The sequence below is a fragment of the Pseudomonas sp. Snoq117.2 genome (assembly GCF_900110545.1).
GTDB classification, from domain to species: domain Bacteria; phylum Pseudomonadota; class Gammaproteobacteria; order Pseudomonadales; family Pseudomonadaceae; genus Chryseomonas; species Chryseomonas benzopyrenica.
In genome coordinates, this window is the sequence record NZ_FOED01000004.1 from 169,498 (window position 1) to 283,095 (window position 113,598).

The window sequence follows — 113,598 nt, forward strand, 5'->3', positions numbered from 1 at the left end:
GCCCTCGGCGCCGTGGGCCTTCCCGGTGAAGGCGTCCACCTGCCAGACGTCCAGCAGCACCGCCTGGTCGGGATAGTCGTGGCGGACCTGCAACAGCGGGCGGGCCGCAGTCACCCTGATGCCCAGCTCCTCGGCCAGCTCGCGTTCGAGCGCTACGGCCGGGGCCTCACCGGCCTCGACCTTGCCCCCCGGAAATTCCCAGAGTCCGCCCTGGTGCTTGTGCGCCGGACGCTGGGCGATAAGGATCTGCCCCTGGGGATCGCGAATCACCGCGGCAACCACATGCAGACGAGTCATGCGCTCTGCTCCTCCGTTTCAGCCTCCGCCAACCAGCGCTGGAAGGCCGGCCAGGCGTAGATGGTTTCGACATAGGCGGCCGCCTCGGCCGACAGCTCCACGCCGTAGCTGCGGAAGCGACTGGCGACCGGCGCATAGAAGGCATCGGCGATGGTCGGCGTGCCGAACAGATAAGGGCCCTGCTGGCAATAGCGCTCGCGGCATTCGCGCCACAGGCGCTGGATGCGCTGGATGTCTTCCACCGCCTCGGCGGTGGTCGACTTCAGCCGCTGGCGGCGACGCAGGTCCATGGGCAGCTCGCGGCGCAGGGCCAGGAAGCCACTGTGCATCTCGGCGCACAGCGCCCGGGCATGGGCGCGGGCCAGGGTGTCCGTCGGCCACAGCCCGGCATCGGGATAGGCCTCGGCGAGATACTCGACGATGGCCAGGGAATCCCAGATGGTGCCCTCGGCCAGTTTGAGCACCGGCACCTTGCCGGTCGGTGACTGGGCCTTGAGCAAGGCGCGGCTGTTGGGGGTATAGAGCGGAATCGCCACCTCTTCAAAGGCAGCGCCGCTGAGCTCCATGGCCAGCCAGGCGCGTAGCGACCAGGAGGAGAAGTTCTTGTTGCCGATCACGAGTTGCAACTGGGACATGCGGGGATTCCTCGAAACGATGCGGCCCGCGAGGACCGCCGCAGGCGCCCGTCGGTGCGGACGCCCAGGCGTCGGATAGCCGTCAGGTACGGTACTCGGCGTTTATCTTCACATAGTCGTGGGACAGGTCGGTGGTCCAGATGGTCTCGCTGTGGCTGCCGCGACCCAGCTCGATGCGGATCTCGATCTCGGCCTGGGCCATGACCCGCGCGCCCTGCTCTTCCGTATAGGTGGCCGCGCGACCGCCCTGCTGGCAGATCTGCACGCCGCCAAGGAAGACGTCGATCAGGCTGACGTCCAGCTGAGGCACGCCGGCCCGGCCAACGGCGGCGAGGATGCGGCCCCAGTTGGGATCGGAGGCGAACAGCGCGGTCTTGATCAGCGGCGAATGGGCCACGGCGTAGCCGACGTCCAGGCACTCCTGGGCATTGCCACCGCCATTGACCTGCACGGTGACGAACTTGGTGGCACCCTCGCCGTCACGCACGATGGCCTGGGCCAGTTCGGCGAACACTGCGAACACCGCCTCGCGCAGCTGCTCGAAGGCCGCACCGCTGGGCTGGGCGATTTCCGCCATGGCCGCCTGGCCGGTGGCAACCAGCATGCAGCAGTCGTTGGTGGAGGTGTCGCCATCGATGGTAATGCGGTTGAAGGAGCGATTGGTGGCATCGGCCAGCAGGTCCTGCAGCAGGCCCCGAGCGACCTTGGCGTCGGTGGCCACGTAGCCCAGCATGGTCGCCATGTTCGGCTTGATCATGCCGGCGCCCTTGCTGATACCGGTCACGGTAACGGTGGTGCCGTCCACCTGGAACTGGCGGCTGGCGCCCTTGGGCAGGGTGTCGGTGGTCATGATGCCGGTGGCGGCGGCGGCCCAGTTGTCTTCGGCCAGGTCGGCCAGGGCGGCCGGCAGCGCAGCTTCGATCTTTTCCACCGGCAACGGCTCGCCGATCACGCCGGTGGAGAACGGCAGCACCGCTTCCTCGCCGACGCTGGCCAGAGTCGCCAGGGTCTTGGTGGTGCGCTCGGCCGCGGCCAGGCCCGGCTGGCCGGTACCGGCATTGGCATTGCCGGTGTTGGTCAGCAGGTAGCGGACGGGGCCAGCGAAGCGCTGGCGGGCAATGATGACCGGCGCCGCGCAGAAGGCGTTCAGGGTAAAGACCCCGGCCACGCTGGAGCCTTCGGCACAGCGCATCACCACCACATCCTTGCGCCCGGGACGCTTGATGCCGGCAGAGGCGATACCGAGTTCGAAACCGGGAACCGGGTGCAGCGTGGAGAGCGGACCGAGACCGACAGCCATGGGAAAACTCCAGTGAAAGAAAAGGAAACGCCGCGAGCGGAAAACCGGTCGCGGCGTGGAAATCAGCCTTCCAGCGCCCGCCTCGCCCAGCCTGGGCAAGGGGCGCAGACAGCCTAGCGGGTGGAGTTTACAACCTGTCGGCGGCTATGCCGACCGGTTGCCGTCGCCGCGGCTGCCTGGGCAGGTCTCAGTCGAGCTTGCCGTGGCACTGCTTGTACTTCTTGCCGGAACCGCAGGGGCACGGCTCGTTGCGACCGATCTTCTGGTCGTTGCGCTGGGGCTGCAAGGGCACCACGGTGTCCTCGCCCTGCTCGTCCTCGAGCACCTCGGGGTCGACCAGCGAAGGCGCCTCGGCGTGCTGGAACTGCATACGCTCGGCCAGGGCTTCGGCCTCGCGGCGCATGCGCTCCTCTTCCTCGACCGGATCCTCGCGGCGCACCTGGACGTGGGACAGCACGCGGATGGTGTCGCGCTTGATGCTTTCCAGCAGCTCCTGGAACAGGGTGAAGGACTCGCGCTTGTATTCCTGCTTGGGGTTCTTCTGGGCGTAGCCGCGCAGATGGATACCGTGGCGCAGGTGGTCCATGGTGGTGAGGTGGTCCTTCCAGAGGTCGTCGACCACCCGCAGCAGCATCTGCTTCTCGAAGTTGCGCAGGGCCTCGCGACCGGCCATGTCTTCCTTTTCCAGGTAGGCGGCTTCGAGCTGCTCGAGGATCTTCACCCGCAGGGTGTCCTCGTACAGCTTGTCATCCTCGTCCAGCCACTGACCGATGGGCAGTTGCAGGCCGAAGACGCTGTAGATCTCCGCTTCCAAGCCGGGCACGTCCCACTGCTCGGGCAACGACTGCGGCGGGATGTGCTCGTTGATCACCTGGGTCAGGGTTTCCTCGCGGAAGCCCTTGATGGTGTCGCCGACGTCTTCGTTGGCCAGCAGGGTGTCGCGCATGTGATAGATCACCTTGCGCTGCTCGTTGGCTACGTCATCGTATTCCAGCAGCTGCTTGCGGATGTCGAAGTTGCGGCCTTCGACCTTGCGCTGGGCCTTTTCGATGGCGTTGGTGACCATGCGGTGCTCGATGGCCTCGCCGCCCTGCATGCCCAGAGCCTTCATGAAGTTCTTCACCCGGTCGGAGGCGAAGATGCGCATCAGGCTGTCTTCCAGCGACAGGTAGAAACGGCTGGAGCCCGGGTCGCCCTGGCGACCGGCACGGCCACGCAGCTGATTGTCGATCCGGCGGGATTCGTGGCGCTCGGAGGCGATCACGTGTAAGCCGCCGGCGTCGATGACCTGTTTATGACGCGCCTGCCAGGCGGCCTTGATCGCGGCGATCTGCTCCTCGGTGGGATTCTCCAAGGCCGCGACTTCGACTTCCCAATTGCCGCCGAGCAGGATGTCGGTACCGCGACCGGCCATGTTGGTGGCGATGGTCACGGCACCCGGACGACCGGCCTGGGCGATGATCTCGGCCTCCCGTTCGTGGTACTTGGCGTTGAGCACCTTGTGCTCGATGCCGGCCTGGGTCAGCAGCTGGTCGACGTACTCGGAGCTCTCGATGGAGGCGGTACCCACCAGCACCGGACGGCCTTCGGCCTGGCACTGCTTTACGTCCTCGATGATGGCCTGGTACTTCTCGGCCTGGGTCAGGTAGACCAGGTCGTTGAAGTCCTTACGGGCGACCTCGCGGTGGGTCGGGATCACCAGCACGTCGAGGTTGTAGATCTGGCGGAACTCGAAGGCCTCGGTGTCGGCGGTACCGGTCATGCCACCGAGCTTGTTGTAGAGGCGGAAGTAGTTCTGGAAGGTGGTCGAGGCCAGGGTCTGGCTCTCGGGCTGGATCGGCAGTCCTTCCTTGGCCTCGATGGCCTGGTGCAGGCCTTCGGAAAGACGGCGACCCGGCATGGTCCGGCCGGTGTGCTCGTCGATCAGCAGTACCTGGTCCTGCTGGACGATGTACTCGACGTTGCGATGGAACAGGGTATGGGCGCGCAGACCGGCGAACACGTGGGTCAAGAGGCCCAGGTTGTGCGCCGAATAGAGGCTCTCGCCCTCGGCCAGCAGCCCGACTTCGGTGAGCATCTCCTCGATGTACTGGTGACCCAGTTCGGTGATCTCCACCTGGCGGGTCTTTTCATCGATGGTGTAGTGGCCGACCTGGGTCGGATTGCCTTCCTCTTCCTCGATGTGCTGCTGCAGACGCGGGATCAGCAGGTTGATCTTCTGATAGAGCTCGGAGCTGTCTTCGGCCTGGCCGGAGATGATCAGCGGAGTCCGGGCTTCGTCGATGAGGATGGAGTCCACCTCGTCGACCACCGCGAAGTTCAGCTCGCGCTGGTACTTCTCGGCCATGCTGAAAGCCATGTTGTCGCGCAGATAGTCGAAGCCGAATTCGTTGTTGGTGCCGTAGGTGATGTCCGAGGCATAGGCGGCGCGTTTCTCTTCCGGCGGCTGGAACGGCAGGATGATGCCCACCGACAGGCCGAGGAATTCGTACAGCGGCCGCATCCAGTTGGCGTCGCGGCGGGCCAGGTAGTCGTTCACCGTGACCACGTGGACGCCCTTGCCGGACAGCGCGTTGAGATAGACCGGCAGGGTGCCCACCAGGGTCTTGCCCTCACCGGTACGCATCTCGGCGATCTTGCCTTCGTGCAGCGCGGCGCCGCCGATCAGCTGGACGTCGAAGTGACGCATGCCCATAACGCGCTTGCCCGCCTCGCGGACCACCGCGAAGGCTTCCGGCATCAGGGCATCGAGGGACTCGCCCTTGGCCACACGCTGCTTGAATTCCTCGGTCTTGGCGCGCAGTTGCTCGTCGCTCAGGGAGGCAATCTGGGATTCCAACGCATTGGTGGCCACCACGACCTTGCCTAGGCGTTTGACATCTCGTTCGTTCTTGCTTCCAAAGAATTTCTTCAACAAAGGCGCAAACATATCGACTGGAATTCTTCCGCTGGAATGAGGGGAGCGAAACGGGCGGCAAGGCCTCTGCAGAGCCTGGCCAGACGCCTGGGCGCGGGGGTTGAAACCCGCGGTGTCCCGCAATGGTAATCGGGCATTCTACTCGGAAATGCCGATGAGGAAAGAACGACGGGCCCCTGGCCGCCAGGACGCCAGAGCGATCTGTTACCATCGGCGTCCTCTCTTCGCCCATCGCGAGTCCTGCGCATGGCCTTTCGTCCGCTCAACGCCGTCGCTCCCGCTGCCCTGCTGCGCCAGGCCAAACCGCTCAAGGCGCTGTTTCGCGAGGCCGAGCGACTGGGTCGGCTGCAACAATTGTTGGAAGAGCAGCTGCAACCCGCCGCCCGCCCCCATTGTCGGGTGGCCAGCTGGCGCGAGGGCACGCTGCTGCTAGTGGTCAACGACGCCCACTGGGCGACGCGGCTGCGCTATCAACAGCGCCGTCTGCTCCGGCTGCTGCAACAGGCGCCGGAGTTCGTTGGCCTGACGCGTCTGCAGTTCAAGATGCAGCCGAGTCCTGGCGTCGCCACCCGCGCCCGGCCGGTGCGCCAGGTCAGCCAGGTGGGCGCCGACAGCCTGCGTGAAGTCGCGGCCGGGATCCGCGACCCCAAGCTCAAGGCCGCCTTGGAGCGGCTGGCCAGTCGCACCGGCCAGGTCGCGGACTAGGCCTCAGGCCTTGGCCACCGCCCGCTCGAAGGCGGCGCGGATGCGGTCTTCCGGCAGGTCCATGCCGATCAGCACCACACGACTTTCGCGCTCTTCGCCTGGGAGCCAGTCACGCTCCCAGTCGGCGGCATAGATCTGCTGCACGCCCTGGAACAGCAGGCGGCGGTCCTCGCCGGCGATATTCAGCAGACCCTTGTAGCGCAGTAGGTCACAGCCGAGGGTATCGAGCAGCATCTCCATCACGCTGCTGATCTTGGCCTGGTCGAAGGGCCGGGACTCGCGGATGGCGATGGACTGGATGCGCTCGGTAAGGCTGACCGCTTCCGACACCGGCCGCAGCGGGCGGAACAGCGTCGGTGGCGCCAGGTCTTCGTCGTGCAGGTTGAAGCCGCGGATGTCCAGCAACTCCGCCAGCTCGATGCGGCCGTGGTCGACATGGCGAATCGGCGCGCGACGATTGATGCGTTGCAGGCGATTCTCCAGCGCCTCGACGGCCGCCGGTTCGGCCAGGTCGAGCTTGGTCAGCAGCAGGCGATCGGCGAAACCGATCTGCGCCTGCAGCAGCGGATCGCTCAGCTGCTCGCTGGCGTGGACGGCGTCCACCAGGGTCAGCACCCCATCGAGCAGATAACGCTCGCGCAGGAGGTCGTCGGTAAAGAAGGTCTGGGCCACCGGACCGGGATCGGCCAGGCCCGTGCATTCCACAACCAGGCGCTCGAAGTCCAGCTCGCCGCTGTCCAGCCGCTCCAGCAGCACGGTCAGGGCATAGGCCAGGTCCTTGCTGCCGGTGCAGCAGACGCAGCCGTTGGCCACCTTCATCAGTTGCACGGCACCGGCGTCTTCGAGCAATTCGCCGTCGACGTCCAGGGCGCTGAATTCGTTTTCGATCACGGCGATCTTGAGACCATGCTCGGCTTGCAGGATGTGCTTGAGCAGGGTGGTCTTGCCGGCGCCGAGAAAGCCGGTCAGGACGGTGACGGGGATGGGTTCGTGCATGGAAACTCCAGACAGAAAGAGGCCGGGCTTGGAGCCCGGCCTTAGAACCTGCTCACGATCTCGCGAGCTAGAGACAAACAAGGCGAAAATGGCTGAGGAAGCGGAGTTTACGAGTGGTAAATGAGCATTCCGACCGGGCTGGCGACCCAGGGCATTTTCAACGCCGTTTGGCCGACGCGCAGCAGATCGTGAACAGGTTCTTAGGGTGATCCTGGGTCAGCAGCAGCGGATGGCGCCCGACTTGCCGCCACCGTAGCGCGCCTCCTGGCGCTCACGGAAGAAGGCTTCGTAGCTCATCACCGGCTGGTCCGGGTGCTTGCCGCGCATGTGCTCGACATAGGTGTCGTAGTCGGGCATGCCCACCAGCATCTTGGCGGCCTGCCCGAGGTATTTGCCCATGCGACCCAGGTCATTGAACATGAAGATTCTCCTTTAGGCGCCCGCTACCGGCTGGAAGGGGGTCTCGCGATCGGTCCGCTCGGGCTTGGCCAGTGCGGCGCGACCGACCTTGATGGAAAAGAACAGGATGCTCATCACCACCACCAGGAACAGCACCGACAGGGTGGCGTTGGTGTAGGCGTTGAAGACGATGTGCTGCATCTGTTCCATGCTCTTGGCCGGGGCGATCACCTGCCCCTGGGCCATGGCGGTGCTGTACTTCTTGGCCAGGGCCAGGAAGCCGACCGCCGGATTCGAATCGAACAGCTTGATCAGGCTGGCGGTGGTGGTGCAGATCAGCAGCCAGACGGCCGGCACCAGGGTGACCCAGACATAGCGCTGGCGCTTCATCTTGATCAGCACCACCGAGCCCAGCATCAGGGCGATACCGGCGAGCATCTGGTTGGAGATACCGAACAGCGGCCAGAGGGTGTTGATGCCACCCAGCGGATCGACCACGCCCTGATACAGCAGCCAGCCCCAGAGGGCGACGCAACCGGCGGTGCCGATGACGTTGGCGGTCCAGGAGTCGGTGCGCTTCAGCGCCGGTACGAAGCTGCCCAGCAGGTCCTGCAGCATGAAGCGTCCGGCGCGGGTGCCAGCGTCCACCGCGGTCAGGATGAACAGCGCCTCGAACAGGATGGCGAAGTGGTACCAGAAGGCCATGGTGTTCTCGCCCGGCAGCACGTTGTGCATGATCTGGGCGATGCCCACCGCCAGGGTCGGCGCACCACCGGCACGGGCCAGGATGGTGTGCTCGCCGATCTCGGTGGCGGTGGCCTGCAGCATCTCGGGCGTCACCACGAAGCCCCAGGTGCTGATCTTGGCGGCCACCGACACCACGTCGGCGCCGACCACGGCGGCCGGGCTGTTCATGGCGAAATAGACGCCCGGCTCGATCACCGAGGCGGCGACCATGGCCATGATGGCGACAAAGGACTCCATCAGCATGGCGCCGTAGCCGATGTAGCGGGCATGGGTTTCCTTGGCGATCAGCTTGGGCGTGGTGCCCGAGCTGATCAGGGCATGGAAGCCGGACACCGCGCCGCAGGCGATGGTGATGAACAGGAAGGGGAACAGGGTGCCCTTCCACACCGGACCGGTGCCGTCGACGAACTGGGTCAGGGCCGGCATCTTGAGCATCGGCATGGTCACCAGGATGCCGATGGCCAAGGCGATGATGGTGCCGATCTTGAGGAAGGTGGACAGGTAGTCACGCGGGGCCAGCACCAGCCAGACCGGCAGCACGGCGGCGACGAAGCCGTAGCCGATCAGCATCCAGGTGATCTGCACGCCGGTGAAGGTGAAGGCCGGACCCCAGACCGGATCGGCGGCGACCAGGCCACCGGCCCAGATGGAAGCCAGCAGCAGCACCACGCCGATCAGCGAGATCTCGCCGATGCGTCCGGGGCGGATGTATCTCATGTAGACGCCCATGAACATGGCGATCGGCAGGGTGGCGATCACCGTGAACATGCCCCACGGGCTCTCGGCCAGGGCCTTGACCACGATCAGCGCCAGCACCGCGAGGATGATGATCATGATCAGGAAGCAGCCGAACAGGGCGATGGTGCCAGGGATGCGTCCCATTTCCTCGCGCACCATGTCGCCCAGGGAGCGACCGTTGCGGCGGGTGGAGAGGAACAGGATCATGAAGTCCTGCACCGCGCCGGCGAAGACCACCCCGGCGATCAGCCAGAGGGTGCCGGGCAGATAGCCCATCTGGGCGGCGAGCACGGGACCGACCAGCGGACCGGCACCGGCGATGGCGGCGAAGTGATGGCCGAAGAGGATGTGCTTGTTGGTGGGGACGTAGTCCAGGCCGTCGTTGTTGAGCACGGCGGGCGTGGCCCGTCTGGCGTCGAGGCCCATCACCTTGGTGGCGATGAACAGGCTGTAGTAGCGGTAGGCAACGAGGTAGATCGCCACGGCGGCGACCACAATCCAGAGGGCGTTGATCGCTTCGCCTCGACTCAGCGCCACGGTACCCAGCGCGAAGGCGCCCAGTACGGCAACGGCGAACCAGGCTAGATGGCTGGCCATTCGGGTCATGCTTGTTCTCCTGCCGCGCATCTGTGACCGCGGCGATACTTGTTATTGTGAGAGCCCACAGCGGAGCCATATTACTATCGGCGGCTCGACGCGACAGCGAAATTCGCAGAACTACCCAAGGCCCGCTACGTAGTTCTACGTAGCGGGCAGTCCGGACAGGTGCCGATGCAACTCAAATACAAGATGGTCGCCCTCGGCCTCCTGCCGCTCCTGCTGGCGGTGGCAGCGGTCTGCCTGGTGGTGTTGGAACAGAGCCAGCGCCTGGGCGAGCAGCAGGCGCGCCTGCTCGAACACAGCATCCTCGGCAGCAAGAAGACCGAGTTGCGCAACTATGTGGAGATGGGCGTCAGTGCCATCCAGCCCCTGTATGGCAGCGGCCGCGACGACGACGAAACCCGGGCCAGGGTACTGGCGCTGCTGGCCAGTCTGAATTTCGGCAGCGACGGCTACTTCTTCGTCTACGACCAGCATGGCCGCAACCTCATGCATCCACGCCAGCCCGAATTGGTCGGGCGCGACCTCTGGCAACTGACCGACGGCAACGGCCTGCTGGTGATCCAGGCGCTGCTCAAGAGCGCCCGCGAAGGCGACGGCTTCCAGCGCTATGGCTGGCAGAAGCCTTCCAGTGGGCAGATGGCGGAAAAGCTGGCCTACGTGACCCAGCTAGAACGTTGGGGTTGGGTGCTGGGCACCGGCCTCTATCTGGATGACGTGGACGCCGCCCTCGCCCAGGTCCGCCACGACGTGGCCGCCGGCATCCGCACGACCCTGTTGGCCAGCGCCGGGGTGGCCCTGGTGGCGGTGCTGCTGGTATTCGCCGGCGGACTGACGCTCAACGTCAGCGAACATCGCCTGGCCGATCGCAAGCTCAAGCAGCTGACCCAGAGGCTCATCACCTCCCAGGAAGAGGAACGCTCCCGACTGTCACGGGAATTGCACGACGGCATCAGCCAGTTGCTGGTGTCCATCAAATTCCAGTTCGAGCTGGCCAGCCGCGAGCTCGGCGCGAGCAAGCCCAGCGCCGGCGAGACCCTGCGCGAAGGCACCCAGCGCCTGGCGGCGGCCATCGGCGAGATCCGTCGCATCTCCCACGACCTGCACCCTTCGCTGCTGGATACCCTCGGCCTGCCTGCCGCCCTGGGCCAGCTGGTGGAGGAGTTCCGCCAGCGCAGCGGCCTGAACGTGGACTATCGGCAGACCCTCGACGACAGTCCCGCCGGCGGCGACATGGACGTCGCCCTGTTCCGTATCGTCCAGGAGGCCCTGACCAACATCGAACGCCATGCCGCGGCCCAGCGGGTGGTCATCGACCTGCAGCGGCGCGGGCGCTGGATCTGCCTGACCGTGCACGATGATGGCCGCGGCTTCGATACCGGCCAGGTGGAGCGCCTCAGCGGCGGCATCGGCCTGCGTAACATCCGCGAGCGGGTGGAGCTGTTCGGCGGTCGTTGCGCCATCCAGTCCGGGCCCGGCGGCACGACCCTGGACGTGGTTCTGCTACGCTCGGACCTCCCGGCCGACGAGGAAAGCCCGACATGACGCCCATCCGCATCCTCCTGGTCGACGACCATGCCCTGGTCCGCGCCGGCGTGCGAGCGTTGCTGGGCACCATCGAGCGCTTCGCGGTGGTCGGCGAGGCCGGCAGCGGCGCGGAAGCCCTCGACCTGCTGGCGCGTCTCGATCCGGACATCCTGCTGGTGGACATCGGCCTCAAGGACATCAACGGCCTGGAGCTGACTGCCCTGATCGCCGAACGCGCACCCCGTGCCCGGGTGTTGATCCTGAGCATGTACGACAATCGCGAATACGTCAGTACCTCGCTGCGGGTGGGCGCAGCGGGCTATGTACTCAAGGATGCACCCTCGGAGGAAATCATCGCCGCGGTGGAAGCCCTGGCGGTCGGCGGACGCTTCTACAGCAGCGCCATCGCGGCCCGCCTGGGTGAAGGGGGGACCCACGAAGGGGAACTCACCCCCCGGGAACGCCAGGTGCTGCTGCTGATGGCCCAGGGCCTCAACAACAAGACCATGGCGCAGCAGCTGGGGCTTAGCGTGCGGACGGTGGAGACCCATCGCCTGAGCATCCGCCGCAAGCTGGACATCCAGAAGCCGGCCGATCTGGTCCGCCATGCGCGCGAGTACGGCTGGCGCCCCGAAGGTGCATCCAACGTCTGACCAGCAGGCCGCTGCTCGCGCCCAGGCGACCAATGAGCCCTCTCCTTCTGGCTCCGCCGGTCGCCGCCGGCTACCCTTCCAGAAGCAGTCGATACGAGACGGCCACGGTCGTCTACAGTGATCAGGAAACCTCAGGAAGACCTTCCATGAACGACACCAACGAGCGTCGCCGCTTTACCCGTTTCACCTTCGATGCCCCTGCGCAGTTGCACCAGGGTGAGCGCCAGTGGGCGGCGCCCGTGGACGACATCTCGCTCAAGGGCGTGCTGCTGGCCCGACCTGCCGATTGGTCGAATCAGTCACGCGCGGCCTATGAGTTACGCATCCGGCTCAATGACGAGACCCAGGTGACCATGGGCGTGGAGCTGGTACGGGAAACCCCGGAGCAACTGGCCTTTGCCTGTCGCCAGATCGACCTGGATTCCATCAGCCACCTGCGCCGGCTGGTGGAACTGAACCTCGGCGACGAGACCCTGCTGGAGCGCGAGTTGGCAGCGTTGGGTACACCCTGAGCGAGGCCTTGCCAAGGTGGGTTGAGCGAAAGCGAAGCCTAACGGTGCGCGAGTTCAACCCTGGTTGTTGGGCTTCGACGATGGAGCCGTCTCAGCCCAACCTACGGCATCGATAGCCTCATGGATTGGGTTTAGCGAAAGCGAAGCCCAACGGCGCTTAGAACTCCAGATGCAGACCCACCACCAGCCGGGCGTCGTGGGTGTCTTCGCCCTCTTCGCGCGCCATGGCGGCGGTGTTGCCGTGGGTCGCGTTCCAGGATACCCCGACATAGGGCGCCACCTCCGGGGTCACCTGATACCTCAGGCGCAGCCCGGCTTCGCTTTCGGCGAAGCCGGCGCCCTGGCCACGGGCCTCGTCGTTGCGACCGTAGAAATTGAGCTCGGTGTGGGGCTGCAGGATCAGCCGCTGGGTCAGGGCCCAGTCGTATTCGGCCTCCAGACGCAGGGCGGTCTGGTTGTTCTCGCCAAGGAAAGCGGTGATCTCGATGTCGAGATCCTCGGGATCGTGCTCCTGGATCCCCAGGGCGGCCCAGGTCTGCGGCGAGCCGGGTTTGAAATCCTGGCGAATGCCGGCCACGCTGCCCCAGCCCTTGGCCAGCGCGTGCCCCCAGAGGGCCTGCACCTCGGCCTGCTCGGTGTGGCCATTGGTGCGTTCGCCCTGGCTGCGGAAATCCAGCCGATTGGCGCCACCGCCAAGGGCCCAGCCTTCCAGATCCCAGTTGAAGACGCTGCCCTCGTCGGCGTGCTGCCATTCCAGCTGATCCACCTCCACGCTGGCCGGGGCGGAACTGCTGGGATCGGCGGCCTGCACCAGGGTGCTGATAGCAAAGCTGGCAAAGAGTACGGAAAGCGGGAGCAGACGAGACATGGCGGGTATCCAGGGTCATGGAAGCGCCTGATAGACCACCCTGCCCCACCGAGAGTTTTAAAAAATATTACAAAGGCCGCGCCAGGCTATTCGAACAGTGCATCCAGTGCCTGCTCCAATCGAGTCACGGCCACCACCTGCAGACCGGGCGGCGGATCCTTGGGCGCGTTGCCCTTGGGCACGATGGCGCGCTTGAAGCCGTGCTTGGCCGCTTCCTTGAGACGCTCCTGGCCACTGGGTACCGGACGGATTTCGCCGGACAGGCCGATCTCGCCGAACACCAGCAGATCGTGCGGCAGTGCGCGGTCCCTCAGGCTGGAGATCACCGCCGACATCAGCGCCAGGTCCACCGCCGTCTCCAGCACCTTGACCCCGCCGACCACGTTGATGAAGACGTCCTGGTCGTAGGTGGGGATGCTGCCGTGACGGTGCAGCACCGCCAGCAGCATGGCCAGGCGATTCTGGTCCAGGCCCACGGTGACCCGGCGCGGGTTGGCCAGGTGACTGGTGTCCACCAGCGCCTGCACCTCCACCAGCATGGGCCGCGAACCCTCCCAGGTCGCCATGACCACACTGCCCGCCACTGCCTCCTGGGCACGATTGAGAAAGATCGCCGAAGGGTTGGAAACCTCCTTGAGGCCTTTATCGGTCATGCCGAACACGCCCAGCTCGTTGACCGCGCCGAAGCGATTCTTCACCGCTCTGAGCATGCGCAGACGGCCGTCCGATTCGCCCTCGAAATAGAGCACGGTGTCGACCATGTGCTCCAGCACCCGTGGTCCGGCCAGGGCGCCTTCCTTGGTGACGTGGCCAACCAGAAAGATGGCGGTACCGGTCTGCTTGGCGAAACGTACCAGCAGGGCCGCGCTCTCGCGCACCTGGGCCACGCCACCTGGGGCGGATTGCAGTTGCTCGGTGAAGATGGTCTGGATGGAGTCGATCACCATGACCCGCGGCTTTTCCTGGCGGGCGGTGGCGACGATGGTCTCGATGCAGGTCTCGGTCATGACCTTGAGCTTGTCTTCCGGCAGACCCAGGCGCCGGGCGCGCATGGCCACCTGTTGCTGGGATTCCTCGCCGGTGACATAGAGCGCTGGCATGCGCGCGGCCAGATGACAGAGGGTCTGCAGCAGGATGGTGGACTTGCCGATGCCGGGATCACCGCCGATCAGCACCACGGAGCCGTCCACCAGGCCGCCACCCAGCACCCGGTCGAGTTCGGTGGAATCGGTGGTGAAGCGCGGGGTTTCCTCGACGCTGACCTCGGCCAGGGTCTTGATGGTCGCCTGCGCCCCGGCCCAGCCAGCGCGCCCGGAGGGTACGGCGGAGGTCTCGACGACGGTTTCCACCAGGGTGTTCCAGGCACCGCACTCGCCGCACTGACCCGCCCACTTGGGAAAGGTGGCGCCGCATTCGGTGCAGCCGTAGAGACGCTTGGCCTTGGCCATGGCGGAATTCTCCAGTCGAGAAAGGAAGGTTCCCAGCATATCACGACTGGATGCATAGACAGTAAAAGGCGCGATCCCGAGGGAGCGCGCCTCTCTCAAAAGCGGGCTTGAGCCTTAGTTACCCTCGCCACCCGGCTGACGCAGCATGGTCAGGGCCTGGTTGGCCTGGGCGATGCACTTCTTCTCATCGCCGGCCTTCTGGGCGGCCATGGCGTTCTTGCGGAAGTCGGCGATCTGCTGGGCCTGGGAGCTGCCCGGGCCGATCATGTTGGTCTTCATCTTGCTGGCGTCATCCAGCTTCTGCAACTGCACCGCGCACAGATCCTTGGCGAACACGGGGGCGGTGGCGAACATCATCAGGGCGATCAGGGCGGTACGCTTCATGGGGACATCCTCATTGGGGAGGGCCAGGTAGGCCGGATAAACCTCGCTCACCCCACGAAACTCGTCTGGGGTAACCCATTGACCGTCAGGCATCGTTGGTCGTTCAGCGTGCCATCATCGGCGTTTACCCTCGGGCCAGCTGCTCTGGGACTAGTGCTTGAGCGTCGAAATCATCGCCGCATCGCCACGCATCCAGACCGGCAACGCCTGTTGCCAACGCTCCTGTTCGAGCAGTTGCAGGTCGGCCAAAAGTCGGCTGTATTCGGCGAATTCCTGTTGGACGCGACGGCGTTGCGCGTCCACGGCCGCTTCGGTGATCCACAGGTGCCACTGCTGGTACATCGCCACTTCGTCGGTCATCGGCTCCTCTCCTGGGAGGCCATGATGGCAACGCCGGCGGCCCTTGCCAATCGCACTAAGGTGGGGCTCGACCCTGCAGATCGAGCCCGACACAGCTAGGACGGGTATTTCAGCTGCTGAGCGATTTTGTCCTTGAGCAGGACACGCTCACGACGCAGACGACCCAGCTCCTCGTCGCCGCTGGATTCTTCCACTTCTTCCAGATCGAGGATCTGCTGATCGAGCTTCGCGTAGTCTTCCAGCAGCTTGGCGAAGGCCGCATCGGTCTGGGGACGGCTGTCCAGCTGCTCGGCGTATTCGGGAAAGTCTTTGTGCAGGTCGTGTTTGGCAACCATCAGAGGCTCCTTGGGGTGAGAGATAGAGGTCGCGAGGGCCGCAGCTCTCGTCGTACAAGGGTGGACCCAGTCCTTTCGACAAAGTGCGACAGCCACGACCAGCTGCCGATTCGCTGACGATTTGACGCTGGCGGGGAACCTAGAGACCGTCAGCAAGGTTCCAAACCCGAGCGAAGCGAGCACAATCGTCTATCGTCTCTTCGAAACCATCCAAAGGAGTGCAGCATGAGCATCATTGCCGAGTTCAAGAAATTCGCCATGAGAGGCAACGTGGTCGACCTGGCGGTCGGCATCATCCTGGGCGCGGCTTTCGGCAAGATCGTGTCGTCCTTTGTAGCCGACATCATCACACCGCCGCTGGGGTTGCTGCTGGGGGGCGTGGATTTCTCCCAGCTAGCCATCACCCTGAGGGCTGCCATAGGTGACCAACCGGCCGTGGTCATGTCCTACGGCAAATTCCTGCAGACCATCTTCGACTTCGTGATCATCGCCTTTGCCATCTTCATGGCGATCAAGGTGCTCAACCGCCTGCGCCTGCACCAGGATGCCGCGCCCTCTGGCCCGACCAAGGACCAGGTGCTGCTGACGGAGATCCGCGATCTGCTGAAAGAGCAAAACAGCCAGGCGACCGCGGCCCCTGTCGTCAAACAGGAACCGCCGATCACCCCGCAGTAGAAACCTGCTGGATCCCGCCTCGCTAGGAGGCGGGTCGCTCCAGGCGGATCCAGCCGATCCGTCGATCCTTGACCGATTCCACCGTCAGCTGCCAGCCCTGGTATTCCAGGCGATCACCAGCCACCGGCAGGCGGCCCAGCAGGTCCACCACCAGGCCGCCCAGGGTCTGGTAGTCGTCGTTTTCCGTGATCTGGAAACCGGTGCGCTGGGCCAGGGGATGCAGATTCAGACCGCCGCTGGCGCGATAGCCGTTCTCCACCCTTTCCAGCTCCGGCAGGCTCTCCTCGCTGGCATCCGGCAATTCGCCGGCAATGGCCTCGAGGATGTCGGTCAGGGTCAGCAGGCCTTCGAAGCCACCGAATTCGTTGACCACGAAGGCCACGTGGGTGGAGGCCGCGCGCAGCTGTTCCAAGGCACCTAGCACCGTGGCCTGGGCCGGCAGGTGGATGGGGGTGCGCACCCGGGCGCGCAGGTCCGGTGACTGGCCCTGGAGGATGTCGGCGAACAGCTCCTTCTTGTGGACATAGCCCAGGGGCTCGTCGATGTTGCCATTGACCACCAACGGCAACCGCGAGTGAGCCGAGGCCAGCAGTTGCTCATGCAGTCGTTCCGGCGGAGCGTCGGCATCGAGGATGTCGACGTCGGCGCGGGCGGTCATCACCGTACGCACCGGGCGTTCGCCCAATTGCAGCACGCCACTGATCATCAGGCGCTCACGGCGATCGAAGACCGGGCCTTCGCCCTTCTCGCCTTCCATCAGTTCGGCGATGTCCTCGTCCACCTCGTCTTCGCGCAAACGGCCACCCAGCAGGCGCAACACGGCCTGGGAGGTCCGCGCACGCATGCCGAGCCGCTCGTGCATCTGCCGCTTGCGCTTCCAGCGCACCACCTGGTTGGCCAGCTCGATAAGGATCGAGAAGCCGATGGCGGCGTACAGATAGCCCTTGGGAATGTGGAAGCCCAAGCCTTCGGCGGTCAGGCTCAGACCGATCATCATCAGGAAGCCCAGACACAGCATGATCACCGTGGGGTGGGCGTTGACGAAGGCGGTCAGCGGCTTGCTCGCCACCAGCATCAGACCGATGGAGATGATCACGGCGATCATCATCACGCTCAGGTGCTCGACCATGCCCACGGCGGTGATGACGGCGTCCAGCGAGAACACGGCGTCGAGCACCACGATCTGCGCCACCACCGGCCAGAAGGCGGCGTAGGTCCGGCTGCCACCGGTCTTGTGGGTATGGCCCTCGATGCGTTCGTGCAGCTCGGTGGTGGCCTTGAACAGCAGGAAGATGCCGCCGAACAGCATGATGAGGTCACGACCGGAGAAGGCCTTGCCGAAGACCTCGAACAGCGGTTCGGTGAGGGTGACTATCCAGGAGATGCTGGCCAGCAGGCCCAGACGCATGATCAACGCCAGCGACAGGCCGATGACCCGTGCCTTGTCACGCTGCGCCGGAGGCAGCTTGTCGGCGAGGATGGCGATGAAGACGAGGTTGTCGATGCCCAGGACGATTTCCAGGACGATCAGGGTCAGCAGCCCCAACCAGGCGGTGGGATCGGAGATCCATTCCATTAGCGGTATGCCTCCGCAAGAGAGGGCCGGACGGCCACGGAGGAAAGACAACGGGAGGGGGTGTTGGCCGCGCCTGGCCAGGAGGCCGGGGGCGGCTCGGATCTGTCACTGCTCATCGGAACTCGAAAGGTAGCCTTGGAAATTCCGATCCTAGAGCAAGGCGGGGCCAAAGCTAAAGGTCCAACCTTTTCCAATTGTGAAGAAAACGTAAAGACGCCCGGATAACTTCCCGGTTACCAGTAGTTTTCCACCGCCACCTGGCCGGGTCGGCGACTCAGGGCCAGCTGCAGATCGCGGGTCTTGAGCAGCTGGCGGGTGTCGTCGACCATCTCGGGATTGCCGCAGATGAGGATCCGCGAGTGCTCGGGCGACAGCGTGACGCCGGCGGCGCGTTCCAGCTCGCCGTTCTCGATCAGGGTGGTGATGCGGCCGCGCAGGGCGCCGGGGTGATCCTCGCGGGTGACCACCGGGACATAGACCAGGCGGTCGGTGAGGCCTTCGAGGTGCTCCACCTGGCCGTAGCCGTTGATGACGTCCTGGTAGGCCAGGTCGCGGGCCTCGCGCACGCTGTAGACCAGCACGATGCGTTCGAAGCGCTCCCAGGTGTCGGGTTCCTGCAGCATGGACAGGAAGGGTGCCAGGCCCGTGCCGGTGGCCAGCAGCCAGAGATCCCGACCGCCGCCGAAGCGCTCCAGGGTGAGATAGCCATAGGGCTGCTTTTCCACCAGCAGCTCGTCGCCCTCGCGCAGGCGGCTCAGCTCGCTGGTGAAGGCGCCGCCGGGCACCACGATGGAAAAGAATTCGAGGAATTCATCGTGAGGTGCCGAGACCATGGAATAGGCGCGCCAGACGATGTCGCCATCGGCCTTGCGCACGCCCAGGCGGGCGAATTGGCCGGCGCGAAAGCGATAGCGCGGGTCGCGGGTGGTCCTCAGGCTGAAGAGGTTGTCGCTCCAGGGCCAGACGGCGGTGATCGTCTCGCGGGTGAACTTGTCTTCGGTGGCGGTCATACTGGCCTCTTTTTCCCGATTGCTTAGAGCCATTGTCCCGCACTGGGCCGCCGATAAACACCGACAGAAACCATGCCTTCTCTCGTCTCGCCCTTCGCCACCCTCGAACTCGACCGTCAGCCACCGCGCCGCGACGATCCCCTGCAGGCCTTCGACGCCGCCGACGAGTACCTCCTGCAGCAGGTCGCCGAGGGCGGCCTGGCTCCCGCCACCCGGGTGCTGGTGCTCAACGACGCCTTTGGCGCCCTGGCCGTGAGCCTGGCCGGCCATGCCCAGGTGACCTCCAGTGGCGATTCGCACCTGGCGGCCCTGGCCCTGGAGGCGAATCTGGCACGCAATGGCCTCGCCGCCGATGCGGTCACCTTCGTCCCGGCCAGCGAGGCGACGGGTGGACCCTTCGATCTGGTGCTGATACGGGTGCCCAAGACCCTGGCCCTGCTGGAAGAACAGCTGATCCGCCTGCACGGCCAGTTGGCGCCGGACGCTCAGGTGATCGCCGGCGGCATGCTCAAGCATCTGCCCCGCGCCGCTGGCGACCTGCTGGAGCGGCACATTGGCCCGGTACAGGCCTCGCTGGCGGTGAAGAAAGCCCGACTGCTATCTGCCACGCCCGCGTCGCGGCCGGCGGTGGCCTCGCCCTACCCGAGTCGTTATCGCCTGGATGCACCGCCGCTGACTCTGGTCAACCATGCCAATGTCTTCTGCCGCGAGGGTCTGGACATCGGTACCCGCGCCTTCCTGCCGCACCTGCCCCAGGGTCTGGGCCAGGCCCGGGTAGCCGATCTCGGTTGCGGCAACGGCGTGCTGGCCCTGGCCTGTGCCCTGGTCAATCCGGAGGCGCAATTCACCCTGGTGGACGAGTCCTACATGGCGGTGCAGTCGGCGCAAGAGAACTGGACCGCGGCCTTCGGCGATCGACCGGTGGCGATCCGCGCCGCCGACGGCCTGGCCGAGCAGCCGCCGCGGTCGCTGGACCTGATCCTCTGCAATCCACCCTTCCACCAGCAACAGGTGGTGGGCGACTTCCTCGCCTGGCGCATGTTCCAGCAGGCCCGTGCGGCCTTGAGCGAAAAGGGCGAACTCTGGCTGGTGGGCAATCGCCACCTGGGTTACCACGTCAAGCTCAGGCGCCTGTTCAAGCGCGTCGAACAGATCGCGGCCACGCCGAAATTCGTGATACTCAAGGCGGTCCAACCCCTCTGACATAAATCCGGAGAAGAGAGCCGCCCGCGTGCCATCCCTGCCCCTCGATCTCCACTACATCGCCCTGGTGCTCGAACTGATCGGCATCAGCGCGGCGATCCACGCCATCGTTACGGTGCGTACCGCCCAGGGCGCCATGGCCTGGGCCATGGCGCTGGTGTTCATGCCCTTGCTCAGCCTGATTCCCTATCTGGTATTCGGCCGGCGCCGCTTCGACAGCTATGTGAAGGCACGGCGCCAGGCCGACGAGGAGATGGCGCGCCAGGCCGCCGAGCTGGACTGGCGGCCCTGGATCGCCGAGGCCATGGCCGCCCAGCAGTGCAGCGCGGCCAACCGCAAGCTCAAGGCCATGACCGCCCTCACCGGCACCCCCTGCGTCGCCAACAACCAGGTGCGGCTGCTGATCAACGGCGAGGAAACCTTCGCCGCCATCCTCACGGCCATCCGCGGGGCGCAGAAGGTGGTGCTGGTACAGTTCTTCATCATCCACGACGACGCCCTAGGTCTGGCCTTGCAGAACACCCTGCTCGACCGCGCCCGCGCTGGAGTCCAGGTCTTTCTGCTGTACGACGCCATCGGCAGCCATGCCCTGCCGCGCGCCTATGTGGAAAAGCTGCGCGAGGCCGGTTGCGAGGTGAAGGGCTTCAGCAACCGCCGCGGACTGATCAACCGATTCCAGGTCAACTTCCGCAACCACCGCAAGATCGTGATCGTGGATGGCGAGGTGGGCTTCACCGGCGGGCTCAACGTCGGCGACGAATACATGGGCCTCAAGCCGCCCCTGGCGCCCTGGCGCGATACCCATCTGGAACTGCGCGGCCCGGCCCTGGCCACCCTGCAGGAGACCTTTGCCCAGGACTGGTACTGGGTGACCCGGCGGCTGCCCACCCTGCTGCTGCCGGAACGCTACGAGGACGGTGGGGTGCTCTGTCAGGTGGTGCCCAGCGGCCCGGCGGACGACCAGGAGACCTGCTCGCTGTTCTTCGTCGAGGCTATCCATTCGGCGCGCCATCGGGTCTGGATCACCACGCCCTATTTCATTCCCGACGAAGCCGTCTCGGCGGCCCTGCGCCTGGCCGCCCTGCGCGGGGTCGACGTGCGCATCCTCCTGCCCTCGCGACCGGACCACAAGGTGGTCTATGCCGCCTCCTACCTCTATGCCTTCGAGGCGGTGCACGCCGGGGTGCGGGTGTTCCGCTACGGTCCGGGCTTCCTGCACCAGAAGGTGGTGCTGATCGACGAGGACGTGGCCGCGGTGGGCAGCGCCAACCTGGACAACCGCTCCTTCCGCCTTAACTTCGAGGTCATGGTGATGGTGATGGACGTCCCCTTCGCCTGGGAGGTGCGCAAGATGCTGGAGCAGGACTTCAGTCGCTCCCGCGAACTCACCCCCGAGGACAACGCCGCCCTACGCCGCTGGCGGCGGGTGGCCATGCGCGTGGCGCGGGTGTTTTCGCCGGTGCTCTAGAAACCCGGAACCCGCTCTGCGACGGCCCGGTCCGATGCCCCATGGCGCCTCACCCGGAGCGCCCCGCGCCCCCGGAGTCGCCCGCCATGCCATTCTTTTCGCCGCTGCGTTGCGTCTGCCTGCTGGCGGGCGGTCTGGCCCTGGAGGCCACCGCCGCGCCACGCAGCGTGCCGTCCATCGAGAGCGAAGACGCCGCCCTGGGTAGCGTGGAGGTCAGCGAAACGTCCGGGCGGTTCCATCCGCAACTGGGCGTGGACGTGCGCAACGGTGACTTTTCCCGTGGCAACTACGATGACGATGCCGCCAGCCTCGATCGCATCCCGCTGCACGTCCAGGCGGGTTTCGCCCTGGATCTGCATCAGGGGGTCGACGGCAGCGCCGATGCCTGGCTGGTGTTCAGCAGCAGCAATGGCTTGCACAGCCCGTCCAGCGAGGAACGGGTCAGCCCGCGGCGCTGGTACGAGAGCAACAACCTGCTCGGCCTGGTGGTGTCGCCGGCGGAAGGTCTGAGGGTCGGCTTCGTCTACACGGTCAAGAGCAGCCCCAATGATGTCGCCGCCACCACCCAGGAGGCCAGCCTGACCCTGGCCTACCAGACCGACTCGGGCCTGGGCGCCTGGCGCCCGGGGCTGGCGGTGACCACCCGCACCCAGGGCGACAGCGGCCTCTATACCCAGGGCAGCCTGGAGCCGGGGTTGGATCTCACCCCAGGCGGTCTGCGCCTGAGTTTCCCCAGTGCCCTGGGGGTGGGCTGGAACGGCTTCTACGGACCGGATTCCGGAGACCGCCTCTATGCCCGCACCGGCCTGGCGCTGGAGCAACCGTTCCGCTGGGGCGACACCCGCTGGAGCGCTCGGGCCGAGGCCCTGGCGCTCTACCGCGACGGTGCCCTGCGCGAGTTGAGCGGTCCGGAGGGCGAGACCGACGGCGTGGTGCCCCAGGTGACCCTCAGCCTGTCCATGGCCTACTAGCCCAACGGCGCGACCCCAAGGCCCTCGACCAGACTTTCGAGGGCGCGCAGGCCCGCCACCGAGTTGCCATAGCTGTCCAGCCGCGGCGACCAGACACAGATGCTCATCTGCCCCGGGACGATGGCGACGATGCCGCCCCCGACCCCGCTCTTGCCCGGCAGGCCGACGCGCCAGGCGAAGTCGCCCGCGGCATCGTAGAGGCCGCAGGTCAGCAGCAAGGCATTGAGCTGACGCGTCTGCTGGGGGGTCACCACCGCCTGACCATCCTGGGGATTGACCCCACCGTTAGCCAGGAAGGCGAAGGCCCTGGCCACGTCGCTGCAGCTCATGGCCAGAGCGCAGCCATGGAAATAGACGTCGAGGACGTCGTTCACCTCGCTGTGAAGATTGCCGTAGGCCTTCATCAGATAGGCCAGGGCGGCGTTGCGCGCCTTGTGGTCCATTTCCGAACGGGCTACCCGGTCGTCGAAATTGATGGCCGGATTGCCGGCCAGGCGCCGCGCTTGTTCACGCATCATCCAGTGGATGGACATGATGCGTGACACCAGCAGCTCGCAGACCAGCACGGCGCCGGCGTTGATGAAGGGATTGCGCGGCACGCCCTTCTCTTCTTCCAGCTGAGCCATGGAATTGAAGGCATGACCGGACGGCTCGCGGCCGACGCGGGTCCAGATGTCCGGCTCGTCCAGGCGCTGCATGGCGATCACCAGGTTGAGCACCTTGGAAATCGACTGGATGGAAAACGCCGTATCGGCCGCACCCGCACGCCAGACCTTGCCGTTGATGTCACAGACGGCGATGCCGAACTGATCCGGCGCCACCTCGGCCAGGGCCGGGATGTAGTCGGCCACTTCACCTTCGCCGAAGTGGCGCGGCGCGGCGGCGGCGATACGGTCGAGCAACGGCTGCAGCTGATGGCGATCGAAAAGCTCTGGCATGGCGAATCCAAGGCGGGCGGGGGCGCCAAGTGTAGGGGCCCTGGCGGCCTCAGGCGAGCCCCGCGGGCGCCTGCAGGGGCAGGCGGATCTCGAACCGCGCACCGCCCCGCGTACCGGCGCTCAGGCCCAGGCGGCCAGCCTGGTTTTCCACCGCGCGACGGCTGATGGCCAGGCCCAGGCCGAAGCCGCCGGTGGCACGGTCACGGCTGCGATCCAGGCGGTAGAAGGGCTCGAAGACTCGCTCGCGCTCGGCCTCGGGGATGCCTTCGCCATCGTCTTCCACCGCGATCAGCAACGTCTCGCCGTCACGGCGGACCGTTACCCAGACCTCACGCTGGCAATAGCGCAGCGCATTGCCGACGAGATTCTGCAGGGCGCGGGCCGTGAGCCGCGGGGCCAGCTCGACCCGCATGGGCGCCTGCACCATGTCCAGGTGCACCTCGACGCCGCGACGCTCCTGCTCCTCGGCGAAGTCGGCCAGCACGCTGTCGAGAAAGGCTTCGAGATCCAGGCCCAGGCGTTCGGGCGGCTGCTGACTGCTCTGCAGCCGGGCGAAGGACAGCAGTTCGTCGACCAGGGCATCCAGTTCGCGGACGTGGCGCACCAGTTGCTCCAGCTGGCGGTGGGTCTCGGCGGGCAGTGGATCGGCCTGCAACAGTGCCAGGCCGAATTCCAGACGCGACAAGGGCGTGCGCAATTCGTGGGAGACGGCGTTGAGCAGGTCGCGCTGCTGGACGATCAGCGCCTCCAGCTCCTGAGCCATGTCATCGAAGGCCCGCGCCAGCTCGCCGACATCCGAGCGCGGCGAGATGGCCGTACGCTCGCCCAGATGGCCCTTGCCCAGTCGTGCCGCGGTGCGCCGCAGCCGTTCCAGGTCGCGCCAGTGCGGACGTAGCCAGACATAGAGACAGATCAGCAGGGCCGCGCCGATCAGGGCGTTCATCGCCCAGTAGGTCAGGGCGATGTCGGTGGGCGCCTCGGGGATGCCGATCCACAGCACCTGATCTGCCGGCAGCGGCACCAGGGCCGCACTGGGTTCGCCATAGTCACCCAGGCGTACCCGTCGCTGGCCGGCAGCGAGGTCTGAGCGCTCCTCCAGACTGAGGGCCTGATCGTCGCGCGGGACCAGGCGCAGGCTGATGGGCGCCAGCTCCGCGGCCAGTTCGTCCTGCAGCGCCGGCCAGCGCTCCGGCGGCGTGGTGGTGAAGGCGCGCTGAACCAGGCTGAGCGGACCGTGCAACTGCTCCAGGGTATAGCGGCTGTAACGCTCGTCGAACACCTTGAGCAGCGCCTCGGGTACCAGGTAGCTGGCGGCGCCGTAGGTCACCAGCAGGATGAGGTAGAGGCGGACGAGGATCTTGAGCATCTATTCCCACTCGGCGCGAGACAGCAGATAACCCTTGCCCCAGACGGTCTTGATCCGTCGCGCTTCGCCAGGATGCTCCTCGAAACGACGGCGCAGCTTGGAGATGGCCACGTCCACCGAGCGGTCGACGCCGTTGAATTCGATGCCGCGCAGTTGCTGGATCAGCTGGTCGCGGCTGAGCACCTCGCCGGCATGGCGCATGAGGACTGCCAGCAGGTTGAATTCAGTGGACGACAGCTCCACCAGCTGGTCGCGCCACCAGACCTGGCGCTCGCCCGGCAGCAACCGCAGCTGGCCGATAACCAGGCGATCATCGGTGGCCACCTCGCCCAGCTGGCAGCGGCGCAGCAGGGTGCGGATGCGCGCCAGCAGCACCCGCGGCTCGCAAGGCTTGCTGACGTAGTCGTCAGCACCGATCTCCAGCCCCAGCACCTGGTCGTGGCTGTCGTCCAAGGCGGTGAGCATCAAGATCGGCAGGCCCGGCTGGGCGGCGCGCAGCTGGCGGCAGACCTGCAGGCCATCCAGCCCCGGCAGCATGACATCGAGCACCACCAGCTGCGGGCGCAGTCGCTGCACCGCGGCCAGGGCCTCGTCGCCACGGCCGATCACGGTCACGGCATAGCCCTGGCGACCCAGGTAGGTGGCGATGAGGTCAGCCAGGGCGGCGTCGTCTTCGACGATGAGCAAGGGGATCACGGCAGCTCTTCATGGCGGCAAAGCCCGAGCATAGCCGAGCGCAGCACCGGCGGGCGCAGGCCTTAACACTCTTTCACAAGAGACCTACAGACGTTTACAGGGTGGCCTGCGCGAGGCGCCTACCATGACGCTCTTCTGGAGGAAGCCCCGATGTTCCCGATCCGCCCTGCCCTCGGCAGCCTCGTGCTGCTCTGTCTGCTGCTCGCCGCCTGCGACCGTCCGGCCCCGGAAGCCGCCGCCCCGACCGCGCCCAGGGTGCAGGTGGAGACCCTGCACCCCAAGCCCCTGGCCATCGCCAGTGAATTGAGTGGCCGCCTGGTGGCGCCACGGACCGCGGAAGTACGGGCACGGGTCGCCGGCATCGTGCTGCAGCGGGTGTTTCGCGAAGGCAGTGAGGTCAAGGCCGGTGAGGTGCTGCTCCGCATCGATCCGGCGCCGCTGCAGGCCGAGGTGGACAGTGCCGCCGCGGCCCTGCGCAAGGCCGAGGCCAGCGCCTTCCAGACGCGGCGCCTGGCCGAGCGCTATGCGGCGCTGGTCGAGAGCGAGGCGATCAGTCGCCAGGAGCAGGACAACGCGCGTGGCGCCAGCCTGCAGGCGGAGGCAGAGGTGGCGGCGGCCCGGGCGGCGCTCAAGCGGGCGCGGCTGAATCTGGGCTATGCCACGGTCACCGCGCCCATCGCCGGGCGCATCGGCAAGGCGCTGGTCACCGAGGGCGCGCTGGTCGGCCAGGGCGATGCCACGCCCCTGGCGATCATCCAGCAGCTGGACCCCATCCATGCCGACGTCACCCAGTCGACCCGCCAGCTCAAGGCGCTGCGCGATGCCCTGCGGGACGGCCGGCTGCAGCAGGTGGCGCCGGATCAGGCACGGGTGACGCTGCTGCAGGAGGATGGCAGCCCCTACCCCGAGAGCGGCCGCCTGCTGTTCGCCGATCTCACGGTGGACGCCAACACCGGGCAGATCACCTTGCGCAGCCAGTTTCCCAATCCACGGCGCGACCTCTTGCCGGGCAGCTTCGTGCGGGTACGCCTGGAGCAGGCGCGCCTCGATCAGGGTTTGAGCGTCGCCCAGCAGGCGGTGCAGCGCAGCGTCGATGGCGGGGCCCAGGTCTGGGTGGTGGATGCCGAAAACCAGGTCGCCCTGCGCGAGGTGCGCCTGGGCCCGGTGGTCGAAGGTCGCTGGGTGGTGGAGTCCGGCCTCGCCGCTGGTGAGCGCGTACTGCTCTCCGGTCTGCAACAGGCGCAACCGGGCCTGGTGGTGGAACCCCAGGAAGCCCAGGCCGCCACGGCGGAGGTGCGCTGATGGCCAACTTCTTCATCGACCGCCCGGTGTTCGCCTGGGTGGTAGCGCTGTTCATCCTGCTCGCCGGGCTGCTGGCCATCCCGCAGTTGCCGGTGGCCCAGTACCCCAATGTGGCGCCGCCGCAGATCGAGCTGTACCTGACCTATCCGGGCGCCTCGCCGCAGACCCTGGACGAGAGCGTGGTCAGCCTCGTCGAGCAGGAGCTCAATGGCGTCAATCACCTGCTCTATTTCTCCTCCAGCAGCAGCCAGGGCAGCGCCACCCTGACCGTGACCTTCCAGCCCGGCACCGATCCGGAGCTGGCCAAGGTGGACATCCAGAATCGCCTCAAGGTGGTGGAGCCGCGCCTGCCGCGGGCGGTCACCCAGCAGGGCATCCAGATCGAGGAGACCTCGGCTGGCTACCTCATGTTCGTCACCCTCTCCGCCACCGACCAGCGCCTCGACACCACCGCCCTGAGCGACTATCTGGCACGCAACGTGGTCAACGAACTGCGCCGCCTGGACGGCGTGGGCAAGGCCCAGCTGTTCGGTGCCGAGCACGCCCTGCGCGTCTGGCTCGATCCCAGTCGCCTGGTGGCGGTCGGCCTGACCCCGGCGGACGTGACCCGGGCCATCGCCGAGCAGAACGTCCAGGTGGCGGCCGGCAGTATTGGCGAGCTACCGGCCCCCGCTGGCCAGGAACTGACCGCGCCGGTGCTGATCAAGGGCCAGCTCAGCGACCCCGCGGAGTTCGCCGGCATCCTGCTGCGCGCCGGAGCCGACGGTTCCAGCGTGACCCTGGGCGACGTGGCCCGGATCGAAGTGGGCAGCCAGAGCTACAACTTCGGCACGCGGCTGGACGGCAAGCCTTCGGTGGCGGTGGGGGTGCAGCTGGCACCCACCGCCAACTCCCTGGCCACCGCCCAGGCCGTGCGCGCCAAGCTGGCCGAGCTGTCCCAGTATTTTCCACCCGGGATGAAATACGACATCCCCTACGACACGGCGCCCTTCGTCGAGATCTCCATCACCCAGGTCATCCATACCCTGCTGGAGGCCATGGCGCTGGTGTTCGCGGTGATGTACCTGTTCCTGCAGAACCTGCGCTACACCCTGATCCCGACCCTGGTGGTGCCGGTGGCGCTGCTGGGCACCTGCGCCGTGCTCCTGGCGCTGGGCTATTCGATCAATGTGCTGACCCTGTTCGGCATGGTGCTGGCCATCGGCATCCTGGTGGACGACGCCATCGTGGTGGTGGAGAACGTCGAGCGACTCATGGCCACGGAGGGCCTCGATCCCCGCGCGGCCACCCGCAAGGCCATGGGCGAGATCTCCGGCGCCATCGTCGGCATCACCCTGGTGCTGACCGCGGTCTTCGTGCCCATGGCCTTCATGAGCGGCTCGGTCGGCGTCATCTATCGCCAATTCTCGGCGTCCATGGCGGTGGCCATCCTTTTCTCCGCCTTTCTCGCCCTGAGCCTGACCCCGGCGCTGTGCGCCACCCTGCTCAAGCCGATTGCCCAGGGCACCCATGCCCGCAGCGGCTTCTTCGGCGCCTTCAATCGGGGCTTCGAGCGCCTGACCGGCGGTTTCGAGGGCTGGGTGGCCCGCGCCATCCGCCGCCTGCTGCCCAATCTCGTGCTGTTCGCCGTCCTGCTGGCGGCCCTGGTAGCGCTCTATGGCCGTCTGCCCGGTGCCTTCCTGCCCACCGAGGATCAGGGCTATCTGATCACCGACATCCAGCTGCCGCCCGGGGCCACCCAGGAGCGCACCCTCAAGGTGATCGAGCGCCTGGAGCGCCATTACGCCGAGGAGCCGGGGGTGGCCAACGATCTCGTCCTGCTCGGCTTCAGCTTTTCCGGCAGCGGCCAGAACGCCGCCCTGGCCTTTACCACCCTCAAGGACTGGTCCGCCCGCGGCCCGGCCGATTCCGCCGCGGCCATCGCCGAGCGCGCCAATGCCGCCCTGGCCGGCGAAAGCGAGGCCCTGGGCTTCGCCGTGCTGCCACCGCCGGTGGAAGGCCTGGGCACCTCCAGCGGTTTCGAGGTGCGCCTGCAGGACCGGTCCAATCGCGGCCAGGCGGCGCTCAAGGCAGCGCGGGATGAATTGCAGGCCAAGCTGGCGGGCAATCCGATCATCGCCTACGTGCGGGAAACGGCCCTGGCCGACAGCGCCCAGGTGCAACTGGTGGTGGATCGCCGCCAGGCCGCCGCCCTGGGAGTGGGTTTCGCCGCCCTCGGCGAGACCCTGGGCACCGCCCTGGGCTCCAGCTACGTCAATGACTTTCCCAATCGCGGACGGATGCAGCAGGTGATCGTGCAGGCCGAGCTGGGCAGCCGCAGCCAGGTGGACGACCTGCTGCGCCTGGAGGTGCGCAATGAGCGCGGGCGCATGGTGCCCCTGTCCGCCTTCGTCAGCGCCGACTGGACCCAGGGTGCGGCGCAACTGTCGCGCTACAACGGCTATCCGGCCATCAGCCTGTCCGGCGAGCCGCTGCCCGGTCACACCACCGGCGAGGCCATGGCCGAACTGGAACGCCTGGCCGCGGAGCTGCCACGGGGCTTCGCCCTGGAGTGGACGGCGCTGTCGTTGCAGGAACGCCTCTCCGCCGGCCAGGCACCGGTGCTGCTGGGGCTGTCGCTGCTGGTGGTGTTCCTCTGCCTCGCCGCCCTCTACGAGAGCTGGTCGATTCCCACCGCGGTGCTGCTGGTGGTGCCCCTGGGGGTGTTAGGCGCGGTGCTGGCGGTGACCCTGAGGGGCATGCCCAACGATGTCTTCTTCAAGGTCGGCCTGATCACGGTGATCGGCCTGACGGCGAAGAACGCCATCCTGCTCATCGAATTCGCCAAGAGCCTGCACGACGGCGGCATGGACCTGTACCAGGCCACCTGCCGTGCCGCCCGGCTACGCCTGCGGCCCATCGTCATGACCTCACTGGCCTTCATCCTCGGCGTGGTACCGCTGGCCCTGGCCACCGGCGCCAGCTCGGCGAGCCAGCAGGCGGTGGGCACCGGGGTGATCGGCGGCATGCTCAGCGCCACCCTGGCGCTGATCTTCGTGCCGGTGTTCTTCGTGCTGGTGCTGCGGGTGGTGGGGCGATTGCGGCGCAATCCGGAGCAGCGCCCTGACTAGATCCGGCCTGCTGTCGCGGATGGCCAGCCTTCGCGGTGGGTCATCCGTCGCGTTTTCCACCGAGACCTAAAGCCGCACCCGGTGGACAAGGCAACGCCCCGGTCCAGGCTACGCCCTATCCAAGTCTTACAACCCCAGGTCGCTCAACCCCGGATGATCGTCCGGCCGCCGCCCCTGGGGCCAGTGAAACAGCCGTTCAGCCTCGCTGATCGGCAGGTCGTTGATACTGGCGTGACGCTCGGCCATCAGACCCTGGTCGTCGAAGTGCCAGTTCTCGTTGCCGTAGGCGCGGTACCACTGGCCGTCTTCATCCCGCCATTCGTAGGCGAAGCGCACGGCGATGCGCGCGCCGTCATGGGCCCACAGCTCCTTGATCAGCCGGTACTCGTGCTCGCGCTGCCACTTGCGGGTGAGAAAGGCCTCGATGGCGGCGCGGCCCTGGAGGAAATCCGAGCGATTACGCCAGCGGCTGTCGGCGGTATAGGCCAGGGCCACCTTGGCCGGATCGCGGCTGTTCCAGCCGTCTTCGGCGGCGCGGACTTTTTGCTGGGCGGACTCCAGGGTAAAGGGAGGAACGGGGGGACGGGCAGCGCTCATGGGGACTCTCCTTGGCAGATGAGGCCCCAGTGTCAGGCCGCAGCGGGAGTGTCACAAGGTCGAACGGCCCACGAATCTGGCCAAGTCGCTCAGACTTCTACCAGGCGATAGTGCAATCCCCGCACCACCGCCTCGACCCGGTTGCGCGCGCCCAGTTTGCGGGCGGCGGAGTTGAGGTGCAGGTTGACCGTGGCGGTGGAGCGGTTGAGGGTCGCGGCGATGCGCTTGGCGGTCAGCCCCTTGGCGGAATACTGCAGGCATTCACGCTCGCGCGGTGTCAGGCGGATCTGGCCGCAGCGCCGCTCGGCGGGCGCGAGCAATTCGTCGGCGCGGGCCTGGAAGGCATGGGCGAGGACCAGAAAGGCGCCTAGACAGGCTTCGCCGGCGGCCTCGGCGTCCGGGGCATCGGCATCGAGGATGCCGGTCAGGGTGGCGAAGGCACCGCCGGGCAGGTGCAGCGGTACCGTCACCCCGGTGGCGAGGCCGCTGTCACGCACATAGCAGGTGACCGGCCGATGACTGTCACCCAGGTACTCGCGCAGGGCGCTACGGGTTTCGCTGCGAAACGACCAGACGAAGGGTGCCGCGCGCCGGCTGGCGCACTGCTGCACCGGATCGATCTGGTAATAGCCGCGCTCGCACCAGAAGGCCTGCATGTCCGCCGGGGCGTTGCGCACCTTGAACACCGAGGGCGTGATGAGCACCCCCTCGTGGCTGAGCGGCACCGGGGCGTAGTCATAGATCAGCGCCTTGCAGCCGAGGCGATCAGCGCTGGCCTGCACCGCATCCAGACAGGCGTCGAGCGTGGGCAATCCGACGAGGCGGCGGCTGATGGTGAGCAGATCGGCATGCATCTTGGAGCTCCTCCCCTGGATCGCGATGGGGAACGCGAAGCAAAGGTTCTGCCAGTCACGCCAGCGCTGCTGCAAACCTAGCACTTTTATGGATGGGGCCAGCGTCCACCCTGGCCTAGAGTCGAGCCTACCCCGCCCCTTCGAGGAAGCCCCCATGACTCAGCACGCTCCGTCCGGCGACAGCGCCGACCTCGCCCGCTTCGGCTATACCCAGGAACTCAAGCGCCAGCTCGGGCTGAAGGACCTGCTGATCTACGGTCTGGTGTTCATGGTGCCCATCGCCCCCTTTTCCATCTTTGGCGGGGTATTCGACGCCAGTCACGGCATGGTGCCCCTCACCTACCTCATCGGCTTCGTCGCCATGCTGTTCACCGCGGTCAGCTACCAGCAGATGTCGCGCGCCTTTCCGGTGGCCGGCTCGGTCTATGCCTACGTCGGTCGCGGCCTGCATCCGGCGCTGGGCTTTCTCGCTGGCTGGGCCATCCTGCTCGACTACCTGCTGGTGCCCACCCTGCTCTATGTGATCGGCGCCAACGCCATGGCAAACGTCATCCCAGCCATTCCCCAGCCGCTGTGGATCGTTTTCTTCGTCGGCCTCAACACCCTGGTCAACCTGCGTGGCATCGAGACCACCGCCCGCGCCAACCGGCTGTTCCTCTATGGCCAGCTGGCGGTGCTGCTGGTGTTCGTCTTGCTGGCGGCCCTGGCCATCAGCCACGGAGTAAACGGCGCCGAATGGACCTTGAAGCCGCTGTACAACCCCCAGGAATTCTCCCTGCCGCTGATCTTCAGCGCCCTGTCGGTGGCGGTGCTGTCCTTTCTCGGCTTCGACGCCATCTCCACCCTCTCCGAAGAAACCCGCGGCGGTAGCCGCGTGGTGGGCCACGCCACCCTACTGGCCCTGACCCTGGTGGCCGCGCTGTTCATGGTGCAGACCTGGCTGGCCGCCCTGCTGCAACCCAACCTGATCCAGTACCCCGACGCCGATGCCTCGAACAACGCCTTCTACGAGATCGGCCGACTGATCGCCGGCCCCTGGCTGCAGGTGGTGATCGCCCTGGCGGTGGCCATCGGTGCCGCCATCGCCAATGCCCTGGTGGCCCAGGCCGCCACCTCCCGGCTGCTGTTCGCCATGGCCCGCGACCGCCAGCTGCCGCAGTTCCTGCGCCAGATCCATCCCAAGACCCGGGTGCCGCAGCGCGCCATCCTGCTGGTGGCGGCTCTGAGTCTGGTGCTGGGACTGTTCTTTGTCGGCCAGATCAACCTGCTCGCCTCCATGTGCAACTTCGGTGCGCTGACCGCCTTCCTGCTCCTGCATGTGGCAGTGGCTTGGCATCACCGCGGCGCCGGTCGCCCGCTGCTGTACGCCCTGGTCCCGCTGGTCGGCTTCATCGTCCTCGCCTATGTGCTGTTCAACGCCGACATCTACGCCAAGGTCGGCGGCAGCTGCTGGATGGTGCTGGGTCTGGCCGTGCTGGCCTTCCTCAGGCTCAGCGGCCGGACCACGGAATTCAAGGCGAACGACGCCGTCCATTAGGCACAGACCCGCCGCGGAGGCTCCCGATGATCAAGACCCTGCACAGCCAGCACTGCCATTGTGGCTGGGATCACAGCCTCGCCCCGGCGCTGGAGGTCGCGCCGGGCGAGACGGTGAGCTTTGCCTGCCGTGACGCGGCGGACGGCCACTTCCACGCCCACTCCAGCGCCGCCGACGTCGCCACCCTGCCCTTCGAGCGGGTCAATCCGATCTGCGGCCCGCTGTGGATCGAGGGTGCCGAGCCCGGTGATGTACTCAAGGTGACGCTGGACAGCTTCACCCCCAGCGGCTTTGGCTGGACCGCCAACATACCCGGCTTCGGCCTGCTCGCCGACCAGTTTCCGGACCCGGTGCTGCAGCTCTGGCATTACGACCGCGGCGGGCAGACACCGGCCGCCTTCGGCGAGCTGGCGCGGGTCCCACTCAAGCCTTTCGCCGGCACCCTGGGGGTGGCTCCTGCTGCGCCAGGTCTGCACTCGGTGGTGCCACCGCGGCGGGTGGGCGGCAACCTGGACATCCGCGACCTGGCCGCCGGCACCAGCCTCTACCTGCCGGTGGAGGTAGCCGGAGCGCTGTTTTCCATCGGCGATACCCATGCTGCCCAGGGCGATGGTGAAGTCTGCGGCACCGCCATCGAGACCGCCATGGCGGTTACCGCGACCTTCGAGCTGATCAAGCAGCAGCCGCTGGCCATGCCGCGCTTCAGCACCCCGGGGCCGGTCACCCGCCACCTGGACGGCGCGGGTTACGAGGTCTTCACCGGCGTCGGGCCGGACCTGCTGGCTGCGGCGCGCATGGCCGTCAGCGGCGCCATCGACTGGCTCGGGCAGACCCGCAACCTGCCGGCGGAACAGGCCTATCTGCTCTGTTCGGTCTGTGGCGACCTGCGCATCAGCGAGATCGTCGACGTGCCCAACTGGGTGGTTGGCTTCTATTTCCCGCGGATCGTGTTCGAATAGTCTGGCGCCCGCCGTGGCAACGTCCCCCACAGCGAGGCGATGACGATCAGCAGGCCGCCCAGCCAGCCCCAGAGGCCCAGGCGTTCGTCCAGCCAGAAGCTGGCGAACAGCGCGCCGAACAGCGGCTCGGCGCCCATCAGCAGGGCGACGCGGGTGGCGCTGGTGCGGCCCAGGGCATAGTTCTGGGCGAGAAAGGCGCCCAGGGTGCAGAACAGCACCAGGTAGCCGGTGGCGAGCCAGAAGCCTGGCTGCACGGGCAGCGGCGCCAGACCCGGGCCCAGGACGAACAGCAGCAGACAGGCCAGGCCCACCACGCCGGTCTGCACCGCGGTCAGCGCCAGGGCCGGCACCGGGGCACTGGCCTGCTGCAGACGCCGGCGCACCACGCAGACGTTGACCGCGCGCAATACGGCCGCCAGCAGGATCAGGCCGTCCCCCAGGTTGAAGCTCAGGGTCACCCCACGGGTCAGCAGCCCGGCGCCCGCCACCGCCAGCGCCGCGGCGCCCAGGGCACGGGCCTCGGGGCGCTGGCCGAGCAGCCACCATTCCGCGAAGGGGGTCAGGGCCACGCAGAGGCTGATGAGAAAGGCGGCGTTGCTGGCGCTGGTCAGGGCCACGCCATAGGTCTCGGCGAGAAAGATCGCCAATAGCAACAGACCGGTCGGTATTCCTGGTCGCCAGGCCCGTCGGCCCTCGCCCCTCAGGGTGGGCAGCAACAGCGCCGCGGTGAGGCAGAAACGCAGCGCCAGGTAGCCCAGCACCGGATAGAGCACCACAGCGTCCTTGACCACGGCATAGCTGGTCCCCCAGACCAGGGCGGTGGCGAGCAGCAGGCCTTCGGCGAGGCCGAAGGTGGGGCGTTGCGACATGACGGTTTCTCCTTGGACAGGCCGCCAGTGTGCCCGCCCTAGGTAGGCACCATAAGCCCGTTCGCGTGCATAGCTCTTGTTCCGCTGGGGAAGCAATGACAGTCTTCCCGGCCCCATTGCTTCCCATGGATTCCGGCATGGACCTTCTGCGCGCCCTTACCCTGTTGCCCTGCATGGTCGCCTTCGCCAAGGTGGTGGAGACCGGCAGCTTCACCGCCGCCGCCCGGCTGCTGGACGCCACGCCCTCGGCGGTCAGTCGCCAGGTCGCACGGCTGGAACGGGAGTTGGGGGTACGCCTGTTGCAGCGCACCACCCGCCAGCTGCGCCTGAGCGAGGCCGGCCGCGAGGTGCTTGGCCACTGCCGCCAACTGCTAGCCGCCGCCGGCGCGGCACTGGACAGTGGCCTGCAGCACCGCGAAGAACCTCGCGGCCAGGTGCGGCTGGCGGTGCCCAAGGCGGTTGGCTACCGGCTGATAGCGCCGCTGCTGCCGGACTTCTTCCAGCGCTATCCTGAAGTGGATCTGCAACTGCGCCTGGACGACCGCCCGCTGGACCCCATCGCCGACGACCAGGATCTGCTGGTACGCATCACCGAGCAGCCCCCCGCCGGCTTCGTCGCCCGACCGCTGCGGGAGATGGACTTCGTGCTCTGCGCCAGCCCGGTCTATCTCGGGCGCCGCGGCACGCCGCAGCAGCCCCAGGCACTGGTCGAACACGATTGCCTGTACCTGGGCGAAACTCCGGGCGACCAGCGCTGGCAACTGCGCCGCGGCGACCGGGTGGAAAGCGTGACGGTGCGCGGCCGCCTGGCCTGCAATCACAGCGGCGTGCGCCTGGAAGCCACCCTCGCCGACCTCGGCATCGCCTGCCTGCCGGCCTTTGCCGCCGAAGCCGGTCTGGCCGACGGCAGCCTGCTGCGGGTGCTGCCCGACTGGCAATACCTCGGCCCCTACCAGGGCACCGCCTGGCTGCTCTATCCGCCGGATCGCCAGCTGCCGGCAGCGGTCAGGGTGCTGGTGGATTTTCTGCTGGAGCGACTCCGGCCTGCGGCAGCTTCAGGTTAATACGGCCACCGACTTGAGCTGCGCCCAGACCCGACTGCCCGGCTGCAGTGACAGGCGCTCCAGCGAATAGCGGGTGATCCGTGCCAGCAGCGCCGCGCCGCCCAGGTCCAGGCGCACCAGCACCTGGGCGGGCGAGCGGGTCGGGGCGATCTCGGCGACGGTGGCCGGCAGCACATTGAGGATGCTGCTGTGCTGGCGTTCCAGGCTCAGGCTGACGTCTCGCGCCAGTACCTTGATGCGTAGCGCCTGCCCGGACGGCAGCGGCGCATGGGCGAGCAACACGCGCTGCTCGCCCGGCAGGCCCAGACTGAGCAGGCCGTAGTCCGGGTCATGGCCGAGCACCCGCCCTTCCAGCACCACCCCGGCGTCTTCGGCCAGGGCGATGGGCAGGTCGAGGCGCGCCAGCACCCCGCTGGTCGGCCCGCTGGCCAGCACCCGGCCCCGCTCCAGCAGCACCAGGTGATCTGCCAGCCGCGCCACCTCGTCGGGGGCGTGGCTGACATAGAGGATCGGCAGCGCCAGCTCTCGGGTCAGGCGTTCCAGGTAGGGCAGGATCTCGGCCTTGCGCTCGGCGTCCAGCGCCGCCAGGGGCTCGTCCATGAGCAGGAGGCGCGGACTGGTCAGCAACGCTCGGGCAATGCCGACCCGCTGGCGTTCGCCGCCGGACAGGCGCGCCGGCATGCGCGAAAGTAGTCCTTCGATGCCCAGCAGCTCGACGATCTGTTCCAGCGCCAGCCGCCGGTCGCCCGGTGCCACCCGCCTCCAGCCGAACAGTAGGTTGCGACGCACGTCCAGGTGCTCGAACAGATTGGCATCCTGGAAGACATAACCCAGGGCACGCCGATGCGGCGGCAGGAACAGCCCACGCTCGCTGTCCTGCCAGGTCTCGCCGGCCACCACCAGGCGCCCGCGGGCCGCGGGTTCGAGGCCGGCCACGCACCTCAGGCAGCTGGTCTTGCCCGAGCCCGAGGGGCCGAACAGTGCGGTGACACCGCTGCTGGGCAGGGCGAGGTCCACGTCCAGCGTGAAGCCCGGGTGTGAGAGTTCGAATCTCGCCGTCAGACTCATGTCCAGGCCGACCGCCCACGGCGCCCATAGAGCAGCAGCAGGATCACGAATGAGAAGGCCAGCATGCCGCCGGCCAGCAGGTGCGCCTGGGGATATTCCATGGCTTCCACGTGATTGAATATCTGGGTAGAGACCACCTGGGTGCGCCCGGGGATGTTGCCGCCGATCATCAGCACCACGCCGAATTCGCCCACGGTATGGGCGAAGCCGAGGATGGCGGCGGTGACGAAGCCCGGCCGCGCCAGCGGCAGCACCACATGGAAGAAGGTATCCAAGGGGCCGGCCCTGAGGGTAGCCGCCGCTTCCAGAGGACGTGGACCGATGGCCTCAAAGGCGTTCTGCAGCGGCTGCACCACGAAGGGCAGCGAATAGAACAGCGAACCCACCACCAGCCCGGCGAAGGTGAAGGGCAACCGACCCAGGCCCAGCGCTTCGGTCAACTGCCCCACCCAGCCTTCCGGCCCCATGGCCAGCAGCAGGTAGAAGCCGATCACCGTGGGCGGCAAGACCAGCGGCAGGGCCACCAGGGCGCCGACGGGCCCCTTGAGCCGGGAGCGGGTGCGCGTCAGCCACCAGGCGAGGGGCGTGCCCAGCACCAGCAGCAGCAGCGTGGTCACGCTGGCCAGTTCCAGGGTCAGGCGGATCGCCGCCCAGTCCGCCGCGCTCAGGGTCATGAAATCACTGCCGATAGCCGTAGGCCTTGAGCACCGCGGCCGCCTGGGGTCCCTTGAGATAGGCCAACAGCGCCTTGGCCGCCGGCTGGTCCTGGCCCTTGTCCAGCAATACGGCGTCTTGGCGGATCGGCTCATAGAGCGCGGCCGGCACGATCCAGGCCGAGCCTTCCTTGATCTTGCCGTCCTGGTAGATCTGCGACAGGGCGACGAAGCCCAGCTCGGCATTGCCGGTGGCGACGAACTGGTAGGTCTGGGTGATGTTCTGGCCTTCCACCCGCTTGGCCGCCACCGCCTCGGTCAGGCCCAGCTTGGCCAGCACCTGGGTGGCGGCCAGGCCATAGGGCGCGGTCTTGGGATTGGCCACGGCCAGGTGGGTGAAGGCGTTCTGCTTGAGTACCGCGCCCTCGCCGTCCACATAGCCAGACTTGGGCGACCAGAGCGCCAGGGTGCCGATGGCATAGGTGAAGCGCGAGCCCTTGACCGCCGCGCCCTCGCTTTCCAGCTTGGCCGGAGTGGTGTCATCGGCAGAGAGAAAGACCGCGAAGGGCGCGCCGTTCCTGATCTGGGTATAGAGCTGGCCGGTGGCGCCGCTGGAAATCACCAGCTGATGACCGGTGTCCCGGGTGAACTGCTCGCCGATGGCCTTGAGCGGCGCGCTGAAATTGGCGGCCACGGCCACCTGGACCTCGTCGGCCAGGGCGGGGGTGGCCAGGGCCGCGGTGAGCAGCAGCAGCGACAGGCGGGAACGGCTAGACAGCATCGGGTTTTCTCCATCAGGGGTTGGGCGTGAGGCTGACGGCACTGAAAACAACGTTCAGGCCTCCCGCAGCAACGAGACAAAAGAAAACGCCGCTGGGTTTCCCCAGCGGCGTTTCGGCGGACGCTTACGCCAGCTTCTTGTACTTGACCCGCTTGGGCTGGGCCGCGGCCTCACCCAGGCGCTTCTTGCGATCGGCTTCGTACTCGGTGTAGTTGCCTTCGAAGAACACCACGTTGGAATCATCCTCGTAGGAGAGGATGTGGGTGGCGATACGGTCGAGGAACCAGCGGTCGTGGGAGATCACGATGGCCGCGCCGGGGAAGTCCAGCAGGGCGTCTTCCAGGGCCCGCAGGGTTTCCACGTCCAGGTCGTTGGAGGGTTCGTCCAGCAGCAGCACGTTGCCGCCCTGCTTGAGGGTCAGCGCCAGGTGCAGACGCCCGCGCTCACCGCCGGAGAGGTCCTTGACGAACTTCTGCTGGTCGGCGCCCTTGAAGTTGAAGCGCCCCACGTAGCTGCGCGAGGGCACCTCGTAGTTGCCGATCTTGATCACGTCGGAGCCGTCGGAGACCTGCTCCCAGACGGTCTTGGTGTCGGACAGGTTCTCGCGGCTCTGGTCGACGCTGGCCAGTTGCACGGTATCGCCGATCTCGATGCTGCCCGCGTCCGGCTGCTCCTTGCCCATGATCATGCGGAACAGGGTCGACTTGCCGGCGCCGTTGCCGCCGATGACGCCGACGATGGCGCCCTTGGGCACCACGAAGCTCAGGTCGTCGATCAGCAGGCGATCGCCATAGCCCTTGCTGACGTTCTTGAATTCGATGACCTTGTCGCCCAGGCGCTGACCGGCAGGGATATAGATCTCGTTGGTCTCGCTGCGCTTCTGGAATTCCTGGGACTGCATTTCCTCGAAGCGCTGCAGCCGGGCCTTGGACTTGGACTGGCGGGCCTTGGCGCCGGAACGCACCCATTCCAGTTCGGCCTTCATGGCCTTGGCGTGGGCGGCTTCCTGCTTAGCTTCCTGGGTCAGGCGCGCGGCCTTGGATTCCAGCCAGCCGGAGTAGTTGCCCTCGAAGGGGATGCCCTGGCCACGGTCCAGTTCCAGGATCCAACCGGCGACGTTGTCGAGGAAGTAGCGGTCGTGGGTGATGGCCACCACGGTGCCGGGGAAGTCGTGGAGAAAGTGCTCCAGCCAGGCCACCGAGTCGGCGTCCAGGTGGTTGGTGGGTTCGTCCAGCAGCAGCATGTCGGGGGCCGACAGCAGCAGGCGGCACAGCGCCACGCGGCGCTTCTCGCCACCGGAGAGCACCCCGACCTTGGCGTCCCAGGCCGGCAGGCGCAGGGCATCGGCGGCGACTTCCAGCTGGCGCTCCAGATTGTGGCCGTCGGCGGCCTGGAGGATGGCTTCCAGCTTGGCCTGCTCGGCGGCCAGGGCGTCGAAGTCGGCGTCCGGCTCGGCGTAGGCGGCATAGACCTCGTCCAGGCGGGCCTGAGCCTGCTTGATCTGACCGACCGCTTCCTCGACCACCTCACGAACCGTCTGCTCGGGATCAAGTTTCGGTTCCTGCGGCAGATAACCCACATTGATACCGGGCATCGGCCGCGCTTCACCTTCGATCTCGGTATCGACGCCGGCCATGATGCGCAGCAGCGTCGACTTGCCCGCGCCGTTCAGACCGAGCACGCCGATCTTGGCGCCGGGAAAGAACGACAGGGAGATGTTCTTGAGGATTTCACGCTTGGGCGGCACGACCTTGCCGACCCGGTGCATGGTGTAGACGTATTGAGCCATGGGAGAACCTTGGGACCGGAATGAAAAACAGGGGACACAGTATGGCGTCAGCAGCGAACGCTGTCGAAACCCCGCGCGACGAAAGCGCCGACGCTGATCACGCGGAAAAAACCGGCGGAGACACCGTCCGGTCCCTTATCATAGGCCATCCCTGCCCCGCGGAACCGGGCGCAGCCGAACGGCCATCGCCTCTGCAGGAACGCAGTCCGTCGTGAATAGCCCGCCCTCCTCGCTGCCGGAAGAGCCGCTCGCCCCCTCCTCGCGACGCCTGACCCGCGGTCTGCTGATCCTTTCGCTGCTGGCCATGCTGGCCCTGATGTTCTGGCAGGCCTTCGCCAGCGTGGCCGAGCGCGAGGCCCTGCGTCGCGAACAGCTGGAAGGCCTGACCCGGCAACTGGCCAACACCGTCGAATTCGGGCTGGCGCTCAAGGCCCAGGCCGTGCGCAGCACCCTGCGCTGGTCGCTGGATCCAACCCTGCCGCTGGCGCCCAATCTGCTGCTCAGTCTCAAGGACTTCTTTCCCGGCCTGCAACAGGTGCGCTGGCTGCCGGCCAATGCCAACCTGCGCGCCGCGCGCCTGGGTGATACGCCGGACGCCGCCTTCATCCAGCAACTGATCGCCCGCAGCGGTCAGGCCGACTTCCGCTACGGCTACAACGCCGAGGCCAGCGCCGCGCCCCTCTATGTGCTGCTGGCCGGCGATCCTCAGTTGCAGGACGGCTGGTGGGTGCTGACCAGCGCGCCCCTGCTCGAATCCCTGTGGCGGCCGAGCCGGGTGCCATCGGGCCTCGACTGGCGCCTGGAGGATCGCACCCAGGACACCCTGCTGTTCCGCGTCGGCGCGACCCCGGCGGCGAGCGGCATCGACGAGGTCCGCCAGGAGCTGGCCTACAGCAACTGGCAGGTGGTGGGTACCCATCCCGGCGAAGACGTGGGCGCCACGTTGCTGGGCGCCTCCTTCGGCCGCCTGGCGCTGTTCAGCCTGTCCGGCCTGGTGGCCGCCATTCTGCTCTACCTGCTGCTGCGCGAAGAACAGGGCCTGCGTGCCCTCACCCTCGCCTCGCGGCGTGGCTTGCGCCTGGCGGGCACCGCCCTGAACGGCATCGAGGAAGCCGTCTGCATGACCCAGGCCGATGGCCGCCTGGTCCATGTCAACGCCACGGCCGGCCGTCTGCTGGGCATCGCCCCCGACGACGCCCAGCAGTATTTCCTCGCCAGTCTGTTGCCCCCGTTGGTTGCCCTGACGCCCGCCGAGCGGGACAGTGGTGCCCTGATCAGCCTGACGGTGGAGGGGCAGCCACGCCGTTTCACGGTCAGTTGCCATGCCCTGGCGGACAGCCAGCCCAGCGCCCGGGTCCTCCGTGACCGTACCCAGACCCAGGACGGTTTCGTCTGGGTGCTGCGCGACGTCACCGACCAGCAGCGCAACCTGGACACCATCCAGACCACCCGCCAGCGCTATGAGAACATCTTCAACGGGGTGCACACCGGCATCTGCGTGGTCGATCTGAGCGCCATCTGGCCCCGCATGCGCGACCTGGGGCTGGAGCGCCCCGAGCAACTGGCGGAGTTGTTCGCCCGCCAGCCCGATGTGCTGGATACCCTGGGTCGCCAGGTACGCATCACCGAGATCAACCAGCGCGCCCTGGAAATGCTCGGCATCGAGCACCTCGACCAGGCCTGGGCGCGGCTGGTAGGTGACTCCCACGTCCAGCTCGGTGGCAAGCGCTACCGCCTGCTGGCCGGCCTGCTCTCCGGCCAGCAGGTACTGGAACTCGAGACCTGTATCAGCACCGCCGAGGGCGAACGGCACCTCTGGCTGACCATGCACCTGCCAGCCGACCCCCGGCACCTCGACGCCACTCTGCTCAGCCTCAACGACATCACCCAGCGCAAGCTGGGCGAATTGCGCCTGCTCGAGCGCGACAGTTTCTGGTCGAATCTGATCAGCGCCATCCCCGACACCCTCTACACCTATGACGTGGCCAGCGGCGAACTGACCTACGAGAGTCGTTCACTGGCCCTCAAGCTCGGCTATCCGCCGGAGGCCTTCGCCAGCCTCGGTCGCGCGCGCCTGCACCCGGATGACCTCGAACTGCACGAGCGGGTGGTGAGCATGCGGCCGACGCTCTCCGACCAGCCCAGCAGCAGTCTCTTGCGCTGGCAGCACCGCAACGGCGGTTGGCGCTGGTTCGACGTGCGCGAGCAGCGCCTTGCCCGTGCGGCGGACGGCACCGCGGCGAGCGTGGTCGGGCTGGCCCTGGATGTCACCGACATGGTGCGGGCCAGCGAGCGCCTGCGCGAAAGCGAGAATCGCTACCGGCAGCTGGCGGAAAGCATCAGCGACGTCATCTTCACCACCGACGCCCAGCTGGTGCTCAACTACATCAGTCCCTCGGTGGAGGAATTGCTCGGCTATCCCGTCGGTGAGCTGCAACAGCGCACCCTGGCCGAACTGGTGGTGCACTCGCGCCAGTGGCAGGAGGTCCGGCGCACCCTGCAACGGCTGCTGCGCAGCCTCGACAATCCACGCGCCCTGGCCGAGTTGCGCCGTGAGCACTTCGCGCCCCTGGTGCTGGACTGCCTGCACGCCCAGGGGCATACCCTGCAGATCGAGCTGCGCCTCAAGCCGCTGTGGGACGACCACGAGCGCTTCGCCGGCCTGCTCGGCATCTGCCGCGACATCTCCGCCCAGCGCCGCACGGACAAGGACATGCGCATGGCGGCCACGGTGTTCGACCACTCGGCCGGCGCCATCCTGGTCACCGACCCGGCGGGCTACATCGTGCGGGTCAACCGCACCTTCACCCGCATCACCGGCTTCAGCCCCGAAGAGGTGTTCGACCAGCAACCGATGATGCTTTGCGCCGACAAGCAGGAAGCCAACCAGCTGCAGCACGTGATGCAGCAGCTGCGCACCGAGGAGAGCTGGGAAGGCGAACTCTGGCAGCGCCGGCACGACAACGAGCCCTACCCCTCCTGGGTCGGCATCACTGCCATCCGCGACGACGACGGCGACCTGATGAGCTATGTCTGCTTCTTCGTCGACATCAGCGAGCGCAAGGCCAGCGAAAGACGCATCCACCGCCTGGCCTACTATGACGCCCTGACCCTGCTGCCCAACCGCACCCTGTTCCAGGATCGCCTGCACAACGCCCTGCAGCAGAGCCGCCACAACGGCAGCTGGGTGGTGCTGATGTTCCTCGACCTCGACCGCTTCAAGCCGATCAACGACAGCCTCGGCCACGCCGCCGGCGACCGTCTGCTCAAGGAGGTGGCCATGCGCCTGACTGCCTGCGTCGGCACCGAAGACAGCGTGGCGCGCATGGGGGGCGACGAATTCACCCTGCTGCTTTCCGGCCTGGAAACCCGCGAGGCCGCCCTGGCCCAGGCGATCCGCGTCGGCGAGCTGATCCTTACCCAGCTGGCCGAAGCCTTCATCCTCGAAGGCCGCGAATTCTTCGTCTCCGCCAGCATCGGTATCGCCCTGTCGCCCCAGGACGGTAGCGAGCTCAGCCAGCTGATGAAGAACGCCGACACGGCCATGTACCACGCCAAGGAGATGGGCAAGAACAACTTCCAGTTCTACCAGGCCGAGATGAACGCCCGCGCGCTGGAACGCCTGGAACTGGAAGCCGATCTGCGCCATGCCCTCCTGCAGGGGGAGTTCCGCCTGCACTACCAGCCGCAGTATCGCTGCGACACCCGCCGCCTGACCGGGGTCGAGGCCCTGCTGCGCTGGGAGCACCCGGTGCGCGGCCACGTCTCGCCGGCGGAGTTCATCCCGGTGCTGGAGGAGATCGGCCTGGTGGTCCAGGTGGGCGACTGGGTGATCCGCGAGGCCTGCCGGCAGATGCGCGAATGGCACGCCGCCAAGGTGCGCATCCCCAAGGTCTCGGTGAACCTCTCCGCCCGCCAGTTCAGCGATGGCCAGCTCGGCCAGCGCATCGCCGCCATCCTCGCCGAGACCGGTCTGGCACCGGCCTGCCTGGAAGTGGAACTGACCGAGAGCATCCTGATGCGCGACGTCGGCGAAGCCCTGCAACTGCTGGGCGAACTCAAGGGCCTGGGGCTGTGCATCGCGGTGGACGACTTCGGTACCGGCTACTCGTCGCTCAACTACCTCAAGCAGTTCCCCATCGACATCCTCAAGATCGACCGCAGCTTCGTCGACGGCCTGCCCCACGGCGAGCAGGATGCCCAGATCGCCCGGGCCATCATCGCCATGGCCCACAGCCTCAACCTCTCGGTGATCGCCGAAGGGGTGGAAGAGCAGGAGCAGCTGGACTTCCTCTGCACCCACGGCTGCGACGAGGTCCAGGGCTTCCTCTTCGATCGCCCCTTGCCGCCGGACCTGCTGCGCCAGCGCCTGGAACGTCAGGGTCTGTTTCCCGTGCTGACATGAGACCGGTGGCGCCACCGCATGACTGGCGCTCATACCTCAGAGTTCCCGCGATGGGGTAGAATGTTGCCCCTCACGAGCCCAACCGGGTTCGCTCTTCGCCATGCCTCAGGGGACCCTGCCGCCATGTTCAGCCGTGAAACCACCCTCGCCCGCTTCGACGCCGACCTGTATGCCGCCATGCAGCAGGAAGCCCAGCGTCAGGAAGATCACATCGAGCTGATCGCTTCGGAAAACTACACCAGCCCGGCGGTCATGGAAGCCCAGGGTAGCGTGCTGACCAACAAGTACGCCGAAGGCTATCCCCACAAGCGCTACTATGGCGGTTGCGAATACGTCGACGTGGTCGAGCAACTGGCCATCGACCGCGCCAAGCAGCTGTTCGGCGCCGACTACGCCAACGTCCAGCCGCATTCCGGCTCCCAGGCCAACTCGGCCGTGTACCTGGCGCTGATCGAAGCCGGCGACACCATTCTCGGCATGAGCCTGGCTCACGGCGGCCACCTGACCCACGGCGCCACCGTGTCCTCGTCAGGCAAGCTGTACAACGCCGTCCAGTACGGCATCGACGAGCAAGGCCTGATCGACTACGCCGAGGTCGAGCGCCTGGCCCAGGAGCACAAACCCAAGGTCATCGTCGCCGGTTACTCCGCCTACTCCCAGGTGCTGGATTTCGCCCGCTTCCGCGCCATCGCCGATGCCGTGGGTGCCTACCTGTTCGTCGACATGGCCCACTTCGCCGGCCTGGTCGCCGCCGGTGTCTACCCCAATCCGGTGCCCTTCGCCGACGTGGTCACCAGCACCACCCACAAGACCCTGCGCGGCCCGCGTGGCGGCCTGATCCTGGCCAAGGCCAACGAAGCCATCGAGAAGAAGCTCAACTCGGCGGTCTTCCCCGGTGCCCAGGGCGGTCCGCTGATGCACGTCATCGCCGGCAAGGCGGTGTGCTTCAAGGAGGCCCTGCAGCCCGAGTTCAAGACCTACCAGCAGCAGGTGATCAAGAACGCCCAGGCCATGGCCGGCGTGTTCATCGAGCGCGGCTTCGACGTGGTCTCCGGCGGCACCGACAACCACCTGTTCCTGCTCAGCCTGATCAAACAGGAAATTACCGGCAAGGATGCGGACGCTGCCCTGGGTCGCGCCTTCATCACCGTGAACAAGAACTCGGTGCCGAACGATCCGCGCTCGCCCTTCGTCACCTCCGGTCTGCGCATCGGCACCCCGGCCGTCACCACCCGTGGCTTCCAGGAAGCCGAGTGCCGCGAGCTGGCCGGCTGGATCTGCGACATCCTCGGCAACATGGGCGACGAGTCGGTGATCGATGCCGTGCGCGAGAAGGTCAAGGCCGTCTGCGCCCGCCTGCCGGTGTACGGCAAGTAAGAGGCACGCCTCCCCCTCTCCCCCCAGGGAGAGGGCCGGGGTGAGGGAAAACCCCAAACAACGAGCCCCGACCAATCGGCCGGGGCTCGTTGCATTTCCAGAAAGATCGTCAAGGCAGCCAAGCCAGGTCTTGCCGCCGGCCGGAAGACCCCGGAAACGAAAACCCCGGCCAGTGCCGGGGTTTTCGTTGTCAGGCGACAATCAGGCGCTTACAGGACCTGCAGATCGCCCAAGCCATCCAGGTAGCGCTCGGCGTCCAGGGCGGCCATGCAGCCGGCACCGGCCGAGGTGATCGCTTGGCGGTAGGTGTGGTCGGCCACGTCACCGGCGGCGAACACGCCCGGGACGTTGGTGGCGGTGGCATTGGCCTCGCGACCGCCCTTCACCACCAGGTAGCCGTCGTGGCTGTCCAGCTGGCCTTCGAACAGCGCGGTGTTGGGCGTGTGGCCGATGGCGACGAACAGACCGGCCACCTGCAACTCCTCGGTGCTGCCGTCGTTGTTCTTCAGACGCACTCCGGTGACGCCCATGTTGTCACCCAGCACCTCGTCGACGCTGGCATTGAGCTTGAGCACCATCTTGCCTTCGGCGACCCGGGCGCGCAGCTTGTCCTGCAGGATCTTCTCAGCGCGGAAGGTCTCGCGGCGGTGGATCAGGGTCACCTTGCTGGCGATGTTGGCCAGGTACAGGGCTTCCTCGACCGCGGTATTGCCGCCGCCGACCACCGCCACCTCACGGTTGCGATAGAAGAAACCGTCGCAGGTGGCACAGGCGGATACGCCCTTGCCCATGAAGGCTTCTTCGCTGGCCAGACCCAGGTAGCGGGCGCTGGCACCGGTGGCGATGATCAGGGCGTCGCAGGTGTAGGTGGCGCTGTCACCCTTGAGGGTGTAGGGCTTGCCACCGAAGTCCACGGCGTTGATGTGATCGAAGACGATCTCGGTCTCGAAGCGCTCGGCGTGCTCGCGCATCCGCTCCATCAGTGCCGGACCGGTCAGGTCATGGGGATCGCCAGGCCAGTTGTCGACCTCGGTAGTGGTGGTCAGCTGGCCGCCCATCTGCATGCCGGTGATCAGCAGCGGCTTGAGGTTGGCCCGGGCGGCATAGACCGCGGCCGTGTAACCGGCCGGACCGGAACCGAGGATGATAAGGCGCGAATGGCGCGTGGTGCTGGCTTCAGACATGACATTCTCCCTGCCGGGGTCTCCGGCAGACCTAAGAGTAAAGTGGCCCGCGCGCCGCTGGGGCGCACCGGCCGGTGTGCGTGCGGAGCCGTTCCGCGAGCGCCCGTCGCTCCTGGCGAGGGCGCGACCGGTGTCGACGGGCGGACACCGGGTCCAAGGATGGGCTCAGCCTAACGGGCATGGCCCTTCCATAGAAGCGAGCATTCTAAATCCAGACCATAGGGTGCGCCTATGTCGACCGCTTCGCCAATGGCGCCCTGAGGTAAGCTGTGCCTTCCCGCCACCTGTCAGGAATGTTCATGGCTGTCGCTCCCCTGTCCGGCTCCGCCTACTTCGCCGAAGGCCTGCGCCTGGTGACCCGCCCCGGCATGCGCCGTTTCGTGGTCATCCCGCTCACCATCAATCTGCTGCTCTACGCCGCCATCCTCACCTTCGCCGTACGGGGCTTCGAAGGCTGGCTGGACCAACTGATGCCGAGCCTGCCCGCCTGGGCCGGCTTCGTCGAATGGCTGCTCTGGCCGCTGTTCGTGCTCTTGTTGCTGGCGATCATCTTCTTCACCTTCACGATGCTGGCCAACCTGGTCGCAGCGCCCTTCAACGGCTTTCTTGCGGAAAAGGTCGAGGTGCTGGTGCGCGGGCAGGATGATTTCCCGCCCTTCAATCTCACCGAGCTGGTCACCATGGTGCCGCGCACCTTGCAGCGTGAACTGCGCAAGCTGGGCTACTACCTGCCACGCGCCCTGGGCCTGCTGGTGCTGACCTTCATCCCCGGTCTCAACCTGATCGCCGCACCGCTGTGGATCCTGTTCGGCGTCTGGATGATGGCGGTGCAGTACATCGACTTTCCCGCCGACAACCACAAACTGGATTTCCGCAGCATGCTCGCCTGGCTGCGCACCCGCCGCCTGCGCTGCCTGGGCTTTGGCGGGGTGACCTACCTGGCGCTGCTGGTGCCTGGCCTGAACGCCCTGTTCATGCCTGCCGCCGTGGCCGGGGCGACGCTGTTCTGGGTACGTGAGGAAGGCAACAAGGCGCTGGTGGTGCGCTCCTGAGCCCTGCTTGCCGGACGTCCCAACACACCCTATCCCGACAGCGACTCCTGATTGTTGGGCTTCGGCGATACAGCCGCCTCAACTCAACCTACGGCTATCTTCCGCGTAGGTTGGGTTGAGCGCAGCGAAGCCCAACAACTCCGGACCACCACGCCGGATACCATGGTTTCTGGCTGTTGGACTTCGGCGATAAGGCCGCCTCAACCCAACCTACGGCTATCTTCCGCATAGGTTGGGTTGAGCGTAGCGAAGCCCAACAACTCCGGATCATCACGCCGGATACCATGGTTTCTGGCTGTTGGGCTTCGGCGATGGAGCCGCCTCAACCCAACCTACGGCGCGCTCCGCCCACACCGCCAAACAAGCCCCCTCTCCCCCTGGGAGAGGGTTGGGGTGAGGGCGCTCCCCGCACGGACTCCACAAACGACGACGCCCGCGCCGGCAAGGCCGGACACGGGCGTCGTGGAAAGCTGTCGCCAGGCTTAGTGCTGGTGACCGCCTTCGCCATGGATATGACCATGGGCGATTTCTTCATCGCTGGCGGCACGCACATTGACCACCTTCACATCGAAGTTCAGGCGCTGGCCGGCCAGGGGATGGTTGCCGTCGACGGTGACCTGGTCGCCGTCGATGTCACGCACGGTGACGATCTGCATGGCGCCGTCCGGGCCGGACGCGTGGAACTGCATGCCCACTTCCAGCTCGTCCACGCCTTCGAACATTTCCTTGCCCAGGGTGGCAACCAGTTCGGGCGTGTATTCGCCATAGGCGTCTTCCGGCTCGATGGCCACTTTCAGCTCGTCACCGGCCTGCTTGCCGGACAGAGCACGCTCCAGACCCGGAATGATGTTGCCTGCGCCTTGCAGGTACACCAGCGGAGCACCACCAGCGGAGCTGTCGATGACTTCGCCGGCGTCGTTGGTCAGGGTGTAGTCGATGGATACTGCCGTGTTCGCCGCGATCTGCATGGCCAGAACCTTCATGCTGGGAAAAATTTAGGATGACGCATCAGTCTACGCGTCCAACTTAGCAATTGCGAATGCGTTCGGTCAGTCCCCTGGCGCCCGGAGGCATCTGGAGGGCGCCCCTGCAACGGTGCGCGACCGCCCGTCACGCAATCGCCACGGCCGCTTCACGGGGCTGTCATCCCGGCTACCTAGGGTTTGCTGCATACCCACTGCCGGAGCCCTGCCATGCCGATTCCAGTGTCCGCACCGCCCGCGCTGCGCGCCGAACGCCTGTCGACCGCTGCAGATATCCGCGGCGCCCAGCGCCTGCGAGCCGCGGTCTTCGGCAGTACCTACGGCGTGCATTTCGCCGATAACCTCGACCAGGACCCCTACGACGCTCACTGCTTGCACCTGGGCGTGCGCGACCTGCGCAGCGGCGAGCTGATCGCTACCACCCGGCTGCTCGACGGCCGTCGGCGCGAGCGGCTGGGCAGTCTCTACAGCGAGAGCGAATTCCAGCTGGAGGGTCTGGACACGCTGCAGGGCCCGCTGCTGGAAATCGGCCGCACCTGCGTGGCGCCCGGGCATCGCACCGGCGCGGCCATCGCCCTGTTGTGGGCGGAACTGGCCGAGATCATGGCCTGCGGCGACTATCGCTACCTCATGGGCTGCGCCAGCGTGCCCATGGCCGACGGCGGCCTGCAGGCGGCCGCCCTGCTGCGACAGGCGGCGCGGGACGAACGCATCCCAGCGATCCGCGCCACGCCGCGGCGGCCGCTGCCCTTCGTCGCCGTGCCGGACAACCTGGTGGTGCAGCTGCCACCCCTGCTCAAGGCCTATCTACGCCTAGGTGCCCAGGTCTGCGGCGCGCCCTGCTGGGATCCGGAATTCGGCGTGGCCGACGTCTTCATCCTGCTCAAGCGCGAAGACCTCTGCCCGCGCTATGCCCGCCACTTCAAGGCCGCGGTATGAGGCGACTGCGTCGCGTCTGGCGACTGCTGCCAGTGCTGGCCGCGCTGCTGCTCGGGGCACTGTTCGCCCTGACGGTGACGTTGGCGGTGGCGCTGAGTCGCCGGCCCTGCCTGGTGCTGCGGCAACGGCTGACGCGGCGCTTCTTCCAGGTGCTAACCTGGGCGCTGCGGTTGCGGCTGGAGGTCAGCGGCGAGGTGCCGCGCGGCACCCATCTCTGGCTGGCCAATCACGTGTCCTGGCTGGATATCGTCGCCCTGGGCAGTCTGCGGCCGCTGAGTTTCCTGTCCAAGGCAGAAGTGGCCCACTGGCCCTTCGCCGGCTGGCTGACGCGCCAGGCCGGTACCCTGTTCATCCGCCGTGGCGCCGAGCGCGGCGACGCCCTGGGCGAGGCCCTGACCACGCGCCTGACCCAGGGCCTGTCGCTGGCGCTCTTTCCCGAGGGCACCACCACCGACGGCAGCGGGCTGCGCACCTTTCACGGCCGGCTGCTGAGTCCGGCCATCGCCACCGGCACCTCGCTGCAACCCGTGGCGCTCAGCTACTGGCGCCATGGCGAGCCTGACCGGGCCGCGGCCTTCATCGGTGACGACGATCTGGTCAGCCATCTGCTGCGCCTGCTGGATAACGGCGGCACCACCCTGAGGATCGAACTGCTGCCGCCCATCCTGCCCCAGGGCCGGCCGCGCCAGGTGCTGGCGGGTGAATGCCAGGCGGCCATCGCCGCCCGCCTCGGGATTCAGCTGGAACCGCGCGCGGCCCGTTCGGCGGCGGCAAAGGCCTGCAGCTGCGGATAGAAGTCGCGAAAGTCTGCCAGCAGGCCGTCATAGGCGGCGTCCAGCTCGGCGAAGGCGCCGGCCAGCAGTTCCGGGCGCGACAGCCGTCGCGCCATGCCCTCCACCACTCGCTCCAGCACGGCGAAGTCCGTGTAGCTGCCCAGCCAGTCCTGGCGTGCCATCAGGGGTGCGATGCGGGCCAGCCGCGGCGGCAGTTCCGGTTCGTCCAGCAGGGTCTGGTAGCAGTCCGCGACGAAGCCCGGCAGTGGCTGCTCGGCGTAGTCGTGCCAGAGGCGTGCCAGGCAGTGATCGAAGAAGACATCCACCAGCAGCCCGGCCACTCGCCGCCGCGCTGCGGGCAGCCGGGTCTTGGCCCGGATCACCAGGGGGTGGTCGTCGGTATAGACGTCGATGCGCCGATGCAGACGGATGCCGGCGGCGATCCCGGTCGGCCAGGCGTCCGCCGAGCCCTTGACGAAATCGCCATAGAGGCTGCCAAGACGGTCTTCGCGGCTGGGGCCGCCCAGGTGCAGATGAGCGAGATAATTCATCCCTCCAGCATACCCCAGCCACAACCGGGCGGTTTTCCTGGACGACCCGCGGCTGCTAGGCTCGGGCCTCCTTCCCTTTCCGCTGGAGTCGTCATGCCCGCTCGCGCCGTGTTCCTCGACTATGCCTCTCTCGACCTGGGCGATCTGGACCCGGTGCCCTTGCGCGCGGTGTTCGACGAACTGGAGCTGCATCCGGCGAGCGCTCCGGACGAGGTCGCCGCGCGCCTGACCGGCGCCCAGGTCGCCATCGTCAACAAGGTGGTGCTGGACGCCCAGACCCTGGGCGCCTGCCCGGAATTGAAACTGGTGCTGGTCAGCGCCACTGGTACCAACAACATCGACCTGGACGCCGCCCGCGCCCAGCGCGTGCGGGTCTGCAACTGCCAGGGCTATGGGACCGCCTCGGTCGCCCAGCACACCCTGACCCTGCTGCTGGCCCTGGCCACGCGGCTACCGGACTACCAGGCGGATATCCGCGCCGGGCGCTGGCAGACCGCCAGCCAGTTCTGTCTGCTCGATCACCCCATCGTCGAGCTGGAGGGCAAGACCCTTGGCCTGCTCGGCCTGGGCGAATTGGGCAGCGCGGTCAGGCGGCTGGCCGAAGCCTTCGGCATGCAGACCCTGGTGGGTCAGTTGCCCGGCCGTCCGGCGCGCCCGGGCAGCCTGCCGCTGGCCGAACTGCTGCCCCAGGTGGACGCCCTGACCCTGCACTGTCCGCTCACCGACCTGACCCGCGGCATGCTGGGCGCCGCCGAACTGGCCGCGATGAAGCCCACGGCCTTCCTGGTCAACACCGCCCGCGGCGGCATCGTCGACGAACAGGCCCTGGCCGACTGCCTGAGACGCGGCCACTTGGCCGGCGCCGCTACCGATGTGCTCAGCGTGGAACCCCCGCGCGACGGCAATCCGCTGCTGGCCGGCGACATTCCGCGACTGATCGTCACCCCGCACAACGCCTGGGGTAGTCGTGAAGCGCGCCAGCGGATCATCGGCCAGCTCGCCGCCAATGCCGAAGGCCATTTCGCCGGCACACCGCAGCGAGTGGTCTGCTAAAGTTCGCGCTTTTTTCGCCAGGTAGCCCCATGGATCCGCGCAGCGAAGTCCTCCTCCGCCACCCCGAGCGCTTCGGCGGCCCCCTGCTGCTGGCAGGGCTACCGGCTGACGACCTGCTCGGCGCCCTGCCCGCGGCCAGTGGCTGGAGTTGGCACGCCGGCGAGGCCGAGCAACTGGCCCGGCGCTATCCGGGCCGCTCTCTTCTAGGCATCGAACCGCCACCGGGCGCCTTCGCCGGCGCCGTGCTGTTCCTGCCCAAGTCCCGCGAGGCCACCGACTTCCTGCTCACCGCCCTGACTCGCTGCCTGCCAGCCGAGGGCAGCCTCTATCTGGTCGGTGAAAAGAAGGCCGGCATCGAACGCGCCGCGCGCCAGCTGGGTGCCTTCGGCAAGGCCAGCAAGCTCGACAGCGCCCGCCATTGCCAACTGTGGGTGGTGCACGGCCCTCGCACCTCGGCCGATCCGCAGCCGGACGCCTGGCTGCAACGCCAGCGGCTGGAGCGGGCTGGGGTGAACCTGGACATTCTCAGTCTGCCGGGCGTCTTCAGCCATGGCCGGCTGGACGTGGGCACGGCGCTGCTGCTGGACCAGCTCGACGGCCTGCCCGAGGGCGCGGTGCTGGACTTCGGTTGCGGCGCCGGCGTGGTCGGCGCCGCCCTGGCTCGCCGCTATCCCGCCAGCACCCTGCATCTGCTGGACGTGGACGCCTTCGCCGTGGCCAGCAGTCGCCAGACCCTGGCGGCCAATGGTCTCGCCGGAACGGTGATCGCCGGCGACGGCATCGCCGCGGCACCCACGGGCCTTGCCGCCATCGTCAGCAATCCGCCCTTCCACAGCGGTGTGAAGACCGACTATCGCACCACCGAAACCCTGCTGGCCGAGGCGGTGCGCCATCTCAGGCCCGGTGGCGAACTGCGCCTGGTGGCCAACAGCTTCCTGCGCTATCCGCCGCTGATCGAGGCAGCCTTCGGCAACTGCCGCACCCTGGCCGAGCGGGACGGCTTCAAGGTCTATAGCGCCCGGCGGCGGTAACGCTGTTGGGCTTCGCTGCGCTCAACCCAACCTACGCGGCATCCGTAGGTTGGGTTGAGACGGCTTCATCGTCGAAGCCCAACAGGCGCGGCCGAACCGCGGCAATGTTACCCCCGTAGTACCCAACCAGCACCCTCTCCCCTTGGGAGAGGGTTGGGGTGAGGGAAAACGCCACCCCTAGTCAAAACCTCACCCCTTCTTCGCCGCCTCATACAACGGCATTACCTTGGGAATCGCCGCCTGTAGCGCCTTGGTGCGGTTGGCGTCGGAGGGGTGGGTGCTGAGGAATTCCGCCGGCTGCTTGCCCTGGCTGGCCTGGGCCATCTTTTGCCAGAGGGTGATGGCGGCATTGGGGTTGTAGCCGGCACGGGCCGAGAGCTCCAGGCCGATGAGGTCGGCTTCGTTCTCGTTGCCGCGGCTGAACGGCAGGGTCAGGGCCACCTGGGACACCTGGTCGGCCAGTTGCATGCCGCCCTGGCCAACACCCAGCAGGGCCCCGCCGAGGTTCTCGCCCATCTGGATGGCATAGGCCCGCGACATCTGCTCGCGGCTGTGCTCGCGCAAGGCGTGGGCGATCTCGTGGCCCATCACCGCGGCCAGCTCGTCGTCGGTCAGCTTGAGCTGATCGATCAGGCCGCTGTAGACGAAGATCTTGCCGCCCGGACCGCAATTGGCGTTGAGCTCGTCGCTCTGCACCAGGTTGACCTGCCAGTCCCAGTTCACCGCGTCCGGGCGGAAGGCCGCGGTCTGCGGGATCAGGCGCTTGGCGATGGCGGCGACGCGCTTGCCGTCGGCGCTGTCATTGGCCAGCTTGCCGGCGGCCTTGGCTTCGCTGACCGTCTTGGCATAGGACTGGGCGTACATCTGGTTGACCTGCTGCTCGGACAGCATGCTGAACATGTACTGCTTGCGCTGCACCCCGACCGCGCCACCCGAGGTGGTGTTGACGGTCTGGCAGGCGACCAGTAGCAGGCTCAAGGACAGGCCTGCGAGGGGAAGGATACGGCGCATGGGAATCTCCAGGTATCGAGGCGGATACAGCATAGAGAGGGGCGTCGCGCCCGGCAACGTTCGTGCGCAGGCGACCGGAGGCCTCAATGGATCGTCAGCGCCGCCGATAGCCACGGCATTGAATGCCCTCCGGAGTCCCCGATGAGTTCCAGATCCATCCGCACCTCCATCACCCTGCTGGCCGGCGCCTGCATCCTGGTGGTGGTGATCGCCTTGATCGCCTATACCCTGCTCGCGGGTCAGCGCACCCGCACGCTGGTCGATACCCATACCGAGGCCCTGGCCGCCACTGCCGCAGAGGCCCAGCTGACCGCGGAAGCCGAAGCCGTGGGCAACCAGCTGCAGCGCCAACTGGACGTTCCCCTGCAACTGGCCAATCAACTGGCGCAGCTCAACGTGGCCATGGGCAGCGGTGGCGACCAGCAGGTCGACCTGGATCGCCAGAGTCTGGTCCGGCTCTTGGGCCAGACCCTCAAGCGCCAGCCCGGCCTGCTCAGCCTCTATACCGTCTGGGAACCCAATGCCATCGATGGCCAGGACGAGCGCCATCGCGGCGACGCCGCCGCCGGCTACGACGAGCAAGGCCGCTTCACCCCCTGGTGGCACAAGACCCTCGACGGCGACGTCACGGTGGAGCCGATTGGCGAGACCGTGGAAAGCCAGACCCGCCTGCCCTCGGGCGTGCGCGAAGGCGAGTACTACCTCTGTCCACGGGAAACTCGCACCACCTGCGTGCTCGACCCCATGCCCGACACGGTCAACGAACAGCAGGTGCTGATCGCTTCCTTCAACGTGCCCATCCTGGTCGGTGGCGCCTTCAAGGGCGTGGTCGGCGCCGACGTGCCGCTGGACTTCATCCAGCGCCAGTTGGTCAAGGCCAATGGCCGCCTCTATGGCGGCGTGGGCCGCATGGCCCTGGTCGCCGGGCGGGGCACCCTGGTCGCCTACACCGCCGACGCCAGCCAACTGGGCAAGCCGGCCGAACCAGTGCTGGGCGCGACGCTGGCCGGCCTCAGGGACCTGGGCGAGGGCGTCACGCGCCGTTTCGACACCAAAAGCGAGCGCTACCAAGTCTATCTGCCGCTGCGCTTCACTGGCGACAACCGCCAGGTCTGGACGCTGATCGTCGAATTACCCCGCGAAGCCGTGCTGGCCGATCTCTATAGCCTCAAGGACACCCTGGGCAGCCAACGCCACCAGGATGTGGTCGGCATGCTGCTGGTGGGCCTGGCGGTCGCCGGTGCCGGCCTGCTGGTGCTCTGGCTGATCAGCCTGCGCATCGCCCGGCCGCTGCGGCAGATGGTCGCCATGCTCGACGCCATCGGCCAGGGCGACGGCGACCTGACCCAGCGCCTCGCCACCGAGCGCCGTGACGAGGTCGGCGCCATGGCCGGCGGCTTCAACAGCTTCCTGGCGTCGCTGCAGAACCTCATCGGCCAGCTGGTCCGCTCGGTGGGCGAAGTGGCCACGGCGGCCGAGCACACCTCCCATATCGCCCAGCGCACCCGCGACGGCGTGGAGCGGCAGTTGCAGGAGATCGACCAGCTGGCGACCGCCATGCAGGAGATGACCGCTACCGCGCAGGACGTGGCCGGCAATGCCGGTCGCGCGGCACGCGCCGCCACCGAGGCGGACGGCGCGGTCAACGAAGGTCAGCGCCTGGTGCAGCAGAACGTCGCCAGCAGCGTCGCCCTCGCCGAGGAGATCGAGCGTGCGGTGGAGCAGGTGCGCCGGGTCGCCGAGGACAGCGAGAACATCGGCTCCATCCTCACCACCATCAATGGCATCGCCGAGCAGACCAACCTGCTGGCGCTCAACGCCGCCATCGAGGCGGCCCGCGCCGGCGAACAGGGCCGTGGCTTCGCCGTGGTGGCCGACGAGGTGCGCAACCTGGCGCAAAAGACCCAGGTCGCCACCGGCGAGATCCAGAGCATGATTCAGCGCCTGCAGCAGGGCACCCGCGAGGCGGTGACGGTGATGCAGGCCAGCGGCGCCCAGACCAGCACCCAGGTCGCCCAGACCGAGGCCACCCGGCGCGCTCTGGACACCATCCTGGCGGCGGTGAGCGAAATCACCAGCATGAATCTGCAGATCGCCAGCGCCGCCGAGGAGCAGAGCGCGGTGGCCGAGGACATCAATCGCAACGTGGTCAATATCGGCCAGAGCGCCCAGGCGGTCCACGGCGAAGCCGACAGCGCCTCCCGCGCCGGCCAGCAACTGCGCGAACTGGCCGAGCAGCAACGCCAGCTGGCGGGACGCTTCCGCGTCTAGCAAGGCTAGCTGCGTGCCCCTCCTCTCTGCTTGGGGAGGGATTCGTCGGCACCGATGCGCCGCTAAAACCTAAAGGTAGCGCGGTGCACTGCCGATAACCTCGCGCCACCCAAGCACTGGAGTGTTGTCGATGTCTTTTCGCTCAGTCCGTACGACCATCACGCTGCTCTCGGGGAGCTGCATCCTGGCCGTGGTCATGGCGCTCGTCGGTTATGTGCTCTTTGCCGGCATGCGCACCCAAAGCCTGGTCGACACCCATACCGCCCAGCTTGCCGAGCGTGCTGCCCAGGCCCGGTTGGATGCCCAGGCCCAGGCGATTGCCGGCAGCCTGATGCAGAAGCTGGATCTGCCGCTCACGGTCGCCCGCGGTATCGCTCAACTCAATGCCCAGGCCGACAGCAGCGCCGAACGGCCCCTGCGGATCGACCGTGAAGGCCTCAACAACCTGCTCCAGCAGACCCTGCTCGACAATCCCGACCTGCTCGACGTTTACGCGGGTTGGGAGCCCAATGCCTTCGACGGCGCAGACGCCCAGTACGCCGGACGCAGCGAAGCCGGCTATGACGCCACGGGTCGCTTCATGCCCTGGTGGTATCGCACACCCGAGGGCGGCCTGAAGGTGGAACCCCTGGGGCCGACCATGGAAAGCCAGACGGTGCTGCCCACCGGGGTCCGCGAGGGTGAGTACTACCTTTGCCCGCGGCAGAGCCTCAAGCCCTGCATCGTCGATCCGGCACCCTACGAGATGAATGGACAGAAGATCCTGATGTCCTCCTTCAACGTGCCCATCCTGGTCAAGGGTGCCTTCAAGGGCGTGGTCGGCGCCGACCTGTCCCTGGCCTTTATCCAGGAGCAGCTCAAGCAGGCCAACGCCGGTCTCTACGAGGGCGCGGGCAGCATGGCGCTGGTCGCCAACCGCGGCACCCTGGTGGCCTATACCCGGGATCCCAAGGCGCTCGGTCAGCCGGCCGCGCAGATACTCGGCGACGCGGCCCAGGGCCTGGCGCAACTCGGCGATGGGGTGACCCGCCGCTTCGATAGCCAACACGACCTCTATCAGGTGTATCTGCCGCTGCGCCTGGGCAACAATGCCACCACCTGGACGTTGATCCTGCAGCTGCCCCGCGTGGCGGTGCTCAGCGATCTGCATCTCCTGCAACAGGCCCTCGGCGAGCAACGCCGTACTGATATGGCCGGCATGCTGCTGGTGGGCCTGCTGGTGGCTGGCGGCGGCCTGCTGCTGCTCTGGCTGGTCAGCCTGCGCATCGCCCGCCCGCTGCGGCAGATGGTGGCCATGCTCGACGACATCGCCAAGGGCGATGGGGACCTGACCCAGCGGCTGACGGTCAATAGCCGCGACGAACTCGGTGCCATCGCCAGCGGTTTCAATGCCTTCCTCGGTTCGCTGCAGCACCTCATCGGTCAGCTGGTACATTCGGTCAGCGACGTGAACACGGCCGCCACCCAGACCTCCAACATCGCCCAGCGCACCCGCGACGGCGTTCAGCGCCAGCTGCAGGAGATCGACCAGGTGGCCACCGCCATGCAGGAGATGACCGCCACCGCCCAGGATGTCGCCAGCAATGCCGGACGCGCCGCCCAGGCGGCCACCCAGGCCGATAGCGCCGTGAGCGAAGGCCAGCGTGTGGTGCGGCAAAATGTCAGCGACTGCGCCACCCTCGCCGCGGAAATCGAGCGCGCCGTGACCCAGGTACGCCTGGTGGCCGATGACAGCGAGAACATCGGTTCCATCCTCACCACCATCAACGGCATCGCCGAGCAGACCAATCTGCTGGCGCTCAACGCGGCCATCGAGGCGGCCCGGGCCGGCGAGCAGGGCCGTGGCTTCGCCGTAGTGGCCGATGAGGTGCGCACCCTGGCGCAAAAGACCCAGGTCGCCACCGGCGAGATCCAGAGCATGATCCAGCGCCTGCAGAGCGGCACCCGGGAGACCGTGGCGCTGATGCAGAACAGCCATGCCCAGACCAGCAATCAGGTGGAACAGACCCAGGCGGCCAGCCGGGCCCTGGAGGTCATCCTCACCGCCGTGGGCGAGATCACCGAAATGAATCTGCAGATCGCCAGCGCCGCCGAGGAGCAGAGCGCGGTGGCCGAGGACATCAATCGCAACGTGGTCAACATCGGCCAGGCGGCCAATGGCGTACACGACCAGGCTGATCAGGCCACCCGCGCCGGTAGCCACCTGAGCGAACTGGCCGAACGGCAGCGCCAGTTGGCGGCGCGCTTCAAGGTCTAGCGGGTCACAAGGGCGTCAAACACTCCGGCCCGTCTACCTCGGGCCGGTTGACGATGTTGGCCAAGACCCGCTCGCGCAGCGGCATGCCGCCCGCGGCCAACAGCTCCTGCAGGGCTTCGGGCGTGCTGTCCGGATCCTGCCAGAGGGCACGACCCGCCTCGTCGAGCAGAATGGGGCGGCGCAGCGGACCGGCCGCCTGGGTGACCATGGCCACCGACAGCCAGAGCTGATCCCCGGCCGGATAGGCCTCCCAGAGCGCGGCGAACCAGGCCAGGGGTTCGCCATTGAACATCCAGTAGGGCCGCTTGCGGTGGCCACCGCGCCATTCGTAGAAGCCGTTGGCCGGCAGCAGACAGCGCCGCAGGCGAAAGGGCTCGCGAAACATCGGCTGGGTGGCTAGGCTTTCGGCGCGGGCATGGGTGGGGGTGCGGGACAGATCGGTGAGCCAGGGCGGCGTCAGCCCCCAGCGACCGCTGTCGACCCGCTCGCCCTCGGCGGTCCGCCGCTGCAGCAGCACCTGCTGGTGGGGCGAGATGTTCCAGCGCGGGGGATGCTTGTCGGGAAAACCCGGCAAGCCGGCGAATTCAGCGGGCCAGCGGAACAGGGCGTAGCGTCCGGACATGAAAACCTTTCAACAAATGAGGATGCCCTGCTCGGGAGAAGGATCCTCTCCCGGCAGGGGCGTGGCGGCATTGTACGCGGCGATCAGCGCCTGCGCGCGCTGCGCCTCTTCGTCCTCGACCAGCAGGGCGAGCAAGCCCACCGCGGGCAGATCGCCGATGCCACCGAGCAGATGGCGCCCGGCGAGAAAGCCGCTGATGCCCTCGCTGGCCAGCACCGCCAGGAGCAATTCGCCTTCGTGCAGCGAACCCGGCTCATAGATGCGGCGCATCAGTCGTCCTCCCGCCGAACCTCGAGATTCCAGTCCTCGCCATCGGTGTGCAGGCCGAAGCGGATCGGTCGGCAGCAGACTTCACAGTCCTCGTAGTAGTCCTGGTCACCGCCGCTGAGGTCGAGCACCACCTCGCCCAGTTCGCCGCAATAAGGGCAATCGTATTCCTGGCTTTCCAGCATCTGCCTGCACTCCTTGACCGCCAACCTGCCGCCCATCCGGCCCCTGACGCTTGCATCTGGCGCCACGCCCACTACTATGGCCGCCGGAATTTCTACAAGAGAACACCATGGGCGAGTTCGAAGCCATTCGACCCTATAACGACGCGGAAGTCCCCGGGGTTCTGGCCCGCCTGATCGACGACGACCACTTCATCGGCATCCTTGCCGGCTACCGGTTCCCGCGCCTGTCCAAGGGACTCGGCTGGGTAGTGCGCCCCCTGCTGCGCACCCGCCTGCGCCAGGAACTGAGTGGTATCCAGAGCGTCGCGGCGCTGCAGGACAAGCTCGAACCCTATGTGGATCGCGCCATCGAGAAGGCCTCGGACGGCGTCACCTACTCGGGCATCGACCAATTGCGCAGTGGTCGCGCCTATCTGTTCCTGGCCAACCACCGCGACATCGTGATGGACCCGGCCTTCGTCAACTATGCCGTCTACCACGCCGGTCTGCCAACGCCGCGCATCGCCATCGGCGACAACCTGCTGCAGAAGCCCTTCGTCAGCGACCTGATGCGGCTGAACAAGAGCTTCATCGTGCACCGCTCCATCAGCGGTCGCCGCGAAAAGCTGGCGGCGTACCAGAACCTGTCCGCCTACATCAATCACTCGATCCGCCAGGACGGCCAGTCCATCTGGATCGCCCAGGCCGAGGGCCGGGCCAAGGACGGCGACGACCGCACCGATTCGGCCATCCTCAAGATGTTCCACATGAGCTGCAAGGACGAGCCCTTCGCCGAGCTGGTCAAGGCGCTGAACATCGTGCCGGTGTCCATCAGCTACGAATTCGATCCCTGCGACCAGGCCAAGGCCCGCGAACTGCACATCCGCGCTACCACTGGCAGCTACACCAAGGCGCCGGGCGAGGACGACGTCAGCATCGCCCTGGGCATCACCGGCTACAAGGGCCGAGTGCACGTGGCCTTTGGCGAGCCGGTGAGCGGCGAATTCGAGGACGCCAAGGCGCTGGCCCAGGAAATGGACCGGCAGATCCTCGGCAACTACCGGCTGTTTCCGGCCAGCTACCTGGCCTATGCCGCCTGGGATGGCCGCGATGCGGAGCTGGCCGTGCCCGCCGTGGACGCCCTGTTTCCGGCCGAGGAGATCGAGGTCGCCCGTGCCGAGTGGGAAAGACGCCTGGCCGAATGCCCGGCGGAGTACCGGGCACAACTGGTGCGCCAGTACGCCCAGCCGGTGCTGAACAAGTACCGCGTGCTGGCCGGCCTGGAATAGTCGCCAGCAGCCCACGAAAAAGCCCGGCCAGTGCCGGGCTTTTTTGTGGGCGGTAGGTTTTCAGCGACCGCTGAGCACCTGCACCACGGTCGGATCCTTGAACACCCGGGTCAGGGCATCGCTCAGCACATCGCTGACCAGCTTGGTGTTGGCCTCGGCGTTGGGTGCCATGCCGAAGCGCTGGTTGAGGCTGGCGCCGTAGCGGCCGCGGTAGCCACGCTGGCTGTTGCGCACGTCCACCTGGAAGGCCGCGGCGACGTCGGAGGCGGTGACGTACAGTTCCTTGGGCGACTGGTAGTTCAGCTCGGCCAGGGTCAGGGTCAGCTGGGGCGCACCCGGGCCGGCATTGGGCGACGGGGTGAAGCCCATCTGGCGTACGGCCTTCTCGGCTTCCGCCTGCAGCTTGGGAATCACGTCCTGGGTCTGCACCACCACCACGCTGGTGTCGGGATAGAGCCCGCCACGGGTGCCCAGGGTGAAGGAGGAGCGACCGTCGACCACGCGGACCGAGACCGGCTGGCCCTGGCCGACCGGCGCGATGGGCGCGGTGATCTGGGGTTGCGGACTCAATTGCTGAGGGCTACTGGCACAGCCGGCCAGGGTCAGACCAGTGGCGGCGAGCAGGCCGAGCAACAGGCGATAGCGCATGCAGAAACTCCAGAGAAAGGGACAGGGGGCAGTATACCCAGCCCCCCAGCGGCGTCGATAGACGGGGATAGCGGACAAGGAAACGCCGGCTCGGGCCGGCGTCTCTTCAAACCAGGGTCAGGGCTTGGCCGCCAGTGGCGGTCGCGTCTGGCTGCGCTCCAACCAGCCACCGCCGAGGGCCTTGTACAGGGTGACCTCGCTGTTGAGCTGGTTGAGTCTGTCGGTGATCAACTGCTGCTGGGCGCTGTACAGCGAACGCTGGGCGTCGAGTACCGTGAGGTAGTTGTCGATGCCCTGGCGATAGCGCAGGTTGGCCAGGTCATAGTACTCCTGGCTGGCCTGTACCAGGTCCTGCTGGGCCTGCAGCTGGTCGTCGTAGGTGCCCTTCGCCGCCAGGGCATCGGCCACCTCGCGGAAGGCGGTCTGGATCGACTTCTCGTAGGTGGCGACGTTGATGTCCTTCTGGATCTTGGCCGCATCCAGGCTGGCCTTGAGGCTACCGGCCGTGAAGATCGGGATGTTGATGCTCGGCGAGAAGGTCCAGTAGCCGGAACCGGCGTCGAACAGGCCATTGAGATCCCGGCTGGCCGTGCCGCCCTGGGCGGTCAGGCTGATGCGCGGGAAGAAGGCCGCCCGGGCCGCGCCGATGTTGGCGTTGGCGGCGCGCAGCTGCAGCTCGGACTGGAGGATGTCCGGACGCTTCTGCAAGAGATCCGACGGCAGGTTGGCCGGCAGATCGGCGAGCAGGTCCTTGCCATCCAGGCCCTTGCCTTGCGGCAGGTCCGCCGGGATCGAGGTGCCCAGCAGCAGGGTCAGGGCATTGCGATCCTGGGCCACCTGGCGGGTGTACTGGGCCAGATTCGCCCGCGCGCCTTCCAGGGCGGTGCGCGACTGGCGCAGGTCCAGCCCGCTGGCCACGCCGTTTTCCACGGTCTGACGGGTCAGGTCGTAGGAGCGCTGGTAGGCGGCGAGGGTCTCGCGGGTCAGTTGCAGCATGCGCTGGTCGGTGAGCCAGGCGTAGTAGGCGTTGGCCACTTCCGAGACCAGCGAGATCTGGGTGCTGCGACGCCCTTCGCTGGTGGCGAAGTAGTTGAGCAGCGCCTGCTCGCTGAGGCTGCGCAGGCGACCGAAGAGGTCCAGCTCATAGGAGGTGAAACCCAGGGTCACGCTGTACTGGCTGCTGATGCTGCCGCCACCGCCGCCACCCGCGCCATTGGCGGTGTTGCCGGCGAGCAGTTCGCGGATGGCGGAGACCTGGCTCAGGTCCTCCGGCTGGCGGGTACGGGTCCCGGTGCCGCTGACCGCGATGTCGGGAAACAGCTCGGCGCGCTGCACGCGGTACTGCGCCTGGTAGAGACGCACGTTCAGCGCGGCCTGGCGCAGGTCGCGGTTGTTGTCCAGCGCCAGCTGGATCAGCCGCTGCAGGGCCGGGTCGCGATAGAAATCGCGCCAGCCGATGTCGGCCGCCTGCTGGTCGCGATTGACCGTCAGGGCATCGTAGGCCTGGCCATGGGGCCAGGCGTTCTCCACCGGCGCATTGGGCCGCTGGTAGTCGGGGATCAGGCTGCAGCCGGAGACGGCCAGCATGCCCACGATCACCGCCAAGACAGACTTCTTCATATCAGTGTCCTTCCTTGCCATGGGCTTCCTGGTCCTTGGTGGCCTTGTCCTTGAACAGGCTGCTGACCACCACGTAGAACATGGGAATCCAGAAGATCGCCAGGATCGTGGCGGTGAGCATGCCGCCGATCACGCCGGTACCCACGGCGTGCTGACTGCCAGAGCTCGCGCCCGAAGAGATCGCCAAGGGCACCACGCCCAGGATGAAGGCCATGGAGGTCATGATGATGGGCCGCAGGCGCATGCGTGACGCTTCCACCGCCGCGTCGACGATGTTCTTGCCGCCCTCGTGCAGCTCCTTGGCGAATTCCACGATCAGGATGGCGTTCTTCGCCGCCAGGCCAATGGTGGTGAGTAGACCGACCTGGAAGAACACGTCGTTGGCGAGGCCGCGGAAGTAGGTGGCCAACAGCGCACCGATGACGCCCAGTGGCACGACCAGGAGCACCGCGATCGGAATCGACCAACTCTCGTACAGCGCCGCCAGGCAAAGGAACACCACCAGCATCGACAAGGCATAGAGCGCCGGTGCCTGGGAGCCCGACAGCCGCTCCTCGTAGGACAGACCGGTCCAGGCGATACCCACGCCCTGCGGCAGGTCCTTGGCCATGCGCTCGATCTCGGCCATGGCGTCACCGGTACTGTAGCCAGGCGCGGCGGATCCCAGGATCTCCAGCGAGGAGATGCCGTTGTAGCGCTCCAGCTTGGGCGAGCCGTAGATCCACTCGCCACGGGCGAAGGCCGACACCGGCACCATCTCGCCCGAGCCGTTGCGCACGTACCACTTGTTGAAATCCTCGGGATTCATCCGTGCGCTGGCTTCGCCCTGCATGTACACCTTCTTCACCCGACCACGATCGATGAAGTCGTTGATGTAACTGGAGGCCCAGCCGCTGGACAGCGTCTGATTGACATCGCTCTGCGACAAACCGAGCGCCCGCACCTTTTCGTCGTCGACGATGAGCTTGAACTGCGGCTCGTCGTTGAGACCGTTGGGCCGGGTCTGCATCAGCTTGGGATTCTGCGCAGCCATGCCGAGCAGCTGATTGCGCGCGGCCATGAGCGCCTCGTGGCCAATGCCGCCGTTGTCCTGCAGATAGAAGTCGAAACCAGTGGCGTTACCCAGCTCCAGTACCGCGGGCGGTACCACCACGAAGACGATGGCATCCCGGATCTGCGAGAGATAGCCCATGGCGCGTCCGGCAACCGCACCGGCGGCGTCGTTGGCATCAGGGCGCTGGTCCCAGGGTTTCAACTGGATGAACGCCAAGCCCGAACTCTGACCGCGACCTGCGAAGTTGAAGCCGTTGACGGTGAACATCGAACCCACGGCTGGCTCGTTCTTCATCATCTGCTCGCGCATGGTATCGAGCACCTGCTGGGTGCGCTCGGCGGACGAACCGGGCGGTGTCGTGACCTGGCCGAACAGAATGCCCTGGTCTTCTTCTGGCAGGAAGGACGAGGGAATGCGCGTGAACAGGAAAGCCATGCCGGCGACGATGACCACATAGACCAGCAGGAACGGGATCTTGTGGCGGATCACCGCGGCGACGCTGCGCTCGTAACGGTGCTGGCCGCTCTCGAACTTGCGATTGAACCAGCCGAAGAAACCACGCTTCTCGTGGTGCCCCTGCTTGACCGGCTTGAGCATGCTGGCGCACAGCGCGGGCGTGAAGACCAGAGCCACCAGCACAGACAACGCCATGGAAGTGACGATGGTGATGGAAAACTGCCGATAGATCACCCCGGTGGAGCCACCGAAGAAGGCCATGGGCACGAACACCGCCGACAGCACCAGAGCGATACCCACCAGGGCGCCCTGGATCTGCTCCATCGACTTACGGGTCGCTTCCTTGGGCGAGAGCCCCTCCTCGGCCATCACCCGCTCGACGTTTTCCACCACCACGATGGCATCGTCCACCAGCAGGCCGATGGCCAACACCATGCCGAACATGGTCAGGATGTTGATGGTGAAACCGGCGGCCAGCAGCACCGCGAAGGTACCCAGCAGGACTACCGGTACGGCCATGGTCGGAATCAGGGTGGCCCGGAAGTTCTGCAGGAACAGGAACATCACCAGGAACACCAGCAGGATCGCCTCACCCAGGGTCTTGACCACCTCGTGAATGGACGCGGTCACTACCGGCGTGGTGTCATAGGGATAGACCACGTCCATGCCTTCGGGCATGAACGGTTTGAGGCGGTCGATGGTGGCGTGGACCGCCTTGGCGGTGTCCAGGGCGTTGGCCCCGGTGGCCAGACGCAGGGCCATACCCGAAGCCGGCTTACCGTTGAACTGGGCATCGATGGACGAGTTCTCGCCACCCAGTTCGATCCGCGCGACGTCACGCAGCCGAACCTGGGCACCGCTCTGATCCACCTTGAGGAAGATCTTGCCGAATTCCTCGGCCGAGGTCAGGCGGGTCTTGCCGATGATGGTGGCGTTGAGCTGCTGGCCCTTGACGGCCGGCAGGCCACCGAGCTGACCCGAGGCGATCTGCACGTTCTGGCTGCTGACCGCATTGCTGACATCGACCGGGGTCAGCTGATACTTGAACAGCTTGTCCGGATCCAGCCAGATACGCATGGCGTACTGCGAGCCGAATACCTGGAAGTCGCCGACACCGCTGGTCCGCGCGATGGGATCCTGCATGTTGGAGACGATGTAGTTGGACAGGTCGTCCTTGGTCAGGGAGCCGTCCTTGGAGACCAGGCCCACCACCATCATGAAGTTGCGCTGGTACTTGGCGACGCGGATACCCTGTTGCTGCACTTCCTGTGGCAGCAAGGGCGTCGCCAGCTGCAGCTTGTTCTGCACCTGGACCTGGGCGATGTCCGAGTTGGTACCCTGATTGAAGGTCACGATGATGGTCATGCTGCCGTCGGAGTTGGACTCCGAGGAGATGTACCTGAGGTTGTCGATCCCGTTCATCTGTTGCTCGATGACCTGGACCACGGTGTCCTGCACCGTCTGCGCCGAGGCGCCAGGATAGGTCACCTGGATCGAGACCGCCGGAGCGGCGATGTTCGGGTACTGGTTGATCGGCAGATTGACGATCGCCAGGATGCCGGCGAGCATCATCACCAGGGCGATTACCCAGGCGAAGATGGGCCGGTCGATGAAGAACTTTGACATCGGGCGCTCCCTTTATTGGCCCTGACCGGCCGGCTGCTGCTCGGCGGAGGCGACGTTGCCGGCAGGCTTGGCAGTGACACTGGCGCCGGGTTTAACCTTCTGCAGACCTTCGGTGATGACCTTGTCACCCGCTTTGATGCCTTTGGATACCAACCAGTCGGCACCCAAGGCCCGCTCGGTCACCAACTCGCGCAGCTCGACCTTGCCTTCCCCATTCACCACCATGGCGGTGGGCTTGCCCTTCTGATCACGCGTGACCCCTTGCTGGGGTACCAGGATGGCATTCTGGCGCACCCCCGATTGCAGCTGGGCACGCACGAACATGCCGGGCAGCAGCAGCTTGTCGGGGTTGGGGAATTCGGCACGGATGGTCACCGAGCCGGTACCCTGGTCCACCGACACCTCGGCGAACTTGAGCTTGCCGGAACGGCTGTAGGCGCTGCCGTCTTCCAGCATCAGCTTGACCTCGGCGGCGTTCTCGCCCTGCACGCGCTGCAGCTGACCGCTGTCCAGTTCGCGGCGCAGGCGCAGCAGATCGGTGGCGGACTGGGTCACGTCGACATAGATGGGGTCCAGCTGGGTGATGCTGGTCAGGGCGGTGGTCTGGTCGGCGGTGACCAGGGCGCCTTCGGTCATCATCGAACGCCCGATACGGCCGGAGATGGGCGCGGCGACCTTGGTGTAGGCCAGGTTGATCTCGGCGTTGCGCAGGGCGGCCCTTGCCGATTCCACCTGGGCTTCGTTCTGCCGCTGCATGGACAGGGCATCGTCGGCTTCCTGCTTGCTGATCGCCTGCTCCTTGACCAGGGCGCCATAGCGCTGGGCCTTGAGCCGGTTGGAGGCCAGGGTCGCCTGGGCCTGGGCCAGGGAGGCCTTGGCCGAATTGACGTTGGCTTCGTAGGTGCGCGGATCGATCTGATAGAGCTGGGTGCCGGCCTTCACGTCGGCGCCTTCGGTGAAGTAGCGCTTGAGCAGGATGCCGCTCACCTGCGGCCGCACCTCGGCGATACGGAAGGCCGCGGTGCGCCCGGGCAATTCGTCGGTCAGGGTCACGGTGCGTGGTTCCATCGTCACCACCCCGACTTCCGCGGGCTTCTGCTGCTGTTGCTGCTGGTCCTTGTTGTCCTGCTTGCCGCAGGCGCCCAGGGCCAGGGCTACGGCCAGCAGGGCGGGGGCGAAAAAGGCATGCGCCGGCTTGATCTGCATATCAAAAGTCCTTGAAAGCTGGGAAATGAGCATGCGCAGCGCGCCTTGTGGATCCGCACCGGCTCGAGCATAGGAATTATTATCAGACAAATATACTTACGTTCACGACTGTTTGTAAATAACCCAAGTGCCATGCTCGGGTATTTCGCCGGATGCTTCGATGCTTCATGAACACGGCGATGGCGACAAAGCCAGGCGGTGCGACCGACCTGGGTAGCAGACCATGAGGCCGGAGGCGAGTTCTGCCAGGGGATCGCGCTGCCGCCCGCCTCGTCACCAAAAACGACCGCCCACAAAAATGCCGGACGAATCCGGCATTTTTGGTTACAACCTGGGGGCGTCCCGTTACTGGCGCACGCCTTCGAAGGACAGCATGAATTCCACTTCCTGGGATTTCGGACCGAGGTCCTTCTGGATGTTGAAATCCTTGAGCTTGAGGGTGGTGGTGCCCTCGAAGCCGGCGCGGTAGCCGCCCCACGGATCCTTGCCCTCGCCCATGAAGTGGGCCTTGATGGTGACCGGCTTGGTCACGCCGTTCAGGGTCAGGTTGCCGGTGACATCGGCAGTGCCGTCGCCGGTGGGGGTGACCTTGGTCGATTCGAAGCTGGCCTGGGGATGGGCGGCGACGTTGAGGAAGTCGGCGCTGCGCAGGTGCTTGTCGCGTTCGGCGTGGTTGGTGTCGACGCTGTCGGTGTTGATGGTCACCTTGACCTTGTCGGCGGACGGATCCTTGGCATCGAAGCTGAAGGTGCCGTCGAAGTCCTTGAAGGTGCCGTACAGCCAGCTGTAGCCCAGGTGCTGGATGCGGAATTGGATGAAGGCGTGCTGGCCCTGCTTGTCGATCTTGTAATCGGCGGCCATGGCCTGGCCAGCGCCCAGCAGAGCGGTACCCAGGGCCAGGGCGGCAACGGTTTTCTTCAGCATTGGATGGAGCTCCATGTGGTGGTGGGAAGCGAACATCAGGAAGGAGTGTGGACCCGGCCGAGCATCCGGACCAGGGTGCCGTCGCGGTCGACGAAATGGTGCTTGAGCGCGGCCACCACGTGCAGACCGGCCAGGACGATCAGCGTCCAAGCGAACCAGAGGTGGATCTTGCCGGCGGTATCGGCCTGATCCGGCAGGCCGCTCAGGGTCGCCGGGACCTTGAACCAGCCGAAGACATCGATGGCCACGCCATCGGCGGTGGAGATCAGGTAGCCGGCCACCATGACGCTGAGCATCAGCCCATAGAGCAGGAAGTGCCCGGCACCCGCCGCGCGACGTACCAGCGGGCTACCCTCCACCGGCGGCGGCGGACTGACCAGGCGCCAGAGCAGGCGCAGCACCAGGGCGATCAGCAAGAGAATGCCGGCGCTCTTATGCAGTTCGGGGGCGGTGTGGTACCAGGTGTCGTAGTAGTCCAGGGTCCGCATCCACAGGCCGGAGGCGAACATGGCCACGATCGCCAGGGCCATGACCCAATGCAGAACCAGACTTACCAGACCGTAGCGAAGGCCGTCGTTGCGCCAGTGCATCGCTTTTCTCTCCTGAAAAAGCTTTGCCTAAGCCTAGCCGCAAACGTATCGATGGAAAGCGGAAAAAGTGTCGAATCAATATCGAAGGAATCGATGGATCGGACGACGCGCGAGCGCCCCGTCCGCTCAGGCCCAGAGGCTGCGCAGGGGCAGCGTCCGGGTTCGGGTCACGCTCAGAACGACCAGTGGAACAGCTTCCAGAAGAAGCCGTGCTCGCCACTGTCCTTGGCCGGCGCGGCCTCGGTGGCCTTGGGCGCAGCAGCCGGCTGGGCGGTGTTCTTGGCACTGGCCGCGACCGGCACCACGGCCTTGCCGGCCTTGAGGTCGCGGACCTGGCCGGCGGCGCGCTGACCGCTGGCGAGGGCGCCTTCCAGGGTGCCCGGGTGCAGCGGATCGGTGTGCTCGCCAGCGAAGATCACCCGGCCGGTGGGCTTTTCCCACAACCGCCAGTAGCGGGTGATCTGGCCCGGACCATAGGCCAGGTAGGCGCCGCCCAGGCCCGGATCGCGGCTGTAGCGGCGGACTTCGTAGCCGGAGAAGGCGCCGCGCGCCTTGGGATAGAATGCATGGAAGCGGATCAGCACCTGGTCGACCATCTGCTTGTCGCCAAAGGCCTGCACCAGGCGCGCGCTGTCACCGGCCAGGTTGACCAGCACATTGGCGCCGCCCTTCACGTCCGGCTCCACCCACAGCATGCCCAGGCCCTGGTCGCTGTAGATCTCGCCGCTCATGCGCGACTTGCTGTCCCATACCGGGGTCTTGAACTTGAGCAGGATCTGGTCACGCCAGCCATAGGTGGTGCCCTTGATCGCCGCCTGCTGGGTGGCATCCAGCGCCGGGGTCATCTGCACCTGGCCGAGGGCGCGCAGCGGCACCGCCATCACCACGTAGTCGGCCTTGTAGCCAGTGGCACCGGCCTTGACCACGACGCCGTCCTTGTCCTGGACGATGCTCGCTACCTTGCTGTCGGTCTTGATCGTCTTGATCTGCTTGACGAAGGCCTGGGCCAGCACCTCGCTACCGCCGGGCAGGCGCGACGCGCGCAGGTCCTTGTCCTCGACGCCGCGATAGACGCGGGTCTGCTGGGCCAGATAGAGCAGCGACAGCCGTGAGGGCTCGTCGTAGCGGACGCGGATGCGCTGGTTGATCAGCTGGCGGGCCACCGGCGGCAGATTCTGCTTGTCCAGCCAGGTGGCGGCGTTGATCTGGTCGAGGGCGTGCAGGGTCGGGGTGGCGGTCGGCTGCAGCGGATCGCTGATGGCGGCGGCCAGGTCGTCCAGGGACTTGTCGACGCGCTTCAAGGCATCGGCCACGGCCGGCAGCTTCTGCGCCAGGTCGTCCTGGGAATAGTACTGGCCCTCGATCAGATAGCCCGGGGTGCGCACAAAGGACGGCGCGTCCACGGTCTTGAGCCTGAAGGTGTCCAGATAGTGATTGAGCACCGGCTGGGCCTTGGTGTCGCCGATCCATTCGCTGGAGGCGAGGCCGGAGCGACCGCCGACGCGCGCGCCGGCTTCCAGCAGAGTCACGTTCCAGCCGGCTTGCTGCAGTTCATAGGCCGAGGCCAGACCGGCCATGCCGGCGCCGACCACGATCACCGAGGGACCACTGGGCGCGGCGGGCGCCGCGGCGGCCTTTTCCGGCACCTTGTGCGTCTCTTTATGGGCCTTCTCGGCAGCGCCTGCGCTCAGGCTGGTAGCGAATACGCCGGCTGCCAAGCAGACGGTAAAACCTGTCCAACGCGACGACATCTTTTCTAGACTCCTGGGACCGGGAAACGGCGGTGGCGCAGCATACGCCAGCGGCTCCGGAGCCACTAGCTGCCGCCACGACCGGCAATCGGCCCGCGCCTTGCTCCCGTCGCGCGCCCTGGCTTAGGCTTGCGCCCCCTTTTATCGCCGGGCCCGCCGCCAGGAGACCGCCAATGACCAATCACGACTGGATGCGCCGTGACCTGGAGGTGCTCTGGCACCCCTGCACCCAGATGAAGGATCACGAGCAGCTGCCGGTGATCCCGATCCGCCGCGGCGAAGGCGTCTGGCTGGAGGACTTCGACGGCAACCGCTACCTGGACGCGGTCAGCTCCTGGTGGGTCAATGTCTTCGGCCACGCCAATCCGCGCATCAACGACCGCATCAAGGCCCAGGTCGACCAGCTGGAGCACGTCATCCTCGCCGGCTTCAGCCACCAGCCGGTGATCGAACTGTCCGAGCGCCTGGTCGCCCTGACCCCGGCCGGTCTCGACCGGGTGTTCTATGCCGACAACGGCTCCTCGTGCATCGAGGTGGCGCTGAAGATGAGCTATCACTACTGGCGCAACGTGGGCCAGCCGGAAAAGCGTCGCTTCGTCACCCTGACCAACAGCTACCACGGCGAGACGGTGGCGGCCATGTCGGTGGGTGACGTGGCGCTGTTCACCGAGACCTACCAAGGCCTGTTGCTCGACACCCTCAAGGTGCCGAGCCCCGACTGCTATCTGCGCCCCGAGGGCCTGGGCTGGGAAGAGCACTCGCGGCAGATGTTCGCGCACATGGAGCGCACCCTGGCCGAGCATCACGCCAGCGTCGCCGCGGTCATCGTCGAGCCGCTGATCCAGGGCGCCACCGGCATGCGCATGTACCACCCGGTCTATCTGCGCCTGTTGCGCGAGGCCTGCGACCGCTATGGCGTGCACCTGATCCATGACGAGATCGCCGTGGGCTTCGGCCGCACCGGGACGATGTTCGCCTGCGAACAGGCCGGCATCCGTCCGGATTTCCTCTGCCTGTCCAAGGCCCTCACCGGCGGCTACCTGCCGCTGGCCGCCTGCCTGACCACCGATGCCGTCTACCAGGCTTTCTACGACGACTACCACACCCTGCGCGCCTTCCTGCATTCCCACAGCTACACCGGCAATCCGCTGGCCTGCGCCGCCGCCCTGGCGACCCTGGACATCTTCGCCGAGGACGACGTCATCGCGGCCAACAAGCCCCTGGCCCGGCGCATGGCCGAGGCCACCGCGCATCTGGTCGACCATCCCCACGTTGGCGAGGTACGCCAGACCGGCATGGCCCTGGCCATCGAGATGACCGCCGACAAGGCCCGCCGCACCCCCTACCCCTGGCAGGAGCGCCGTGGCCTGGCCGTCTATCAGCACGCCCTCTCCCGCGGCGCCCTGTTGCGCCCCCTGGGCAACGTGGTCTACTTCCTGCCGCCCTATGTCATCACCCCCGAGCAGATCGACTTCCTCGCCGAGGTGGCGAGCGAAGGCATCGACCTCGCCACCCGCACCTCGGTCAGCGTCGCCCTGAGCGACCTGCACCCCAACCACCGCGATCCCGGCTGATCTGGAGTCCGCCATGCGTCTCACCCGCTGCCACCTCGACCTGCCCCTGGCCCTCGGCCGCCTCGACCTCCCCGAGGCCCAGGCTCACTACCTGGGCCGCGTGCTGCGCCTGGCACCGGGGGATGCCGTGCAGCTGTTCGACGGCAGCGGCCGGGAGTACCTCGGCCAGGTCGCCGCGGTGGGCAAGAAAACCCTCAGCGTCGACCTGACCGAGGAACTGCCTGGCCAGCCCGATTCGCCGCTGCGGATCCACCTCGGCCAGGGCCTGTCCCGCGGCGAGCGCATGGACTGGGCCATCCAGAAGGCCACCGAACTGGGGGTGGCCGAGATCACCCCGCTGGTCAGCGAACGCTGCGAGGTGCGCCTCAAGGACGAACGCGCCGACAAGCGTCTGCAGCACTGGCGTCAGGTCGCCATCAGCGCCTGCGAGCAGTGCGGGCGCTCCACGGTGCCGCTGATCCATCCGCCACAGTTGCTGGCCGACTGGCAGACCGGGCTGGATGCCGACCTCAAGCTGGTCTTGCACCCGGTGGCCGAGCCGCTGGAAAGCCATGCCCGCCCTACCCGTCTGGCGCTGCTGATCGGTCCCGAAGGCGGCCTCAGCGAGGCCGAAGTCACGGCCGCCCGCGCCGTCGGTTTCCAGCCGGCCCGCCTTGGGCCGCGGGTGCTGCGCACCGAGACCGCGCCGGTGGTGGCCCTGAGCGTGGCCCAGCAACTTTGGGGTGATTTCCAGACCCCATGATCTGACCTGGGCCGCTGCCCCGCGGTGGCCCGCCTCTTTCCCCACGGATAGTTTTGGAGCCCTGGATGACCCTGCCCTCTCGCCCCTACGCCGCCTTCCTGTTCGACATGGACGGTACCCTGCTCACCAGCGTGGCCTCCGCCGAACGCGCCTGGAGCACCTGGGCCCTCGGCCATGGCCTCGACCCGGCGGACGTCCTGGCGGTGATGCACGGCGTGCGCGCGGTGGAGACGGTGAAGCGCTTCGCGCCCGCCGGCGCCGATATCGAAGCCGAGACCCGCGCCATCACCGAACTGGAGATCGCCGATGTCGCGGACATCCAGGAAATCCCCGGGGCCGCGGCCTTTCTCGCCAGCCTGCCGGCCGGCAGTTGGGCCCTGGTCACCTCGGCGTCACGCCGCCTGGCCGAAGTCCGCCTGGCCGCCGCGGGCATGGCTCTGCCGCCGGTGATGATCTGCGCCGAGGACGTCACCCAGGGCAAACCCGCGCCGGACTGCTTCCTGGCCGGGGCGCGCAAGCTGGGCGTGGAGATCGGTGATTGCCTGGTGTTCGAGGATGCCCATGCCGGTTTTGCCGCGGCCAAGGCGGCCGGCGCCGATGCCGTGGCCATCACCGCCACCCATCGCCAGCCGTTGGACCTGGGGTTGCCGACCCTGGCCGACTATCGCGGCGTCGGCATCAGCCGTGAAGAAAACGGCGCGATGCGCCTGACCCGACAGGACTAGAACACACCCGCGGCGGCGAGGCGCTCTTCCACCCCGATCAGATCGGGGATGCGCGCCGTGCCGCCTTCGTAGGCCACCGCGCCCAGCTCCAGGGCGGCCAGGGGTACCTCGGCCGCGGCCAGCTCCGGGGTGATGCGCAGCGAACGCGGAATGCTGCGGATCAGCAGGGCCAGGAACCGGACCCGCTCACGCCCACCCAGGGCATTGAGAATGGCCACTCGCGCATGGCGATCGCCGTCGAATTGCGCGGCATGGCCGCTGGAGAGCGCCTCGAAGCTGATCAGCGGCAGGCGCAGATCGCGCCAGGCGACCTGTCCCAGGCACCAGTCGGGCTGCACCGGCAGCGGCCGGATCTCGCGGCAGGGCACCAGTTCGGCCACCGCCGCATTGGGCAGCAGCAGGGTGCGATCGGCCAGGGTCAACAGCAGACCGGTCAGGTGTTCGGCGGGAGCGGCGGTCGACATCGGAGATTCCTTTAGCTTCGCTGCTCGGCCAGGCGCGCCACCAGGGCTTCGGCCAGGCCGCGGGGATCGGCGGTAAGGGTCGCGAGACCCGATTCGCGCAGGCTTTCGGGCATGCTCGGGGCGATGCAGGTGCTCGCCGACTGGGTCCAGAGCGTGCCACCGCGGCGCCGCACATAGGGCGCCGAGGCGGTACCATCGTTGCCCATGCCACTGAAGACGATGACCCCGCAACGGGTGCCGAAGTGCTGCGCCAGGTTGAGCATCATCTGGCTGATCGACGGCGTATAGGGCTCGGGCCAGGCGCGCTCGACGATGTCCAGGGCGCTGTTGGCACGGAAGGTGAGTTCCTGCTGGGTGGGTACCACCACCACCTCGCCGCAGCGCACCGGCTCACCCGGGCGCACGCCCTGGATGTGCCACTGGCTGTGCCGGCCCACCGCGCGCAGCAAGCTGGCGGCAAAGCCGTCGCCGATGTGCTGGGCATAGAGGAAGCCGACCGGCAGCCCGCCCGGCAGGGCATCGAGAAAGGCCTTCACCGCCGCTGGACCACCCAGGGACGCCGCCAGCAACCAGACCTCGGGGGCCGGATCGCCCGCCGGCAGCGGCAGATTGGCCAGGGGTTCGGGCAGGGTCAGGCGCGGGGGGCGCGCCTGGTCCTGCAGCAGGGTCTCCAGCGCCGGGCCGACCGCCGCCACCGGATCGCCGATCAGCCGCTTGAGCTTGCCGATCAGGCGCTTCTCCCACTGGGTGAAGGGATCGGTGAAGCGCTCGGGCGCCTGGCCTTCGCCGAACAGGATGGGGACCTCGGCCCCTTCCAGCAGCGCATCCACCAGCGGCGACTCCTCCGTCTGGCTCAAATCGATCAGCCACAGGTCGGTCGCGACCGTGGGCCAGGCCGCTTCGTCGAAACGCTCCGGATCGCTGTTGAGGACGACGTGATAGCCATTGTCGACCAGCACCTGCTGCAGCACGTGGCGCTGCAGCGGACTGTCGGCCAGGATGGCGACGCGGGCATTGTGCATCTCAGTCATGATCCCTGACCAACCGATGGATGTGGGCCAGGAGTTCGCTCTCCTGGTAGGGCTTGCCCAGGTACTCGTTCACGCCCAGGCTCAGCGCCCGCTCGCGGTGTTTTTCCCCGGTCCGGGAGGTGATCATCACGATCGGCAGGTCCTTGAGGCGCGGGTCATGGCGCACCAGGGTCGCCACCTCGAAGCCGTCCATGCGTGGCATCTCGATGTCCAGCAGCAGGATGTCCGGCTGCCGCTCCTGCAACTGGGCGATGGCATCCACCCCGTCCTTGGCGGTGAAGACTTCCATGCCGTGGCGTTCCAGCAGGCGGCTGGTGACCTTGCGCACCGTGACCGAATCGTCCACCACCATGACCAGCGCCGGCCGGGTGACCTCGGCCACCGTGGCCGGGCCCTGCGCCAGCCGGGCGAGCTCTTCGCCGCTGGCGCGCTGGCTGCGGATCATCGCCAGCAGGTCGAGAATCACCACCACGCGCCCATCCCCCAGCAGGGTGGCACCGGACAGGCCCGGTACCCCGGCGAATTGCGGGCCGAGGCTCTTCACCACGATCTCCCGCGAACCGGCCACCGCATCCACCTGCACGGCCACCGCGTATTCGGCGGAGCGCACCAGCACCACCGGCAGCGGTAAGCTCTGGCCGCTCAGCTTGGGCTGCTGGCCGTTGCCGAGCAGGTGGCCCAGGTAGCGCAGATCATAGTGCTGGCCGCCGTATTCGAAGGTACTGGCGCCCGGGCGGTAATAGCGTTCGAGGTCGGCGGCGGTCACCCGCACGATGCCCTCGATGGTGTTGAGCGGCACGGCATAGAGATCGTCGCCGGCATGCACCATGAGCGCGCGGTTCACCGACACGGTGAACGGCAGGCGGATGGTGAAGCGCGTCCCCTCGCCCGCCACGCTGTGGATGTCCATGTTGCCGCCGAGCTGTTTCACCTCCTGGTGCACCACGTCCATGCCCACGCCACGTCCGGAAATCTGGGTGACGGTTGGCGCCGTGGAAAAGCCGGATTCGAGGATGAATTGCAGCAGTTCCTGATCGGTGAGCTGCGCGTCTTCCGCCATCAGGCCGCGCTCGATGGCCTTGCGGCGCACCGCGGCCAGATCGATGCCACGACCGTCGTCGGCCAGGGTCAGGATGATGTCGCCGCCCTCGCGGCGCAGATCCAGGCTGATCACGCCCTCGGCCGGCTTGCCGGCGCGCTGGCGCCCGGCGGCGTCCTCGACCCCGTGGTCGATGGCGTTGCGCAGCATGTGCTCCAGCGGCGGAATGATCCGCTCCAGCACCGTGCGGTCCAGCTCGCCCTCGGCGTTGCCGACCTGCAGCTCGACCGGCTTGTCCAGTTCGGCGCTGACCTGACGTACCACCCGGTGCAGCCGCGGCACCATGCGCTCGAAAGGCACCATGCGCGTCTGCATGAGGCTTTCCTGCAACTCGGTGTTAACCCGCGCCTGCTGCAGCAATAGGGTCTCGGCATCGCGATTGCGCTGGCCCAGGGTGTTCTTCAGATCCAGGAGGTCGGAAGCCGATTCGAACAGCGCCCGGGACAGCTGCTGCAGCTGGGAATAGCGATCCAGCTCCAGGGGATCGAAATCCTCGTAGCCGGCGCGATCCACGTCTTCGTGGTGACGACTGATGATCTGCGCCTGGGTTTCGGTATCCAGCCTGCGCAGCTGATCGCGGACCCGCTCAATGGTGGCTTCCATCTCGCCGAGGGTGGTGCCGATGTCGCTGACCTGCTGTTCGACGCGACCGCGGAAGATCGAGGTCTCGCCGGCCAGGTTGACCAGCTGTTCCAGCAACGCGGCCGGCACCCGCACCAATTCCTGGGAAGAGCGCCGCTGCGCCGCCTGCTGGCGGACCTGCTGCAGGCGCTGCACGAAGGGCAGCGGCGCAATGGGCGCCGCGGGCGTCTCGGCCGCCACCATGAGCGGCGCCACGGCAACGCCTGCCACCGGCAATTCGGTCGGTGCGTGTTGCGCACCGGCTGCGCCGTCCACGCCTGGAGAGTCTGCAACGTCAGCATCCGCGTCCGTCGCGGCCAGCGGCAGGTCGGCTTCGAAGGACTGCTGCTCAAGGTCGGCGGGCGCGTCCGACGCCTGGGGCGCGACCGTCTGGGGCGTGGCAGGCAGCGACAACTGGGACACGGCCAGTTGCAGCCCGTCGACTCCCTGGGTCGCCAGGTCGCGAACGCGGTCGCCTGCGCCCAGCCCTACGGCCTGCGAACGCAACTCGACCAGTTGCTGTTCCAGTCCATGGGCTTGCTCGCCCAGGCCATGAAGGCCAGCCAGGCGAGCACCGCCCTTGAGGGTATGCAGACAGCGCAGCAGCTCGTCCACTGCCACCTCGGGCGCGGCCGGCCAGCCGGCCAGGGCCTCGTCCATGCTGACCAGCAGGTCCTGGGCCTCCTCGATGAAGATTTCGAGGATTTCCGCGTCGGTGTCTGCGTCGAAGACCGGCGTGGCGGCGGCCACCGCGGTGGCGGTCACGCTCGCTGCCAGCGGCGCTCCGCGATAATCGCGCAGGGCCTCGATGAGCTCAGCGGCAGGTGCCGGGGCCTGCCCCTGGGCCAGGGCTTCGAGTTGTTCGTGCAGGCGGTCATGGCAACGCTGCAGCAGGCCGCCCAGTTCTGCGCCGGGCTTGATCCGTCCCCGCGCCAGGCCTTCGTAGAAGGCCTCCAGAGCATGGGCCAGATCGCCGATGGCATCCACCTCGGCCAGGCGTGCACCGCCCTTGAGGGTATGCAGGTCGCGCAGCAGGGATTCCAGCGCGAGACTGTTGTGCGGCTCGGCTTCCCAGGCGCGCAGCGAGGTCGCCATGCTGTCGAGCAGGTCGCGACTCTCTTCGATGTAGATGGCCAGCAGCTCAGCGTCGGGACCTTCGTCCGCCTCCGGCACAGCGGCCATGGGCAGCGGTTCCGGGTGCTGGGACTCGGTCTCGGGCGCACTGTCCGCTACCGGGTCATCGATGTCACTGGCGGCATCCACCTGGCCTGGAGCTGGCTCGGATTCACCTGCGGCCAGGTCATCGAGGTGACCGGTACGGATGTGCTGCAAGCGCTCGACCTGCTCGGCATGCTCGCTGACCGGCGTACCCGCCGCCAGCTCGTCCAACTGCGCCGCCAGGCAGCCATGGGCGTCTTGCAGAGGCTGGGCCAGTTCGCCACCACCGGCGAGGCGGCCGTCGAGCAGGCCTTCGTAGATGGCGTCCAGCTCCGTGGCCAGGCGCGCCACTGGCACCACCCCGGCGAGATGGGCACCGCCCTTGAGGGTATGCAGATCGCGCTGCAAGGTGCCGAGGTGGAAGCTCTGCTGGGGCTCCACCAGCCAACGTTTCAGTGCCCGGTCGGCGCTGTCCAGCAGATCCTGGGCCTCTTCGAGGAAGATCAGCTGCATCTCCGGATCGACGGTGGCGGTAGCCTCCGACTCGACCGCCGCGGCGTCCGGCGACTCGGTGTCCGCGGCCCGCGGCAGCGGCTCCTGCGACGCTTCCGGCAGCTCGCGGTCAGGCTCGGCTTCGGCTTCGGCTTCGGCTTCGGCTTCGGCTTCGGCTTCGGCTTCGGCTTCGGCTTCGGCTTCGGCTTCGGCTTCGGCTTCGGCTTCGGCTTCGGCTTCGGCTTCGGCGGGCAGTTCGATGTCGAGCGCCAGCTCGGGTGCCACCGGCGTGGCCGTTTCCGGATCGAAGAGGTCTTCGGGTTCGGGCTCGGCCAGCAGGGTGGTGGCCGCCATGGGCAGCCCGGCGAGAATGCCCGCCAGCAGGGCGCGCAGACCCTGGATCCGCTCCTCGTTGGGGGTGGCCCGCATGCCGCCCGCCAATTGATTGAGCATGCTGATCAGGGCTTCCTGGGCTTCCTCCGCCTCGCGGAAAAAGGCTTCATCGGCCGGCAGCGAACCGCTCGCCGCGGCGGCATAGACCACCTGCAGCGCCTCGGCCAGTTGCTCGACATCGGCCAGGCCGACCCGGGCCGCCCCGTCGGCAAAGGTGTTCAGTCGTTCGGCCAGTAGATCCGGGCAGGCCGCCAGGTCACCATCGGTGCGCCAGGCATTCAGGCGTTCGTCGGCTTCCAGCAGCAGCTCCATCGCCGGCATCAGGAAGTCGGTAAGGCGCAGGACGTCACGCTGCTCCGGCAGCGGTGCTGCGGGGATCGGCAGCTGGGGATTCAGCTCCTCCAGCAGTCTCTCGCAGTGCTCGATCACGGCCGCCGCGCCCGTCAGCGGGGTCGCCAGCGCCCCCTCATCGAGGGTAGCCAGCCGCTGCTCCAGCAACTCGGCCCCCTGGGCGAGCAGGGCGCACTCGGGTTCGGCGAAGGCGACATGGGCGAGCTTGTATTCCTTGGCCAGCCGCTCCAGCGCCGACGCCAGCTCGGCCATTGGCGAACTGCCCGCCATATGGGCACTGCCCTTGAGGGTGTGCAGGGCGCGCAGGAGATTGTCGGAGACCGGCTGGCTACCGGCGTCGGCCTGTTCGAGGAAGCGACGCACGGTTTCCAGGTGCGCCTGGGCCTCGGTACGGAAGATGTCCAGCAGCTGGGTATCGGCTTCGCCGGCGGCGAGTGCCGCTGCCGCGGGCTCGACGCTCTCCACCTCAGGCAGCGCCGCCGCCACGGAGGGAACTGCGTCGCTCGCCGAAGCCCGCTCGGGCAGGGCTTCGTTGCGCGCCAGCGCATGAGCGGCATGGGCCAGCCAGTCGACGTCATCGCGCTGCCGTTGGCGATCCTCGGCGTATTCCTCGACCAGCTCCGGCAGCAGGGCAAAGGTCTGCTCGACCACCGTCTGCAGGGCAGGACTGTGAGCGACGCTATGGTCCAGCCGGCGATTGAACAGATTCTCCAGGGCCCAGGCCAGCTCGCCGATGACCAGCGCCTGGACCATGCGACCACTGCCCTTGAGGGTATGGAAATTGCGCCGCAATTCACTCAGCGCGGTACGCTGCTCGGGGTCTGCCTGCCAGGTCGGCAACCAGCGTTCCAGTTCCACCTGGACCTCGCCGGCCTCTTCGATAAAGACCTCGCGCAGCTCGTCCTCGACCGGTTCGGCATCGGCCGCCGGTGGCAGCAGCGCCTGCGGCACTTGCGCCGCCGGGGGATTGATGGGATTGACCGGCGCGGCCAGCACCTCGGCGACCGCATCGGCATCGGCGGTCGCCGGCGGCAGGCTGTCCAGCTCGATACCGGCAGGCAGCTCCTCGGCCTCTGCGCCCGCGGGCTCGGCCTCGCCATGCGCCGCGTCAGCCACCACATCGGCCGCTGCCTGCGCGTCCGCTTGGTGATCGGCGGTCAGAGGCTCGTCAGGTTCGGACTGGAATTCGGCGTGGGATTCTGCTTCAGCGTCCGCAGGCTCCTCGATCGGCAGGGCGGTGAGTTCCAGCGTCTCTTCGAGCACCGGCTCCGCTTCCGGCGCCGGCTCTTCCGGTCGATCCAGAGGCAGCGTCTCGACCGCGCTGGAGACCAGGGGCGCCTCCGCCTCCGCACCTTCGCCGACCGCTTTGGGCGGATAGCCGAGGGCGATGAGACTCTCGTCGGCGATGTCGAGAATCATGTCGTGGGGCGTGGACGGATCTTCCGCCAGGCGCTCCAGGTAATACTCGACGCTGGTGATGGCGTCGGCCAGGGTATCCAGGCTCTGCCAGTCCGGCACCGCCTGCTTGCCCAGCAGTTGCTGGCAGATGTAGTCGTTGGCCGCCTGCACCTGGGCCGCGGCCCGCTCCAGCGGGATCATCGCCAGGCCGCCACGCACCTGGGTCAGCAGCAGAGGCACCGGCTCCAGGTGGACATGGTTCCACTGGGAGGCGATGAACTCGATGATGGCGTCCTTGGATTGCTCCAGGCCATTGCGCGCCTCGCGCACCACCACCCGGTGCAACTGATCGATGTCGGTGGTGGGCAGGCGGCTCTCTTCGGCATCGCCGACCTCGTTGCCGCTGACCATGCCGGCCAGGGTGGCTTCGACATAGAGCAGCGCCCCGGCGATGTCCATCAGGGCGGCATCGCTGGCGTCGTGCACGCCAGCGGCCAGGTCGGCGACGGCTTCGTACTGCTCCAGCACCACCTTGCGCGGCTGACCGAAGCCCAGCACCGCCAGGGTATCGGCGATCTGCTTGAGCGGTGCCAACAGGCCCCGCAGGCTGGCGGGCTGCTGGCGATCGCTGCGCACGAACAGGTCCAGGCTGTCCTTGATCTGCACCAGCTCTTCGCACAGCGCGGTCACCACCGAACGCATGGCCTCGCGATCCGGACCAACGATGCGCGAGCGCTCGAACCCCACCAGCTCGGCATCCGGCAGGGCTTCGTCGAGACGATAGTGGGCCTTGAGCGCGGCGATGCGCGGACTCTGCACCGGCGCCTTGGCCAGATAGAACAGCAGATTCTTCAGCAGATCGGCCGGCGCCGGCTGGTTGAGGGTGGTCACGCCATCGCTGATGAGCCGCTTGAGTTCACGATCCAATTGTCGCAGCAGACCGCGGATCGAGCTGCTGTTGTCCAGCTCGCCGGCCTGCAGCAATTCGGTCAGTCCCGCCGCCACCGGCCAGAGGGCGCCAAAGGGCGAACCGGCGCAGAGCTGGTCCAGGCGCTCGAAGACCCGCAGCAGGTAATCCAGGTGCAACTGGACATCACGGTCGCGGAACAGCCCGACCTGGGCACCTTGCAGCGCCTGGCGCAGCTTGCGCAGCCGTGGCAGCCAGTCCGGCGCGGCGCGGTCGGCCAGTTCGGCATCGCTCAGCGACAGCGGCGTGGCGGACAGATCCGGCGAGAACAGGCTTGTTTCCGAGAGCAGCTTTTCACCACGCGCCGAGCGCAGGTCGTTGAGCAGCGGCAGGATGGCCAGTGGGAGATCGCGGCGGGCCTCGAGGACCCGATCCAGATAGGGCGGTACCTGCAGGATGGCCTGCATCAGCACCTCCAGCGCCTCGTCCGAGCTGTTCACCCGCTCTTCGTGGAGGGCCTGCAGCAGCAGTTCCATTTCCTCGGCGAGCAGCGCGGCGCCATAGAACTCCACCATCTGCAGGGTGCCGTAGACCTGGTGCACATAGGTCCGACAGAAACCCAGGCGGCTACGGTCGTGCGGGTTGTCGACGAACGCCTCGAGCGCCTTGCGGGCCTGCTGCAAGGTTTCGGCGATCTCTCCCTTGACCCACTCGAGGGCTACGTAGTCGTGTCGATCGATCATCTCGGCTCCTGTCATGCCGGGTGGTCTGGCTGGCGGGTGAACGCCAGGACTTCGGGATGATCGACGGGTACCAGTTGCGGGTGGCTCCAATTGCTCACCTCACCGACACCCAGGACCAAGAGCCCACCCGGTGCAAGCCGCTGGACCAGCTGATTGAGCAGGTCTCGACGCAGCCAGCGGCGGAAATAAATCAGCAAGTTCTGACAAAAAATGACATTGAGCCCCTGCAAGGGGGCCTGGCCCAGTTCCAGCACATTGAGCCGGGCAAAGCACAGTCGCTCCGCCAAACCGGCGACGACTTCGAAACTGCCGTCCGCCTGGGCACGGAAATAGCGCTCGCGCAGACTGGCCGACACGCCGGCCAGCCGCTGCAGGCTGTAGCTACCCTGCCGCGCCTGGCGCAGGGCTTCGCTGCTGATGTCGGTGCCGGTCAGGGCGAACGTCAGGGGTCGCGCCTGCCGTGCCAGGACTTCGGCGGTACTGATGGCCATCGAAAACGCTTCCTCTCCACTGGCGCACCCCAGACTCCACAGGGTCAGCCCCTGGCCCTCGGTGGTCCGGGCGAATTCACTCACATAGGCTTCCAGCAGCGCGAAGGAAGGGGGATGGCGAAAGAAGCGGGTGGCCTGGATGGTCAGCCGATCGAGCAGTCGGACCCATTCGATGCGCCCGCTGATGCCCGCGCAGACGACCTGGTAGTAGCTGTCGTAGTCCGCGATCGCCAGTTCGCGCATGCGCGCGGCCAACTGGATCTGCAGAAAGCTGCGCTGGCGATCGTCCAGCACCATGCCGGCGCGGGATTCCAGCAGCTGTCGCCAACGCTCGAAGTCCGCATCCGGCAGCTCGGGAGCACGGCGCAACGCCCAACTCGACTCCCCCACCCCGTCTCCCCCTCGCCACACCACGATGTGGCCGCTGCATTCAGCCCAGCGGCTGCTCGTTCGGCAGATTGAAGCCCGACACCGAACGCCGCATCTCGCTGGCCAGCTTGGCCAGCTCGCCGATGCTGCGCGCGGTGGCGGTGGTACCGGCCGAGGTCTGCGAGGTGATCTCCTGAATCACGTTCATGGTGCTGGAGATGTGGCTGGCGGACGAGGACTGCTGACGCGCGGCGTTGGAGATGTTCTGGATCAGTCCGGCCAGGCTCTGGGAAACCTTCTCGATCTCTTCCAGCGCCACACCGGCGTCCTGGGCCAGGGCGGCCCCGCGCACCACTTCCGAGGTGGTCTGTTCCATGGAGATGACCGCCTCGTTGGTGTCGGTCTGGATCGCCTTGACCAGGGCCTCGATCTGCTTGGTGGCGCCGGAGGAGCGTTCGGCGAGGCGCTGGACCTCGTCGGCGACCACGGCGAAGCCGCGACCGGCGTCACCGGCCATGGAGGCCTGGATGGCGGCGTTCAGGGCCAGGATGTTGGTCTGGTCGGCGATGTCGTTGATCAGGCCGACGATGTCACCGATCTCCTGGGACGATTCACCCAGGCGCTTGATTCGCTTGGCGGTGTCCTGGATCTGCTCGCGGATGCTGTCCATGCCGATGATGGTGTTGTGCACCACCTGGTTGCCCTTGTTGGCGATGGCCACGGAGCGCTCCGCCACCGCGGTGGACTCCGAGGCGTTGGTGGATACCTGGTCGATGGACACGGCCATCTCGTTGATCGCCGCGGAAGCCCCGGCGATTTCCTGGGCCTGGTGCTCCGAGGCCTCGGCCAGCACCGTCGCGGTGTCTTGGGATTCCTGGGCGGCGGCCGCCACCTGCACGGCGGTCTGGTTGATGGTCTCCACCAGTTCGCGCAGCTGGTCGATGGAGTAGTTGATGGAGTCGGCGATGGCGCCGGTGAAGTCCTCGGTCACCGTGGCCTGCACCGTCAGGTCACCATCGGCCAGGTCGGCGATCTCGTCCAGCAGACGCAGAATGGCGGTCTGGTTGCGCTGGTTCTTCTCGTCGGTCTCGGCCAGGCGGCGGCGGGTATCGCGCACCAGGATGTAGCCGATGCACAGGATGGCGCCGAGGGCGATGAACACCAGCAGATAGCTGCCCACGGTGTTGATCTTGCGGCTCTGGGCCAGCGAAGCGTAACCGGCGCTCAGCTCCGAGGCGGAACCGAGCAGTGCCTGGGAGCCCTGGTAGATCAGGCCCACGGCGGAGCGGATCTGCAGCAGTTCGGGCGAGGTGGCGAGAATCTCGTCGACGTTGCCGGAGACGAATTCGAACAGCTTGTTGGCTTCGTTGAGTCGGCTGACCGCCTCGGGGTCGGTGATCTTGGCGATGCCCATGGAGGCATTGCCTTCGCGCATGGCCTTGAGTACCCGGCCGAACAGGCTGGCGTCGCGGCCAAAGCTGTCGGCCGCCTGGACGGCGGCTTCGTCGCCGGTAAGGATCTTGTTGATGGCGCCGAGGATCCGCTCGGCCAGCAGTGCCTGACGCTGGGCCACCACCACCTGGCCGGCGGGCGCGCCGCGCTCGATCAGGATGTCGACGACCTCTTCGTTCTCGACCTGCAACTGGGGAATGGTGTCGGCCAGCGCGCCGGACAGCTGGTGCAGGGACAGTACGGTCTGCTCGCTGCCGAGCATGGTGTCGACCTGCTTGCGCTGGGTCTCCCACTGGGATTGCAGGGTATCCAGACGCGGGCCGAGGATCGCCGGCGAGGGCGGCAGACCGGTCTGCGGATCGCCGCTGCGCAGGATGGTCAGGCGCCGCTCGAACTCGGCGCGCGCCTGGCGCAGGTCCTTGAAGGCCTCGGCCTTGCCGGTGGCGGCCTCACTGGCACTCTTGGCCAGCTGCTGCGAGAGAATCCGCAGCTCGGTGGCCTGACCCTGATACTGGTTGTCGTAGTTGGTCTGGGTGCCCAGGTACGCGAAGTTGGCGAACAGCAGCACGATCGCGACGATCAGCACCACGAACATGCCCGCGACCCACGCGTTGATTTTCCCGGTATTGAGTTTGTTCATCAGCGGCCCCCGCCTGGACCTTGGTTCCTTTAGTTCTATCCTTGTCGGACGCCGGATCGGTTCGCTTGAAGCCGATGCTCGTCGCCCTACCCCCACCCGTCGGCGACGGCTCCTGCCATCCCGACCCCGATCCGCCTCGCAGCGCCCGGACGCCTGGCGACCTAGGCCGCGACGTCCATGAATTCGGGATGCTCGACCAAGGCGCGTGGGCTGCAGACCAGCCAGGGCACGTCGCGTTGGAAGACACCTTCCAGAAAGAAGTGCAGGCCCGACGGCACGTTGTCGGCGTGCTCGCGATAGGCCTCGATGTCGAAATGCTGCATACCCAGAACTTCGTCAACCGCCAATCCGACGAAGAGGTCGCCATGGTCGACGATCAGGATGCGCCGCTGTTTGCGCAGGGCCTGGATCTTCACGCCGAGGAATTGCCCCAGGTCGGCGATCGGCAGCAGGCGACCGCGTACGTTGGCCACGCCCTTGAGCCAGGGTTTGACGCCGGGCAGCGCGGTGAAGCGCGGCTCCGGCAGGATCTCGCTGACCTCGCCCATGGGAATCACGAAGCGCAATTCACCGAGACGAAAGCCGATACCGCTCCAGCTGCGCTGGTTTTCCTGTTGCGCCGGCAGACCGGCCGCCCGCTCGCGGCAGCGCAGATCGATCAGGCGCAAGAGTTCATAGGGCGTGGTGGCGTCGCTCATAGGATTCCCTGCCCTGTAGGGCGCTGCCGCGAGAAACGGACGTCGGACGTTAGCCTTGCAGGACACCCGCCAGGGTACGCAGCAGGGTGTCTTCGTCGATGGGCTTGGTGAGGTAGTCCTTGGCGCCCTGGCGCTTGCCCCAGACCTTGTCGGTTTCCTGGTCCTTGGTGGTGACGATGACCACCGGAATGTGGCTGGTTTCGGCATCCTTGGTCAGCTGCCGGGTGGCCTGGAAACCGTTGAGGCCGGGCATGACGATGTCCATCAGGACCGCATCCGGCTTCTCCTGACGGGCCAGGGCGACGCCATCGGCACCGTTCTCGGCCTTGAGCACCTGATGCCCATGCTTTTCCAGCATGGCGGTGAGCTTGTACATCTCGGTGGGAGAGTCGTCGACGATCAGAATTCGAGCCATGAAAATTTCCTACTAGATAGAATCGCCCGCCTCAGGACACTCAGGACGCTTGTTCGAGCGGAGTGAAACTGGGGACGTGGGTCTTGATCGCACCGATCAGCTCTTCTTTGCTGAAGGGTTTGGTGAGGTACTGGTCAGAGCCGACGATGCGGCCCTTGGCCTTGTCGAAAAGGCCATCACGCGAAGACAGCATGATGACGGGCGTCGCGCGGAAGGCGCTGTTGTTCTTGATCAGCGCGCAGGTCTGATAGCCATCCAGTCGCGGCATCATGATGTCCACGAAGATGATGTGGGGATGACTATCGGCGATCTTGGCGAGCGCATCGAATCCATCGATGGCGGTGATGACCTCGCAGCCAACTTTCTTGAGCAGGGTCTCGGCGGTCCGACGAATCGTCTTCGAGTCGTCGATCACCATGACCTTCAGCCCTTCCGAATACTGTTCCATGTTCAAGCTACCAGCTCATCGTCGATGAAACGTGAATGATGTCGATCCGGGCACTTTGGCGGCGCCTCTTTGTAGCACACAATACCGTGACGTACCACGCAGATCCCCTGGTGGCGGACCACCGGCCCGCCCACCACGACGATCGCGCAAGCATTGGCACTGAAGGGGATCGAGGGGCTATTCTGACGCCTTGCCCACGTAGAACCGAGGTCTAGCGTCAATGAGTATCCGCCTGGGGATCGTCATGGATCCCATCGAACGCATCTCCTATAAGAAGGATAGCTCCATGGCCATGCTGTGGGCGGCCAAGGCGCGCGGCTGGACCCTGCACTATTTCGAGATGCAGGACCTGTACCAGGTCGATGGCGAGGCCCGCGGCCGTGGTCGGCAGCTGGACGTGTTCCAGGATCCGGAGCGCTGGTTCGCCTTTGGCGAAGACGTCGACCTGCCCCTGCGCGAGCTGGACGTGATCCTGATGCGCAAGGACCCGCCCTTCGACAACGAATTCGTCTATGCCACCTACCTGCTGGAGCAGGCCGAGCGTGGCGGCACCCTGGTGGTCAACCGCCCGGCCAGCCTACGCGACTGCAACGAGAAGTTCTTCGCCACCCTGTTTCCCGAGCTGGCGCCGCCGACCCTGGTCAGTCGTCGCGCCGACATCATCCGCGAATTCGCCCGCAGCCACGGTGACGTCATCCTCAAGCCGCTGGACGGCATGGGCGGCAGCTCGGTGTTCCGGCATCGGGAAGGCGATCCCAACCTCTCGGTGATCCTGGAGACCCTCACCGCCCATGGTACCCAGCAGATCATCGCCCAGCGCTACCTGTCGGGCATCAAGGATGGCGACAAGCGCATCCTGATGATCGACGGCGAACCCGTGGACTACTGCCTGGCGCGCATTCCGGCCCAGGGCGAGACCCGTGGCAACCTGGCCGCCGGTGGCCGCGGCGTCGCCCAGCCGCTGTCGGCGCGGGATCGCGAGATCGCCGCGACGGTGGGCCCGGAATTGCGCAAGCGCGGCCTGCTCTTCGTCGGCCTGGACGTGATCGGCGAGCACCTCACCGAGATCAATGTCACCAGCCCGACCTGCATCCGCGAGATCGATGCGGCCTACGACACCCGCATCGCCGAGCGCCTCATGGATGTGATCGCGCAGAAGCGCGCGCGCTGAGGCGAGGGTCCACGCCGCCTCCAGCGGCATGGACAAGCGCGGACACAATCCGCAGACTGGCGCCAGCCCTGCCGCGCGCCCTCTGCCCTTGCCGACCCAGTCAATGCCCAGCACCGCCTCCTCCCCCGCCGCCCAGGTCCGTCCCGCCGACCGCCTGGGCTTCACGCTGCTCATCGCGACCCTGCTGCACGTCGTGCTGATCCTCGGCGTCGGTTTCTCGCTGCCCGAGCCCAGCCAGATCAGTCGCACCCTGGAGGTGACGCTGGCCAGCTTCAAGAGCGACGAGGCGCCCAAGCAGGCTGATTTCCTCGCCCAGGAAAACCAGCAGGGCAGTGGCACCCTGGACAAGGCGGCAGCGCCGAGCACCCCGGTGCAGGCGCCGTTCCACGACAGCGAGATCCGCCAGGCCGCGCCTCCGGCTCGCCCGCCGGCGGCGGATCGCGCCCAGGCGCCCAAGGCGGCGGTGACCACCCGCGCCACGCGGCCGACCAAGGCCGAACCCAGTCGCGAGACGCCCGAACGGGAACAGCGTGACGCTCCGAGCCCCGAATCCGACAGCCAGGCCGCCGAACTCGCCAGCCTGGAAGCCCAGCTCGCCGAGGAACGCCAGCAATACGCCAAGCGGCCAAAGATCTGGCGGATCAACGCCGCCTCGACGCAAAAGGACAAGGGCGCCCGCTACAAGGAAGAATGGCGGCGCAAGATCGAGCGCATCGGCAATCTCAACTACCCTGAGCAGGCCAAGCGTGACCGCCTCTATGGCAGCCTGCGCCTGCTGGTGGCCATCAACAAGGACGGCTCGCTCTACGAGGTCCAGGTGCTGGAATCCTCGGGCCGCCCGGTGCTGGACCAGGCGGCGCTGCGCATCGTCCGGCTGGCGGCGCCCTTCGCCCCCTTCAGCGGCGATCTGGCCGACATCGACCGGCTGGAGATCATCCGCACCTGGCGCTTCGAGCGTGGCGACCGCCTGTCCAGTCAATAGCCCTGGACGCCGTTGGACTTGAAGCCGGACCGCGCAACCGGGAAACTTGCCGGTCATGAAGCCGACCTCCAGCACCACCCTACAGCACCAACTCCTGATCGCCATGCCACAGATGGACGATCCCCATTTCGCCGAGACGGTGATCTACCTCGTCGACCACGGCCCGGATGGCGCCATGGGCTTGGTGATCAACCGACCCAACGGCCTGCACCTGGACGACCTGCTCGAACAGCTGCGGCCCGAGGTCCCGGCCACCCTGGAAGACACCCAGGTCGTCCTCTATGCCGGCGGCCCAGTGCAGACCGATCGTGGCTTCGTCCTGCATGACGCCGGCCCGGTGTTCCAGAACACCCTGGAACTGGACGAACTCAGCCTCACCACCTCGCCGGACGTGCTGTTCGCCCTTTCCGATGGTACCGGCCCGACCCGCCACCTGATCACCCTGGGCTACAGCGGCTGGGGTCCCGGCCAGCTGGAAGAGGAATTGGCGGCCAATCTCTGGCTCACCACCCCGGCCACCAGCGCCCTGCTGTTCGAGACGCCCAGCGAGCAGCGTCTCGGTGCGGCCGCCGCCCTGCTGGGGGTCGACCTGCGCCTGCTCTCGCGCCAGGCGGGCCACGCATGAGCGCACCCAGCGGCCTCTACCTGGGCTTCGACTACGGCACCCGGCAGATCGGCGTCGCCGTCGGCCAGGCCGTGACCGGCCAGGCCCGTGAACTGCTCACCCTCAAGGCGCAGAACGGCGTGCCCGACTGGCAGCAGATCCAGCGCCTGCTGGACGAGTGGCGCCCCACCGCCCTGGTGGTCGGCCTGCCACTGAACATGGACGGCACCCCCAGCGAGATGAGCGAGCGCGCCGAACGCTTCGCCCGCCGCCTACAGGGTCGCTACGGCTTGCCCGTGCATACCCATGACGAACGCCTCACCACCTATGCCGCCAAGGGCGAGCGCCTGCAGGGCGGTCAGCGCGACGGCTATCGCGAACGCCCGGTGGACGCCCTTGCCGCCGCCCTTCTCCTGGAAGGCTGGCTGACCCAACAACTGGAACGGGCCGCGCGCCCGCAATCGGAGTAGCCATGCACCTGCCCTCTCCCGCCGAGCTCCTGCCGCGGCTGGCCGCCGACCTGCGCCTATCGTTGGATCGCCGTGGCATCACCGATCCCGGCTTCGTCGGCATCCATACCGGTGGCCTGTGGGTCGCCGAGGCCCTGCTGGCCGAACTCGGCCTGGACACCCCGCTGGGCAGTCTGGACGTCTCCTTCTATCGCGACGACTTCACCCAGAAGGGCCTGCACCCCCAGGTGCGTCCCTCGGCCCTGCCGTTCGAGATCGACGGCCGCCATCTGGTGCTGGTGGACGACGTGCTCATGAGCGGCCGCACCGTGCGCGCGGCGCTCAACGAACTCTTCGACTATGGTCGTCCCGCCAGTGTGACCCTGGTCTGCCTGCTGGACGTCAATGCCCGCGAATTGCCGATCCAGCCCGACGTGGTGGGCGCCACCCTGAGCCTGGCCCCCACCCAGCGCGTCAAGCTGACCGGCCCCACGCCGCTCGCCCTCGAATACCGCGACGCCCCCGCCGCCTGACCTGGATCCGCTGCCATGACCGACGCTACGCGCTCGCTGCAACTCAACGCCCAGGGCCAATTGCGCCACTTCCTGTCGCTCGACGACCTGCCCGCCGAACTCCTCACCGAATTGCTCGATACCGCCGACTCCTTTCTGGAAGTCGGCGCCCGGGCGGTGAAGAAGGTGCCGCTGCTGCGCGGCAAGACCGTGTGCAACGTCTTCTTCGAGAATTCGACCCGCACCCGCACCACCTTCGAACTGGCGGCCAAGCGGCTGTCGGCGGACGTCATCACCCTCAACGTCTCCACCTCTTCCACCAGCAAGGGCGAGACGCTGTTCGACACCCTGCGCAACCTGGAGGCCATGGCCGCCGACATGTTCGTGGTGCGCCACGCCGACTCCGGCGCCGCCCATTTCATCGCCGAGCACGTCTGCCCGGATGTAGCCATCATCAACGGCGGCGACGGCCGCCATGCCCACCCCACCCAGGGCATGCTCGACATGCTGACCATCCGCCGCCACAAGGGCGACTTCGCCAACCTCTCGGTGGCCATCGTCGGCGACATCCTGCATTCGCGGGTCGCCCGCTCCGACATGCTGGCGCTGCGTACCCTGGGCTGCCGCGACATCCGTGTGGTCGCGCCGCGCACCCTGCTGCCGGTCGGCCTCGAAGAACTCTATGGCGTGCGCACCTTTACCGACCTGGCCGAGGGTCTGGACGGCGTGGACGTGGTGATCATGCTGCGCCTGCAACGCGAACGCATGCAGGGTGGCCTCTTGCCCAGCGAAGGCGAGTACTACCGGCTGTTCGGTCTGACCCGCCAGCGCCTAGACCGCGCCAAGCCCGACGCCATCGTCATGCACCCGGGACCGATCAACCGCGGCGTGGAGATCGAATCAGCGGTCGCCGACGGCGAGCAGTCGGTCATCCTCAACCAGGTCACCTACGGCATCGCGGTCCGCATGGCGGTGCTGTCGATGACCATGAGCGGGCAGACCGCCCAGCGTCAGCTACAGGAGAATGCGCAGTGAGCCTGAGCATCCGCAATGCCCGGGTGATCGACCCGGCCACCGGCCTCGACCAGGTCAGCGACGTCCATGTCGACCAGGGTCGCATCCTGGCCCTGGGCGAAGCGCCCCAGGGCTTCCAGGCCGACGAGCAGCTGGACGCCAGCGGCCTGATCCTGGCGCCTGGTCTGGTCGACCTGGATGTCGCCCTGTGCGAACCGGGCCTGACCCGCAAGGGCAATGTCGACAGCGAGACCCGCGCCGCCGCGGCCGGGGGCGTCACCAGCCTGTGCTGCCCGCCCACCACCCGCCCGGTGCTGGACACCACCGCGGTGGCCGAACTCATCCTCGACCGGGCGCGCACCGCCGATCACACCCGCGTCCATCCCATCGGCGCCCTGACCAAGGGCCTGGGCGGCGAGCAGCTGGCCGAACTGATGGCCTTGCGCGACGCCGGTTGCGTGGCTTTCACCAACGGCCTGCAGCCCTTCGAGAATCTGCGGGTGCAGCGGCGAGCGCTGGAATATGCCGCCACCTTCGACCTTACCGTGGTCTTTACCGCTCTGGACGCCGACCTAGCCCATGGCGGTCTCGCCCATGAAGGCCCCACCGCCAGCTTCCTGGGTCTCACCGGCATCCCGGAGACCGCGGAGACCATCGCCCTGTCTCGCGACCTGTTGCTGGTGGAACAGAGCGGCGTGCGTGCCCATTTCGGCCAGCTGACCAGCGCTCGCGCGGTGGAGATGATCGCCGCCGCCCAGGCCCGCGGCCTGCCGGTGACCGCCGATGTGGCGCTCTACCAGCTGCTGCTCACCGACGAGGCCTTGCAGGGCTTTTCCAGTCTCTATCACGTCAAGCCGCCGCTGCGCACCGCGCGGGACCGCGACGCCCTGAGAGCCGGGGTACGTGATGGGGTGATCGGCGCCATCTCCAGCCATCACCAGCCCCACGAGGCGGACGCCAAGCTGGCGCCCTTCGCCGCCACCGAGCCGGGCATCAGCAGTGTCGAATTGCTGCTGCCGCTGGCCCTGACCCTGGTGGAAGACGGTCTGCTGGATCTGCCGACCCTGCTGGCACGCCTGACCAGCGGTCCGGCCCAGGCGCTGCGCCTCGCGGCGGGCCGCCTGGCCAAGGGCCTGCCGGCGGACCTGGTGCTGTTCGCCCAGCAGCCGACCGCCCAGGCCGCCACGCCCTGGCTATCGCGTGGCCGCAACTGCCCCTTCCAAGGCCTCACCCTGCCCGGCCGCATCGAACGCACCCTGGTAGGGGGACGCGCGACCTACCAGCGCAGCGCCTGAATAGAGGCGCCTGAATAGAAAAGGGGCTCCGCGGAGCCCCTTTTCTCTGTCTCTTAGCTGGATTAGCGCACCAGCCGCCGGCGATTCTCTTCGGAGATCTGCGAGTTGAGCGTCCAGAAGTCGTAGAGCACGCCCAACAGGAAGAAACCCGCGGTAAAGAAATAGAGGATGGCGGTGATCCACTTGCCCAGATAGAGGCGATGGACGCCAAAGATGCCGAGAAAGGTCAGCAGGATCCAGCCCAGACTGTAGTTGATCGAACCGGACTGGAAACGCAGATCCGCCTCGCGATCCATGGCCGGGATCAGGAACAGATCGATCAGCCAGCCGATGCCCAGCAGACCCAGGGTGCAGAACCAGAGGGTGCCGGTGACCGGTTTGCCATAGTAGAAGCGATGAGCGCCGAGAAAACCGAAGATCCACAGCAGATAGCCCATGACCTTGCTGTGGGTGTCCTGATACTGCATGCCTACGACCTCGCGACTGAAGGAAAAGACCCACCTTACCAACACCCTTACATTCACCGTGACTTTATGTCGAAAACTGGATGAATGCCCAGGGAGTCTCACTGGTTGGCGCTCTAGGGACCCCACTTTCCGCTAAAAATTACATAATTTCTTGATGAGAGGTGCACAAAATATCCACAGGGTTGGTATAGAATCCCTCGCTTCGATCTTCAGACACCCCTACGACAATGCGTTTATTTCTTCTGACATGGCTCTCCGCCTGTCTTGTGCTGCCCGCGGCAGTACAAGCGAAAGAGAACTCTGCAGCGCGCACTGCCGCTCCGGTCCACAAGGTCGCAGCCCGGCATGTCACCGCCGCTTCAGCTCCCAAGACCGCCGCCCGGCACGCCTCCGCTGCTCCCGCGCCTAAGGCCGCCGCTCGCCGCGTCGCGAAGGTGGACCCTACCCAGGCAGCCTCCGCCGCCCGCGCCAAGCACGCCGCCCGCGCTACCAGCGCCCTGCACCGTAAGCAGGCCACCGCCCAGGCTGCCACCCGCAACGTCGGCGCCCAGGTCGCGACCCGCGCCATGGACCTGGTCGGTACCCCCTATCGCTACGGCGGGACCAATCCGCAGAACGGCCTGGATTGCAGCGGCCTGGTGAACTACGTCTATCGCGACGTACACAACGTCAAGCTGCCGCGTACCTCCCGTGAGCTGTCCCAGCTCAAGGGCCCCAAGGTCGCCCGTGGCGATCTCAAGGCCGGTGACCTGGTGTTCTTCAAGACCGGTCAGCGCAGCGGCATCGATCACGTCGCCATCTATCTGGGCAACGACCGTTTCGTCCATGCCCCGCGTAGCGGCGAAAGCGTTCGCGTCGATCACCTGAGCAAGCCCTACTGGACCAAGAGATTCGCCTCGGCCAAGCGCGTGCTGCAACAGCCCACTACCCTGGCGGCGGAAACCACGTCCGTCGCGGACAAGCCGCGTACCAAGCGTACCCGCAAGTCCTGATCCCTCCCCCCTCGCTTCGCCGGGCACTACCGCCCGGCGGAGTGTCGCTCCACTCGGCGCCGCCCGGCGCAAAGCCATTGAACGACGCTCCGCTTCCTGGATACTGTATGCAATCACAGTCCAGGAGATCTCGATGGAGCTCGCCGACAAGCTGATCATTCTCGCCGATGCCGCCAAGTACGACGTATCCTGCGCCAGCAGCGGTGCGCCCAAGCGCAGCTCGAAGGGCAAGGACGGCCTGGGCTCGACCGATGGCATGGGCATCTGCCACAGCTTCACCCCGGATGGGCGCTGCGTGGCGCTGCTCAAGGTGCTGCTGACCAATTTCTGCCAGTACGACTGCCAGTACTGCGTCAATCGCCGCAGCAGCAATGTGCCGCGGGCGCGCTTCACGCCCGAGGAAGTGGTGCAGCTGACCCTCGACTTCTACCGGCGCAACGTCATCAGCGGGCTGTTTCTCAGCTCCGGCATCATCCGCTCCTCCAACTACACCATGGAGCAGATGACCCGGGTGGCCCAGCTGCTGCGCGAACAGCACCAGTTCCGCGGCTATATCCACCTCAAGACCATTCCCGACGCCGATCCCGAGATCATCGCCCAGGCCGGTCTCTATGCCGATCGCCTGTCGGTGAACATCGAACTGCCCACCGAGAGCAGCCTGATCAAGCTGGCGCCGGAAAAGAACGGCAGCAGCATCCGCAAGACCATGGGCAACATTCGCCTGGGGCTGGAGGAAGCCGAGGCCGAAGCCAAGGCGCCGCGTTTCGCGCCAGCTGGCCAGAGCACCCAGATGATCGTGGGCGCCGATGCCACCGACGACCGCACCATCCTCGATACCGCCCAGACCCTGTATGGCGCCTATCGCCTCAAGCGCGTCTACTATTCGGCCTTCAGCCCTATCCCGGAAAGCCCGGGTACGGTGCCGCTGCAACCGCCGCCCCTGCTGCGCGAGCACCGGCTGTACCAGGCCGACTTCCTCATGCGCGGCTACGGCTTCCAGGCGGAAGAGCTGCCCACCGAAGATGGCCAGTTGCCGCTGGACGTGGATCCCAAGCTGGCCTGGGCGCTGCACAATCGTGCCATTTTTCCGCTGGATCTCAACCGCGCCGACCAGGCACTCATCGCCCGGGTGCCCGGCATCGGTGTGCTCTCGGCCAAGCGGCTGGTGGAGCTCAGGCGCGAGCGGCGCATCCGCTACGCCGACCTGATCCGCCTGAAATGCAGCGTCGAGAAGGCACGGCCCTTCATCATCACCCAGGACTACCGACCGCAGCCGCGCCTGGCGGAATCCCTCGACCTGCGCCGGCAACTCGCCGAACCGCCCGCCCAGCTCGCCCTGCTCTAGATGCAGAGAGTCGACTTCGACGGCACCTTCGCCGGCTGGCGCAAGGAGGCGCGCCGGTTGCTCCAGGCGGGTATCGCCCCGGCCCAGGTGAGCTGGCAGGAAAGTCGCGGCCTGGGCGATCTGTTCGACGAACCGGCCGAGGCCACGGCGCCGCCGCCCAGTGGCGCCATACGCATCCCGCCGCAACTGGCCGAAGCCCTGACCTATGCCGCCTGCTTTCGCAGCGACGATCGCTGGGCGCTGCTCTACCAGGTGCTCTGGCGGGTCGCCCGGGGCGAGCGTGCGGCGATGCTGGCCGGTGACGAAGACGGCAGCGAATTGCAGCGCCGGGTCAAGGCGATTCGCCGCGAGATCCACCATGTGCATGCCTTCCTGCGCTTTCGACCGCGTGCGGAGAGCGCGGGGCCGCCGGCCTGGGTGGCCTGGCACCAGCCGGCCCACGACGTCCTGGCCCTGGCGGCGCCGCATTTCTGCGACCGCATGGGCAACAGCAGCTGGCTGATCGCGACCCCCGAGGCCGCCGCGCTATGGGATGGCCAGGCGCTGCAACTGGTGGAGCCCTGCCCCGCCGAGCTGCAGCAACTGGCGCGGCAGACGCCGGAAGACGATGACCGCAACGCCGGCGACGAACTCTGGCGCGCCTACTACCGCAGCACCTTCAATCCGGCGCGGGCCAATCCGCGCACCTTGCGCGGCAACATGCCGGCGCGCTTCTGGAAGGATCTACCGGAAGGGCCGCTGATCCCGGCGCTGCTCAGCGAGGCACGGGCCGGCGCCCAGCGCCTGGCCCAGGCCGAAGCCGTGGGCCGCCAGGGCGGTCGCGAGGTGCTGATCGCCGCCGAGCGCGCCCAGCCGGAACGCCCGCTGCCCACCACCCTCGACGAGTGCCGCCGCTGCGAGTTGTGGGAAAAGGCTACCCAGCCGGTGGCCGGCGAAGGCCCGCGCACCGCCCGCATCCTGCTCTTGGGCGAGCAGCCCGGCGATCAGGAAGACCTGGCGGGTCGCCCCTTCGTCGGCCCGGCCGGGCAGGTGCTGATGGCGGCGCTGGCCGAGGCCGGCCTTGCGCGCGACGAGGTGTTCCTGACCAATGCGGTCAAGCACTTCAAATGGATTCCCCAGGGCAGGCGGCGCAAGCACGTCACCCCGGGACCGGAGATCGCGCCCTGCCGCTACTGGCTAGAGCAGGAACTGCGCGACATCCAGCCGACCGTGGTGGTGGCCCTGGGCTCGACCGCCCTGGAAGCCTTGCTCAAACGCAAGCCACGGGGCCTGGCGCAATTCATGGGCCGACCACTGCGGCTGGACGAGCGCTGGATCATTGCCACCTATCACCCCTCTTACATCCTGCGCACCCCGGACGCCGAGCAGCAGGAGCAGGCACGCCAGGCGCTGGTCGCCGCTCTGCGCGAGGCCAGGACCCTGGCCGCCGAGAACGAAGACGAAGGCTAGCGGAAGCGCTTGGGCGGATCGTCGCCCATGTCCACCGAGAGGTTGCGGGTGAGCTGATTGAGGTGATCGGCGTCCGTTTCCGACCCCAGCTTGATCATCAGCCGCAGGTCGTTGGCGGAATCGGCGTGGGCCAAGGCCGCTTCGTAGCTGATCTCGCCGTCGCGATAGAGACCATAGAGCGACTGGTCGAAGGTCTGCATGCCCAGTTCGCCGGACTTCTTCATCAGCGCCTTGAGTTCGTGCACCTCGCCCTTGCGGATCAGGTCGGCGGCCAGCGGGGTGTTGAGCAGCACCTCGATCACGGCACGACGGCCCTGGCCATCGGTGGTGGGCACCAGTTGCTGGGCGACGATGCCCTTGAGATTGAGCGACAGGTCCATCCAGGTCTGGCTGTGCCGATCGGCCGGGAAGAAATGGATGATGCGATCCAGCGCCTGGTTGGCGTTGTTGGCGTGCAGGGTGGCCAGGCACAGGTGACCGGTCTCGGCGAAGGCCAGGGCGTGCTCCATGGTGTCCCGGCTGCGGATCTCGCCGATCATGATGACGTCCGGCGCCTGGCGCAGGGTGTTCTTCAGGGCCACCTCGAAGGATTCGGTGTCGATGCCCACCTCGCGCTGGGTGACGATGCACCCCTGGTGCTGGTGGATGTACTCGATGGGATCCTCGATGGAGATGATGTGCCCCGCCGAGTTCCTGTTGCGATGGCCGATCATGGCCGCCAGCGAGGTGGACTTGCCGGTGCCGGTGGCGCCGACGAAGATCACCAGCCCGCGCTTGGTCATGGCCAGCTTCTTGATGATCTCCGGCAGGCGCAGCTGCTCGACCGTGGGAATGTTGACCTCGATGCGGCGCAGCACCATGCCCACCAGGTTGCGCTGGTAGAAGGCGCTGACCCGGAAGCGACCGATGCCGCGGGCGCTGATGGCGAAGTTGCACTCGCGCTTCTGCTGGAATTCCTGCCGCTGCTCGTCGTTCATCACCCCCAGCACGATGGCTCGGCACTGATCCGGCGTGAGCGAATCCTTGGTGACCGGCGTCATGCGCCCGTTGATCTTCATCGAAGGGGGCACGCCGGTGGTGATGAAGAGGTCGGACGCCCCCTTGTCCACCATCAGCTGCAGGAACCTGTCGAAATCCATCAGAAGTTCTCCGGCGTCTTGGCCTTCTCGCGGGCCGCGTCGCGGCTGATCAGCCCCTTGGCCAGCAGCGCCTTGAGGCACATGTCCAGGGTCTGCATGCCCAGGCCGCCACCGGTCTGGATCGAGGAATACATCTGCGCCACCTTGTCCTCGCGGATCAGGTTACGGATGGCCGGGGTACCGATCATGATTTCGTGGGCCGCCACCCGGCCGCCACCGACCTTCTTGAGCAGGGTCTGGGAGACCACCGCCTGCAGGGATTCGGACAGCATGGAACGCACCATGGACTTCTCTTCCGCCGGAAAGACGTCCACCACCCGATCGATGGTCTTGGCCGCCGAGGTGGTGTGCAGGGTGCCGAACACCAGGTGCCCGGTCTCGGCCGCGGTCAGCGCCAGGCGGATGGTCTCCAGGTCGCGCAGCTCGCCGACCAGGATGATGTCCGGGTCCTCGCGCAGCGCCGAGCGCAGGGCCTCGGAGAAGCCCAGGGTGTCGCGGTGCACCTCGCGCTGGTTGACCAGGCACTTCTTGGATTCGTGGACGAATTCGATGGGGTCCTCGATGGTGAGGATGTGGTGGTACTTGGTGTTGTTGAGGTAGTCGAGCATGGCCGCCAGGGTGGTGGACTTGCCCGAACCGGTCGGCCCGGTCACCAGCACCAGGCCGCGCGGAACGTCGGTGATCTTCTTGAACACCTCGCCCATGCCCAGCTCTTCCATGCTCAGCACCTTGGAAGGGATGGTCCGGAACACCGCGCCGGCGCCGCGATTCTGGTTGAAGGCGTTGACCCGGAAGCGCGCCACGCCCGGCACCTCGAAGGAGAAGTCGGTCTCCAGGAATTCCTCGAAGTCCTTGCGCTGCTTGTCGTTCATGATGTCGTAGATCAGCGCGTGCACCTGCTTGTGCTCGAAGGCCGGCAGGTTGATGCGGCGCACGTCGCCGTCGACGCGGATCATCGGCGGCAGGCCGGCGGACAGGTGCAGGTCGGAGGCGCCTTGCCGCGCGGAAAAGGCCAGCAATTCGGTGATATCCATGGGACTCCCAGATGTCGAGCAAGCAGGTAGAATGCCGCGCAGCACTGGCGGTCTGACCTGGTCACCGCCACTCACTCATCCGGTACGCCGAGGCCTGCCGGATGCGCCGACGCAAGCAGGGGCTGAATGTCCACGATAGCCGAGAATAGCGCAACCGTACTCGAACGCATCGCCGCCGCCAGCCGGACGGCAGGCCGCGATCCCGCGACTGTCGGCCTCCTGGCGGTGAGCAAGACCAAGCCCGCCGCCGCCTTGCGCGAGGCCGCCGTCGCCGGGCTGCGCGACTTTGGCGAGAACTACCTGCAGGAGGCGCTGGACAAGCAGCCGGCGCTGGCCGACCTGCCCCTGGTGTGGCATTTCATCGGCCCCATCCAGTCCAACAAGACCCGCGCCATCGCCAGCCATTTCGACTGGGTGCATTCGGTAGATCGCCTGAAGATCGCCCAGCGCCTGGCCGAGCAGCGCCCGCCCGAGCGCGGCCCGCTGAACATCTGCCTGCAGGTCAACGTCAGTGGCGAAGCCAGCAAGTCCGGCTGCCACCCCGATGAACTGCCGGCCCTGGCCGCCGCGGTCAGCGGGTTGCCCAACCTGCGCCTGCGTGGCCTGATGGCCATCCCCGAAGCCACCGACGACCCGGCCAGCCAGCGCGCGGCCTTCGCCCGGCTACGAAAGCTCAGCGAAACGCTGAACCTGAACCTGGACACCCTGTCCATGGGCATGAGCCAGGATCTGGAAGCCGCCATCGCCGAGGGCGCCACCTGGGTCCGCGTCGGTACCGCTCTCTTCGGCGCCCGCGACTATGGCGCCGCCGCCTCTTCAACCTAGGAAGTCTCGATGAACGATACCCGCATCGCCTTCATCGGTGCCGGCAACATGGCCGGTGCCATCATCGGCGGGCTGCTCGCCCAGGGCGTGCCGGCCCGGCAGCTCAGCGCCAGCAATCGCAACCCGGCCAAGCGCGAGGCGCTGGCCCGGGAGCACGGCATCCGCGTCGAGGCCAGCAACAGCGCCGTGCTCGCCGACGCCGACGTGGTGGTCCTGGGGGTGAAGCCCCAGGTGATGGGCGAGGTCTGCCAGGAGCTGGCTCCCCATCTGCGCCCGGACCAGCTGATCGTCTCGGTCGCCGCCGGCATCACCTGCGCCAGCCTGACACGCTGGCTGGGCCAGCGCGCGCTGGTGCGCTGCATGCCCAACGTGCCTTCGCAGCTGCGCCTGGGTGCCAGCGGCCTGTTCGCCAACGACCAGGTCACCGCCGAACAGCGCGCCCGCGCCCAGGAGATCCTCGCCGCGGTCGGTCTGGCCCTCTGGGTCGAGGAAGAACAGCAGCTGGACGCGGTCACCGCCGTCTCCGGCAGTGGCCCGGCTTATTTCTTCCTGCTGATGGAAGCCATGACTCAGGCCGGCACCAAGCTCGGCCTGCCGGCCGCGGTGGCCGAACAGCTGACCCTGCACACCGCCCGCGGCGCCGCCGCCATGGCCTGTCAGGGCGACCGCAGCCCCGAACAATTGCGTCGTTCGGTGATGTCCCCCAAGGGCACCACCGAACGCGCCATCGAAACCTTCCAAGCCGGGGCCTTCGCGGACCTGGTGGAAGAAGCCCTCACCGCCGCGGCCGACCGGGCTGCGGAACTGGCCCAGTTGCCGGATCGATAAGGAGTATCCATGTCCGCTTTCGCGCAAGCCCTCGTCTACGTCATCCAGACCCTCGGCAGTCTCTATCTGCTGATCATCCTGCTGCGCTTCATCCTGCAGCTGGTGCGGGCCGACTTCTACAATCCGCTGTCGCAATTCACCGTGCGCGCCACCCAGCCGCTACTCAAGCCCGTGCGGCGCATCATTCCTGGTTTCGGCGGCGTCGATCTGGCGGCCCTGGTACTGGCGATCCTGGTCCAGCTGGCGCTGATGATGGTCGTGGTGGTGCTGCTCGGCGCCAGCATCGGCGGTCTGTTCCCCGCCTTGCTGATCTGGGCCCTGCTGGGCGTGGCTTCGCTGTTCCTCAAGGTGTTCTTCTTCGCCCTGATCGTCAGCGTCATCCTCTCCTGGGTCGCGCCCCAGACCCACAACCCCGCCGCCGAGCTGGTCAATCAGATCTGCGAGCCGCTGCTGGCCCCCTTCCGCCGCATCCTGCCGAATCTGGGTGGCCTGGATCTGTCGCCGATCTTCGCCTTCATCGTGATCAATCTGCTGGATCGCTTCGTCATCGGCCAGCTGGCCGCCGCCACCGGCATGCCGCAGATTCTCGCCCCCTTCCTCTGACGCACCACTCGCGCACCCGCCACGACCGCCCGCCGCGTCGTGGCGGAGGCGGCATTGACGTCCTCTGGACGCTGGGGCACCGTCCAGCCTTTGCTGTCCAGGTCAAGGAAGTCCCCTATGGAACGCCTGTTCCGCCACGTCGATGCCTATGCCACGTGGAAAGCCGAACTCGACACCCAATTGGGCCGCTACCGCGACTGGTTGCAGCGTAACCGCCTGGCCTCCCCGGCCCTGGACGCCGCCCTGGCCAGCTGCCAGAGCGAATTGCAGGCCGACGGCATCACCCTGGCCTTCGCCGGCGAGTTCTCCCGCGGCAAGACCGAGCTGATCAACGCCCTTTTCTTCGCCGACTACGGCCAGCGCATGCTGCCGTCCCAGGCCGGGCGCACCACCATGTGCCCCACCGAGATCTTCCATGACGCCGGGGCCGACGGGCCCTATCTGCAGCTGCTGCCCATCGACAGCCGCCTGGACGAACGCAGCCTGGCCGCCTGGCGCAAGACGCCCGAGGCCTGGCAGCGCTTCGCCCTGGACGACCGCCACCCGGACGCCATGGCCGCCCTGCTGGCCAAGGTCACCGAGACCCGCGAGGTGGAAACCGCCGCTGCCGTGCAACTGGGCTTCGACCCCGAGCAGTTGGAACAGCTCGACAGCGCCGGTCTGGTCAGCATCCCGGCCTGGCGCCACGCGCTGATCAGCATCGACCACCCGCTGCTGCGCCAGGGCCTGCGCATCCTCGACACCCCCGGTCTCAACGCCCTGGGCGCCGAACCCGAACTGACCCTGTCGCTGCTGCCCCACGCCCAGGCCGTGCTCTTTCTCATCGGTGCCGACACCGGCGTGACCGCTTCGGACCTGGCGCTCTGGGAGCAGTGCGTCAAGCCCTCCCTGGGCGATGCCCCGGAGCGGCTGTTCGCGGTGATGAACAAGATCGACAGCCTCTGGGACGACCTCGGCGGGGTCGCCCATGTCGCCCAGTCGCTGGAAAACGTCCGCCAGGCCAGCGCCCGGCAACTGGCGCTGCCGGCCGAGCACATCCTGCCGCTGTCGGCCAAGCAGGCGCTGCTGGGCAAGGTCCGCGGCGATCTGGAATTACTCGCGCGCAGCCAGCTCGACAGCCTCGAACAGCTGCTCGCCGAACGCATCGTCGGCGCCCGCGAGCGTCTGTTGCAGCAGCGCATCGTGCAGCAGGCCAGTGGTCTGCTGGGCGCCAGCCGTACCCTCATCGAGCAGCGCCTGGAAGCCATTCGCGCCCAGTACGCGCAACTGGCCGACGAGGAATTGCCCGGCGCCGGCCTGGAATTGCAGACCGCTCGCACGCGCCAGGAATACGACCAGTATCACCGTCGCCTGCTGGACCTACGCACCACCCAGAACATGCTGGCCGGGCAGCGCAAGCTGCTGACCGACCTGGTCGCGTCGGAGCGCCTGGACGCCCATCTGGACACCGCCCGCCGGGAATTCCGCAGCAGCCTGACCACCGTCGGCATCAACCAGTCCATCGCCCGTTTCTTTCGCGTGGTCGAGCATGACCTGCTGGCCCTGGACAACGAGGCGGACCGGGCCAACAAGGTGCTCGGCGCGGTCTACCAGCGGCACAATGTCGAGAATCCGCTGCATCCCCTGGAAGCGCCGCGACTGCGCATCCGCCCCTATGTCCGCGAGCTGCGCCAGCTGCAACTCAAGACCGAGGAGGTGCAGCGCCAGGTCAAGACCCTGCTCACCGAGCAGAGCGCCCTGGCCCGCCGCTTCTTCGCCACCGTGGCCCAGGAGGTCCAGGTGCTGCAGGAAGGCGCCCATGCCCAGGTGCTGCGCTGGAACGACGGCGCCCTGACCCCGCTGGTGCAGCACACCCGCGAGCAGAAGCAGCTGCTGGAAACCAGCATGCTGGCACTCAAGCAGCTCACCCAGCAGAACCTCAACAGCCAGGAGCAGGTGCGCCGGCTACAGGTGCACGAGGACGTCCTGCACGGGCAGCTCAGCGAGGTCAGCGACATGCTCAAGCAGATCAGCCGGCCGGCGCCCTCCCAGCGCCACGACAACGTGGTCGCGCTGCCGCTGGCGCGGGTCGGCTAGCGTCATCCGCTACCGTGACGCGGCCCTTGACCGCCGCGCCACGCCTGCCCTTGCCGCTCCCGGCGGTGCTCTTTAGACTGGCGAGCCCCGCCCCGGACGAGCCGTCAATGCCCAGCGTCATTCCCGAAGATTCCGTCGGCCTGGTCACCCCCGAGCTGCTGCATTTCAGCGAGCCGCTGGCCCTGGCCTGTGGTCGCACCCTGCCGGCCTATGACCTGATGGTCGAGACCTATGGCGAACTCAACGCCAGTCGCAGCAACGCCGTGCTGATCTGCCACGCGCTCTCCGGCCATCACCACGCGGCCGGCTATCACAGCCTGGACGACCGCAAGCCCGGCTGGTGGGACAGCTGCATCGGCCCCGGCAAGCCCATCGACACCCGCAAGTTCTTCGTGGTCGCCCTCAACAATCTGGGCGGCTGCAACGGCTCCACCGGCCCCAGCAGTCCGAACCCCGAGACCGGTCGGGCCTATGGCGCCGACTTCCCGGTGCTGACCGTGGAAGACTGGGTCAACAGCCAGGCACGCCTGGCCGATCGCCTGGGTATCGGGCAGTGGGCGGCGGTGATCGGCGGCAGCCTGGGCGGCATGCAGGCGTTGCAGTGGACCATCAGCTATCCCGAGCGCATCCGCCACTGCCTGGCCATCGCCTCGGCGCCCAAGCTGTCGGCGGAAAACATCGCCTTCAACGAGGTAGCGCGCCAGGCCATCCTCTCGGATCCGGACTTCCACGCCGGACACTTCCAGGAAAAGGGTGTGATCCCCAAGCGCGGCCTGATGCTGGCGCGCATGGTCGGCCACATCACCTACCTGTCCGACGAGGCCATGGGCGAAAAATTCGGTCGCGAACTCAAGACCGACCAGCTCAACTACGACTTCCACAGCGTCGAATTCCAGGTCGAGAGCTACCTGCGCTATCAGGGTGAGGAATTCTCCGGCCGTTTCGACGCCAACACCTACCTGCTGATGACCAAGGCGCTGGACTACTTCGATCCGGCTCATGCCCATGGCGGCGACCTGGCCAAGACCCTGGCCGCGGTGCAGGCGCGCTTCCTGATCGTCTCCTTCACCACCGACTGGCGCTTCTCGCCGGCGCGCTCCAAGGAGATCGTCAACGCCCTGATGGCCGCGCGCAAGGACGTCAGCTACCTGGAGGTCGACGCGCCCCAGGGCCATGACGCCTTCCTCATTCCCATCCCGCGCTATCTGCAGGCCTTCTCCCACTACATGACCCGCATCGAGGTATAGCTGCCGTGCGCGCCGATCTGGACATCATTCAGGAATGGATCCCCGCCGGCAGCCGGGTCCTCGACCTCGGTTGCGGCACCGGCGAACTGCTCGCCTGGCTGCGCGATCACAAGCAGGTCACCGGCTACGGCCTGGAGATCGACCCGGACAAGATCGCCGAATGCCTGCTCAAGGACGTCAACGTCATCGAGCAGGATCTCGACGGCGGCCTGGCCAACTTCGCCAGCGACAGCTTCGACGTGGTGGTCATGACCCAGTCGCTGCAGGCTATGCAGTACCCGGACCGCATTCTCCAGGAGATGCTCAGGGTCGGTCGCCAGTGCATCATCACCTTTCCCAACTTCGGTCACTGGCGCTGCCGGCTGTACCTGGGCGGCAAGGGGCGGATGCCGGTCTCGGACTTCCTGCCCTACACCTGGTACAACACGCCGAACATCCACTTCTGCACCTTCGAGGACTTCGAGCGCCTCTGCCGCGAACAGCGCGCCCAGGTGCTGGATCGTCTTGCCGTGGATCGCCTGCACCGCCATGGCTGGGCCAGCAAGTTGTGGCCCAACCTGCTCGGCGAGATCGGCATCTATCGGGTCAGCGCGCCGCATCTGCACGACCTGCGCGTCGCCATATGACGTAAGGCCTGGGCGGCGCGGCCAGCCCGGGCCTGGCTTCGCGTACAATACGCCGCCCTTCCCAATGCGACACGGTGCCCCTCATGTCCGACCTAACCGAACTGGTGCTGGCCAGCCACAACGCCGGCAAGCTCAAGGAACTCCAGGCCATGCTCGGCGACCGGGTGCGGGTGCGCTCGGTGGGTGAATTCAGCCAGGTGGAACCCGAGGAAACCGGGCTGTCCTTTGTCGAAAACGCCATCCTCAAGGCACGCAACGCGGCGCGGCTGTCCGGTCTGCCGGCCCTGGCCGACGATTCGGGCCTGGCGGTGGACGCCCTCGGCGGCGCCCCCGGCATCTATTCCGCGCGCTACGCCGACGGCCAGGGCGATGCCGCCAACAACGCCAAGCTGCTCGAGGCCTTGAAAGCGGTGCCCGACGCCGAGCGCACCGGCCAATTCGTCTGCGTGCTGGCGCTGGTGCGTCACGCCGACGATCCGCTGCCGATCCTCTGCGAAGGCCTCTGGCCCGGGCGCATCCTGCATGCCGCCCAGGGCGAGCATGGCTTCGGCTACGATCCGCTGTTCCAGCCCGATGGCGAAGCGGTCTCCGCAGCCGAACTAGCGCCGGCGGAAAAGAACCAGCGCAGCCATCGCGCCCGCGCCATGGCCCAGCTCAAGCAACGGCTCGGCCTGTGACCCAGGTGTTCGCCCTGCCGCCACTGGCGCTCTACGTCCACATCCCCTGGTGCGTGCGCAAGTGCCCCTATTGCGACTTCAACTCCCATGCGGCCGGTCCGACGCTACCGGAAACGGAGTACGTCGATGCCTTGCTGGCGGATCTGGACCAGGACCTGATCCACGTCCATGGCCGCCCGCTGACCTCGATCTTCTTTGGCGGCGGCACGCCCAGTCTGTTTTCCGCCGAGGCCCTGGGGCGTCTGCTGGACGGCGTGGCCCGGCGCCTGAGCTTCGCGCCGGACATCGAGATCACCCTGGAAGCCAACCCCGGCACCTTCGAGCAGGCCAAGTTCGTCGCCTATCGCGGTCTGGGCATCAATCGGCTGTCGATCGGTATCCAGAGTTTCCAGGATGCCAAGCTCAAGGCCCTGGGGCGTATCCACGGCCGCGAGGAAGCCATCCGCGCCGCCGACCGGGCGCGCGCCGCCGGTTTCGACAACTTCAACCTGGACCTCATGCACGGCCTGCCCGAGCAGAGCGTGGCCGATGCCCTCGGTGATCTGGAGCAGGCCATCGCCCTGGCGCCCACGCACCTGTCCTGGTACCAGCTGACCATGGAGCCCAACACGGTGTTCTGGAGCCAGCCGCCGGAGCTGCCCGAAGACGACACCCTCTGGGACATCCAGGAAGCCGGCCAGGCGCGGCTGGCGGCCGCCGGCTACGGGCAGTACGAGACCTCCGCCTATGCCCAGCCCCGGCGCCAGGCGCGGCACAATCTCAACTACTGGGGCTTCGGCGACTTCCTCGGCATCGGCGCCGGCGCCCACGCCAAGCTCAGCGCTCCGGACGGTACCCTGCTGCGCACCTGGAAGACCCGCCTGCCCAAGGACTACCTGGATCCGGCCAAGGCCTTCCAGGCCGGCGCGAAAGCTCTGGAGCCGGCCGATCTGCCCTTCGATTTCATGATGAACGCCCTGCGCCTGGTCGACGGGGTGCCCGCCGCCTGGTATCCGCAGCGGACCGGTCAGTCGCTGGACAGCCTGGCGCCGGCGCTGGCCGCGGCGCGCCGCGCCGGCCTTTTGGCCGAGGACGAGGAGCGCCTGCGCCCCACCGCCCGCGGCCAGCTGTTCCTGAACGACCTCTTGCAATTCTTTCTGCCTGACTGACGAGGAGCTCTGCCTTGGATTTCGTACTCGACCATATCGCCGACCTCTCCCGCTGGAGTCGCAGCCACCTGGACGAGGTGGCCCTGGCGGTCACCGCCACCCTGCTGGTGCTGTTCGGCAGCCAGGTCAACGCCTTCATCCAGGCGCGCCTGGGCAGCCTGCCGACCGCCGTCCGGGTCCCGGCCTTCGCCCTGGCCTGCCTGGCCATCTATGGCGCCGCCATGACCTTCCTGACCCCCTGGGTGGTCAAGGGCCTGGCGCAGTTCAACAACTATGCCCTGGCCCCGGTGCTGCTGATCGGCGTCTGCCTGCTGGGCGTGCTGGCCGAGCGGCGCGGCTAGCGGTCGGCGGCGCGAATAGCGTCCAGCAGGCACTCCAGGGATTGCGGGCGCCCCAGCAGGAAGCCCTGGAAGGTGTCCACGCCCAGGTCCTTGAGCAATTCGAACTGGGCCTGGGTTTCCACCCCTTCGGCGACGATCTGCATGTCCAGTGCGCGGCACAGGCTGACGATGCCGGCCAGCAGCTGCCGGGATCTGTCGTCGGCGTCCACCGCCAGCAGAAAGCTGCGGTCGATCTTGATGGTGTCGAAGGGCAAGCGGTGCAGATAGCCCAGCGACGAATAGCCGGTGCCGAAGTCATCCATCGCCACCCGAAAGCCCTGCTCGCGCAAGGCGGCCAGGCGCCGCTCCGGCGTGCCCTTCTGCAGGAAGACCGACTCGGTCACCTCCAGCTCCAGTGCCCTGGGCACGATACCGAATTCGGCGCAGGCCGCCGCCAGGACCTCGGCCAGTTCATCATCGGCCACCTGCAGCGGCGAGATGTTGACCGCCACCGGGATCTGCAGGCCGGCGTCCTGCAGGGCGCGGGCGCAACCGGCCGCGCGGCGGATGGCCAGGCGCCCGAGGGCCGAGGCCATGCCGTTCTGCTCGGCCAGGGCGACGAAGACATTGGGCGGCACGGCCCCGACGCCCGGGCAATTCCAGCGCGCCAGCAACTCGGCGCTGATCATGCGTTGGCGGGCATCGAACTTGGGCTGCAGCACGAAGGTGATGAGCTCCGCCTCGATGGCGCCATGCAGATGAGCCAACAGGGTCACCTTGCTGCGCGCCTCGCTGGTCAACTGCGGATCGTAGCAGCGCACCCGGCTCTTGCCGGCCGCCTTGGCTGCGTACATGGCGGCATCGGCATTGCGCAGCAGGGTTTCCACATCCAGCCCTTCTTCGGGGGCCAGACTCAGGCCGATGCTGGCCGATACGCGGATATCGTGGCCGGCGATGCACTGCTGCCGACCCACCGCCTGCACCAGTTGCTCGGCCACCTGGCGGGCCTGCTCGCGATCGCTCACGTCCAGCAAGGCGACGAATTCATCGCCGCCCCAGCGTGCCAGCACCTCGTCGGCGCCCAGCACCTGGCGCAACTCCCGCACCAGGGCGCAGAGCAGCTCGTCACCGGCGGCATGGCCCAGGGAGTCGTTGACCTCCTTGAAGCCATCGACATCGATGAACAGCACCGCGAGGTTGCCGGTCTCCTCCAGGTTCTGCAGGCGCGTCTCGAAATCCTGGTAGAAGGAGGTCCGGTTGGGCAGCTGGGTCAGGGCATCGCTCAGGGCCATGCGCTCCAGGGCCTGCTCGGCGCGCTTGCGCTCGGTGATGTCCCTCAGGCTGGCGACCACATAGCCTTCGCGATCCGCCTCGCCGGCAAAGCGACTCAGGCTGATCTCCACCGGCGTGACGCGCTTGGCGGAGACGTGGAACTGGGCTTCGCACAGGGCATAGCCGTCGCGCTCGAACGTGCGGATGGCCGTCTCGGGCAACTTGATGTAGTGGGACAGGTACTGACCGCTGACACTGCGCTCCGCACTGAGCATCAGGGCGCGCAGGGCATCATTGGCTTCGATGATCTGACCGCTCTCGGTCAGCACGGCCATGGCGTCGCGACAGAGGGCGAAGGCCGAGGCGATGAGGTGCAACGAGCGTTCGGTACGCTGCCGGGCGCTGCGTTCGACTTCGAGCCAGCGCCGTACGGCGTGCAACTCGGCCGCTGGCGAGTCGGGGCGTACCAGGTCCGTCATCGGATCCGCTCTGCACGAAGGGCGGCGCGGAGCCGGTTGGCATTCTTGAGGAAGGCTGACATCCAGGTGTCTCTGTGAATTCGAATGCAACCGCCATCACAGCAGGGCAATTGGCCATCATGCCAATTGTCCCTCACCAGCTCAAGCTCGATTCGTCAGAGATACACGGTCAGCTCTGGCGTTCGAACTTGAGATCCCAGACGCCATGCCCCAGGCGCTCGCCACGGCGTTCGAACTTGGTGATGGGTCTTTCCTCGGGACGCGGTACATAGCCCGAGGCGTCGCCGAGGTTATTGTAACCGGGGGCGGCGTTCATGATCTCGAGCATGTGTTCGGCATAGGCCTGCCAGTCGGTGGCCATGTGCAGCACCCCGCCGACCTTGAGCTTTTGCCTGACCAGCTCGGCGAAGGCCGGCTGGACGATCCGCCGCTTGTGGTGGCGGCTCTTGTGCCAGGGATCGGGAAAGAACAGCAGTACCCGGTCCAGACTGGCATCGGCCACGCACTGGCGCAGGACCTCCAGGGCATCGCAGCTGTAGACCCGCAGATTGGTCAGCTCCTGGGTCATGGCGCCATTGAGCAACGCACCCACGCCCGGACGATGCACCTCGACGCCGATGAAATCCTGCTCCGGCGCGGCGGCAGCCATTTCCAGGGTGGAATGGCCCATGCCGAAGCCGATCTCGAAGGTACGCGGCGCCTGGCGCCCGAATACCTGGTCGAAATTCTGGGGGCCGTCGGTCAGCTCCAGACCGAAACGCGGCCACCCCTGGTCGAGACCACGTTGCTGGCCTTCGGTCATGCGGCCGGCGCGCATCACGAAGCTCTTGATGGTGCGCCGGGGGCGGTCGGGGGTCTGGTCGTCTTGATGATCGGTCATGGCGTTATCGATAGTGGGAAAAAGAGACGCCCGGCACAGGCCGGGCGCGTGATGGAGGGCGCCAGGTCTAGTTGACCAGGCCGTCCAGCGGCGAGGACGCGGTCGCATAGAGCTTGCGCGGCATGCGCCCGGCCAGATAGGCCAGGCGACCGGCGACGATGGCGTGCTTCATGGCTTCGGCCATCAGCACCGGCTCGCGGGCATGGGCGATGGCGCTGTTCATCAGCACCGCTTCGCAACCCAGCTCCATGGCGATGGTGGCGTCGGAGGCGGTACCCACCCCGGCATCCACCAGCACCGGCACCTTGGCCTCTTCGAGGATGATGCGCAGGTTGTAGGGATTGCAGATGCCCAGGCCCGAGCCGATCAGACCGGCCAGCGGCATGACGGCGATGCAGCCGATGGCCTCCAGCTGGCGCGCGACGATGGGGTCGTCGCTGGTATAGACCATGACGTCGAAGCCGTCGGCGACCAGGGTCTCGGCGGCCTTGAGGGTCTCGATGACATTGGGGAACAGGGTCTTCTGGTCGGCCAGGACTTCCAGCTTGACCAGGTTGTGACCGTCGAGCAGCTCGCGCGCCAGGCGGCAGGTGCGTACCGCTTCCACCGCGTCATAGCAGCCGGCGGTGTTGGGCAGGATGGTGTAGCGCTCGGGCGAGATCACGTCGAGCAGATTGGGTTCGCCGGGCGTCTGGCCGATGTTGGTGCGGCGCACCGCCACGGTGACGATCTCGGCGCCGGAGGCCTCGATGGCCACGCGGGTCTCTTCGAGGTCACGATACTTGCCGGTACCGACCAGCAGACGCGAGGCATAGGTGCGCCCGGCCAGGGTGAAGGGAGTGTCTTTCATCTGGATTCCTCTTTCGCGGCTAGCCGCCGCCGATGGCGTGGACCACTTCCAGCCGGTCGCCGTCCGCCAGGGCGGTGGTGGCGTGCTGGCTGCGCGGCACGATGTCGAGGTTGCGTTCCACCGCCACTCGCCGTCCGGTCAGGTCGAGACGCACGAGCAGGTCGGCGACGGTGGCACCGTCCGGCAATTCAAGGGATTCGCCGTTCAACAGGATCTGCATGGCAAAGGCATCGTCACGGGGTGAGCCGGCATTCTACGCCGGTCGGGCGTTCATTGCAGCGGCGCCGGGCCGGGAACGACGGCCAGCGCGCGCTCAGAGGCTGCTCAGGCGCCAGGCGAGGATGGCCAGGCAGGCCCAGCCGGCGAGAAAGCACAGGCCGCCGAAGGGGGTGATGATGCCCAGCCGCGAGATGCCGGTCAGCGTCAGCAGATAGAGGCTGCCGGAAAACAGCAGGATGCCGGCGATGAAGAAGCCACCGGCCCAGACCACCAGGCGCCCCTGGAAGTGCAGCGACAGCAAGGCGACGCCGAACAGCGCCAGGGCGTGGATGAGCTGATAGAGCACGCCGGTCTGGAACACCGCGAGGTAGTCGGCGGTGAGCCGGCCCCTGAGTCCGTGGGCGGCGAAGGCGCCAAGTCCGACACCGGTGAAGCCGGCCAGGGCCGCGAACAGCAGGAAGAGACGCAACATGGGTTTTACCGGGCGATGGGAGAGAAGCGCTGGTTATAATGGCCCGCTACCCGCCAAAGACCAAGCCGATGCTGCTCACCCTCCTCCGCCGTCTCCTGCGTATCGCCCTCTGGTTCGCCGCCCTCAGCGCTGCCCTGGTGCTGATCCTGCGCTGGGTACCGCCGCCGGGCAGCATGCTGATGGTGGAGCGCAAGGTCGAATCCTGGATCGACGGCAAACCCATCGACCTGCAGCGCGACTGGCGGCCCTGGAAGGAGCTGCCGGACGATCTCAAGATGGCGGTGATCGCCGGTGAAGACCAGCACTTCGCCGAGCATTGGGGGTTCGACATGGCGGCGATCCGCCAGGCCTTCAGCCACAACGAAGCCGGCGGTTCCCTGCGCGGCGCCAGCACCATCAGCCAGCAGACCGCCAAGAATCTCTTTCTCTGGAGCGGCCGCAGCTATCTGCGCAAGGCCTTCGAAGCCTGGTTCACCGTGCTGCTGGAAACCTTCTGGTCCAAGCAGCGCATCCTCGAGGTCTATCTCAACAGCGTGGAATGGGACGACGGCGTGTTCGGCGCCGAGGCCGCAGCCCGTCACCATTTCGGCATAGGTGCTCCCTACTTGTCCGATCGCCAGGCCAGCCTGCTGGCCGCCGTGCTGCCCAATCCCCGCGAATGGAGCCCGAGCCACCCGAGCGCCTATGTCGCCGAACGCGCCGCCTGGATCCGCCAGCAGGAGCGCCAGCTGGGCGGTAGCGACTACCTGCGGCGGATGACCGGGCAGTAGCAAGGCGACTTCGCACGCGGTTTTCAGCCTACAGACGCTATATCGCGGCCATGGGCCGCTCCTACGGACTTCCCGGTACTTGTAGGAGCGGCCCATGGCCGCGATGGCCAGAGCCTGATCCAAGCCAGCCTACTGGCTGGGCGATAAGATTTGCAGACATAAAAAAACCGCACCCTAAGGTGCGGTTTTTCAATCAACGAGCGGATCAGGCGGCGATATTGCCCTTGAGCTTGTTCATCGCGTTCTTTTCCAGCTGACGGATACGCTCTGCCGAGACGTTATACTTGGCCGCCAGCTCGTGCAGGGTCGCCTTTTCCTCGGCCAGCCAGCGCTGGTAGAGAATATCGCGACTGCGATCGTCCAGGCGTTCCAGGGCCTCGTGCAGATTGGCCGTGGAGCTGTCGGTCCAGTCGGCTTCTTCCAGCTGGCGTGCCGGATCGTAACGGCTGTCTTCCAGGTACTGGGCCGGTGACTGGTAGGCGGCATCGTCATCGGCATCGCTGGCCGGATCGAAGGCCATGTCCTGACCGGTCAGGCGGCTCTCCATCTCGCGCACTTCCCGAGGCTCCACGCCCAGGGTTTCGGCCACGCGATGGACCTCGTCGTTGTTCAGCCAGGCCAGCCGCTTCTT

Annotated in this window: 101 protein-coding genes and 2 pseudogenes (2 of these 103 cut by a window edge); 48 read left to right on the top strand and 55 right to left on the bottom strand. The window is 67.0% G+C overall.

Going from position 1 to position 113,598, the window contains the following annotated elements:
• From BMZ43_RS12655 to secA, 4 genes are all read right to left on the bottom strand, one after another.
• Positions 1-297: the 5' end (the start) of a Nudix family hydrolase gene (locus BMZ43_RS12655; protein ID WP_017639106.1), read on the bottom strand. It extends 651 nt beyond the left edge of the window; 297 of the gene's 948 nt are visible here — the first part of the coding sequence; its start codon is at positions 295-297; its stop codon lies off the left edge, out of view.
• Positions 294-932 carry a glutathione S-transferase family protein gene (locus BMZ43_RS12660; protein WP_093254065.1) on the bottom strand — a complete coding sequence of 213 codons (639 nt, stop codon included), beginning with the start codon at positions 930-932 and terminating at the stop codon, positions 294-296. The genes BMZ43_RS12655 and BMZ43_RS12660 overlap by 4 nt, the downstream gene beginning before the upstream one ends.
• Before the next feature lie 82 nt (positions 933-1,014).
• Positions 1,015-2,232 carry a bifunctional glutamate N-acetyltransferase/amino-acid acetyltransferase ArgJ gene (argJ, locus tag BMZ43_RS12665; protein ID WP_068382952.1) on the bottom strand — a complete coding sequence of 406 codons (1,218 nt, stop codon included), beginning with the start codon at positions 2,230-2,232 and terminating at the stop codon, positions 1,015-1,017.
• A gap of 187 nt (positions 2,233-2,419) precedes the next feature.
• Positions 2,420-5,161 (bottom strand): preprotein translocase subunit SecA, encoded by a 2,742-nt coding sequence (gene secA, locus BMZ43_RS12670; RefSeq protein ID WP_017639103.1) that lies wholly within the window; start codon positions 5,159-5,161, stop codon positions 2,420-2,422.
• 234 nt (positions 5,162-5,395) lie between these two features.
• On the opposite strand from secA, the gene BMZ43_RS12675 reads away from it, so the two are divergent.
• Positions 5,396-5,854, top strand: coding sequence for a DciA family protein (locus BMZ43_RS12675; protein WP_017639102.1), 459 nt, complete (start codon positions 5,396-5,398; stop codon positions 5,852-5,854).
• Positions 5,855-5,857: 3 nt separating this feature from the next.
• Here the strand turns inward: BMZ43_RS12675 and yjiA are convergent, their stop codons facing one another.
• From yjiA to BMZ43_RS12690, 3 genes are all read right to left on the bottom strand, one after another.
• Entirely contained in the window at positions 5,858-6,850 is a 993-nt protein-coding gene (yjiA, locus tag BMZ43_RS12680) for a GTPase (protein ID WP_068382949.1), read from the bottom strand.
• Between the two features lie 216 nt (positions 6,851-7,066).
• Positions 7,067-7,270: a YbdD/YjiX family protein gene (locus BMZ43_RS12685; protein ID WP_007162682.1), complete on the bottom strand. Its 204-nt coding sequence runs from the start codon at positions 7,268-7,270 to the stop codon at positions 7,067-7,069.
• A 12-nt stretch (positions 7,271-7,282) separates the two neighbouring features.
• Positions 7,283-9,340, bottom strand: a complete 2,058-nt coding sequence (locus tag BMZ43_RS12690) for a carbon starvation CstA family protein (protein WP_064307515.1) — start codon at positions 9,338-9,340, stop codon at positions 7,283-7,285.
• 165 nt (positions 9,341-9,505) lie between these two features.
• On the opposite strand from BMZ43_RS12690, the gene BMZ43_RS12695 reads away from it, so the two are divergent.
• The 3 genes from BMZ43_RS12695 to BMZ43_RS12705 all read left to right on the top strand — a co-directional run bounded on the left by BMZ43_RS12695 (position 9,506) and on the right by BMZ43_RS12705 (position 12,026).
• A complete protein-coding gene (locus BMZ43_RS12695; protein WP_017639099.1) occupies positions 9,506-10,879 on the top strand; it encodes a cache domain-containing protein in 1,374 nt (457 codons plus the stop codon).
• On the top strand, positions 10,876-11,514 hold the full coding sequence (locus BMZ43_RS12700; RefSeq protein ID WP_064307514.1) for a response regulator: 639 nt from the start codon (positions 10,876-10,878) through the stop codon (positions 11,512-11,514). The genes BMZ43_RS12695 and BMZ43_RS12700 overlap by 4 nt, the downstream gene beginning before the upstream one ends.
• A 146-nt stretch (positions 11,515-11,660) precedes the next feature.
• A complete protein-coding gene (locus tag BMZ43_RS12705; RefSeq protein WP_064307513.1) occupies positions 11,661-12,026 on the top strand; it encodes a PilZ domain-containing protein in 366 nt (121 codons plus the stop codon).
• Positions 12,027-12,183: 157 nt separating this feature from the next.
• Here the strand turns inward: BMZ43_RS12705 and BMZ43_RS12710 are convergent, their stop codons facing one another.
• The 5 genes from BMZ43_RS12710 to BMZ43_RS12730 all read right to left on the bottom strand — a co-directional run bounded on the left by BMZ43_RS12710 (position 12,184) and on the right by BMZ43_RS12730 (position 15,421).
• Positions 12,184-12,894, bottom strand: a complete 711-nt coding sequence (locus BMZ43_RS12710; protein ID WP_093254067.1) for a copper resistance protein B — start codon at positions 12,892-12,894, stop codon at positions 12,184-12,186.
• Positions 12,895-12,980: 86 nt separating this feature from the next.
• Positions 12,981-14,342, bottom strand: a complete 1,362-nt coding sequence (gene radA / locus BMZ43_RS12715) for a DNA repair protein RadA (RefSeq protein ID WP_017639095.1) — start codon at positions 14,340-14,342, stop codon at positions 12,981-12,983.
• 114 nt (positions 14,343-14,456) lie between these two features.
• Positions 14,457-14,726, bottom strand: coding sequence for a hypothetical protein (locus BMZ43_RS12720; protein WP_017639094.1), 270 nt, complete (start codon positions 14,724-14,726; stop codon positions 14,457-14,459).
• Between the two features lie 150 nt (positions 14,727-14,876).
• The gene (locus BMZ43_RS12725; protein ID WP_017639093.1) at positions 14,877-15,086 is read right to left on the bottom strand and encodes a hypothetical protein; all 210 of its coding nucleotides are present in this window, start codon (positions 15,084-15,086) and stop codon (positions 14,877-14,879) included.
• Positions 15,087-15,181: 95 nt separating this feature from the next.
• Positions 15,182-15,421 carry an HP1242/YdcH family protein gene (locus tag BMZ43_RS12730; protein ID WP_007162691.1) on the bottom strand — a complete coding sequence of 80 codons (240 nt, stop codon included), beginning with the start codon at positions 15,419-15,421 and terminating at the stop codon, positions 15,182-15,184.
• Positions 15,422-15,646: 225 nt separating this feature from the next.
• Between BMZ43_RS12730 and mscL the strand changes: the two genes are divergently transcribed.
• Entirely contained in the window at positions 15,647-16,096 is a 450-nt protein-coding gene (mscL, locus tag BMZ43_RS12735; RefSeq protein WP_017639092.1) for a large-conductance mechanosensitive channel protein MscL, read from the top strand.
• Positions 16,097-16,118: 22 nt separating this feature from the next.
• Here the strand turns inward: mscL and BMZ43_RS12740 are convergent, their stop codons facing one another.
• Both BMZ43_RS12740 and BMZ43_RS12745 read right to left on the bottom strand, forming a co-directional pair.
• Positions 16,119-17,672: a TerC family protein gene (locus BMZ43_RS12740; protein WP_064307512.1), complete on the bottom strand. Its 1,554-nt coding sequence runs from the start codon at positions 17,670-17,672 to the stop codon at positions 16,119-16,121.
• A 233-nt stretch (positions 17,673-17,905) separates the two neighbouring features.
• The gene (locus BMZ43_RS12745; RefSeq protein ID WP_017639090.1) at positions 17,906-18,682 is read right to left on the bottom strand and encodes a ferredoxin--NADP reductase; all 777 of its coding nucleotides are present in this window, start codon (positions 18,680-18,682) and stop codon (positions 17,906-17,908) included.
• A gap of 72 nt (positions 18,683-18,754) precedes the next feature.
• On the opposite strand from BMZ43_RS12745, the gene BMZ43_RS12750 reads away from it, so the two are divergent.
• From BMZ43_RS12750 to BMZ43_RS12760, 3 genes are all read left to right on the top strand, one after another.
• The gene (locus BMZ43_RS12750; protein ID WP_093254069.1) at positions 18,755-19,885 is read left to right on the top strand and encodes a methyltransferase; all 1,131 of its coding nucleotides are present in this window, start codon (positions 18,755-18,757) and stop codon (positions 19,883-19,885) included.
• A gap of 28 nt (positions 19,886-19,913) precedes the next feature.
• Positions 19,914-21,353, top strand: a complete 1,440-nt coding sequence (cls, locus tag BMZ43_RS12755; protein ID WP_017639088.1) for a cardiolipin synthase — start codon at positions 19,914-19,916, stop codon at positions 21,351-21,353.
• An 86-nt stretch (positions 21,354-21,439) separates the two neighbouring features.
• Positions 21,440-22,324 carry a hypothetical protein gene (locus BMZ43_RS12760; RefSeq protein ID WP_093254071.1) on the top strand — a complete coding sequence of 295 codons (885 nt, stop codon included), beginning with the start codon at positions 21,440-21,442 and terminating at the stop codon, positions 22,322-22,324.
• On the opposite strand, the gene glsB is transcribed toward BMZ43_RS12760, so the two are convergent.
• The 3 genes from glsB to BMZ43_RS12775 all read right to left on the bottom strand — a co-directional run bounded on the left by glsB (position 22,321) and on the right by BMZ43_RS12775 (position 25,324).
• Positions 22,321-23,235 carry a glutaminase B gene (gene glsB / locus BMZ43_RS12765; RefSeq protein WP_218186729.1) on the bottom strand — a complete coding sequence of 305 codons (915 nt, stop codon included), beginning with the start codon at positions 23,233-23,235 and terminating at the stop codon, positions 22,321-22,323. The two genes, BMZ43_RS12760 and glsB, sit on opposite strands and share 4 nt — an antisense overlap.
• 76 nt (positions 23,236-23,311) lie before the next feature.
• Positions 23,312-24,628 carry an ATP-binding protein gene (locus tag BMZ43_RS12770; protein ID WP_093254074.1) on the bottom strand — a complete coding sequence of 439 codons (1,317 nt, stop codon included), beginning with the start codon at positions 24,626-24,628 and terminating at the stop codon, positions 23,312-23,314.
• Positions 24,629-25,324, bottom strand: a complete 696-nt coding sequence (locus tag BMZ43_RS12775) for a response regulator (RefSeq protein ID WP_017639084.1) — start codon at positions 25,322-25,324, stop codon at positions 24,629-24,631.
• Between the two features lie 150 nt (positions 25,325-25,474).
• On the opposite strand from BMZ43_RS12775, the gene BMZ43_RS12780 reads away from it, so the two are divergent.
• Together BMZ43_RS12780 and BMZ43_RS12785 are read left to right on the top strand one after the other, a co-directional pair.
• A complete protein-coding gene (locus BMZ43_RS12780) occupies positions 25,475-26,626 on the top strand; it encodes an efflux RND transporter periplasmic adaptor subunit (RefSeq protein WP_068382940.1) in 1,152 nt (383 codons plus the stop codon).
• Positions 26,626-29,736 carry a multidrug efflux RND transporter permease subunit gene (locus tag BMZ43_RS12785; protein ID WP_068382938.1) on the top strand — a complete coding sequence of 1,037 codons (3,111 nt, stop codon included), beginning with the start codon at positions 26,626-26,628 and terminating at the stop codon, positions 29,734-29,736. Before BMZ43_RS12780 ends, BMZ43_RS12785 begins: the two co-directional genes overlap by 1 nt.
• A gap of 126 nt (positions 29,737-29,862) precedes the next feature.
• Here the strand turns inward: BMZ43_RS12785 and BMZ43_RS12790 are convergent, their stop codons facing one another.
• Together BMZ43_RS12790 and BMZ43_RS12795 are read right to left on the bottom strand one after the other, a co-directional pair.
• Positions 29,863-30,333, bottom strand: coding sequence for a nuclear transport factor 2 family protein (locus tag BMZ43_RS12790; protein ID WP_017639081.1), 471 nt, complete (start codon positions 30,331-30,333; stop codon positions 29,863-29,865).
• 89 nt (positions 30,334-30,422) lie between these two features.
• Entirely contained in the window at positions 30,423-31,187 is a 765-nt protein-coding gene (locus BMZ43_RS12795) for a LuxR family transcriptional regulator (RefSeq protein ID WP_068382936.1), read from the bottom strand.
• 154 nt (positions 31,188-31,341) lie between these two features.
• Between BMZ43_RS12795 and BMZ43_RS12800 the strand changes: the two genes are divergently transcribed.
• Both BMZ43_RS12800 and BMZ43_RS12805 read left to right on the top strand, forming a co-directional pair.
• Complete coding sequence (locus tag BMZ43_RS12800; RefSeq protein ID WP_093254076.1) at positions 31,342-32,724, top strand: APC family permease; 1,383 nt, start codon at positions 31,342-31,344, stop codon at positions 32,722-32,724.
• A gap of 26 nt (positions 32,725-32,750) precedes the next feature.
• Entirely contained in the window at positions 32,751-33,683 is a 933-nt protein-coding gene (locus BMZ43_RS12805) for an acetamidase/formamidase family protein (RefSeq protein ID WP_093254079.1), read from the top strand.
• Here the strand turns inward: BMZ43_RS12805 and BMZ43_RS12810 are convergent.
• Complete coding sequence (locus BMZ43_RS12810; RefSeq protein ID WP_093254081.1) at positions 33,656-34,552, bottom strand: DMT family transporter; 897 nt, start codon at positions 34,550-34,552, stop codon at positions 33,656-33,658. The two genes, BMZ43_RS12805 and BMZ43_RS12810, sit on opposite strands and share 28 nt — an antisense overlap.
• Before the next feature lie 137 nt (positions 34,553-34,689).
• Here BMZ43_RS12810 and BMZ43_RS12815 point away from each other — a divergent pair, with 137 nt between their 5' ends.
• A complete protein-coding gene (locus BMZ43_RS12815; protein WP_093254083.1) occupies positions 34,690-35,616 on the top strand; it encodes a LysR family transcriptional regulator in 927 nt (308 codons plus the stop codon).
• On the opposite strand, the gene modC is transcribed toward BMZ43_RS12815, so the two are convergent.
• The 4 genes from modC to ettA form a co-directional block, all read right to left on the bottom strand.
• A complete protein-coding gene (gene modC, locus BMZ43_RS12820; RefSeq protein ID WP_093254085.1) occupies positions 35,608-36,684 on the bottom strand; it encodes a molybdenum ABC transporter ATP-binding protein in 1,077 nt (358 codons plus the stop codon). The two genes, BMZ43_RS12815 and modC, sit on opposite strands and share 9 nt — an antisense overlap.
• Positions 36,681-37,358, bottom strand: a complete 678-nt coding sequence (gene modB / locus BMZ43_RS12825; RefSeq protein WP_093254087.1) for a molybdate ABC transporter permease subunit — start codon at positions 37,356-37,358, stop codon at positions 36,681-36,683. Before modB ends, modC begins: the two co-directional genes overlap by 4 nt.
• A 4-nt stretch (positions 37,359-37,362) precedes the next feature.
• Positions 37,363-38,118 carry a molybdate ABC transporter substrate-binding protein gene (gene modA, locus BMZ43_RS12830; RefSeq protein ID WP_093254089.1) on the bottom strand — a complete coding sequence of 252 codons (756 nt, stop codon included), beginning with the start codon at positions 38,116-38,118 and terminating at the stop codon, positions 37,363-37,365.
• A 124-nt stretch (positions 38,119-38,242) separates the two neighbouring features.
• The gene (gene ettA / locus BMZ43_RS12835; RefSeq protein WP_017639072.1) at positions 38,243-39,907 is read right to left on the bottom strand and encodes an energy-dependent translational throttle protein EttA; all 1,665 of its coding nucleotides are present in this window, start codon (positions 39,905-39,907) and stop codon (positions 38,243-38,245) included.
• A 211-nt stretch (positions 39,908-40,118) separates the two neighbouring features.
• Between ettA and BMZ43_RS12840 the strand changes: the two genes are divergently transcribed.
• Together BMZ43_RS12840 and glyA are read left to right on the top strand one after the other, a co-directional pair.
• Positions 40,119-44,312: a sensor domain-containing protein gene (locus tag BMZ43_RS12840; protein WP_093254092.1), complete on the top strand. Its 4,194-nt coding sequence runs from the start codon at positions 40,119-40,121 to the stop codon at positions 44,310-44,312.
• 123 nt (positions 44,313-44,435) lie between these two features.
• The gene (gene glyA, locus BMZ43_RS12845) at positions 44,436-45,689 is read left to right on the top strand and encodes a serine hydroxymethyltransferase (RefSeq protein ID WP_027602952.1); all 1,254 of its coding nucleotides are present in this window, start codon (positions 44,436-44,438) and stop codon (positions 45,687-45,689) included.
• A 209-nt stretch (positions 45,690-45,898) separates the two neighbouring features.
• Here glyA and trxB read toward each other — a convergent pair whose 3' ends face one another.
• Positions 45,899-46,873, bottom strand: coding sequence for a thioredoxin-disulfide reductase (gene trxB, locus BMZ43_RS12850; protein ID WP_068382920.1), 975 nt, complete (start codon positions 46,871-46,873; stop codon positions 45,899-45,901).
• Between the two features lie 299 nt (positions 46,874-47,172).
• Between trxB and cysZ the strand changes: the two genes are divergently transcribed.
• On the top strand, positions 47,173-47,925 hold the full coding sequence (cysZ, locus tag BMZ43_RS12855; RefSeq protein ID WP_093254096.1) for a sulfate transporter CysZ: 753 nt from the start codon (positions 47,173-47,175) through the stop codon (positions 47,923-47,925).
• 482 nt (positions 47,926-48,407) lie between these two features.
• Here the strand turns inward: cysZ and BMZ43_RS12860 are convergent, their stop codons facing one another.
• On the bottom strand, positions 48,408-48,893 hold the full coding sequence (locus BMZ43_RS12860) for an FKBP-type peptidyl-prolyl cis-trans isomerase (RefSeq protein WP_017639847.1): 486 nt from the start codon (positions 48,891-48,893) through the stop codon (positions 48,408-48,410).
• Positions 48,894-49,118: 225 nt separating this feature from the next.
• Here BMZ43_RS12860 and BMZ43_RS12865 point away from each other — a divergent pair, with 225 nt between their 5' ends.
• Positions 49,119-49,847 carry a GNAT family N-acetyltransferase gene (locus tag BMZ43_RS12865; RefSeq protein ID WP_093254098.1) on the top strand — a complete coding sequence of 243 codons (729 nt, stop codon included), beginning with the start codon at positions 49,119-49,121 and terminating at the stop codon, positions 49,845-49,847.
• A complete protein-coding gene (locus BMZ43_RS12870; protein ID WP_093254101.1) occupies positions 49,844-50,641 on the top strand; it encodes a lysophospholipid acyltransferase family protein in 798 nt (265 codons plus the stop codon). Before BMZ43_RS12865 ends, BMZ43_RS12870 begins: the two co-directional genes overlap by 4 nt.
• Here the strand turns inward: BMZ43_RS12870 and BMZ43_RS12875 are convergent.
• Positions 50,584-51,171: an acyl carrier protein phosphodiesterase gene (locus BMZ43_RS12875; RefSeq protein ID WP_093254105.1), complete on the bottom strand. Its 588-nt coding sequence runs from the start codon at positions 51,169-51,171 to the stop codon at positions 50,584-50,586. The two genes, BMZ43_RS12870 and BMZ43_RS12875, sit on opposite strands and share 58 nt — an antisense overlap.
• Positions 51,172-51,264: 93 nt before the next feature.
• Between BMZ43_RS12875 and BMZ43_RS12880 the strand changes: the two genes are divergently transcribed.
• Complete coding sequence (locus BMZ43_RS12880; RefSeq protein ID WP_093254107.1) at positions 51,265-52,224, top strand: 2-hydroxyacid dehydrogenase; 960 nt, start codon at positions 51,265-51,267, stop codon at positions 52,222-52,224.
• A gap of 29 nt (positions 52,225-52,253) precedes the next feature.
• Positions 52,254-53,255, top strand: a complete 1,002-nt coding sequence (locus BMZ43_RS12885; protein ID WP_093254110.1) for a class I SAM-dependent methyltransferase — start codon at positions 52,254-52,256, stop codon at positions 53,253-53,255.
• Between the two features lie 189 nt (positions 53,256-53,444).
• Here BMZ43_RS12885 and BMZ43_RS12890 read toward each other — a convergent pair whose 3' ends face one another.
• Entirely contained in the window at positions 53,445-54,266 is an 822-nt protein-coding gene (locus BMZ43_RS12890; protein ID WP_017639853.1) for a M48 family metallopeptidase, read from the bottom strand.
• A gap of 1,212 nt (positions 54,267-55,478) precedes the next feature.
• Between BMZ43_RS12890 and BMZ43_RS27370 the strand changes: the two are divergent.
• From BMZ43_RS27370 to BMZ43_RS27385, 4 genes and pseudogenes are all read left to right on the top strand, one after another.
• Positions 55,479-55,679: pseudogene (locus BMZ43_RS27370) on the top strand (HAMP domain-containing protein); the annotation flags it as partial.
• Entirely contained in the window at positions 55,653-56,537 is an 885-nt protein-coding gene (locus BMZ43_RS27375; RefSeq protein WP_371913879.1) for a methyl-accepting chemotaxis protein, read from the top strand. The pseudogene BMZ43_RS27370 and the gene BMZ43_RS27375, both read left to right, overlap by 27 nt.
• 1,198 nt (positions 56,538-57,735) lie before the next feature.
• Positions 57,736-57,936 (top strand): annotated as a pseudogene (locus BMZ43_RS27380) (HAMP domain-containing protein); the annotation flags it as partial.
• A 132-nt stretch (positions 57,937-58,068) separates the two neighbouring features.
• Positions 58,069-58,794: a methyl-accepting chemotaxis protein gene (locus tag BMZ43_RS27385; RefSeq protein ID WP_371913880.1), complete on the top strand. Its 726-nt coding sequence runs from the start codon at positions 58,069-58,071 to the stop codon at positions 58,792-58,794.
• A gap of 4 nt (positions 58,795-58,798) precedes the next feature.
• Here BMZ43_RS27385 and BMZ43_RS12905 read toward each other — a convergent pair whose 3' ends face one another.
• From BMZ43_RS12905 to BMZ43_RS12915, 3 genes are read right to left on the bottom strand one after another with little or no spacing between them, the layout of a single operon-like run.
• Complete coding sequence (locus tag BMZ43_RS12905) at positions 58,799-59,416, bottom strand: SOS response-associated peptidase (protein WP_093254120.1); 618 nt, start codon at positions 59,414-59,416, stop codon at positions 58,799-58,801.
• A gap of 9 nt (positions 59,417-59,425) precedes the next feature.
• On the bottom strand, positions 59,426-59,686 hold the full coding sequence (locus tag BMZ43_RS12910) for a putative signal transducing protein (protein ID WP_068382901.1): 261 nt from the start codon (positions 59,684-59,686) through the stop codon (positions 59,426-59,428).
• Entirely contained in the window at positions 59,686-59,868 is a 183-nt protein-coding gene (locus BMZ43_RS12915) for a CPXCG motif-containing cysteine-rich protein (RefSeq protein WP_093254124.1), read from the bottom strand. The genes BMZ43_RS12910 and BMZ43_RS12915 overlap by 1 nt, the downstream gene beginning before the upstream one ends.
• Before the next feature lie 107 nt (positions 59,869-59,975).
• On the opposite strand from BMZ43_RS12915, the gene BMZ43_RS12920 reads away from it, so the two are divergent.
• Complete coding sequence (locus tag BMZ43_RS12920) at positions 59,976-61,136, top strand: 1-acyl-sn-glycerol-3-phosphate acyltransferase (RefSeq protein WP_064307489.1); 1,161 nt, start codon at positions 59,976-59,978, stop codon at positions 61,134-61,136.
• A 60-nt stretch (positions 61,137-61,196) separates the two neighbouring features.
• Here BMZ43_RS12920 and BMZ43_RS12925 read toward each other — a convergent pair whose 3' ends face one another.
• The 7 genes from BMZ43_RS12925 to BMZ43_RS12955 form a co-directional block, all read right to left on the bottom strand.
• A complete protein-coding gene (locus tag BMZ43_RS12925) occupies positions 61,197-61,784 on the bottom strand; it encodes a YajG family lipoprotein (RefSeq protein WP_007161696.1) in 588 nt (195 codons plus the stop codon).
• A gap of 117 nt (positions 61,785-61,901) precedes the next feature.
• Entirely contained in the window at positions 61,902-63,404 is a 1,503-nt protein-coding gene (locus BMZ43_RS12930; RefSeq protein WP_093254127.1) for an efflux transporter outer membrane subunit, read from the bottom strand.
• A gap of 1 nt (position 63,405) precedes the next feature.
• Positions 63,406-66,540 carry an efflux RND transporter permease subunit gene (locus BMZ43_RS12935; protein WP_064307487.1) on the bottom strand — a complete coding sequence of 1,045 codons (3,135 nt, stop codon included), beginning with the start codon at positions 66,538-66,540 and terminating at the stop codon, positions 63,406-63,408.
• 12 nt (positions 66,541-66,552) lie between these two features.
• Positions 66,553-67,746, bottom strand: a complete 1,194-nt coding sequence (locus BMZ43_RS12940) for an efflux RND transporter periplasmic adaptor subunit (protein WP_093254130.1) — start codon at positions 67,744-67,746, stop codon at positions 66,553-66,555.
• A gap of 345 nt (positions 67,747-68,091) precedes the next feature.
• Positions 68,092-68,670, bottom strand: a complete 579-nt coding sequence (locus tag BMZ43_RS12945) for a YceI family protein (protein ID WP_017640964.1) — start codon at positions 68,668-68,670, stop codon at positions 68,092-68,094.
• 35 nt (positions 68,671-68,705) lie between these two features.
• Positions 68,706-69,260 (bottom strand): cytochrome b, encoded by a 555-nt coding sequence (locus BMZ43_RS12950; RefSeq protein ID WP_064307485.1) that lies wholly within the window; start codon positions 69,258-69,260, stop codon positions 68,706-68,708.
• 173 nt (positions 69,261-69,433) lie between these two features.
• Positions 69,434-71,011, bottom strand: coding sequence for a flavin monoamine oxidase family protein (locus BMZ43_RS12955; protein WP_093254136.1), 1,578 nt, complete (start codon positions 71,009-71,011; stop codon positions 69,434-69,436).
• A gap of 173 nt (positions 71,012-71,184) precedes the next feature.
• On the opposite strand from BMZ43_RS12955, the gene BMZ43_RS12960 reads away from it, so the two are divergent.
• From BMZ43_RS12960 to BMZ43_RS12970, 3 genes are all read left to right on the top strand, one after another.
• Positions 71,185-72,585, top strand: coding sequence for an adenosylmethionine--8-amino-7-oxononanoate transaminase (locus tag BMZ43_RS12960; RefSeq protein ID WP_093254139.1), 1,401 nt, complete (start codon positions 71,185-71,187; stop codon positions 72,583-72,585).
• Positions 72,586-72,598: 13 nt separating this feature from the next.
• Positions 72,599-73,327: a 16S rRNA (uracil(1498)-N(3))-methyltransferase gene (locus BMZ43_RS12965; protein ID WP_017640968.1), complete on the top strand. Its 729-nt coding sequence runs from the start codon at positions 72,599-72,601 to the stop codon at positions 73,325-73,327.
• A gap of 65 nt (positions 73,328-73,392) precedes the next feature.
• Positions 73,393-74,052: an HAD-IA family hydrolase gene (locus tag BMZ43_RS12970; RefSeq protein WP_017640969.1), complete on the top strand. Its 660-nt coding sequence runs from the start codon at positions 73,393-73,395 to the stop codon at positions 74,050-74,052.
• Here BMZ43_RS12970 and BMZ43_RS12975 read toward each other — a convergent pair.
• The 8 genes from BMZ43_RS12975 to pilG form a co-directional block, all read right to left on the bottom strand.
• Positions 74,049-74,516 carry a chemotaxis protein CheW gene (locus BMZ43_RS12975; RefSeq protein WP_017640970.1) on the bottom strand — a complete coding sequence of 156 codons (468 nt, stop codon included), beginning with the start codon at positions 74,514-74,516 and terminating at the stop codon, positions 74,049-74,051. The two genes, BMZ43_RS12970 and BMZ43_RS12975, sit on opposite strands and share 4 nt — an antisense overlap.
• An 11-nt stretch (positions 74,517-74,527) precedes the next feature.
• On the bottom strand, positions 74,528-75,547 hold the full coding sequence (locus BMZ43_RS12980; RefSeq protein ID WP_177344809.1) for a chemotaxis protein CheB: 1,020 nt from the start codon (positions 75,545-75,547) through the stop codon (positions 74,528-74,530).
• Complete coding sequence (locus BMZ43_RS12985) at positions 75,540-82,709, bottom strand: Hpt domain-containing protein (protein ID WP_093254146.1); 7,170 nt, start codon at positions 82,707-82,709, stop codon at positions 75,540-75,542. Before BMZ43_RS12985 ends, BMZ43_RS12980 begins: the two co-directional genes overlap by 8 nt.
• Before the next feature lie 11 nt (positions 82,710-82,720).
• A complete protein-coding gene (locus BMZ43_RS12990; protein ID WP_093254149.1) occupies positions 82,721-83,569 on the bottom strand; it encodes a CheR family methyltransferase in 849 nt (282 codons plus the stop codon).
• Positions 83,570-83,630: 61 nt separating this feature from the next.
• Positions 83,631-85,661, bottom strand: coding sequence for a methyl-accepting chemotaxis protein (locus tag BMZ43_RS12995; RefSeq protein ID WP_017640974.1), 2,031 nt, complete (start codon positions 85,659-85,661; stop codon positions 83,631-83,633).
• 161 nt (positions 85,662-85,822) lie between these two features.
• On the bottom strand, positions 85,823-86,359 hold the full coding sequence (locus tag BMZ43_RS13000; RefSeq protein WP_017640975.1) for a chemotaxis protein CheW: 537 nt from the start codon (positions 86,357-86,359) through the stop codon (positions 85,823-85,825).
• A 49-nt stretch (positions 86,360-86,408) separates the two neighbouring features.
• Positions 86,409-86,774 (bottom strand): twitching motility response regulator PilH, encoded by a 366-nt coding sequence (gene pilH, locus BMZ43_RS13005; RefSeq protein WP_007161680.1) that lies wholly within the window; start codon positions 86,772-86,774, stop codon positions 86,409-86,411.
• Positions 86,775-86,814: 40 nt separating this feature from the next.
• Complete coding sequence (gene pilG, locus BMZ43_RS13010; protein ID WP_007161679.1) at positions 86,815-87,222, bottom strand: twitching motility response regulator PilG; 408 nt, start codon at positions 87,220-87,222, stop codon at positions 86,815-86,817.
• A gap of 220 nt (positions 87,223-87,442) precedes the next feature.
• On the opposite strand from pilG, the gene gshB reads away from it, so the two are divergent.
• From gshB to BMZ43_RS13045, 7 genes are all read left to right on the top strand, one after another.
• Positions 87,443-88,393, top strand: a complete 951-nt coding sequence (gshB, locus tag BMZ43_RS13015; protein ID WP_093254156.1) for a glutathione synthase — start codon at positions 87,443-87,445, stop codon at positions 88,391-88,393.
• A gap of 103 nt (positions 88,394-88,496) precedes the next feature.
• Positions 88,497-89,375, top strand: a complete 879-nt coding sequence (locus tag BMZ43_RS13020) for an energy transducer TonB (protein ID WP_093254395.1) — start codon at positions 88,497-88,499, stop codon at positions 89,373-89,375.
• A gap of 55 nt (positions 89,376-89,430) precedes the next feature.
• Positions 89,431-90,000, top strand: coding sequence for a YqgE/AlgH family protein (locus BMZ43_RS13025; RefSeq protein ID WP_064309238.1), 570 nt, complete (start codon positions 89,431-89,433; stop codon positions 89,998-90,000).
• Positions 89,997-90,449 carry a Holliday junction resolvase RuvX gene (ruvX, locus tag BMZ43_RS13030; protein WP_007161675.1) on the top strand — a complete coding sequence of 151 codons (453 nt, stop codon included), beginning with the start codon at positions 89,997-89,999 and terminating at the stop codon, positions 90,447-90,449. The genes BMZ43_RS13025 and ruvX overlap by 4 nt, the downstream gene beginning before the upstream one ends.
• Positions 90,450-90,451: 2 nt before the next feature.
• Complete coding sequence (pyrR, locus tag BMZ43_RS13035; protein ID WP_017640979.1) at positions 90,452-90,961, top strand: bifunctional pyr operon transcriptional regulator/uracil phosphoribosyltransferase PyrR; 510 nt, start codon at positions 90,452-90,454, stop codon at positions 90,959-90,961.
• A gap of 15 nt (positions 90,962-90,976) precedes the next feature.
• A complete protein-coding gene (locus tag BMZ43_RS13040) occupies positions 90,977-91,975 on the top strand; it encodes an aspartate carbamoyltransferase catalytic subunit (RefSeq protein WP_093254161.1) in 999 nt (332 codons plus the stop codon).
• Positions 91,972-93,249 carry a dihydroorotase gene (locus BMZ43_RS13045; RefSeq protein WP_093254166.1) on the top strand — a complete coding sequence of 426 codons (1,278 nt, stop codon included), beginning with the start codon at positions 91,972-91,974 and terminating at the stop codon, positions 93,247-93,249. Before BMZ43_RS13040 ends, BMZ43_RS13045 begins: the two co-directional genes overlap by 4 nt.
• 62 nt (positions 93,250-93,311) lie before the next feature.
• Here BMZ43_RS13045 and BMZ43_RS13050 read toward each other — a convergent pair whose 3' ends face one another.
• Complete coding sequence (locus BMZ43_RS13050) at positions 93,312-93,716, bottom strand: NINE protein (protein ID WP_017640982.1); 405 nt, start codon at positions 93,714-93,716, stop codon at positions 93,312-93,314.
• Positions 93,717-94,150: 434 nt separating this feature from the next.
• On the opposite strand from BMZ43_RS13050, the gene BMZ43_RS13055 reads away from it, so the two are divergent.
• The 3 genes from BMZ43_RS13055 to BMZ43_RS13065 all read left to right on the top strand — a co-directional run bounded on the left by BMZ43_RS13055 (position 94,151) and on the right by BMZ43_RS13065 (position 97,502).
• Positions 94,151-94,708, top strand: coding sequence for a C40 family peptidase (locus BMZ43_RS13055; RefSeq protein ID WP_017640983.1), 558 nt, complete (start codon positions 94,151-94,153; stop codon positions 94,706-94,708).
• Between the two features lie 133 nt (positions 94,709-94,841).
• Complete coding sequence (locus BMZ43_RS13060; RefSeq protein WP_017640984.1) at positions 94,842-96,053, top strand: putative DNA modification/repair radical SAM protein; 1,212 nt, start codon at positions 94,842-94,844, stop codon at positions 96,051-96,053.
• Positions 96,054-97,502: a UdgX family uracil-DNA binding protein gene (locus BMZ43_RS13065; RefSeq protein WP_093254169.1), complete on the top strand. Its 1,449-nt coding sequence runs from the start codon at positions 96,054-96,056 to the stop codon at positions 97,500-97,502.
• Here BMZ43_RS13065 and BMZ43_RS13070 read toward each other — a convergent pair.
• On the bottom strand, positions 97,499-98,641 hold the full coding sequence (locus tag BMZ43_RS13070) for a PilT/PilU family type 4a pilus ATPase (RefSeq protein ID WP_017640986.1): 1,143 nt from the start codon (positions 98,639-98,641) through the stop codon (positions 97,499-97,501). The two genes, BMZ43_RS13065 and BMZ43_RS13070, sit on opposite strands and share 4 nt — an antisense overlap.
• Positions 98,641-99,675, bottom strand: coding sequence for a type IV pilus twitching motility protein PilT (gene pilT / locus BMZ43_RS13075; protein WP_007161666.1), 1,035 nt, complete (start codon positions 99,673-99,675; stop codon positions 98,641-98,643). Before pilT ends, BMZ43_RS13070 begins: the two co-directional genes overlap by 1 nt.
• Positions 99,676-99,801: 126 nt before the next feature.
• Here pilT and BMZ43_RS13080 point away from each other — a divergent pair, with 126 nt between their 5' ends.
• The 9 genes from BMZ43_RS13080 (at position 99,802) to BMZ43_RS13120 (ending at position 108,046) form a co-directional block, all read left to right on the top strand.
• Positions 99,802-100,500, top strand: a complete 699-nt coding sequence (locus BMZ43_RS13080; protein WP_064309243.1) for a YggS family pyridoxal phosphate-dependent enzyme — start codon at positions 99,802-99,804, stop codon at positions 100,498-100,500.
• A 9-nt stretch (positions 100,501-100,509) separates the two neighbouring features.
• The gene (proC, locus tag BMZ43_RS13085; RefSeq protein WP_017640988.1) at positions 100,510-101,328 is read left to right on the top strand and encodes a pyrroline-5-carboxylate reductase; all 819 of its coding nucleotides are present in this window, start codon (positions 100,510-100,512) and stop codon (positions 101,326-101,328) included.
• Between the two features lie 9 nt (positions 101,329-101,337).
• Positions 101,338-101,931 carry a YggT family protein gene (locus BMZ43_RS13090; RefSeq protein WP_064309244.1) on the top strand — a complete coding sequence of 198 codons (594 nt, stop codon included), beginning with the start codon at positions 101,338-101,340 and terminating at the stop codon, positions 101,929-101,931.
• 117 nt (positions 101,932-102,048) lie between these two features.
• Positions 102,049-104,007, top strand: a complete 1,959-nt coding sequence (locus tag BMZ43_RS13095; RefSeq protein WP_093254171.1) for a dynamin family protein — start codon at positions 102,049-102,051, stop codon at positions 104,005-104,007.
• 107 nt (positions 104,008-104,114) lie between these two features.
• Positions 104,115-105,254: a homoserine O-succinyltransferase MetX gene (locus BMZ43_RS13100; protein WP_093254173.1), complete on the top strand. Its 1,140-nt coding sequence runs from the start codon at positions 104,115-104,117 to the stop codon at positions 105,252-105,254.
• A 5-nt stretch (positions 105,255-105,259) separates the two neighbouring features.
• Complete coding sequence (metW, locus tag BMZ43_RS13105; RefSeq protein ID WP_017640992.1) at positions 105,260-105,880, top strand: methionine biosynthesis protein MetW; 621 nt, start codon at positions 105,260-105,262, stop codon at positions 105,878-105,880.
• Positions 105,881-105,963: 83 nt separating this feature from the next.
• A complete protein-coding gene (rdgB, locus tag BMZ43_RS13110) occupies positions 105,964-106,557 on the top strand; it encodes an RdgB/HAM1 family non-canonical purine NTP pyrophosphatase (protein ID WP_027598888.1) in 594 nt (197 codons plus the stop codon).
• Complete coding sequence (hemW, locus tag BMZ43_RS13115) at positions 106,554-107,705, top strand: radical SAM family heme chaperone HemW (RefSeq protein WP_068384904.1); 1,152 nt, start codon at positions 106,554-106,556, stop codon at positions 107,703-107,705. The genes rdgB and hemW overlap by 4 nt, the downstream gene beginning before the upstream one ends.
• Positions 107,706-107,719: 14 nt before the next feature.
• A complete protein-coding gene (locus tag BMZ43_RS13120; protein ID WP_007161657.1) occupies positions 107,720-108,046 on the top strand; it encodes a DUF3392 family protein in 327 nt (108 codons plus the stop codon).
• Here the strand turns inward: BMZ43_RS13120 and BMZ43_RS13125 are convergent.
• The 5 genes from BMZ43_RS13125 to BMZ43_RS13145 all read right to left on the bottom strand — a co-directional run bounded on the left by BMZ43_RS13125 (position 108,043) and on the right by BMZ43_RS13145 (position 112,197).
• Complete coding sequence (locus BMZ43_RS13125) at positions 108,043-109,776, bottom strand: putative bifunctional diguanylate cyclase/phosphodiesterase (protein WP_093254177.1); 1,734 nt, start codon at positions 109,774-109,776, stop codon at positions 108,043-108,045. The two genes, BMZ43_RS13120 and BMZ43_RS13125, sit on opposite strands and share 4 nt — an antisense overlap.
• Before the next feature lie 169 nt (positions 109,777-109,945).
• Positions 109,946-110,656, bottom strand: coding sequence for a tRNA (guanosine(46)-N7)-methyltransferase TrmB (gene trmB / locus BMZ43_RS13130; protein WP_093254179.1), 711 nt, complete (start codon positions 110,654-110,656; stop codon positions 109,946-109,948).
• A 67-nt stretch (positions 110,657-110,723) separates the two neighbouring features.
• The gene (locus BMZ43_RS13135) at positions 110,724-111,506 is read right to left on the bottom strand and encodes a thiazole synthase (RefSeq protein ID WP_007161654.1); all 783 of its coding nucleotides are present in this window, start codon (positions 111,504-111,506) and stop codon (positions 110,724-110,726) included.
• Between the two features lie 19 nt (positions 111,507-111,525).
• Positions 111,526-111,726 carry a sulfur carrier protein ThiS gene (gene thiS, locus BMZ43_RS13140; RefSeq protein ID WP_007161653.1) on the bottom strand — a complete coding sequence of 67 codons (201 nt, stop codon included), beginning with the start codon at positions 111,724-111,726 and terminating at the stop codon, positions 111,526-111,528.
• Between the two features lie 93 nt (positions 111,727-111,819).
• Positions 111,820-112,197 (bottom strand): DUF423 domain-containing protein, encoded by a 378-nt coding sequence (locus BMZ43_RS13145; protein ID WP_093254181.1) that lies wholly within the window; start codon positions 112,195-112,197, stop codon positions 111,820-111,822.
• A gap of 68 nt (positions 112,198-112,265) precedes the next feature.
• Here BMZ43_RS13145 and mtgA point away from each other — a divergent pair, with 68 nt between their 5' ends.
• Positions 112,266-112,967, top strand: coding sequence for a monofunctional biosynthetic peptidoglycan transglycosylase (gene mtgA, locus BMZ43_RS13150; RefSeq protein ID WP_093254183.1), 702 nt, complete (start codon positions 112,266-112,268; stop codon positions 112,965-112,967).
• Between the two features lie 205 nt (positions 112,968-113,172).
• Here the strand turns inward: mtgA and rpoH are convergent, their stop codons facing one another.
• Positions 113,173-113,598: the final stretch of an RNA polymerase sigma factor RpoH gene (rpoH, locus tag BMZ43_RS13155; RefSeq protein WP_026083834.1), read on the bottom strand. Its footprint extends 429 nt past the window's final position; only the last 426 of its 855 coding nucleotides appear in the window; the start codon falls outside the window, past its right edge; its stop codon occupies positions 113,173-113,175.

Coding starts and splice junctions, on each gene's coding strand:
- BMZ43_RS12720 (WP_017639094.1), bottom strand. CDS start 14,726: ATGAAGCGTACCGCCCTGATCGCCCTGATGATGTTCGCCACCGCCCCC.
- BMZ43_RS12930 (WP_093254127.1), bottom strand. CDS start 63,404: ATGAAGAAGTCTGTCTTGGCGGTGATCGTGGGCATGCTGGCCGTCTCC.
- BMZ43_RS12935 (WP_064307487.1), bottom strand. CDS start 66,540: ATGTCAAAGTTCTTCATCGACCGGCCCATCTTCGCCTGGGTAATCGCC.
- pilT (WP_007161666.1), bottom strand. CDS start 99,675: ATGGATATCACCGAATTGCTGGCCTTTTCCGCGCGGCAAGGCGCCTCC.
- trxB (WP_068382920.1), bottom strand. CDS start 46,873: ATGTCTGAAGCCAGCACCACGCGCCATTCGCGCCTTATCATCCTCGGT.
- BMZ43_RS12780 (WP_068382940.1), top strand. CDS start 25,475: ATGTTCCCGATCCGCCCTGCCCTCGGCAGCCTCGTGCTGCTCTGTCTG.
- BMZ43_RS13020 (WP_093254395.1), top strand. CDS start 88,497: ATGCCCAGCACCGCCTCCTCCCCCGCCGCCCAGGTCCGTCCCGCCGAC.
- BMZ43_RS12875 (WP_093254105.1), bottom strand. CDS start 51,171: ATGAATTATCTCGCTCATCTGCACCTGGGCGGCCCCAGCCGCGAAGAC.
- BMZ43_RS12920 (WP_064307489.1), top strand. CDS start 59,976: ATGGGCGAGTTCGAAGCCATTCGACCCTATAACGACGCGGAAGTCCCC.
- glyA (WP_027602952.1), top strand. CDS start 44,436: ATGTTCAGCCGTGAAACCACCCTCGCCCGCTTCGACGCCGACCTGTAT.
- BMZ43_RS12970 (WP_017640969.1), top strand. CDS start 73,393: ATGACCCTGCCCTCTCGCCCCTACGCCGCCTTCCTGTTCGACATGGAC.
- BMZ43_RS12675 (WP_017639102.1), top strand. CDS start 5,396: ATGGCCTTTCGTCCGCTCAACGCCGTCGCTCCCGCTGCCCTGCTGCGC.
- BMZ43_RS12745 (WP_017639090.1), bottom strand. CDS start 18,682: ATGACCGCCACCGAAGACAAGTTCACCCGCGAGACGATCACCGCCGTC.
- BMZ43_RS12880 (WP_093254107.1), top strand. CDS start 51,265: ATGCCCGCTCGCGCCGTGTTCCTCGACTATGCCTCTCTCGACCTGGGC.
- BMZ43_RS13060 (WP_017640984.1), top strand. CDS start 94,842: ATGGAGCTCGCCGACAAGCTGATCATTCTCGCCGATGCCGCCAAGTAC.
- BMZ43_RS12925 (WP_007161696.1), bottom strand. CDS start 61,784: ATGCGCTATCGCCTGTTGCTCGGCCTGCTCGCCGCCACTGGTCTGACC.
- BMZ43_RS12730 (WP_007162691.1), bottom strand. CDS start 15,421: ATGGTTGCCAAACACGACCTGCACAAAGACTTTCCCGAATACGCCGAG.
- BMZ43_RS12950 (WP_064307485.1), bottom strand. CDS start 69,260: ATGCACTGGCGCAACGACGGCCTTCGCTACGGTCTGGTAAGTCTGGTT.
- BMZ43_RS12995 (WP_017640974.1), bottom strand. CDS start 85,661: ATGAACAAACTCAATACCGGGAAAATCAACGCGTGGGTCGCGGGCATG.
- BMZ43_RS12770 (WP_093254074.1), bottom strand. CDS start 24,628: ATGCTCAAGATCCTCGTCCGCCTCTACCTCATCCTGCTGGTGACCTAC.
- BMZ43_RS12660 (WP_093254065.1), bottom strand. CDS start 932: ATGTCCCAGTTGCAACTCGTGATCGGCAACAAGAACTTCTCCTCCTGG.
- BMZ43_RS13125 (WP_093254177.1), bottom strand. CDS start 109,776: ATGACGGACCTGGTACGCCCCGACTCGCCAGCGGCCGAGTTGCACGCC.
- thiS (WP_007161653.1), bottom strand. CDS start 111,726: ATGCAGATCCTGTTGAACGGCGAATCCCTTGAATTGCCGGACGGTGCC.
- BMZ43_RS12815 (WP_093254083.1), top strand. CDS start 34,690: ATGGACCTTCTGCGCGCCCTTACCCTGTTGCCCTGCATGGTCGCCTTC.
- mscL (WP_017639092.1), top strand. CDS start 15,647: ATGAGCATCATTGCCGAGTTCAAGAAATTCGCCATGAGAGGCAACGTG.
- proC (WP_017640988.1), top strand. CDS start 100,510: ATGAACGATACCCGCATCGCCTTCATCGGTGCCGGCAACATGGCCGGT.
- BMZ43_RS12865 (WP_093254098.1), top strand. CDS start 49,119: ATGCCGATTCCAGTGTCCGCACCGCCCGCGCTGCGCGCCGAACGCCTG.
- BMZ43_RS27375 (WP_371913879.1), top strand. CDS start 55,653: ATGGCCGGCGGCTTCAACAGCTTCCTGGCGTCGCTGCAGAACCTCATC.
- BMZ43_RS12960 (WP_093254139.1), top strand. CDS start 71,185: ATGACCAATCACGACTGGATGCGCCGTGACCTGGAGGTGCTCTGGCAC.
- pilG (WP_007161679.1), bottom strand. CDS start 87,222: ATGGAACAGTATTCGGAAGGGCTGAAGGTCATGGTGATCGACGACTCG.
- BMZ43_RS12810 (WP_093254081.1), bottom strand. CDS start 34,552: ATGTCGCAACGCCCCACCTTCGGCCTCGCCGAAGGCCTGCTGCTCGCC.
- ettA (WP_017639072.1), bottom strand. CDS start 39,907: ATGGCTCAATACGTCTACACCATGCACCGGGTCGGCAAGGTCGTGCCG.
- modA (WP_093254089.1), bottom strand. CDS start 38,118: ATGCTGTCTAGCCGTTCCCGCCTGTCGCTGCTGCTGCTCACCGCGGCC.
- BMZ43_RS12945 (WP_017640964.1), bottom strand. CDS start 68,670: ATGCTGAAGAAAACCGTTGCCGCCCTGGCCCTGGGTACCGCTCTGCTG.
- gshB (WP_093254156.1), top strand. CDS start 87,443: ATGAGTATCCGCCTGGGGATCGTCATGGATCCCATCGAACGCATCTCC.
- BMZ43_RS12905 (WP_093254120.1), bottom strand. CDS start 59,416: ATGTCCGGACGCTACGCCCTGTTCCGCTGGCCCGCTGAATTCGCCGGC.
- BMZ43_RS12890 (WP_017639853.1), bottom strand. CDS start 54,266: ATGCGCCGTATCCTTCCCCTCGCAGGCCTGTCCTTGAGCCTGCTACTG.
- BMZ43_RS12790 (WP_017639081.1), bottom strand. CDS start 30,333: ATGAGCGCTGCCCGTCCCCCCGTTCCTCCCTTTACCCTGGAGTCCGCC.
- modC (WP_093254085.1), bottom strand. CDS start 36,684: ATGAGTCTGACGGCGAGATTCGAACTCTCACACCCGGGCTTCACGCTG.
- BMZ43_RS12980 (WP_177344809.1), bottom strand. CDS start 75,547: ATGACTGAGATGCACAATGCCCGCGTCGCCATCCTGGCCGACAGTCCG.
- BMZ43_RS12805 (WP_093254079.1), top strand. CDS start 32,751: ATGATCAAGACCCTGCACAGCCAGCACTGCCATTGTGGCTGGGATCAC.
- BMZ43_RS13040 (WP_093254161.1), top strand. CDS start 90,977: ATGACCGACGCTACGCGCTCGCTGCAACTCAACGCCCAGGGCCAATTG.
- BMZ43_RS13070 (WP_017640986.1), bottom strand. CDS start 98,641: ATGGATTTCGACAGGTTCCTGCAGCTGATGGTGGACAAGGGGGCGTCC.
- rdgB (WP_027598888.1), top strand. CDS start 105,964: ATGTCCGACCTAACCGAACTGGTGCTGGCCAGCCACAACGCCGGCAAG.
- BMZ43_RS12800 (WP_093254076.1), top strand. CDS start 31,342: ATGACTCAGCACGCTCCGTCCGGCGACAGCGCCGACCTCGCCCGCTTC.
- BMZ43_RS12885 (WP_093254110.1), top strand. CDS start 52,254: ATGGATCCGCGCAGCGAAGTCCTCCTCCGCCACCCCGAGCGCTTCGGC.
- BMZ43_RS12870 (WP_093254101.1), top strand. CDS start 49,844: ATGAGGCGACTGCGTCGCGTCTGGCGACTGCTGCCAGTGCTGGCCGCG.
- BMZ43_RS12785 (WP_068382938.1), top strand. CDS start 26,626: ATGGCCAACTTCTTCATCGACCGCCCGGTGTTCGCCTGGGTGGTAGCG.
- BMZ43_RS12685 (WP_007162682.1), bottom strand. CDS start 7,270: ATGTTCAATGACCTGGGTCGCATGGGCAAATACCTCGGGCAGGCCGCC.
- BMZ43_RS12965 (WP_017640968.1), top strand. CDS start 72,599: ATGCGTCTCACCCGCTGCCACCTCGACCTGCCCCTGGCCCTCGGCCGC.
- trmB (WP_093254179.1), bottom strand. CDS start 110,656: ATGACCGATCATCAAGACGACCAGACCCCCGACCGCCCCCGGCGCACC.
- BMZ43_RS13000 (WP_017640975.1), bottom strand. CDS start 86,359: ATGAGCGACGCCACCACGCCCTATGAACTCTTGCGCCTGATCGATCTG.
- BMZ43_RS12705 (WP_064307513.1), top strand. CDS start 11,661: ATGAACGACACCAACGAGCGTCGCCGCTTTACCCGTTTCACCTTCGAT.
- BMZ43_RS12955 (WP_093254136.1), bottom strand. CDS start 71,011: ATGTCGTCGCGTTGGACAGGTTTTACCGTCTGCTTGGCAGCCGGCGTA.
- BMZ43_RS12985 (WP_093254146.1), bottom strand. CDS start 82,709: ATGATCGATCGACACGACTACGTAGCCCTCGAGTGGGTCAAGGGAGAG.
- BMZ43_RS12710 (WP_093254067.1), bottom strand. CDS start 12,894: ATGTCTCGTCTGCTCCCGCTTTCCGTACTCTTTGCCAGCTTTGCTATC.
- ruvX (WP_007161675.1), top strand. CDS start 89,997: ATGAGCGCACCCAGCGGCCTCTACCTGGGCTTCGACTACGGCACCCGG.
- BMZ43_RS12760 (WP_093254071.1), top strand. CDS start 21,440: ATGCCATTCTTTTCGCCGCTGCGTTGCGTCTGCCTGCTGGCGGGCGGT.
- argJ (WP_068382952.1), bottom strand. CDS start 2,232: ATGGCTGTCGGTCTCGGTCCGCTCTCCACGCTGCACCCGGTTCCCGGT.
- pilH (WP_007161680.1), bottom strand. CDS start 86,774: ATGGCTCGAATTCTGATCGTCGACGACTCTCCCACCGAGATGTACAAG.
- BMZ43_RS13050 (WP_017640982.1), bottom strand. CDS start 93,716: ATGCAGTATCAGGACACCCACAGCAAGGTCATGGGCTATCTGCTGTGG.
- BMZ43_RS12695 (WP_017639099.1), top strand. CDS start 9,506: ATGCAACTCAAATACAAGATGGTCGCCCTCGGCCTCCTGCCGCTCCTG.
- BMZ43_RS13065 (WP_093254169.1), top strand. CDS start 96,054: ATGCAGAGAGTCGACTTCGACGGCACCTTCGCCGGCTGGCGCAAGGAG.
- BMZ43_RS13100 (WP_093254173.1), top strand. CDS start 104,115: ATGCCCAGCGTCATTCCCGAAGATTCCGTCGGCCTGGTCACCCCCGAG.
- BMZ43_RS13135 (WP_007161654.1), bottom strand. CDS start 111,506: ATGAAAGACACTCCCTTCACCCTGGCCGGGCGCACCTATGCCTCGCGT.
- BMZ43_RS12690 (WP_064307515.1), bottom strand. CDS start 9,340: ATGACCCGAATGGCCAGCCATCTAGCCTGGTTCGCCGTTGCCGTACTG.
- pyrR (WP_017640979.1), top strand. CDS start 90,452: ATGCACCTGCCCTCTCCCGCCGAGCTCCTGCCGCGGCTGGCCGCCGAC.
- BMZ43_RS12795 (WP_068382936.1), bottom strand. CDS start 31,187: ATGCATGCCGATCTGCTCACCATCAGCCGCCGCCTCGTCGGATTGCCC.
- yjiA (WP_068382949.1), bottom strand. CDS start 6,850: ATGCACGAACCCATCCCCGTCACCGTCCTGACCGGCTTTCTCGGCGCC.
- modB (WP_093254087.1), bottom strand. CDS start 37,358: ATGACCCTGAGCGCGGCGGACTGGGCGGCGATCCGCCTGACCCTGGAA.
- mtgA (WP_093254183.1), top strand. CDS start 112,266: ATGCTGCTCACCCTCCTCCGCCGTCTCCTGCGTATCGCCCTCTGGTTC.
- BMZ43_RS12940 (WP_093254130.1), bottom strand. CDS start 67,746: ATGCAGATCAAGCCGGCGCATGCCTTTTTCGCCCCCGCCCTGCTGGCC.
- BMZ43_RS12740 (WP_064307512.1), bottom strand. CDS start 17,672: ATGGAATGGATCTCCGATCCCACCGCCTGGTTGGGGCTGCTGACCCTG.
- BMZ43_RS12860 (WP_017639847.1), bottom strand. CDS start 48,893: ATGCAGATCGCGGCGAACACGGCAGTATCCATCGACTACACCCTGACC.
- BMZ43_RS12700 (WP_064307514.1), top strand. CDS start 10,876: ATGACGCCCATCCGCATCCTCCTGGTCGACGACCATGCCCTGGTCCGC.
- BMZ43_RS13145 (WP_093254181.1), bottom strand. CDS start 112,197: ATGTTGCGTCTCTTCCTGCTGTTCGCGGCCCTGGCCGGCTTCACCGGT.
- BMZ43_RS12910 (WP_068382901.1), bottom strand. CDS start 59,686: ATGCGCCGCATCTATGAGCCGGGTTCGCTGCACGAAGGCGAATTGCTC.
- BMZ43_RS12915 (WP_093254124.1), bottom strand. CDS start 59,868: ATGCTGGAAAGCCAGGAATACGATTGCCCTTATTGCGGCGAACTGGGC.
- BMZ43_RS13095 (WP_093254171.1), top strand. CDS start 102,049: ATGGAACGCCTGTTCCGCCACGTCGATGCCTATGCCACGTGGAAAGCC.
- BMZ43_RS13080 (WP_064309243.1), top strand. CDS start 99,802: ATGTCCACGATAGCCGAGAATAGCGCAACCGTACTCGAACGCATCGCC.
- BMZ43_RS12975 (WP_017640970.1), bottom strand. CDS start 74,516: ATGTCGACCGCCGCTCCCGCCGAACACCTGACCGGTCTGCTGTTGACC.
- cysZ (WP_093254096.1), top strand. CDS start 47,173: ATGGCTGTCGCTCCCCTGTCCGGCTCCGCCTACTTCGCCGAAGGCCTG.
- BMZ43_RS13025 (WP_064309238.1), top strand. CDS start 89,431: ATGAAGCCGACCTCCAGCACCACCCTACAGCACCAACTCCTGATCGCC.
- radA (WP_017639095.1), bottom strand. CDS start 14,342: ATGGCCAAGGCCAAGCGTCTCTACGGCTGCACCGAATGCGGCGCCACC.
- secA (WP_017639103.1), bottom strand. CDS start 5,161: ATGTTTGCGCCTTTGTTGAAGAAATTCTTTGGAAGCAAGAACGAACGA.
- BMZ43_RS12725 (WP_017639093.1), bottom strand. CDS start 15,086: ATGACCGACGAAGTGGCGATGTACCAGCAGTGGCACCTGTGGATCACC.
- BMZ43_RS13090 (WP_064309244.1), top strand. CDS start 101,338: ATGTCCGCTTTCGCGCAAGCCCTCGTCTACGTCATCCAGACCCTCGGC.
- BMZ43_RS12750 (WP_093254069.1), top strand. CDS start 18,755: ATGCCTTCTCTCGTCTCGCCCTTCGCCACCCTCGAACTCGACCGTCAG.